The organism is Bacillus sp. FSL R5-0439 (genome assembly GCF_038008805.1).
Lineage (GTDB): Bacteria > Bacillota > Bacilli > Bacillales > Bacillaceae > Bacillus > Bacillus safensis.
Window position 1 is genome coordinate 230,079 of sequence record NZ_JBBOZW010000001.1, and the last position, 115,343, is coordinate 345,421.

Below are 115,343 nucleotides of genomic sequence, written 5' to 3' on the forward strand. Positions count from 1 at the left end.
TCGGTTTTATCTTTGCTTCATTGACGCTGTATTGGGCAAGATGGCCGTTAACAGGTCAGGTGCTGTTCATTATTCTCATCGGTCTCCCTATCTATTTTTACTATCAAGCAAAAGCGAAGTGGAAAGGCTTCGGCCGCAACTTTAAGGCGGGTGCTTGGATGGTTGTGTACCTGCTTGTGATGATGACGATTTCCTGCCTTGGCAGTGACAAATTCGGGGGTTATAACGTCATTCATTATGGCTGGGACATGGCACTGATTACAGTGGTTGCTCTGCTATTTTATATGTGGGCACTCAAAAGTGGATATGAAACAGAATTTTTAGAAGATGCGAAAAAAATTAATGATGAGCTGCGTGCTTCTCAGAAAGAAGCTGCGGCAACCAAAGAATAAAGAAACGGCTGCCTGAACATTGCGGGCAGCCGTTTTTATTTGGATGAATAATGCATCACATGCTGCTTCAGCCAAGTGGTGACGCCGCGCAAAACGGCAGCTGTGACAAGTGAAATGAGCACATATCTCCAAAGCTGACCTAAGCCTTGTCCACTCAGCCAGAACACGATGCCTAGAATGATGAGGGTGAACATGAGAAAGAATAAAAATGATGCAGACCAGAAAAAAGCCTTCATAGAAGGTCACCTCCTCTGGAGTAATGTATGCAGGCTGATGCACGATCAGACCAGTAATGATGAGGTAGAATAATTTATGAATTATATTGCAAAAGTCAGATAAAAACACCAAGTGATTTGACAGTTGTGTTAAGATGAGAGCATATTTTGAGTAAAGTTGTTGGTGATAGACGGAGGTGTTTGGAAATGCAGATTCAAAAGGTTCTAAACAATAATGTCATTAGTGTCATAGATGAACAAGGGAAAGAAATCGTCGTCATGGGCAGAGGCATCGCTTTCAAGCGACGTCCCGGCGACCCGGTGGACGAAGCGTTAATTGATAAAGTCTTCCGCCTAGAGGATCATTCCGTTCACGAGCGGATGAAAATGCTGCTTCAAGAGGTTCCGTATGATGTGGTCAAGGTGACGGAGGAAATGATCCAATATGCACATACAAAGCTGAACCGAAGATTAAACGAAAGTCTGCATGTATCGCTGGCAGACCATATTCATTACGCCATCGAACGGTTGAAGAAAAATCATCTGATTGAGAATTCGCTTATTTGGGAGATTAAACGCTTATACAAAGATGAATTTCTTGTCGCAAAGGACTGTCTTGAGATGATTGAAGAGCGTCTTCATATTGAACTGCCTGAGGATGAAGCAGGTTTTATTGCGATGCATATCATTAACGCAGAGCTCAATGAGGATATGAATACGACTGTTAATATCACAAAGGAAGTCAATGCCATTCTCACCATTGTGAAATATCATCTCAACATGGAATTTGATGAAGACTCACTCAACTTTTATCGTTTTCTCACGCATTTGCGCTTTTTCGTCCAGCGTCTGATCAATGAAACACTGCTTGTCAGCGAAGATCAGGACTTATATCAGCTGATCAAAGTGAAATATCCGAAAGCATACGATTGCGCAAAGAAAATCGCAGAATATGTCTATCAAACCTATCACCGAGATCTCACATCAGAGGAGATGCTGTATCTATCAATTCATTTGAATCGACTGATCAAACGAGAAAAATAATGATAGATTTTAAAAGAAAGCGTTGACATGAGAAAAGGTGAGTGGTACTATTTGCTCATAAACATAAAAGAATACGGTTTCACAATGATCGTCTTAGAGGATTGTGACTGTTCGGCAGGCAAAACCTAAACGTTCACTAAAAAAGCGCAACAGCAAGCTGCGACTATTTTTGGTGCCCGTTTAGGTTTTTATTTTGCCCAAAAACGTATTTTTTTCAAAAAAAGGAGGTTTTTGTATGAGTCATCGTCAATTAGCAGAAGACATTATCAAACACATTGGCACAGAGAAAAACGTTCATTCATTGGTGCATTGCGCTACAAGACTTCGCTTCACTTTAAATGACAGATCAAAAGCAGATAAAGCGGCCATTGAAAAATTAAATGGTGTCGTCACAGTCATGGAAAGCGGCGGCCAGTTTCAAGTGGTCATTGGCAATACCGTACCAGAGGTTTATCGAGAAATTGGAGAGTTTACGAATCTATTAGAGGATTCCTCTGCTTCATCTGCAAAATCAGGTGAAGAGAGCACAAGCCTTTTCGGAAAATTCGTCGACATTGTATCGGGGATTTTCACACCACTTCTCGGTGTCATGGCGGGTGCAGGTATTTTAAAAGGTCTATTAGGTATTTGTATCAATGCGAAATGGTTATCTCCTGAAGATACGTCGTATCAAATTTTATTTGCTGCGTCTGACAGCTTGTTCTACTTCCTGCCATTATTGCTCGCATTCACTTCTGCTAGGAAGTTTAAAGCGAATCCGTTTGTCGCTGTGACGATTGCAGGTGCACTGATTTACCCAACCATTCAGGAATTGTCAAAAGGCGGCGGAGATGTGACCTTCTTCGGAATTCCAGTCGTCTTAATGTCTTATACATCGACGGTCATCCCAATCATTTTGGCAGTGTTTGTCATGGGATATATCGAACGTTTCTTTAACAAAGTCATTCATGAAAGTGTCAAAAACTTTATTACACCACTCATTTTACTTGTCACGGTTGTTCCGCTGACACTCATCGTATTCGGACCATTTGGTGTGTATGCAGGGAACGGCATCGCAGCTGTTTTACTAAAAGTATTCTCCTTTAGTCCTACCCTTGCAGGTGCTTTAATTGCGATGGCTTGGCAGATTCTTGTCATCTTCGGTATCCATTGGGGACTTGTGCCAGTGATTTTAAATAATATCGCAGTCCATGGGAAAGATCATATCAAGCCGGCAACTGCGCCAGCTGTATTCTCACAAGCAGGTGCTTCCATCGGTGTTATGCTGAAAACAAAGAATAAAAAGCTGAAATCCTTGGCTGGATCAACAGCAGTTTCTGCCGTGTTTGGGATCACAGAGCCAGCTGTATACGGGGTCACGCTTCGTTTGAAAAAACCATTTATTGCAGCTGTTATCTCTGCCGGAGTCGGTGGTGCAATCATTGGTTATTCACAAAGTATTGCGATTGCGTCAGGTCTTCCAAGTTTACTGACACTTCCGATCTTCTACGGTCAAGGCTTTACAGGGTTCATCATCGGAATCTCGGTCTCGTTCGTCCTTTCTATCATCCTAACCTATTTGATTGGATTTAAAGATCCGGTAGATGAAGATGAAACGCCGGCAGCAGGTACTGTGCCAGTTATTGAAAACGAACATGGAGTCAAAGCCGCTCATGTGAAAAGTCCTTTAAAGGGAGAGGTCATCAAGCTGGAGGAAGTACAGGATAAAGCATTCTCATCTGGTGCACTAGGAAAGGGCGCAGCCATCATTCCATCAGAAGGAAAGCTGTTTGCACCAGTATCAGGAGTTGTGACAACGGTGTTCCCAACGGGACATGCGTATGGTCTAACCTCTGAAAGCGGAGCAGAAGTACTCATTCACATTGGACTGGATACCGTACAATTAGGCGGTCAGCATTTTACCCCGAAGGTTACTCAGGGGCAAACCGTAACAGAAGGTGAACTGCTTGCAGAGTTTGATATTGAAGCTATCCAAGCAGCCGGTTTGTTAGTCACAACACCAGTGATTATTACCAATTCCGGTGAGTTTAGCGATATTATTGAAACAGAGGAGAAGCAAATTGCTCCGGGACAGTCATTTTTACATCTAGTTTAATTATGAGGAGGAAGAAATTATGAGATATTCAACACTAGCACCATTTCCAAAGGACTTTTTCTGGGGCGGATCGACTTCCGCCTATCAAGTAGAAGGTGCGTGGAATGAGGATGGCAAAGGGCCTTCTGTCATTGACATGAGAGCCAGTTATCCTGAAGGCACAACGGATTTTAAAGTCGCAAGCGATCACTATCACCGCTATAAAGAGGATGTGAAGATGTTTGCAGAAATGGGTTTGAAGGCTTACCGCTTTTCCATTGCGTGGACAAGGATCATTCCAGATGGAGATGGGGAGATCAATCAAAAGGGGATTGAATTCTATCATTCACTCATCGATGAATTGCGCCGCTATGACATTGAACCAATCGTGACAATGTATCATTTTGATCTGCCTCATGCGCTTCAAGTAAAGGGCGGGTGGTCTAACCGCGGGACAGTGGATGCGTTTGAACGCTATGCAGAGGTGCTATTCAAGGAGTATGGTCAGAAGGTGAAATACTGGCTGACCATCAATGAACAAAACATGATGATCTTACATGGATCAGCGCTTGGTACACTTGATCCGAATTTAGAAAATCCAAAAAAAGAACTGTATCAGCAGAATCATCATATGCTCGTTGCACAGGCAAAAGCTATGACGCTTTGTCATCAAATGCTGCCTGAAGCGAAAATTGGACCAGCGCCAAACATCGCGCTCATTTATCCGGCTTCTCCAAAGCCTGAGGATGTGCTTGCTGCGGCGAATTACAATGCGATCCGCAACTGGCTTTATCTTGATATGGCTGTGTTCGGCCGTTATAACAACCTTGCTTGGGCGTACATGAAAGAAAAAGACATTCTTCCTGTCATCGAAGAGGGAGATATGGATATTTTGAAAAGCGCGAAACCAGACTTTATTGCCTTTAACTACTACACCTCTCAAACGGTTGAAGCGAGTAAAGGAGATGGCAACGACGAATTTGCACGCGGCGGAGATCAGCATTTGAAATCCGGTGAAGATGGCGTCTACAAAGGCGGCAACAACCCATTCTTAAGCAAAAATGCGTTTGGCTGGGAGATTGACCCTGTCGGCTTCCGTTCAACGATGCGCGAGATTTATGACCGCTATCAGCTGCCGCTTATTATCACGGAAAACGGACTGGGTGCTTTCGACAAGTTAGAAGAAGATGGTTCAATCCAAGATGATTATCGAATTGATTATTTAGAAAAGCATATCGAACAAATCAAATGGGCGATCACAGATGGCGTCGAGGTATTCGGATACTGCCCGTGGTCAGCTGTCGACTTAATCAGCACACACCAAGGATGCTCCAAGCGCTACGGGTTCATCTACGTAAACCGCGACGAATTTGACCTAAAAGACCTCAAAAGAATTCGCAAAAAGAGCTCTTATTGGTATGAAACCTTGATTCAACAAAATGGAGACAACATCGGGAAGTAACGATAAAAAAGCCAATCACCTTATGCGGGTGGCTGGCTTTTTTTGTTCACTTTATTGGCAAGATCATATTGTTCGAGTTGTTCTAAAATGATAGTCTGATGATATATTGTAAAAATTGGTTAAATATCCATTATAAGAAAGGGGTTGTTTATATGATGACGATTCTTTATATGTTCTTCCTATTGTTTTTCATTTTTTATGGTTTGAATTATATAGGACAGAAATTAATTGCGAAGGAATATCCAATGAACCATGGAGTGATTGTGACTCTTTCAGCTGTGGAAGGTATTCTTGTTTTCGTCATTGTTGGTGTGAATGCGAAATTTCCATCTTTATTTACAGTATTTATGTCCGTTCACATCTAACTCTCTACTATCATTATACCCCGAATTTAATGAAATTTATAGACTGTTTTCCCCCCATATCTAGCCGTATACTGTTATACGCAAGTCAAAAACGATAAGGGGTGTGGCTGTATGAATGACAAGCAAAAGGTGTTAGATCCAGGGCCATTTTTTCATGGGACAAAGGCAGAATTGAAGATTGGGGATCTGCTTGAACCGCTGCATTTATCCAATTATCAGGATAAAAAATCGAACCATATTTATTTCACCGGAACACTAAACGCAGCCAAATGGGGTGCTGAGTTAGCCAGGTCTGATGCGAAAGAAAGAATTTATATTGTAGAACCGTTAGGCGAGTTTGAAAATGATCCAAATGTGACGGACAAAAGATTTCCCGGCAACCCAACACGTTCTTATCGATCGAAATCACCGTTGAAAATAGTCGCAGAATTAGGTTCATGGGAAAGACATTCCGATGAAGAAATCAATCATATGCTAAGCTCCTTAAAAAAATTAAGTGAAGAAGGAAAAAATATCATCTACGATTGATGTTACGTATATCTAAATAACACAAAAGCCGCCTCATGAACTGGGCGGCCTTTTATTTGATCTTAATGGAACAACGCATCCATCAGCTCATCAAATGTTTTGGCTTGCTTGAGGGCGCGAATGCGGTCTGGATTGTCTAGTAAATCGACGGCCTGTTCAAAGAATTGGTTCATGCAGGCAGCGTCATCCTTATGAATCGCTAATAAAAAGACAATTGATACTTGGTCTCCCTGCCAGTCAATCGGCTGTTTTAAGTGTGCGATGGCTACAGAGGAAGTCCCTTCATTTGTGATGAGCGGATGCGGCATTGCAATACCGCTGCCAAGATAGGTAGACGACATTTGCTCACGCTCAAGCACCGAAGGCCGAAATGAAGACGATACTAGCTGATGCGCCTCTAAACGGCTGCATAATATATTTAATACCTCATCCTTGCTGCTTAGGTCAGCATTCATTAAAGTCAATCGCTCTTGAAAAAACGCCATCAGCTCTTTTGAGGGTGCCCCGTGTCCATTTAATAAATGAATGACTTCATTCACACGCTGTATATCATGCTGTTCAAAAAAGGCACTGACCTGAATGACTGGTTTCCCCTTTGATGTGAGTGGAACAGTTGTGATGATGACGTCACAAGGCAAAGAGGAGCTCATGAGATAATCCTGATAGGAATAGAGCTCAACGATGTCAAGCTCGTGCTGAAAGGCTGACTTCAATTTAATTTCAAGGAGCCTTGCCGTCCCTAGTCCAGACCCGCACACGATAATGGCTTTCTTTCTTTGCGAGGTGTCGAGCTGACTTCTTTCAAATGAAGCAGCGATATGCAAGGCAACATATGCGGCCTCGTCTTCATTTGGTGTACGCACCAGCTGTAAGGCATTGAGTCCGCTGACAGCCAAATCAAACGGGTAAGGATAGGACGTTTTGATCTCATGCAAAAGCGGATTTTGTAAGGATACGCCATATTGGATTCGATTTAATAGCGGCTTCATATGAAGCATTAAGTCTTGTTGCAGAATGCTGTCATCAGCAAAACGATGGCCGCTTGTTTTTTCAATGTGCTGTAGAAAGACTGTAACCGCCTGTTGAACTTCCACTGTCGTCTGATGCTGCGCGGCTTCTTTCCACGTTTGATTCGCCAATAGATGCATGACTAAGTAATCTGTTTCATCCTCTGATAAGGTCACATAAAAAGTGTCACTCACCTGCTGTATGATTTTTTGTGCAATTCTCATTAAAACTGGTGATCTTTGTGTGCGGGCAGTACTAGCGGATACCCGCTGGTTTTTTCGTGTTTGCTGAATCGCAATGGCTAAGTGAATGACTAAATTTTTTAAAGCAATGTCTTTAATGAGCAATGACTCTTGATGCAGGTTCGTCAACACAATAGATCGAATGGTTTCAAGAGATATATCAGGAAAATGGAGCTGCTCCCGCTCAGTGATATGAGAGAGAGCAGGCTCTTCTTCAAGAAGTAAGTCTGCATAGCACGTTCTTTTTTGCAGCTCGTCTCCTTCAATTTTTAAGCCAAATCCAGGCTTTGATACAAGGGTCATGCCGTAACGGGCTAACATCTCTCGTCCTTTTTTCAAATCACTGCTGACCGTCATGCGGCTGATAAACAGTTCTTCAGCCAGCTGGTCAATTTTTAAGTAATCTGATTGAAGCAGCAGCTTTCTCATCATAAATCGTACACGCTCTTCTGGCATGACGGGGACAAGAGAGCGAGCAGGAAGTTTTTGTTGATGAAGCCAAAGTAAAAAAGCGTCTTGGTCACTCGTTAAAAGAGTATATCCCTTTCCGCGAATCGTTTTAATCATGGCTCCAGCTTCCTTTAAATACTCATTTGCTTCCTTAATTAAATTGCGGATAGAGCGGTCAGATAAGCGAAAAGAGGCAGTGAGCTCCTCCAGCTTCACGAACCCCTTCGTTTCAAATAGCCGCTGAATCAGTTGATAGGTTCGAGGATCTGCCGTCATCATCATTGCGCGGCTCCTTGCGCCTGTAAGGCATCCGTTCCAAGAGCGATGGCGCCCATTAAACCAGATAATCCATCAAAGGATGGTTTTGTGATAATTTCATGTAAAGGCTTTGGCAGCTGCAAATAGCCGCGAAGCCGCTTGTCTGTTTCATCAAGAATAAGTGGCAGCATAGCTGGCTGTTTCATCACGCCTCCACCTAAAATGATGCGTTCTGGTGAAAGGGTGAGCAGCAGGTTAGCGGTCATCTGCCCGAGATAGTAAGCATGAAGTGACCAGGCAGGATGATCCTCTGGCAGCATGGGTGCCAGTGTATGATAGCGTCCTTCTATGGCAGGTCCAGATGCCAGTCCCTCTAAACAATCATGATGTATAGGGCAGCAGCCTCCGTAGGTATCATGAGGATGCCGCTGAACGGTGATATGACCCATTTCTGGATGCAGCAATCCGTGAATAAGGCGATGTTCAATATAGGCACCTCCGCCTATTCCAGTCCCAACAGTAATATAGACCAAGGAGGCAGGTTTTTCTGCTTCAGTTGAAAAACGAGCTTCCCCGAGTGCTGCACAGTTCACATCGGTATCAAGCTTCATCGGGATCCCGAGGGCTTGTTTTAAGGTAGAGAGGAAAGGAAATTGGCGCCAGGCTGTTTTTGGTGTGTCTAAAATCGTCCCATAGCTTGGGCTTTGCTCTTTCACATCGACAGGACCGAATGCCCCAATTCCAATTGCATCAACACGATTCTTTGTAAAGTAATCGATCACTTGCCGGCATGTTTCATCTGGATTCCCTGTTGCAAAGGAAGTCATGTGTTCAATCGTTCCGTCTGTTGTTCCGTAGCCGCAGACAAATTTCGTTCCGCCTGCTTCAATGCCTCCAATTCGCATGATCAATGCCCTCCATTAAAGAGGGGCGGAATCCAATGGATCCCGCCCCTACATGTTCATTTTTTCTTTACAATGTAGGTTTGTACCTGACAAGGTGTAAGCGGTTCAATGTGTAATGATCCATGTTGTGCTTTGAGTATCTGTCCTTCAGGTGTTTCTCCTAAATTCGCTGTTTCTCCGTGTTGTAGAGATGAACTATTGATTGAAGCGGCTGTTTGACGCGTTAAATATGGATTGAAGAGACGAATGACAATGCCTGTTCCATGCTCCTCTTTTTTCAGAGCGCTTAGAATGGCTCCATCTGTCTCGATGTCAAGCAGGCTATAAGTAGATTGTAAGTCTTCTTTTTCATCTCGGAAAGAGAAAATTAAACGACCGTTTAAAAAATCTGCCCGCTCGTAGCATTGAACAGGGGTGGTATACCGTTTGGCAAGCTGCGCTAAGTGTCCCTCGCTGACTGCATCCTTGCTATAGTGCATACCAAATGAGAATGACAGTGCACCTTGCAGCTGAGCGTCAGGTGTCTCCACAATTTTTTCCCCAGATGCGCGTCCTGGACGATAAAGGAGATTTTCTTTCCCCATTTTTCCGAAACAGCGGAAGAGCGTATACGCAATCGTTGTGTAACCTTTTCCTGTGATTTGGTATTCTCTCACGCAGTCGGTCAACAGAGCGGCACCATATGCTTCATCACGAAGTGCGACAAAGGATTGCATCGGTTCAATGGTGATCGGTTTTTCTTCCCAATGTTCATTGTTCCACCATTCAAGCTCTTGCGTGAGCTCTGTTGGGCGTTCGATTGTACCAAATTGTTGATCGCTTAGTGATACGTTTGATGCGATGCCTGTATCAAAAAGAACACGAAGGCGATGATCTAATGCATGGTTATCGACATCTACATGAAAACGGATGATAGCATCGTCTTTGTTTAATGCCACCTTCGCTGTGATCGGAAGTGATGTCGCAGCCGATTGCTGAGAGCGCGCCTCTAGGTCATAAGGGACACTGAGCTGAAGCTTGATGGTCAGCTCCTCTTGCAGACCGCTTTTAGACACTGAGATGTCCGCTGATGAAAGATCTTTTGATGACACATACAGATCCTCACGCGGTGGTGAATAGTTGTAAGAATCCCCATCGTCTCCGTTGTCTTCAAAGATCATTTGCTCAGAGAAGGTCTGGCCAGTTTGTTTATCTGTGATGTCCAGCGATCCGTTGTCATTTGCCGCAATGCGGTAATACGTATTTTCAATCACGCGTCCTTCAGTTTGTTCCCATAGAGATTCGCTTGATTCATCGAAGACCATGCTCACTTGTGTATAGCCTACTGACGGTAAGTCGATGGCTTCAATTAGCAGCACGGCTTTCCATACTTGCTTTGGCATGTACACTTCTTTACTTGGGTTAAGAGAAATTTGCTGTGCCAGCACATAATCTGTGACATCGGTTTTGCTTTTCACTGTGTACTGAAGCGTTCGTCCATTTGCATCCTTTAGCGTAAATGGACGTTCCGTGATAAAGGTCTCGACTTCAATGACTTCAGAACGCTTTGAAGGCAGTGTATTGAACAACGTGAACGTGATTTCCTGCTCTGTTTGCAGTCGAATAGTGATGAGACGCATGTGCAAGTCTACAAGATTCTCAGCGATTTCCTTTGCCTGCTTGTAGCGGAAGAAGACATCTTGGTTTGTCGTGTCACTATTACAGCCGCCAATGCTGTCATGCGCTGCATTTTCAAACATAAGGTACCAAATATCGCGAACCGTATCATGCGGATAGTCGTGTCCAAGCGAATAGCTGATCGTTAGGATAGGCTCCATCACATTCACGAGATAGTTTTCGATTTGATTGTTTAAGATTTTTAAATCCGCTCGTGTTGAAAAGATCGATTTGTGAATCCGCATATGCTTCGCGTGAATAAGCTCTCCTTGTAACGTCTCAAAAGATGTCCGCTCTTTTTTCACGGCTGCAATATAATCTTCTAAACTACTGATTTCATAGTGATGCTCGTCAAGCTCATTGGCTTTTTCTAATAAGTCAGGCAGGTTTTTACGGATCGGTGCTTGGTCAAAACCGTTCGGGAAATAGACATTCTTTGTGGTGGCCTTTGCTTGCAGCGCACCAATTTTTTCAGATAAAAAGGCTTGTAAGTCCTCATCCTTCTCAGGAATATTCCCGCCGTAGTAGTAGCCAAATGGCAGGTTCACAGCAAAGACTTCACTGCCGTCAGCGCCGCGCCAATTGAATTCAGTATGATTCGTCATATGGTCAGAAACGCCACGCCAAAATGCTGTATCGACAATGCCGAAGCCGCGATAAATTTGAGGCATTTGTGCCGATTGACCGAAGGAATCAGGGACATAGCCGACTTTCATCACGTGGCCGAACTGCTGACAGCGTTCAATCCCATATTGCAGGTTACGCACAATCGATTCACCTGAAATGACGAGCTGGTCGGTTTGGGTATACCATGGGCCGATGATGAGACGTTTCGCTGTGACGAGCTTCTTGATTCGATTCTCATCCTCTGGACGCCATTTCAAATAATCATCTAATAAGGAAGCCTGGGCATCGAGCATGAAGTAATGGAACCTTTCATCTGTTTCAAGGGTATCTAAAATGTCCATTACGCTTTTCATTAAGTAGATACGGGAGCGGGAGGTGGTGAAATACCATTCCCGGTCCCAGTGAGTATGTGGAATCACATGTACATTGACAGTCATTGATCAACGACACCTTTCTTCGTTCAAATTATCCTTCTAGCACAAGGTCAAAATCGTCTTCTTCTTTCTGCTTCTGATCATGTTCTGGCGTTTTTGGCTCTTTTTTCTCAGAGAAATTCACAAGCAGGTTGGCGCCAATACCGATGACGAGTGCGCCAGTAAGGGCTCCGATTAAATAAGCCCACCAGTTTCCGACTGAGAAGAAGCCGTATAGCCCGCCAATTGGCGGCATGATGTCATGAACTCCTAATAATGCAGCGACCCCGCTTCCAATAGCACATGCGACAACATTGAGCGGAATCAATTTCAAAGGATTGACGAGGGTAAAAGGGATCGCCCCTTCCGTAATACCGATAATGCCCATAACAAGTCCGCCTCGTCCGGCTTCTCTAAAGGTTGGAGAGAAGTTGCGTTTTCGAATCAATGTCGCAAGCCCGTATCCAAGCGGTGGAATGACAATCGCAATATTGACAAGAATGGCAGGGAGATAGACGCCTGATAGGAAGAGCGCGTTACCAGCCATCCACGCTGATTTATTCACCGGTCCGCCAAGATCGAAGCCAATCATCGCACCTAAAATGAGAGCGAGCGCAAGTGTGCTTGTTCCATCAGCGACCATTCCTTTAATCCATTCAATTAATGCCGTGTTCAAAGCGCCTAATGGTCCGCCTAGAAGAACTGACATAAGAAGTCCGGTTAAGCCAACGGTAATAAGCGGCAGGATGAGCAGAGGGACGAGCCCAGCTGCAGAGCCTTGAATTTGAATTTTTCTTTTCACAAAAAGAGCAACATATCCTGCGAAGAAGCCTGCAATGACGGCACCTATAAAGCCGGCATTTGTTGAGCTGGCAAGGGCACCGCCGATAAAACCAGCCGCAAGACCTGATTTATCTGCAATGGAATAGGCGATAAATCCAGCGAGCAGGACGTTCATTAAGCCAATGCCTGTCCAGCCAACCTGCTCCATTAAATAGGCACCGTGCAGTATGCCGCCAGCATCCTTATAGGTGTTTAAATCTGAAACACCAAACCCTAACCCGACCAATTTTGCTAAACCAACGATAAGTGAAGCACCGATGATTACAGGAAGAATATAAGAAATACCGGTCATGAGATGGCCTTCAATGACTTTTAATTTTGCTTTCATTTTCTTTGCTCCTTTCTATATGGCATTGCTCATGTTTATTGAGATTCAGACTTTTTCTTTTCTACAAGTGCTACGGCTTTGGTGATAATTTGTTCAGCATTTTTTAAGGCACGTCCGATTTCGACACGTACAGTGGGAATGCCTGAGAAGCGTTCTGCATCGTTGATATGCTGATTTGAGGCAATGATGCAGAGGTCTGCCTGCTTTGCTTCCTCTGCTGTAATGCCGTTCACCTGTCCCATAATCCCTTGCTGTTCGATTTTGATCTCGTGTCCGAGTTGTTTACCTGCATTTTCTAATGCTTTTGCTGCCATTGGTGTATGAGCTAACCCTGCTGGACATGAAGTGACACCGACAATTTTCATTGTGTAATCCCCTCTTTCAATTGTTGTTCAATGACTTCGTAATAGTAATCAGCTGTTTGACCAGGTTGAATCTTTTCGATAAAAGCAGGTTCCATTAGGCTTGTCGCAATACCTGACAGTAGTTTCAGATGTGTGACATTTGCTTCTTCTAGTGGAACGAGCAGTGTAAATAAATAGCTTGTGGGCAAATCATCAAAGCTTCCCCATTCAATGGGTTGTTCAAGTTCTAAAAAAAGAAGTGAAGCCGTTTTTACAGCGGAGCTTTTTGTATGTGGAATGGCGAAGCCTTGTTGAAGTCCTGTTGAGACTTCGTCTTCGCGTGTCAACAAATCTGCTAATAGCCCCGGCTGATCGTTTGTAATTTGAAGGTCTTCAGCTTTCTCGGAAATGTATTGTAAAATCTCATTCTTTGATCGTCCGTTTACTTGTGTGAAAACATGATCTTTTTGGAACAAGCTGATCCCTTCTCTCTTGTTTGTTAAGCGCTTACAAGTTGATTGTAATGTACTTTTCAGCATGGTTAAATAGCATCATTTTCCGTTTGAAATGGCAAAAAGTTTATGAAGCTATCCGTCTTGCTGACTGAATATCTCAAATCCTAGCTTAAAACGAGTTTAATTATATAAAAAACAGATTCTACTAAATGTATATCTGTGATATTCTTCCAAGGTATCATAAAAGATAAGGGGGTCTTTTCATGTTCAAAAAGCAGGTCAAATCCTGTGTGGTCGTACTCATGGCCATCATTCTATGTATGGCAGCATTACCTGGATACGAGGCATCAGCTGCCAGTCATGGAACAAGTGTCAATGAAGCCATTGGATTAAAAAATGGTGAAGTCATCTCAGGTACATTACAGAATGAAAAGGAAGAGTCATGGTATCAAATCACGCCATCTGCACAAGAGGTGGCAAAACATACACACATGCAAATTTCTGTGAAAAGTAAACAAGTGCTGTCCGTATCGGTCTATCCAAGTAAGGACAGAGCGATGAAGGATGACACCTATTCAAGGTATCGCGTGGACACAGCAAGCGGAGAAACAGAGATCAACTTCCCGCACGCATGGTCAGGTCCCTATTATGTCAAAGTGCTCTATTTAGGGTCAGAGGAAGACAGCCGTGATGAGGAAGAGGATGCGGCATATACAATCGGATATAAAGGAGCTAACCTTCCGCCTTCTGAACCCGTTTTCCCTGAAGAAGATGAGCCTGAAATCATCATTATTGAGAAAAAGTACGGGCGTGAAATTCTTCAATCGATTCGTACAATCGAAGATAAACGATTTAATGAAACAGCAGAAGGTCAAAAGCTTTCGCGTCTGCTCCAAAAAACAAAACCGTTTCTCAAATCGAAGCTCATCAAACATCAAAAAGAGCAGCAAAAGGTATACAACCATCTGCTCACATTAAAAACACTGCTAAGTGACGTAGAGAAAAATGGTGCATTTAGCGGTCATATCGTAACAGAAAAAGAACAGCAGGCGATCCACTCCCTTTTCGATATGCTCAAAGAAGCAAGTCCGGCTTATTTAAAAAAGGAATTAGAAGCTGTCAGTCAAAAAATTGGCATTGATCAGCTTGAAGGAAAATCAGCTGGTTATGTATTAGAGAAACAAAAGCTTGTAAAAGAAGAGAAGGTTAAAACGAATAAGATCATTTTTAAATTAAAGGATGGCCAAACACTTCAATCTGCGAAAAAGAAGATGAAAAGCTACGGTATCCAAGAAAACCGTGTGACATCACAGTCAGTCAGTCCTTTATTCAAAGGCATGTATGTCTATGATGTACCAGCAAGGCAAGAATCAGCTGGAAAGACACTAAAAGCAGGCAAAGCGGCGATCAAGAGCACGGCAAGAAAGCTTTCCAGCATGTCGAATGTTGAATTTGCAGAGCCTGTTCAAACCTATCGTGCGCTAAGCAACGACGCGCAGTATGATTATCAGTGGCCGCTGAAAAACAGTGCGCAAAACAGTGGGAAAAAAGGCGCTGACGTCAAATTTGAACAAATGAATACACTGATTGGCACAAGCAAAATGAAGCAAACATTAATTGCTGTTGTGGATACAGGTGTAGACAGCCGTTTGACAGATTTAAGCGGGACTGTTCGTACAGACTTAGGTGCGAATCTCATTGGGCGAAACAAAGATGCGATTGATGACAATGGACACGGTACGCATGTGGCAGGCATCATTGCCGCAAAATCCGATAACCATTACTCAATGGCAGGTCTCAACCAACATACGGGTATCATTCCAGTGAAGGTGCTGGATGCTTATGGATTTGGAGATACAGAGCATATTGCACTTGGCATCAAGCATGCAGTGGACAAAGGCGCAAAGGTGATCAACATGAGCCTTGGCGGCTACTACAGCAGAGTGATTGAATATGCAATGAATTATGCTGCACAAAGAAATGTACTAGTCGTCGTGGCAAGTGGAAATGATGGCGTACCAGAAATGGGCTACCCTGCGACGTCAAAATACGCAATGGCGGTTGGCGCAAGCAACCGTATGGATATTGCCGCTGAGTTCTCAAGTTATGGCAAAGGACTGAGCATGTCAGCACCAGGTTCTGATATTCCGAGCTTAATGCCTGATGGGAACGTCTCATACCTTAGCGGGACATCAATGGCGACACCATATGTGGCAGCAGCAGCAGGATTACTGCTTTCTAAAAATCCATCCTTGAAGCCAAATCAAGTGAGAAATCTTTTGCAAAATACAGCAGATGATATCTCATTTAAATCTATTGATGGAAAAGACGACGTTTTCTATGATGAAAACGATGAACCAATTGTTGATCCAAAAATTCCAGGTGTCGATTGGATGACAGGACACGGCAGACTGAATGCATTTGCTGCATTAAGTGCTGTCGAATTGAATGCATCTGTGAGCAAAGTGGAGGATCAGCATCAAAAGGTGACAGGTAAAGCAAAAGCTGGCGCTGCTATTTCTGTGTATAGAGGAAAAACCCTGCTTGGAAAAGGCATAGCAGGCAAAAAAGGAACCTTTAGTGTGAAGATTAAACATCAGAACAAAAACAAGGTCCTTCACATTAAAATTTCAAAAGGAAAGGCCGCAACGACGCTCAAAACCGTCGTGAAAAAAGGCAAAGCACCAGCTAAGCCGAAAGTGAGCAAAGTAACAGTCAAAAGTAAAGCGGTCAAAGGGACTGCGGGTGCGGGCTTGACCATTAAAGTGAAAAACAAATCAAAGAAAGTCATCAAAACAGTCAAAACCAATAGCAAGGGCACATTTACTGCCCAAATAAAACCACAAAAAGCCAAAACGGTTTTGTATGTGACTGCTTCAGATGTGAGAAAAAGAGAAAGCAAAGCAGTAAAAGTGGTTGTGAAAAAATAAAAGAAGAACTTCCCTTTCTAAAAAAGGGAAGTTCTTTTGTTTTATACTGGAAAAATACCAATTCCTGTCGATAGTAATATAGTAGGAAATAAAAGGAGGATTTATCGATGAAAAAAATCATGTTTGCTTTCTTTCTATCATTGCTTCTCGTATTCCCAAGCTTTGCACATGCTGAAGAAACAGGTGCAGTACCAGCATCCGTACAAGTAACAAGTGTCACAGCAGCCGATAGTGGTATAGTGAATTACGGCTATGGCAGTAAATATCGCGTGGGTTCTTATTATCCAGCTACGTTTAAAGGGACACTAAAAGATGCAAGCGGAAACCTCATGCCTAATCAGCCGATCCAGCTTTATTTTGAAGCAGCAATCAAATCATATGCTCAAACAGCGACAGGCACAACAGATGAGAATGGACAGTTTTCACTCACGTTTCAAGTTCCTGCAGGTGCAGGCTACCAATCATACAATAATGCAGGCTGGTCTACACATTACTACGATATCGTTCCAGTGACGTTCACGTCAAACGACATCAAACTATCTTCAAATGTCACAAGCGTGTACCATTTGGCGTATACATCACGTTACTAATCTCATAAAAAAGAATGTCAACAATCTGAAACTTCCCTTTCTAAAAAAAGGGAAGTTTTTTGTTTTTTACTGGAAAAATACCAATTTATGCCGATGGTAATATTGTAGGAAAAAAAAGGAGGATTTATCGATGAAAAAAATGTTGTTTGCTTTCGTTTTATCATTGCTTCTCGTATTCCCAACCTTTGCACATGCAGAGGAAACAGGAGCAGCACCAGCATCTGTACAAGTAACAAGTGTCACAGCAAAAAATGGTGGAATGGCCGATTACGGTTATGGCAGTAAATATCGAGTGGGTCCGCGTTATCCAGCTACGTTTAAAGGAACGTTGAAGGATAAAAATGGTAAATTGATGGCTAATCAGCCAATCCAGCTTTATTTTGAAACAGAGATCAAGTCATTGGCTCAAACAGCGACAGGCACAACAGACGAGAATGGACAATTTTCACTAACGATTCAAGTTCCTTCAGCTGCAGGCTACGATTATTTTGATAATGGCAGGTTTAAACATTATTTTGATGTCGTTCTAATCACGTTCACTTCAAACGACATCAAGCTATCTTCAAATGTCTCAAGTGTGTACCATTTGGCATATTCAATCAATTCTTAACTAATCTGCTGGATGAGACGACTTAGCGAAAACCCTGTCGTTTTCATAGAAAAAAGGATGTCATCAGGTGACATCCTTTTCTTTTTGTTAGCAAACCTGCTGGGCGGCAACCGAAAGAGTCGATAAACAAACACTCATCAGCCGTTACTCCCAGATTCGATCGAGCGTTTAACTTTTAATCTTAAGCTTTGATGGATAAGAACTTTTACACTTGAACTTTGATCCTTGAATGTTCAGCTTTGAGCTTTTATCAAGGATCATCCTAAGATGATCATCAGATGAGGAGGGAATGACCTTTCCCTCGGAGGTGTTTAGTTCTATCGATTTTCGGCTCACTAACAAAATCAATTAATCGATCTGTATTTTCGTCAGTGTATTGCTTTCAGACAAGGAAAAATCAACTTCCATTTGGAAATCTTCAATTTCTTTCGAAAGCTGTTCAATTTTTACTCGAAGGCGAAGCGGATCGATGATCACTGCCTCATTTTCAGCTAGAAAAGACTTCACGATCTCTTGGTTGGCAGCCGCTTGCGTCTTTCCATCTTTCCCAAACAAGGTTTCTAAATGCTGATCAAGTCTCCTTTTCACATCTTCATTCGTTTGTTCTGCTTTGTCGACCAGCTCTTTGTACACTTGTTTCATTTTCCGTAAATAACGAATATCGTAGTCTATCGACGTCTTACGTTCAATCGCCTCTGCCACCGTCATACGGACACCTGCCACATCAATCATTGTGGTTGCATTTGATACAACGATGGCTGATTTGATGGCATTCCGGCGTTTGATTAAAGCTTGAATCGATTGATCATCAGCCTTCGCCTTTTTTTCAACTTCTTCTTGATTCTGAAATCCGTGCTGTATATGTTTCCCGATCATCAATCCACCAAGTACGGCGTCATCAACGGTTCGGTTGATCCTTTTATCTAACATTTTCAGTTCACTTAATGCTCTTGTAATGGTCATTTCCATATTCACGACAACTCCCTTGGTTCATCCTGAAAATCATAGATTCCTATCATATACCAAAGTGTGCTTCTTTTACTAGTGATATCCTTTTCTGTCAGCAGCTTTATATAGAAAAAACCTGATGTTTATACACCAGGTTTTTCTCGTTTTTTCTGAATCCAAGCTGTCATGTAATACGCAGCATAGCAGAGCGCAATGAAAGGAATGCCGCAGATGAGGGCAATCCGCTGATTTGGATCAAAGGCAATGCCGATGACAGATGCTAGACATAGGAGGAAGGCAGCAATCGGAACCACTGGATAGAGCGGGGTTCGAAATGATAAATCTTGAAGCTGTCCGCCTTCCTGTAAAAATCTTTTCCGAAACATCAACTGTGAGGCAGCAATTCCCATCCATACGACCACAACAGCCAGTCCAGAGATTGACACAAGAACAAGATATACCGTTTCTGGTGCGATCACACTCGATAGCAATGAAAGAATACCACCGATCATACTTAAAATGAGTGCATTCAAAGGAATTCCTTTTGATGTCAGCTTCGCCAGTTTTTTAGGAAGTGTCCGTTCTTCAGAAAGCGACCAAAGCATACGAGATGACGCGTATAATCCTGAGTTTGCGGCAGATAAGATCGCGGTCAGGATGACAAAATTCATGAAATCTGCAGCATAAGGAATTCCGATACGATCAAATACCACGACAAATGGGCTTTTGATCACCCCGGCTTCTTCTACTGGAATCAAGCCAGCCAAAACAACGATCGTTCCAACGAAAAACAGGACGAGACGCAGGACGGTTGTGCGAATGGCTCTTGGGATGGTCTCGTCAGGATTGACGCTTTCACCCGCAGCAATCCCAATCAACTCCGTCCCTGAAAAAGCAAAATTGACAGCAAGCATCGTCATTAAAATCGGTAAAAAGCCGTTTGGGAAAAGTCCGCCTTCGCCAGTGAAATTAGAAAAGAACGGAGCGGCCTCACCGCCCTTTAATGGAATCAAACCAAACATTGCAGCTCCGCCAAGAATAATAAAGAGAATAATAGCCATCACTTTAATACTGGAAAACCAAAACTCTGATTCTGCAAAAAATTTGACTGTAAATGCATTCAGTAAAAAGATGAGAAGAGCAAAAACACCACTCCACATCCAAACCGAAGTGTCTGGAAACCAGCGCTGCATTAATAATCCTGCCGCTGTAAATTCCGAACCGAGTGCCACTGTCCATGTCAGCCAGTATAGCCAAGCGACCGTATAGCCTGTACCAGGTCCAATGTATTTTGTTGCGTACGTATGAAAAGCCCCTGTGACCGGCATAGCGACAGACAGCTCACCTAAACAAAGCATCACGAGGTAGACAATTAATGCCCCCACAAGATAGGCAAGAATGGTTCCCGCAGGTCCGGCCTGATTGATGGTATACCCAGAGCTTAAAAAGAGCCCTGTCCCAATGACGCCGCCTAGAGAAAGCATGAACAGGTGCCGGCTCGTCATTTTTCGTTGATATTGTTGTGACTGATCTTTTGCTTGTTCCATGTCTTCCCGCCCTTTTGCTTAGAAGTATGTGTGATGATTCATGATGTGGTTCGTTTTAAGATGTCATTGATATCTTCTGGAGTCGTGCGGCAGCAGCCGCCGATGATATGCGCGCCGTCTTTGTACCATTGATACGCACATTCGCCAAAAGTAAGATGTGACGTATCACCGCTCCAAACCTTTTCTTCAGGATCATATACTTCACCTGAGTTTGGATACACCACAATCGGTTTGCTTGTTCCTTTTTTCATTTCTTGAATGAGAGAAGTGATAAATTGCGGCGGCGTACAGTTCACGCCGACAGCAGCAATTTGTTCATAAGGTTCAAGTGCCTGTACACATTCCCGTATGGAGTCACCTTCACTAATGTGCAGGCCATCCTTTGCGCTGAATGTGATCCAAGCTGATACCCCGCTGAATTCATCCCGCAGCAGCTTTGCGATGGCTGTTGCTTCAATCAAACAAGGAATCGTTTCACATGCAAGGATATCTGCTCCCGCTTCTACTAATGCCTGAATTCTTGGTCTGTGAAAATCAATGAGAGCCTGCTCAGAGAGTCCGTAATTTCCCTTATATTCTGAACCATCAGACAAATAAGCGCCGAATGGCCCCACAGATCCAGCGACAAATGGTTTTGTCCGCCCTTCACGACGCGCTTCATCCTGCCAAAAAAGATCGCGTGCCTCTTTCGCTAAAGTGACAGATCGTTTCATGAGTTCAAGCGCTTCTTCTTTTGTATAGCCTTTTTCAGCAAAGCCTTCAATCGTTGTTTGGTAGCTGGCGGTTGTGGCGCAGTCAGCACCTGATTGGAAGTAGTCCAAGTGTACTTGCTGAATCAATTGTGGCTGTTCAATAAGTATTTTGGCTGACCATAAACTGTCATTTAAGTTACAGCCCTTTCGTTCAAGCTCTGTTGCTAATGCACCGTCTAAAATCAAAGGTGCGTGAGCCTGTAAACGGCTTTGAATAGGATTCATCGGAATCAAACAGCCTCCTTTTTAGATCGGATTTGATGGGTATGATATGAGGCAGTAGTTTAAATGACTAAAGCGTTTTTGTCAAGGAGAGGAAAAAGCATATTAGGGCGCGAAAACCCTGAAAACATGCGGGTTTTGATGCATAAAAATGCAGTCAAAATAATAGAAAACCAAGTCATTGACAGCCTCTAAAAAGAGATATATATTATGGAAAGATTGATTTCAGAAAGCTTCATCAAAAGGCGCTGTCTTTTGATTTTTATGTTGTCCAACGACTGTCTTCTTTCGTGCAGAAAGAGGGTTTTTTATATGCTTAAAAAAGGAGGAAAGAAGAATTGAAAAAATGTGTAAAAGATATAGCGATGATTTTAGTTGGTTCTTTTTTATTTGCCGCAGCAGTGAACATGTTTGTCATTCCGCTTGAATTTGGTGAAGGCGGCGTAACGGGGCTGTCCATCATTTTTTATTATTTGTTTGAGATTGCACCGTGGCTGACGAACCTTGTGTTGAATGCGATCTTATTACTTGTGGGATATAAATACTTGGACAAGAAGACCACGATTTATACGGTGGTTGCCGTCGCAAGTAACTCTCTATTTTTACACTTGACCACAACATGGGTCGTGAATGTTCATGAATTGATCATTGGAGCGATTTTTGCAGGAATTATCATCGGTATTGGGATTGGTCTAGTGCTAAGAGCAGGTGGAACAACGGCGGGCTCTGCCATTCTCGGAAGAATTGCCAACAAGTATTTAGACTGGAACGTGAGCTATGCCATCTTGTTCTTTGATCTGATTGTTGTATTTGCTTCCTACTTTATTATTGGTGCGGAAAAATTAATGTTTACCATTGTGATGCTGTACGTGGCGACAAAGGTGATGGACTTCGTGATAGAAGGACTTAACACGAAAAAGGCAGTGACGATTATTTCTTCATGCAAAGATGATATTGCGGAAGAAATCAATCACACCTTGGACCGAGGCGTAACAATTTTAAACGGACGCGGTCATTATTCAAAGGAATCGAAGGAAATTCTTTACGCAGTCATTCAAAAGCAAGAGCTCATGCGCCTCAAGAAAATTATTAAGAAAATTGATCGAGACGCATTTGTTGTTGTCCATGACGTGCGCGATGTGTTCGGAGAAGGATTTGTGAATATATAAAAATGAAAATAAGATAAAGAGCTAAAAGACCCTAAAAAGGGTCTTTTTTTATTCTCTATACCTCTTGTCACACAATACTATGTAATGTATAGTATAAAGAGTTAGGAGTTGTAAACATGAATGCACAATTAAAAAAAGGATTACTGGAGTTTTGTGTACTGGCGGTATTAAAGAAAGGCGATTCCTATGGTTATCAAATCATTAAAGATATGTCCCGTTGTATTGAGATTTCAGAATCGACATTGTATCCGATTTTAAAGCGTTTAGAGCAAAACAATTATGTGGAGACCTATTCCCAGGAACATAACAGTCGATTAAGAAAATACTACCGCATGACAGAAAGCGGGCGGGAGCATATGGCGCAGTTTTTAGAGGAATGGGATCAGGTGATGGCGATTTACGACTTTATTTCTGGAGGACAGGGCAATGAATAAAAAAGAATTTTTAAGCAGCCTAAAGAAGCATCTGCATCTTCTAGGCGACAAAGATAGTGATCGGTTTATCGAATACTACGATGAAATGATTGAGGATTATCAGGAAGATGGCTACAGTGAACAGGAAGCGGTTCAACAAGTCGGGCAGCCTGCTATGATCGCTGAAGGGATTATGAAGGAACAAGGAATAAAAACCGTTCAGGTGCCGACGTTTGGAGAAAAAGCCACAAGACTCTCCATTCTCATTTTAGGCTTTCCGTTATGGGGCAGTATTCTAGCAACAGTCTTCCTGTTGATTCTTTCTGTGTATATGGTGATTTGGTGTATTCCACTCGTGACAGGTACAGTGACGCTGGTTGGTCTGCTCGGAGGTTTTTGGAGCATCATTGGTTCTCCATTTATCTTTCAGGACGGTTTGCATGTGGTGGTGACGCAGATTGGCGTTGGTATTTTTCTGTTAGGTGCCGGATTATTAAGCGGCATAGCCACGGCGTATTTGACAAAGCTATTTGTGCAAATAACTATTCAAACCACTAAGGCATTCATGGGAATGTTTAAAAAGAAGGTCGTGAGAGTATGAACGTGAACGATTTAAAAAAGCAAGTCATCAAATGGGGAATCATCTTCACCGTTGCCGGAGGAATTGTCATGGCAATTGGTTTTGGCATATCAGGCTTTGATCTAGATGCATATCACAACGATGACCAGAACAACGTGTTCCGCACCATCAATTGGAGTAAGCCATAATAAATGAAAAAAGACAAAGAGCTAAAATCAAGATCATTTTAGCCCTTTGTCAACAGTCTGAAACCCGCTTATGCGGGTCTTTTTTTCGCTCGGGCCACAAAGAAGAAATAACAGCAAAGTGCGCCTAGATCACAAAGCATAATGATCAGACCCATTGGAAAGGCTGTTTGGCTTCCGGCTAGTCCGACAAGAGGTGTCATGCAAGCGCCTAGCAGCATTTGCGCCACACCGATCAGTGCAGCAGCACTTCCTGCATGTGCCCCGTGATGCTGCATCGCAAGAGACGGTGCAGAGGTGCCGACAATTCCAACGCTTGATACCACAAAAAACAGCGGAATGAGAATACCGTACAATCCTGCATCAATCGAGATCATGAAAAATAAAGTCACTCCCCCTAACGCAGCTGTCAGCAATCCAATGCGAAGGACTTTCTCTTCACCGATTTTCGCAGCGACTCGGGCAAATACTTGTCCAGCCGTGATGATTCCAAGACTATTTACCGCAAATGCTGCACTAAAGCCTTGTGGAGAAAGGTTAAAAATATCCTGGAGCACAAACGGTGAACCTGAAATATACGCAAACATCGCTGCGAATACAAGACCTTGTGAGAGTGCATATCCAACAAAGAGACGATCACTGGCTAAAATTTTCATCGCGCCTGCAATCTGTTGAAAGCCCCCGGTCTGTCTACGCTCCGCAGGTAAGCTTTCTTGCAGTGAAAAGATGGATCTCAGCAGCATCAATGCCCCGAGAATTCCGAGTAGGACAAATACACCCTGCCATGTCGTGAAGCGTAAAATTTGTCCGCCCGCAATAGGTGCTGCTGCCGGAGCCACCCCGTTGACTAACATCAGCAGTGCAAAGAATTTCGTCATTTCTGATCCTTCATAATGATCTCGCACGATAGCTCGTGCAATCACAATGCCTGCTGAACCAGCAAGTCCTTGAATCAATCTAAGAAGAATGAACATCCAAATCGATGTGACCACTGTACAAAGAAGTGATGCCGCTATAAAGATAATCAAGCCAATCATCAGCGGTTTTCTTCTGCCGATCGTATCGCTGATCGGGCCTGCAATCAGCTGGCCAAGCGCCAGTCCAATGAGACAAGCCATGAGACTTAATTGGGACAGCGCCGTACTTGCCTCAAAATCACGAGCAATATGAGGCAATGCAGGTAAATACATATCCATTGCCAGCGGAGCAAGGGCTGTTAAAGATCCAAGCAATGCGGCAAGGAGAAATCGATTTTTTTTCGATTCTTGGGGATAAGATAAAGAACTCATATGATGACAACACTCCTCGTATACTTCCTCAACACAGCATAATGAATCGAGCGTTCCTTTTCAATGAAAAATTTTCAAAGATGTTTCCGTGCAAAATGATTGATCTTTCGAATGAGACTCTTTACATTGAATGAGTAGAGAAAAGAGTAAGGCTATCACATGCAGTGATTGCATGATACGTATATCCACTAATAGAGAGCAGGAGGTGCTGACATGAAGCAGCAAGAGCTAATCATTCGTCAAGCAGTCAAAGAAGATCATGAGGCCATCAGGAGCGTGCTGATCAAATCCTATGCACAGTATGCGCCTCAATTTACAGAGGAAGGCTGGCAAGATTATTCTGCCGCGCTTGCAGCAGCTGTAGATAATCCGAACATGGAGCTGATGCTGGTGGCGGAGCTTGATGGCAAGGTTGTGGGGACGCTTCAAATGTTCCGTTCATCAGAGCAAGCATATGACAATCCAGAAATGGGCATTACATCAGCCATCGTCCGGTTTTTAGGAGTAGATCCCGATGTGAGGGGAAAAGGAATTGCAGAGTCCTTGCTGCGTAAAAGTATTGAACTAACGCAATCATGGGGCGAAAATGTCCTGTATCTGCATACATCTGATAAAATGCAGGCCGCCATTCGCCTATATGAAAGAATGGGCTTTGAGCGTGCGCTTGATAAAGATTTTGTGAGCTCGAGTGGGACGCATGTCAAGAGCTATCAATATGTGATCAAGAAAGAACAGCCGGCAGGTTCATAATATAAACGTGCAGCAAAAGGAAGAGCTTACGTCCATGGGCAGCTCTTCCTTTTTTCAATTTACGCCCACAGTGCCAGCGCCCAATATGATACCCCCCATGAGATGAAACCGAACATGACAAAGAATTTTAACATGCGCTCATAAGGAGACAGCTTTCGTTCTCTCTTCGTTTTCACTAGCTGCCAATAAAGGGCAAAGCCGCAAATCATGAGGATGATTTGTCCAAGCTGTGTAAAGTTTTCAAGAATCGTGATTCCGTTCATTTCTTTTCACCTCATCATTCATCTTCCAGAAGTAAAAGCGCAATCCTTTATTTCTTCAAAAAAAATCGGTGTATACTAGAAAGAAACGAGTGTTAGAGGGAGTTGTGCATATTGTTTTCGCTGCATGCGGATCGTTGGGATGAAGTCATCGAGAGAAAAATCAAATACGATCAAAAAGTTGTGGAACATACCTGTCAGCTGTTAGACGCACAGAAGCAGCAGGCTGTGCTGTTTCACAAGATTGAAGACCCGTTTACGATGAGGGCAGGTGATGGTGCTCTGACCATTCCAAAAGGGAGCTATACGACCGCTTATTATTGGAAGGGTCGTCCTTACAACATATATTTCTGGAGAGATGATCAAGGGAAGGAACTAGGATCTTATCTTAATATGGTGGGAGATACTCAGTTCAACGGCCAGCTGGTCATGTTTGAAGACCTCATTATTGATCTCCTCGTTCTTCCGAATGGTGATGTCTTTGTGCTGGATGAAGATGAATTGCCGGAGAGTTTAGCGGATTTTGAACACGGTTCGGTGCATCGGGCATTAAAGGGCGTGATGGCTTCGTTAGAAAGCATTCTCGATCAAGTGAGGGCAGATGCCGAAGGAAAATATCATCACAGTTTGTTTGAGCCGATGTTGAAATAGAAAAAACGATTCCTCGCTGAAAGGAATCGTTTTTTTGTTAAACCTTAATACGGTTTAATCGTTTTTGTAAATTGGTTTTTGTTTTGGAGGCTTTTAGCTGTTTGACAGCGCTTTGGGCCGCTGCTTTTGTTTTCTTTGTTCGTTTCGCTTCCGCTTTTTTGACCTTTTGTTTAGCGTCTGTCACTTTCTTTTGATAAGCGACTTGTTTTTTGACTTTGTCGAGCCGGTTTTGCAGGCTTGTTTTTTCTTTGCCTTTGTTTAGTTTTTTGATGGCCGTTTGAGCACTTTTAATAGCGCCCTGTGTTTTGTTTTTTTCGGCTGTTTTGACCTTTGCACGTGCCGAGCGGATATCAATGGCTGCTTGGACTTTCTTCACCCGTTCTGTGAGTGCTGTTTTTTGTTTGCTTGCAGTGAGCCGGCCAATTCTTGTTTTGGCTTGATTGACATCTTCCTGCTTTTTAGATGTTTCGGCTTTTTTAACAGCACTGGCAGCAGCCTTTAAAAAGGAGGATTGCGGCACATATTGCACGCGGCCATAGCCGAATTGTGGATCCCTCCCTTTTGCACCAAGATCCACTGTATAGCTGCGCAATAAAGTGCGAAGCTGTGCATTTGTTTTCTTCGGATGAAGCTGCTTTAACAGTGCCAGCATTCCTGTGACATGCGGTGCAGCTTGTGATGTACCCGTTGCATACCAATATTCATTTTTTAAATAAGTGCTGATGACGTTCTGGCCAGGGGCAGAAAATTCAATCCCTTTCCCTGTATTCGAGATAGACGCGAGTTTGTCTTTGTCAGTCGTTGCAGATACGGCAATGACGCTATTGTAAGCGGCAGGGTAGCTAATATGATTCTTTTTCCCATCATTTCCGCTTGCAGCGACTACAAGTAGTCCTTTTTTATAGGCTTCATCCACTGCTGAACGCAAGATGGGGATATTGTCTTCAAAGCCTAAACTTAAATTAATAATGTCCATCTTGTTGGTAATCGCCCAATCGATGCCTCGAAGCAGACTATATAGATCGCCTTCTCCCGTTTTATCTAACACTTTCACAGCATACAGCTTCACACCAGAAGCGACGCCAACTGTTCCATAATCGTTATTAAGCGCACCAATCGTGCCGGCGACATGTGTGCCATGTCCTTCATCATCTTTATAAGAGGATGTGTAGTTCACGAATGATTTACCGCCGGCTACCTTTAAATCCTCGTGTGAGAAAATGCCAGTATCTAAAACGGCTACTTTTACATTTTTACCAGTGACGCCTTCTTTTATTGCTTGTTTTATATTGAGTTTTTGCAGGTTGTAAGATTTTTGTACCAATGCATCCTGATTAGTAGCAGCGGCTGTTTTCTTCACAGTAGAAGCTGCGAGTTTAACCTTTACGTTTTTTGAGACGTAAGCGATGTTTGGGTCTTTTTTGAGTGAGGTGACCGCTTGTTCATCTGCTGTCACAGCGACCGCGGGAAGATGTATGTACTGTGCGTTCACTTTCTCACTTTCCTCAATAGCTGTTTGTTTCCCTTTTTGATTTTTATAGACGATGATAACATCTGTTTCTTTTGACGGTGCAGCTGCCTGCGAATGGAAGGGCAAAGCAGTTGTCAGCGCAAGAAGAAACGCGATGACGATCAATATTTTCCTTTTCAAGGCGTGGCTCCTCTCATCCGATGATCTCGGTCTTTTTTTCTCTATTATATCGGAGAAAGCAGAGGGATGGGATAGTAGAATTGTCGTCTTGTTGAGAAAGTTATTTTTACTAGTAACCTGAAATTGAAATTCATAGAATTCTAGTAGACAATAGAGACATCAAGATAAGAGAAAGAAGGACATGCTGATGAACGTAAAAGAGTATATGACGTATGATGCGACTGGCTTAGCAGCACTTGTGCGGAATAGGCAGGTAACGCCCGAGGAGCTTATGCAGGCTGCATTTAATAGATTGAATGAGGTCAATCCAGAACTAAACGCTGTGATACAGACGAGACAAGATCAAGTTTTAAAAGATATCAAGGAGTTACATGAGTATCAGCCATTTGCAGGCGTTCCGTTTGTGCTGAAAAATATATCACAAGGGATTAAAAACGAACCGCTGACAGCAGGCGCTTTGCTGTTAAAGGATGTAAAAGCCAACTCGGATTCGCACTTTGTTGATCGATTGAAGCAGGCTGGTTTTCTCATGATTGGGCATACAAATACACCGGAATTCGGTTTAAGAAATGTGACGGAACCTGCGTTACATGGGCCAACGAGAAATCCTTGGAATACGGACTATTCTCCAGGCGGCTCAAGCGGCGGGACAGCAGCAGCTGTTGCAAGCGGCATTGTACCTGCTGGCGGAGCAAGTGATGGCGGTGGTTCCATTCGGATTCCAGCCTCCTTTACCGGTTTGTTCGGTCTTAAGCCTACGCGGGGAAGAACGCCGGTAGGCCCAGGCGCAGGAAGGCAGTGGCAAGGGGCTTCCATCGACTTTACACTCACAAAAACCGTGCGGGACAGTGCAGCCCTTCTTGATCTTCTTCAAGTCATTCAGCCCGAAGCTGCTTTCCAAACTCCGTTATACGATGGCAGTTACCAAGAGGATCTGGTGAAACGTACATCTTCTATGCGAATTGCTTACAGTGTAGAATCTCCAGTTGGCACGAAGGTCAGTGAGGAAGCGAAGCAGGCGGTTCAGCAAACAGTGAAATGGCTGAGTGAGCAAGGTCATCAAGTAGAAGAAGCCAAGCCGGAAATTGATGGGGTTCATCTCATGCAGCAATATTACGTGATGAACAGTGGAGAAATGTCTGCGTTATTCACTTCCTTGGCTCGTTCCTTAGGGCGTCCAGTAAAGCCGGAGGAAACGGACATCGTGGCATGGGTGCTGGCGGAGGCTGGCAAGAATGTGACCGCAGCTGCTTATACAGAAAGTCTTGATGCGTGGGATCGGGCTGCTGCACAAATGGCGTCATTTCATCAAACCTACGATCTCTATGTGACACCAGCTACTGCCTATTCAGCTCCAAAGGTTGGTGAGCTTATGCATTCAGATCAGGAAACAGCCGAACTTTTACGTGTGTCATCTCTTTCAATGCAAGCACAGCAGGATCTTATTTATGATATGTTCCTCAAGAGCTTGACCTACACCCCATTTACACAGCTTGCCAACTTAACAGGTCAGCCATCAATGAGTGTACCGGTTCATCTCACTAGCGCGGGCATGCCTTTAGGGGTACAGGTGACAGCGCCTAAAGGGAAAGAGGACTGGCTGCTCAGGCTTGCGGCGGAAATGGAGACATCCTCGATTTGGAAAGGAACTAGACAATTAAATCGATAACGCATGATAAGCGACTTTGGTCTATGGAGGGAAAAGAGTGTCACACGTGAGTACGAAGGATAAAATCATTCAAACGGCAGCACTTCTTTTACGTAAACAGGGATACCATGCGACAGGATTGAATCAAATTATCAGAGAGAGCGGCACACCTAAAGGCTCTCTTTATTATTACTTTCCAAATGGAAAAGAAGAGCTGGCCATTGCATCTGTTGAATACATTAGTCAAAAGGTCATCAATCAAATTGAAGAAGGCTTTGCTTATTCGGATGATCCGTATATTGCCATCGATCGTTTTATGACAAACATCATTCGAGGATTTATGGAGAAAGAAAGTGAAAGAGGGATTCCAATTGTCTTGCTGGCGGCAGAGTCAAAGCCGGAAAACACGCAGCTCCATGTTGCATGCAAACAAGAAATGATCCGCTGGCAGGAGCTTGTAAAAGAAAAGCTAATGAACAGCGGGTATGAAGAAAACAAAGCGGATGAGCTGGCTTCTCTCCTTCACTCAATGGTAATCGGTGGTCTATCGATGACGACTGCACTCAAACAAACGACCCCTTTAGAACACGTAAAAAGTTACCTTAGACACTTATTTATGCGAGAAGAGTAAAATCTCTCGCATATTGTCTATCTATTATATCAATTGGTCTATATAATATAGATAGTCAATTCGTCATGAGGAGTGATGGGATGTCGGAGCAACCGCAATCGATCAAGCAATCCGAAGGTACCTCTTTTTATACCATGTCTGGTTCAGGAAAACTGTATGGGCTGGAGAATCAGCTTGTTCAAATGCTGGCAGAAGCAAATCAAACGAATCAGCTGTTTGAGCTTGCCTTAATCACAGGTGGGAAAGGAGCTTATTTCCCGCTGCACTGTCATGAGCACTTATTTGAAACCATTTTTGTGCTGGAAGGAAAGCTTGAAGTGATGCTGGACGGTAAAAAATACATGGTAACTGCCTTTGATTATATTCATATCCCGCCCAAAACGATTCATGGCTACAGAATGCATAGTCATAAAACAAGATTTATTTCATATACGCTGGGCGGAAAAATGACAGATGTCTATCAGCAAATTGGGAAGAGGCTTTTTCAGAATGAATGTTCTATGATGAATCATGCTTTCGATGCAGCCAGTTTTCAGCAGGCTGAAAAAGAAAGCGATATCATCCTGATGCATGGAATCAGAGAACTGTCCAATACAACGAGGCCCTCCGTTTTATTTCATAGTCAGCTCCCTCAAAAGGTGCAGCCTTATGTATTAGAGGCTGGTGAAGGGAAGCAATACATCATTGATGGTCAGATTCATGAGCTGATTGCAACAGTAGAAACAACAGGGGGCGGATTCAGTCATTTTGTGATTGAAGGAGCGAAGGAGAAATATTTCCCGCCGCATTATCATCAAGTTCATACTGAAGCGCTCTATTGTGTTGAAGGGAAAATGAACCTTCATTTGAATGGAGAAGATATTTGCTTGATGCCGGGTGACTTTGCCTATATCCCGCCTGATACGATTCACTCTTATGAATTTATGTCTCATTCAAATAAAATGTTGGTTTTGCTGCTACCAGGAGAAATTGAGCAGGTGTATGAGCAGTTTGAAGAATCTCCAAGACAAAGTATATGTCCCTATTTTATTCAAGAAGGGAATTTCATGTTCAATCGGGAGACTTCAACTCAATATGATTTGTTTTTTGTCGAAAAGGAATAAGTGTGTAACGCGTTACACAACATTATGAGTCTGTCGAAACAATCGACAGGCTTTTTTTGTTTTTTGCCTCCTCCACATAAATTTCTCATTTGATGAATGAAGCATTCATTCAAGGTGAAGCTATGTAAAGATGACTTGAGCTAAAGGAGGAAATGCATGTGAGAGCCGTTACTTATCAAGGGAAAAATAGCATTGCAGTGAAAAAAGTAGATGCACCGTCGATTCAAGATCGAGAAGATGTGATTATACGGATTACATCGACATCAATTTGTGGATCAGATTTACATTTGTATCAGGGGAATTTCCCGCTTCCAATCGGCTATGTGATTGGGCATGAACCAATGGGGATTGTGGAGGAAGTTGGCCCGGATGTCACAGCCGTAAAAAAGGGAGACCGTGTCGTCATTCCATTTACCGTTGCATGTGGTAAATGCCAATATTGCGATCATCACTTAGAAAGCCAATGCGACAACTCAAACCCGCACTACGACTCGGGTGGACTTTTTGGCTATAGTGAGAAATATGGGAATTATCCCGGAGGACAGGCAGAGTATTTACGCGTACCTTTTGGAAATTACACCCCGTTTAAGATTCCAGAGGATTGTGAGCTGGAGGATGAACAATTGCTGTTCTTATCAGATGTCCTGCCAACCGCCTATTGGAGCGTAGAGCACGCAGGTGTGAAAAAAGGCGATACGGTCATCGTGCTAGGCTGCGGACCTGTTGGGTTAATGGCACAGCAATTTGCTTGGCAAAAAGGGGCGGAACGTGTGATAGCGGTCGATTACATCGATTACCGCCTGCGGCATGCAAAACGGATGAGCGGCGTGGAGGTTTTTGACTTTACAGAAGATCCCGACATGGGAGAAACGTTAAAGGAGCTCACAAAGGGCGGGGCCGATGTTGTGATTGATTGTGTGGGAATGGACGGGAAGAAGTCGCCGCTTGAAAAAATTGAGCAAAAGCTCAAGCTGCAAGGCGGAACGATCGGACCCATTCAAATTGCCACAAAAGCCGTTCGCAAGTGCGGAACAGTGCAGATGACGGGTGTGTACGGCGGCCTGTACAATATGTTCCCATTAGGTGCTTTTTTCGCAAGAAACGTCACCTTGAAAATGGGCCAAGCCCCTGCTCGAGGATACATGTCAAAACTCTATCAAAAAGTGACAAGCGGTGAAATCGATCCAAGAGCCATAATCACACACAAATTGCCATTAGATGAAGCTGCTCATGCGTACCACATCTTCAATGACAAACAGGATGATTGTATAAAGGTCGTCTTAAAGCCATAAAAAGAAGGCTTAGGAGTATTCCTAAGCCTTTAATGTGTGCTCATCCATCATTTTTTCGATTAATTCAAAAAATGTTTTTTTATCTTCCTCTGAAAGGTGGTTGAACAATTGATTCACAAGCAGCTGGCGATTGTCGATCATTTGTTTAGCAATTTGTTCACCCAATTCAGAGAGTTCAATCCACACAGTCCGGCGGTCATTATTATTTCGAGAGCGGATAATCAGCCCTTCGTCTTCTAAGTGATTGAGAGCGGTTGTTGTTGCAGAGGGAGATAATGAAACTTCCTGAAGAATATTTTTCACAGTACATGATTGATGGCGGTAGATGATACGTAAAATAAATCCTTTAACATTCGTAACGTTTTTCGGAATATTTTCTTCATCTAATTGTTTCGTCGCCTTTAAATACTTTGTCAGTGCATGGTCTAACAAACTTGCCTCTAGCTCGAAATGTTGCATTCTCCATACCTCTTTTCCTATTGCATTCGCATTTTCCGATCAATTACTAGGTCTATCTTATCATAATAATCATCATAATTTAAACCAAAATGGAAGACGGCTATAAAATTACCTATATTATCAATTAATAAAAAGAACAATTCCAAAATGAAATGATTTTACTTTCAGCTGTTTTTATTTTAGAATGTGAATGAGATAAAATCTGCCAACCCAATTCGCTGGAAATTGGCTATTGGAAATCAAACGTTTGGAGATGAAGATATTGAATACTTTACAGGCATTACTAAACGACAGAATGGAACGCTCTTCACAAATTGAGGCGGTAACTGGCGGAGGTGTGTCTTATACATTTGAAGAATATGCAAAACGCATCGACCAGCTCGCTCATTACTTACATCAAAAAGGAATTCGAAAAGGCGATCGCGTTTGCTTTATTTGTCAAAACCATCATCACTTTTCAACGATTATGCTGGCAGCCATTAAAGCAGGTGCAGTCGCAGTTCCGCTTAGCTGGCAGCTTACTTCTTTTGAGCTGGAAGGGATTTTGAAAAAAGCAGAGCCAAAGGCTTTATTCTTTGACCGAGAATTCCGTGACATTATTGCTGCGGCGGATGTGTCTTTAGACAACTGCCTCATGGTAGAATCTGGTGTGAATGCGAAAACAACGCAGCTGTTTGAAGATATATTGGCTTCAAATGATGGCAGTGATCTTGCAGAAGAGGTATCAGAGGAGGATCTAGCGATGATCTTATTTACCTCTGGGACAACGGGTAATCCAAAAGGCTGTATGGTTGGACATGGACGAATCTATCAATTTTTAACAAGACGTGGGAATCGAGGATTTGACTTGAAAGGAAAGCGGTACTTAGCGAGTCACCCTCTGTATCATATGAGTTCAATTAATCACCTGATCGCCGCTGCGATTGAAGGGTATACGCTTGTTTTCTTACATGAGGCAACACCGAAGCGCATTTTAGAAACAATTGAAAAAGAAAGAATTACGTTCATGATGGCTTTCCCTTCAGCTTATACGTACATGTTGGAAGAAATGAAGCGTGGTTCGTATGATCTTTCATCCTTTGAAATTGCGATTTCTGGCGGTACGAAGGTGCCGGTCCGTTTGATTAAGGACTACAAAGAAGCAGGCATTCAGATGATGCATGGCTACGGAAGCACGGAAGCATGGGTTGTCAGTGCGTGGCATCCTGCGATGGGCGAGGATAAAATGGGCTCTGCTGGTAAAGTGGATCCAGATGTAGAAGTGAAAATCGTTCATCCTGAGACAGAGGAAACACTGCCAGCTGGAGAAATTGGCGAAGTCGTCATGAGAAGTCCGTTTTATTTCTTAGGCTATTATCATCAGCCTGACGCAACTGCGAAGGTACTCAAAGATGGATGGTTCCATATGGGAGATGCAGGCTATCTAGACGAAGACGGTTTTCTATTTATCACAGGCAGATACAAAGATGTGATTTTATACGGCGGAGATAATATCTACCCAGATCAAGTAGAAGAAGTCATTGAACAAATTCCGGGTGTGATTGAATCAGCTGTCATCGGGGTGCCGGACGAATTATATGGTGAAGTACCAAGTGCATATATCATAAAAGACGAATCCGCCGATTTCTGCGAAGAAGATGTGGTGAACTATTGTCAGGAACGTTTGGCCGATTACAAAGTGCCATCCATTCATTTCATCAGTGAACTGCCAAAAAACAAGCTTGGTAAAATCATGAAGAAAGATTTACGTGAATTGGTTGTGAATGCTTAGTACCTATTCTGCTATAATGAAATTTGAATGATTTTTTGTTTTTCTAACGTTTTGGAGGGAAAGGGTTTGCGACATATTCTTCGTAAGAAACACATTCACGATTTGTTGGAACAGAGCAGACAGCAAAAGGTAAAGAAAACGCTGGGCGGGCTTGATCTCACGCTTCTTGGTATAGGGGCGGTGATTGGTACAGGGGTTATGGTATTAACTGGAATTACAGCAGCTAAGGATGCTGGACCGGCTGTCATTTTCTCATTTGCAATTGCAGCCATTGTGTGCAGTTTGGCAGCACTTTGCTATGCAGAAATGGCGTCAGCGCTCCCTGTATTCGGCAGTGCATACATTTATTCATATACAACCATGGGCGAGCTTGTAGGCCATTTGATGGGCTGGACCTTATTATCTGTTTATATGCTGACAGCTTCAGCTGTCGCCAGCGGCTGGTCGAGTTATTTCAACAGCCTGCTTGAGGGATTTGGAATTTCGATTCCGCATCAATTCTTAGCGGGGCCGGAGCAAGGCGGATATATGAATCTGCCGGCGATTATCATTGCTTTACTGATTGCGTGGATCTTATCTAGAGGAACGAAGGAAAGTAAAAAATTTAATAATATCATGGTGTTTGTGAAACTCGGTATTATTGTTCTTTTCATTGTAGTAGGCGGCTTTTATGTACAGCCAGCCAATTGGCAGCCATTTATGCCGTTTGGCGCAGAAGGTGTCATTGCCGGTGCTGCTGCTGTATTTTTTGCCTTTTTAGGATTTGATGCGATATCTGCATCAGCAGAAGAGGTGAAAAATCCGCAGCGGAACCTGCCAATTGGGATCATAGGTTCATTACTTATTTGTACGGTCATTTACATTGTCGTTTGTTTGGTCATGACAGGCATGGTGCATTATACAAAGCTGAACGTTACAGAAGCTATGTCCTATGTCCTGCAAAGTGTACATCAAAATAGCGTGGCTGGTATTATTTCTGTTGGTGCGGTCATTGGATTGATGGCTGTGATTTTCGCCAATAATTATGCGGCAACTCGAATTGCCTATGCGATGGGCCGAGACGGACTTTTGCCTAAAGTGTTTTCAAAAACAAACAAAAGCGATACGCCTGTTGCTAGCATATGGATGATTGGCGGAATGACAGCTGTTATTTCAGGCTTTATTGATTTGAAGGATCTGTCCAACTTAGCGAATATCGGTGCGTTATTAACGTTTGCCATGGTCAGTTTATCTGTGCTTATTTTGAGAAAGACACATCAGCAGCTTGAGAGGGGCTTCAGGGTTCCTTTTGTGCCGGTTTTGCCGATTATATCAATGGGCTGCTGCTTGTTCCTTATGCTCAACTTACCAGGCCGGACATGGCTTTACTTTGGGGTTTGGCTGTTAATCGGTGTCGTCATGTACGCAGCGTATTCAAACAAACACAGTGAATTAGCGAAATCTTCATGAGAAAAAGGTGCAAATCCGTTGACGATTTGTGCCTTTTTTCATACGATTTGGGATAAGCTATAAACGAGATAATGGACGGAACAAGAGGAGGATGAGGGATATGATTAGTGTTAGTCCTTATATTGTTGTAGAAGATGTGAAAGAATCTCTTCAATATTATCAAGGGATTTTTGGTGGGGATATTCAAATCTTAAATGAACATCAAGACCGTGTCCTGCATGCTGAATTGCATCTTGGGGAATCGCTGCTTCATTTTTCAGATACGTTTGGACGCACGCCAAAGCCAGAGAATCTCAGATTGATCATGCAGTTTGACAATGAAGAAGAACTAAAGGCTGTCTATGAAGCACTGGAAGCTGATGGAGATGTACTGGTTGAATTACAGGATACCTTCTTTGGCGCACTTCACGGACAAGTACAGGACCGGAAAAACGGGTTAATCTGGGTTCTGAATTATATGAAATAGACTAAGACCTTCACCAGTGTGAAGGTTTTTTTGTGAGTGTTTTTATTTTCTGAAAAATGGAAAATATGCTATGTTGGAAGAATAAAAGGACAAGGAGAAGGGTGGCAAAGGAATGGAACAAATTGAGTTTCAATCAATCCAAACAAATGGTATAACACTTCATACAGCAATGGCTGGACCGGAAAATGGCCCGCTGCTTGTGCTGCTCCACGGGTTTCCTGAGTTTTGGTACGGCTGGAAAAATCAAATCATCCCCTTGGCTGAGGCGGGCTATCGTGTTGTCGTTCCTGATCAAAGAGGCTACCATCTAAGTGACAAGCCAGAAGGAGTCGAATCCTACGTATTAGATAAATTGAGAGATGATATTGTAGGACTGATTAAGACGCTGAGCCCGAACCAAAAGGCGATTGTCGGCGGACATGACTGGGGCGGAGCTGTTGCTTGGCATTTGGCTTCAACCCGTTCTCAATATGTCGAGAAATTAATCATTGTGAATATGCCGCATCCGCGGGTGATGATGAAGGTTCTTCCTTTTTATCCTCCGCAGTGGAAGAAAAGCTCTTATATCGCTTTTTTTCAGCTTCCGAATGCTCCAGAGGCAGCCCTTCAAGAAAATCACTTTCAAAAGCTGGATGAAGCCATCGGGCTGACGGCAAGACCACATTTGTTCACGAAGGAAGATGTCTCAAGCTACAAGCTCGCTTGGACACAGCCAGGCGCCTTGACCTCAATGCTGAATTGGTACCGAGCCATTAAAAAAGGCGGCTTTGAAAAGCCAATTTCCAAACGAATTCTCGTTCCTGTTCGCATGATCTGGGGGATGGAGGACAAATTTTTAAGCAGAAAGCTGGCGAAGGAAACGATTAAGATCTGTCCAAATGGCCAGCTGATCTTTGTCGATGATGCCTCTCATTGGATCAATCATGAAAAACCAGAAGTCGTCAACAAACTCATACTCGAATTCTTGACATAAAGAAAAAAGCTCTGATCAGAGGACCAGAGCTTTTTTTGATTTATCCAATTTGATTCTTTTTCAATGCAGCAGGTTCGTCGTCCCAGCATTCAATTTTTTCATTGTTTGGAACGGCATTTTTATAGAAAACAGGATCTTTGCCTTCTTTTTTCTGTCTCGTGTAATCCTTCAGTGCTGCGAAGGCGACCTTAGACAGCATGGTAATAGCGATGAGGTTGACGATGACCATGAGTCCCATAAAGAGATCGGCTAGACCCCAAACAAGAGGAACAGTGGCAACCGCACCGAACAGAACCATTCCAATAACGGCAATTCGATAGATGTTAAGCCAAATTTTGTTCGCTCCAAGGAATTCAATGTTCGTTTCCCCATAGTAATAGTTACCAATCAATGTACTAAACGCGAATAGGAAAATCATGATGGCAAGGAATCCAGATGCCCATGGTCCAATGTGCTGACTGAGAGAAGCCTGTGTTAATTCAATTCCTTGCAAATTTGTTGTTTTATACGCATCAGAAAACAGAACAAGGAAGGCTGTGCTTGTACAAATAATTAACGTATCTGTTAACACGCCGAATGCTTGGATTAATCCTTGTTTAACAGGGTGGCTCGTGACAGCCGTTGCTGCTGCGTTAGGTGCACTACCCATACCAGCTTCATTTGAGAAGAGACCGCGTTTAATCCCTTGTAATAAAGCACCGCCTAGCGTACCGCCAGCGAACTGTTCAAACCCGAAGGCGTGTTTCACAATCGTGCTGATGACACCAGGAAGTTCCGTGATATTTGTGACAATGACAAAGAACGCAATACCGATGTAAGCAACTGCAAGCACAACCACAATGTATTCAGAAGCCTTTGCAATCGCTTGGATGCCTTTGAAAATGATCGCTGCAAAAATGACTGCCATCACAATACCGACGGTTAAACGGTCTAAACCAAAGGAATTTTTAAAAGCGACAGTGATCGTATTGGATTGAACCGCGTTAAAGACGATTCCAAAAGAAATCGTGATCAGGATCGCAAATAAAATCCCCATCCAGCGCTTGTTTAACCCTTTTTCCATGTAATAAGCGGGTCCACCGCGGAAGCCTGTTTTGTCTTTTACTTTATATACTTGAGCTAGTGTACTTTCAACGAAACTTGAAGCGGATCCGATAATGGCTACGATCCACATCCAAAAGATGGCACCAGGGCCACCAATGGCAATAGCGATAGCAATCCCTGTGATATTCCCTGTCCCTACGCGTGCTGCCATACTGATGGCGAATGCTTGGAACGGTGATATTCCCTCTTTTTCTTTTCTTCCTTCTTTCAGGACACGCAGCATTTCTTTAATCATTCTCACTTGCAGGAAGCGTGTTCTATATGTGAAGTACACCCCAACACCAAGTAACAGAGCAATCACAATATAAGTCCAAATAAAATCATTTGTATGTGTTAAATAAGATAGCAAAGCTTTTTCGTTCATAACATCACCTCTTCGAATTCATCACTGTTCTTTTTAAAAAATACTGAGATCCCACTCTTTAGCGAGCTTTTTCAGCATCATGACGCCGGTAATACTATTTCCACAATCGTCAATGGCAGGACCGTAAATGCCAATGCCACAGCCTGTCTGAAACGGGAACTCTCTTCTTGCGCTTGGCGGAACGCAAGCCATAATTCCTCCAGACACACCACTTTTGGCTGGAACGCCTACGAAAGCTGCAAAATTCCCAGACGCATTATACATGCCGCATGTCAGCATCAATGCCTTTGTTAGTCTGGCGATATCTTTTGGGATGACTTGGACTTGTTTAAAGGGATGGTAACCATCACTTGATATAATCAGTCCAATCAAGGCGATGTCCTCTGTTGTGACCTCGATGGAACATTGCTTTAAATACACTTCTAACGTGTCCTCGACATCCGATTCTAAATAATTGGTTTCTTTTAAATAATAAGCAAGTGCCCGATTTCGATGTGCAGTTGCCCATTCTGATTGATAAACTTCTTCATTAACAGAAGGACGCTTACCTATTAAGTTTTCGATTAAATCGAAAATATATGCTAGCTTTTCTGTAGAAGTCTTTCCGGGAAGGATGGAGGATACGGTAATAGCTCCAGCATTAATCATTGGATTAAAGGGCTTCCCTGGTTTATGCATCTCAAGACGGTAGATGGAATTAAATGCATCACCAGTTGGCTCTACATCTACCCGATCCAAGACGTAAGGTACGCCTCTTCCTAAACAGGCAGCTATAAAGCTGATGACTTTTGAGATACTTTGCAGGGTAAAGGGAACGTCCCAATCACCATATCGTACAGATGATCCATCTGGGCCTATCACGCTGATACCAAGTTGAGAGGAATTCACTTTTCCGAGTGCTGGAATGTAGCCAGCATTCTGCCCGTTCTTGTAATACGGACGTATTTCTTCTGCCCATTGATCAACAGAAGACTGGCATGCGTGTTGTGTATTATTAGAAATTGCTGTTTTCATACGATTCCTCCAATCAAAAATCAAAAAGTACCCTATTGAATTGGCGGATGACAAAAAATGCGATCAAATAGGCACGAAAACATGTTACACATCTTCAAAGAACTTGTCATGCGCTGCTTGCACCACTCCTTTACACCTAAATATATGTACAAATGAAGGCATTGTCGGCGGAAAAACAAAAAGGGTTTTTAGTGAAAATTAAGAAAACGCTTACATCTAGTTTCACTAAAATTATTCATTCAATTTATCTTGGAAACTACACAATCTGACGTAAATCTACAGAAAAACTTACAAATAAAAATCAGTCTGTCGACTTTTGTCTAAACAATTCCTATTATTGTCGTCAATGATCAAAACACTGAATAGCTGAAAGGTCACCTTGCTGCCCCGGAGAATAGTCATAAAAAAGGATTTTGGAGATAAAAAGAGCGGTGAAAATTATTTTTTTGCACATTGTGGAGAAAAGAGTCTCCTTGTATACTGTGGCTATGCAAACAGGGGAAGGGATGTCAGTCATTTGAGTTTAAATCAGCTTGTCAAAAAGGACGCATTCATTTTAATTTTTATGATGGTCATTGTGCCGCTTGCAGGAGAGCTGAAGTTTTATCCTGTGAATGAGACGTTTCGCATCAGCTTTGGTGCGCCTGCGTTTTTCTTTTGTTTATTACTCTTAAGAAAATCTAGACCGCTATTGCCAGGATTTTTAACAGGCGCAGCCATTGTGCTTTTTCGGGTAGGCCTAGATTTGGTTCAGCAGAATGCTGATCTGGCTTCATCATTTTATCAGCAATTCCCAAGCTTCTTTTTCTATTTCACGTATGCGTTCCTGTTTTTTGCCGTCCGTACGGGTCGCTTTAAACAGCGCTCTATTTTCATTGGGATCATCGGTCTGATGATCGAATTAGTTGCTGATTTTGTCGAGCTGTTTGTACAATTTCTAGTGTTTGATACAACGATGACTTTATCAAAGCTGAGCGATATGGTCCTCATTGCGTTTGCTCACAGCTTTGTGGTGATCAGTTTTTTTAATATGATGAAGCTGTATGAGGCGCAATCAAGAGAGAAGCAGATCATGAAACAAAATGAGCATATGATGATGGTCATTTCGAATTTATATGAAGAAACGGTGCACTTAAAGAAAACATTAAAACATACAGAGCATATTACGCAGGAATCATACCGGCTTTATCGTCTGCTGCATGAACACGAAGCAGGGAAAAAAGTGAGTCAGGAGCTGTTAAAGCTCGCAGGAGAAATTCATGAAGTGAAAAAGGACAATCAGCGCATTTATGCTGGGCTTTCAAAGCTGATTTCGAAGGAAAATATGCAAGATTACATGAAGGCGGAAGAGCTCGTTCAAATTGTGATCCGTATTCAAGAGAAGTATGCCCTATCTCTTGGGAAAAACATCTCCTTTACCTCTGATATAAGGGGTATTCATCTACATGATTATCATGTGTTTATTTTCTTATCGCTGATTAATAATTTAATGGCCAATGCAGTGGAAGCTATAAAGGATACCGGCATGATCTCACTCGAATTGAAAGGAAGTCATGATAAAATAGAGATTCGGATTGAAGATGATGGACCGGGGATTCCTAAAAAAATGAGAGAGATTGTGTTTGATCCAGGCTATACCTCCAAATTTGATGCATTTGGAACACCGTCTACTGGGATAGGCTTATCCTATGTGAAAGAGCTGGTTCAAGAGCTAGGCGGTCATATTCAAATCGAACCAAAAGAAACAAAAGGGACAGCTTTTCTGCTTGTCCTTCCTATACAAAATTTAATACAGAGAGGGTGAGTGAATGCGATTCTTCATTGCAGATGATGATCGTGCAATACGCTCGATTTTAGGTCAAATCATAGAGGATGAGGATTTGGGAGAGGTCGTAGATGAAGCGGGTGACGGAGTTGGATTAGAGGCACATTCACTGAACCTCAAGAAAGTAGACATCCTTTTGATTGATCTTTTAATGCCTGCTAGAGATGGCATTCAAACCATCCGCCATATTCACCCTGAATTCAAAGGCAAGGTCATTATGATTTCCCAAGTAGAGGCGAAAGAGATGATGGCAGAAGCCTATGAACTAGGGATTGAATATTATATCCATAAGCCTGTCAATCGAATTGAAATCGTCAGTGTGATTCGAAAAGTCATGGAGCGTATCAAACTGGAAAAATCGATTTACGATATACAAGCCTCCCTTCGCCACGTACTGCCATTAGAGCCTGTGTTTTCTCAAGGTGCCGGCGCTGGAGCGAAGAGAAGAACGATGAAAGAGGCTGGGGAATTCCTCTTATCTGAGCTCGGAATTGTCGGTGAGAACGGCTCTAAGGATTTACTGGAGATACTTCTCTATTTACATGAAACTCAGTCAGCCAATTCTCATGAGGTCAATTTCCCGCCGCTAAAGCAGCTGTTTATCAAAACCGCAGAAAGAAAGCTGGATCATGGTGCAACCGATGTAGAGGTGATGCGGGAAGTGAAAGCGGCGGAGCAGCGGATTAGACGAGCTATTCATCATTCCTTGAATCATTTTGCCTCACTAGGATTAACAGATTTCTCAAATCCTAAGTTTGAGCACTACGCGTCGAAGTTTTTCGATTTTACCGATGTCAGCCAAAGAATGAAAGAAATGCAGAAGACATCTTCTCCCGCAGGATCGACGGGCAGAGTCAATACAAAAAAATTCGTTCAAATCTTTTATTTTGAAGCAAAGCAGTTATTCGAAGAAATGAGCTGAGGAAAATCTGTTGGTATGATTGGAGAAAATAAACAGAGAAAGTCTGCTTTTCCTATGATCTGTCTTGATCTTCAGGTGTCTTTATCATTTAACTGATCATTCTGATTTTTCTTTTTTCTTGAAAATAAAACCCTCCTGTGCAATCGTTTGTTAAAATAGTGAGGTTAGACTAGAATGTCGGAGGTTTTATTTTGGGAAAAATTAAACGAAATGCGCTCTGCCCATGCGGAAGCGGAAAAAAATATAAACATTGCTGTGGTCAAAAATCAGGCGGAGAACAAACGTCTGAGCTTGTGTTTAAGGAAGCTGTACAAGTTCAAAAGGATTTAATGAATTATGCTTTTTCTAAACATCAAAGAGCGATCAATCAATTCATTAATGAGTTTTCTTTCCTTGCAGATATGGATAAAGAAACGCAACAAATCTCAGTTTTTCATTTGAGTGTATGGGGCATCTTCTTCCGTCCATTAACTGATCAGAAAGAAACCATTTTCCAAGAATTCCTGACAAAGAAAGCAGAAGATATTACCCGTCCGAAAACAAGACAAGTGGTCCAATCTTGGACAGACATGGAACCATCTTTGCTTTTATTAAATGAAAAAACGGACGAGTCTCTTTACTTTGAAGATATGGTAACAGCTGAGAAGGTTGAAGTAGATGTAAAACCGGATCAAACGGTACTGCCTGAAAAGGGAAGTCTCGTGCTTGGTTTTCCTGTTCAATTTGAAGAAAAAGCAGAGTTTTTCATTCAGTATACGATGTTTGCGAAAGAGTTCACAGATACTCTTCTTCTTCAGGTCCGCCAGCTTGTTGACGCATATGAAGCAAATGGAGGAGCGCGCAGCACATTTATGAGAGAATCATTCCCTGATGTGCTGAAGTGTATGTTTGCGAAGCAAGAAGTAGAAGAATCAGAAACACCTGCTCAAACAGAAGGCGATGCAGGTCTATCAGCAGATCGTATGAACTGGGCAAGTGACGTCCAACTGGAAACAGCTAAGCTGATTGAAGACGGAATGAAGGAGCACGGTGACCAAAGCCTGACAGATGGTGCTTTAACGGTTTGGAAAGCCTACTGTGATCAGAAATCACCTGTGATCCGTAAAGCAGCGTCATTTGCTGCAGGAATCGAATACTATATTCATTCACTTGCAAGCGATGCTCCGCTTTCTCAAGCACAAGTAGCGAAGAAGTATGGCATTAGTGCGTCGACTGTATCGAGCCGTTTTAAAGATATCGAAAAAGCGGTGAAAGAAGAGCAAGAAGCGACAGTATAATCTAAAAAAGACGCGGCACCTTCAGAGGCCAGCGTCTTTTTTTTAGATTATCTTGTTTTAATAAAACCACTCATGTACTGCTCTGTATTATAATCGTTTAGGTCGATTTTCCATTGACCATCCCCATTACGTTTCATTTTCACTTCATATTCAGCTGGGCTGGAGACGGGAGGAAGCTTTTCGAATTCAGATGCGTACATGTTTAAGCTTTTTTTATACAATTCTTCTTTAGAACGGATCTTTCCGTTGTAAAACTCGTCTCTTTTCTTGTCTAGTTTGTCTTTTAAGTTAGAAGCATCAATGCCTGTTACTTGAGCGACAACCTTTGCTTCGTCATCAGAGATGGTTTTTACACTTGTTTCTACTTTGGCTTTATCCTTCATAGTGTTTTGAATGCGTTTGTACATCGACAGAATATCACGGTCACTCACTTCATTACCGTATATTCCTGCACTTCTTTTGAAGTCTTTAACAAACATTTCATGGTATTTATTGACGACATCCGATTGGTTGTCACCCGTTAAATCTGCGAATTCATCGTTCTTTTTGTCAAAAACAATAATATCGGTATATGCTGATAACGCTTTTGCTGGGTTATCCAGCTTTTTTGCTGAATCGAGTATTTTGTTTCCATCTAGATCGATTTGGATGGAATCACTGTTTTTCTTGATGCTGTCCTGATACACGAACTGATATTTTTTCCCTTTGTCTACTAGGAAATATAGAGCTCCTGAAAGTGACTTGCCTTTGTTCAGTGAACCAAGGTCAAGACGGTCTTTACTGCCGTAGAATTTTAAATCAGATACTTTGGCATCGTCCTGATAAAGGGAGAAGTCAGAGTTATATAATGAAAGGGCTTTGTCACCTTTGTTTGTGATCGTTAGGTTGACTTTTAGTACCAATTCATTGTCTCTCAGGGTAGTGGTTGAGTCTTCTGGTAACGTATATTCGTAGCTATTGACTTTTACCTCTGCTGTTTTCGTTGACTTTTGGTCAGTGTCTGTTGATTTGGCTGAGCTCTGGCAGGCTGCAGAGATGATCATCACGAATGAAATCATGAGGAGGGCACTTATTTTTTTAAAATTCACAGTTGATGCTCCTTTGCTTTTCTTTCGTCATTTCATTCCCGCTATCTGACTATGAAAAAAGAAACAGATAGAATGGTATATTCGGGTGTTAAAGGGGAAAATATCCTAATGACGATTTGCACTATTCATTCTATCGAAATTCATTCATCATGAGGAATAGGTTTTAGTCCCTATTTTTAATAGTTTTTAACACATTTACCTATAAAATAAGGAATTAAATAAGCATAATATACTGGTTAATAAGTATTGATTTATAGATTTATTTTGGGTTTTAAATGTTTTTTGTATAAAAATCTTGAAATAAAGGTAGTTTTTTATTTGACGAGGCGGTGCCGGATGGCGAAGACGACAGCCTGTGTGCGGTCTTGTGCATTGAGCTTTTGTAATATACGGTGCACATGCGTTTTTACCGTACTTTTGCTGATAAATAATTGATCAGCGATGTCTTCATTCTTTAAACCATAGGCCATTTGCTGTAAAACATCGCGTTCACGTTCTGTAAATGATTCGTGAAGCAGATGAGTGTGATGTGTATCATTTGCTTGCTGAAGAGCTCGTGCCATCATGTGCTCAGAGGCTGCCGTTCGAAAGACAGATTCACCAGCAAAGGCGGTGCGGATGGCCTGAATTAATTCCTCAGGCATTGTATCCTTCAGCAAATAACCGACTGCCCCTGCACGAATCCCGTCAAAGACGTATTCTTCCGTATCAAAGGTCGTGAGAATCACAACTTTTACATCTGGGTGCTTTTTTAAAATGTGCTCTGTTGCCGTGATGCCATCCATTCCAGGCATTTGTACATCCATGAGCAGTACGTCGGGTTTGTTGGTCAAGCAAAGCTCAACCGCCTCCTGACCGTCTGACGCCTCCCATATGACGTCAATATCCTCTTGAGCGCTTGCAATATAACGAAATCCTTGGCGGATCAGCGGCTGATCATCAATAATGCCAATCTTAATAGGGGTTGTCATGTCTCAGAGTCCTCCTTGATAGGAATTTGAACATGGATACAAAAGCCGTGCGGCTCGCGTATGGACGTCTTGAGGGAACCGCCTGCTGCGTCACACCGTGCTTTCATGCCTGACAGTCCAAATCCAAATGAAATATCTTTTTCGCTGGTCAAATTTCCATCGTCTTCAATGTTCATCATCAGCTCATGCTGGTGGTTATAGAGTGTAATGGTCATCGCGGTCGCCTTGGCATGGCGAATTGTATTGGTGATCGCTTCTTGTAAAATGCGGTAAAGCAGTTCAGATACGGAGAGCGGCCATTTTTTATACGTAAGCTGCTCTGTATGAAACTGAATATCTAGCTCTCCTGATATCTCTCCTTGCTTGATGAGACTGCGAAGTCCGGCAAGTCCGAGACCTGCATCATCTGACGCCATATGATGAACCACAGAACGAACTTCGGTGAGACAATTTTTAGAAATATTGATCAGCTCCTGAAACGTCTGCGCCATCTGCTCTGGTTCTTCCTGTTTTAAACGATAGGGCAAAGACTGCAGCTGGACAATCATTGAGGTTAATTGGTGACCGATGCTGTCATGCAGGTCACGTGCAATTCTGCTCCGCTCCTCCAGCACAGCAAATTGGAGTGACTGAACGGTCGCTTCTTCAAGCTCTATATGCGCCTTTTTTAATTGTTCATGGGCATCTGATAATTCCTTGTGAACCAATTGCAGTTCTCCGAAGTGTTCATCCTTTAATTCCTGTTCACGCCGGCGCATTCTAGAGATCAAGACAAGTGTATACACAAGCAGCTGGAATAGCGGGAGAGTGATCACCATGTTCCAAGAAAAATCATTTACATAATAACTGACCCCACTAGTGAAAAAGATGATAGCAAATAGATAGGGATGATGCGCCTCTGAAAAACGAAAAGCGATAAAGCCAATCATAAAAAAGGTCAGCCCAATACTGTCTTGAATCTGACCTGTCACCATCCACAAGAGATGTGTCAGAATCCACATCGAGAGGAGCATAGAAATTTGCTTTTTAGGTGACAGCTTGCTTTTTGGAAAAAGACAAAGGAGAAACAATAAATAGACGAAGGTGCGAAACACCAATTCGCCTATTGAAAGGGGCTCATACATTTGAATATACATATAGGTCAATACAAGGCCTAATACGAATTTTCGCCTTATTTGACCTAAAAGCTTGAGTGGCTGCTGAAGGTTCATATCAAAAACTCCTGTCTGTCAGTTAAATAGCAGCAGATGCCTTGATGTTCATATATCTTTTTAAAAGAATAAAACGTAATCCGATCATACTGCCAATTGGAAGGAATGTCAGGCCATTTGCGAAAATGATCAGGGAATGACCGCCATCCTGTACAACTGAACCTACTGTCATCCGGATAAGAATGATTCCGATGAAAAAAAGTGTTCCATAGAGTGAGCTGGCGGCGGTGATACGTCCCGACTGTTGATCATATGTTACTTTGTATAGTTTACCTCTCCAAAGCCCGATTGCAAAACCTGCGAATGCAAAGCCAGTCATCACAAGCAGGCTCATCGCCGTGATTTCAATATGCTGGGTAAAGGAATAAGAGAGAGTGCCTAATAAAATGAGCGGCCCTATGAGAAGCCTGAAGGGGCGGATTTCTTTTTCCTTGCCTGTTCTTAAAAGCAGAATAATGATAATGATGACAATTTGAATGGTCATAACAAGATCTCCTTTTCGCTTTAGTCTATCTTCATCATACGCATCTACTATTTTCTCGGCGTCCACCTGCAGGTTGATTTTCAGAGAGCGGGATACTTGAATGTTGGAATTGATTCATGGGAAAATAAGGATGATTACGTAGATAAGGGAGATGAGCTTTTGAAAAAGGTAACGCTTGGACGAACTGAATTACAGGTGAATCCGATAGGGCTTGGTACGAATGCAGTAGGTGGACATAATTTATTCCCGAATCTTAGTGAGGATGCTGGACGGGAGCTTGTGGAGACGGCTCTTGATCAAGGTGTCAATTTCTTAGATTCTGCTTTTATTTATGGGCTGGGCCGTTCAGAGGAATTAATCGGTGAGATCATTGCCAAAAGAGGCGGCAGAGAAAAGCTTGTCCTTGCGACAAAAGGAGCTCATAAGGAAGTAAACGGGCAAATTGAACTTGATAACAGTCGTGATTTCTTAAGAGAGCAGGTCGAAAATAGCCTGAAACGACTGCAAACAGATTATATTGACTTGTACTATATGCATTTCCCGGATGGGCGAACGCCGCTCGAGGAAGTAGCAGGCACATTAAAGGAATTGAAGGATGAAGGGAAAATCAAGGCGATCGGTGCATCCAACCTTGATTTTGAACAGCTTCAAGCCTTTAACCGAGATGGCTACTTAGACGTGCTTCAGTCGGAGTATTCTCTGCTGAAACGTCAGGCGGAGCAGGATCTTCTTCCATACTGCGTCGAGCATGGTATTTCCTTTATTCCTTATTTCCCATTGGCATCAGGCTTGTTGACTGGCAAATTTACAAAGGATGCCACATTTGATGATATTCGAGCAAAAGACCCACTTTTCCAAGGTGATGCATTCCTTTCAAATCTCGAAAAAGTAGACAAGCTGCAGGCGATTGCCCAATCAAAGAATGCAGAAACGGCACACGTCGCACTCGCTTGGCTCTTAGCTCAGGATGGTATTGATGCTATTATTCCAGGGGCAAAACGAGCAGACCAAGTGCTGCAAAATTTAAAAACAAACGATGTTCAACTAACTGAAGAGGAAATTAATCAAATCGACAAGATTTTTTCTTAACACGAAAAAAAGGTGCAGCTATGCACCTTTTTTTTATGACATTGTAAGAGGGATTTTGATGACGAGCCGTAAATTTGGAGAACGGTAAGTGAAATCCAGTGTACCGTCTGCCTTTTCAACAAGCTGATGAATGATATACGTCCCCATGCCTTGATGATCGCCGCCTTTTGTCGAGCGGCCAAAAGTTTTGAATAAATGATCTAACACATGTTTTTCCATACCTTTTGTGCTGTTTTCACAATGGATTAAAAATAGCCCGCTCCGAATAGAGGTTGTGACCGAAATGCTGCCCTCTTTTCCAGCTTTCTTTGCTTCAATCGCTGCATCTAGGGCATTATCAAGCAGGTTGCCAGTAAAACTAACCTGATCCGCCTTTGAAAAGGGAAGCGATGAAAAGGGAGCTTGAAGGTCTAGTGAAAGTGCAATGTTCTCTTTCTCAGCCCGCTCCAAAAAGAGGTGAAGGGTAGAGGCTAAATATGCATTTTCTCCTTTCATCCATGGGAAATGTTTGACGTATTGCTGAATCAAATCTTTGATCTCATACTCGTCGTTCGACGCCGAAAAGGCATTTAAATGTCTGGCTGTTTCATGATGTTTACTGCGCAGCTCAAGAAGTAATTCGTTGGTTCTAGCTTCTGCGTTTATAAGCTCTTGAAGCCGTCCATTTAACTGTTTCTCTGTCTGCATCACCTTCAATGAGAGGATATCGACTGTCACCATCATGATGATTGCTAAAAGACAGCTCAGCCCATTCTCTTGCGTTAGAAACAGCAAAAAGCCTGCACAGGTGATGAGTATAAAAGCACCTAATATCACATAACCACTCGTATGAGGTAAAAATCTTTTGTACATGAAGAACGTATAAACACATATTACGCAAAAGGTAAGAATCCACAACACAATTGATGATAGCGGTAGAAAGGCTTCAGCAGCTGCATGAAACGCAAGACCTAGCCATATGAGGGCATAAATGCGAAATCCAAGATAGAAAGCGTTCACGTTCGTTCTCCTTAAAAATAGTATTTCTTAAAGAATTCTAATTGCTGCTTGGTCATCATGGCTTTTTTATCTGTCCCTTCAAAAGACACGATAAACGAATTTTTAGCATACGCCGAGAAATTCTTAATGTAATGAATATTGATGATAAACGATCGATGGGAGCGGATAAAATCCTTTTCAGCCAAATCACCCTTTAACTCGTTTAAAGTTTGATATGTCTGGATTTCTCCTGTCGTTGTCACGATAGTTGTTGACCGGCCCGTTCGCTCAACAAAAATGACATCCTTTTTCTGCAGCACATGAATATCTGACTGCTGCTTAATGAGAAGCCGTCCATGAATGCTTTTCTCCTGCTTGGTGGACATATAGCGCTCTAAGCATTTGGCAATTCGATCAGCTTGGTAGGGCTTCATAATATAATCATGTACATTCAAATCAAACGCATGGACTGCATAACCACTGTTTCCTGTCACAAAGACCACATCGACATTCAGTGCGTGAGAGTGAATGAGGTCCGCTAATTCATAGCCGGACATTCCAGGCATTTCAATGTCAGCGAACAACAGATCAATGTCTCCTTGTTTGACCTTCTCATATGCATCCTCTGCTGACTGCGTGACAAAGACAATGTCCACAGCCTCCATTCTGCCCACAATGGCGTGCAGCTTTTCTAAATCTACTCGGTAATCATCGACGAGACCTACTTTTATCATAAAAATCACCTATGACTCTTCTTATTATTTGTCTATTTTACCATTTGTTTTTTTGAAATAGATCATTTCAAGACAGAAAAAGGACGTTTCGCGACATTTTTATATCAGGCAGGCATTATTTTTTCTATCATAGACTTAGAAAGTAAAGTTGAAAGGGGCGAACCAAATGATTACTCTCAGCGATTGCAGCTGCTGGTTTAAAGATAAGAAAAAAGTCGTGAAAGCGATGAAACACATGACGTTCTCCGTGAAGGAAGGGGAAGTCGTTGGCATCCTAGGAGAAAATGGTGCAGGAAAAACGACATTATTGCGCGCCGTAGCCACATTATTAGAGCCTACGCACGGGTCAGTCACTGTCGCAGGCTTTGATACGGTGAAAGAATCAACGGAAGTGAAAAAGCGAATTGGTGTCTTGTTTGGCGGTGAGACGGGGCTTTACGATCGTTTGACGGCACGAGAAAACCTTGAATACTTTGGCAAATTGTATGGCTTAGATCAGCATGAAATCAAAGCAAGAATAGAGGATTTGGCAAAGCGTTTTGGAATGAGACAATATATGGATCGCAAGGTGAAAGGATTCTCAAGAGGGATGAAACAAAAGGTGGCGATTGCCAGAACGTTAATTCATGATCCTGACATTATCTTATTTGATGAGCCGACAACAGGCTTAGATATCACGTCGAGTAATATTTTCAGAGATTTTATCCATCAGCTCAAGCAGCAAAATAAAACGATCCTCTTTTCAAGCCACATCATGGAAGAAGTCAGCCAGCTTTGTGACAGTGTCATGATGATTCATCAAGGAGAGCTTGTGTACAAAGGGACACTTTCAGAATTATATACTCAGGAACAAAGTGATGACTTGAACTATATCTTTATGTCGAAGCTCGCTAGGGGGATTTCATAATGTGGAAAACCGTCTTTTTGAAAGAAATGACAGATGCGCTGAGAGATCGAAAAACGTTGCTCTTAACCGTGCTGATTCCTCTTTTGACCATGCTTGGACTGGTGTTCTTTTATGAAAGCATGATTGCAGATCCAGGGGATGAAGCCTATACAGTCGCCATCAATGAACAGCTTCCAGCCGAAATGAACCAAATGATCAAAGAGGTCAAAAACCTAAACCTTGAAACATTTGATGATCCGCAGCAAGCCGTCAAGGATGGAGAGGCAAATGCTTACCTGGAAATGCCGAAAGAGGCAGGCGATATGCTCAAACAACAAAAGCCATTCGCTATTAAAATCCATGGATATACGACAGATGATGATTCGGTCATCACTGTTCAAATGCTGCAATCATTGCTGGAGCAATATCAAAACCAAGTGGTCGAAAAGCGATTAGCAGCCGATCAAATCGATACGTCCGTTATTCATCCTTTTGAGGTGCAGTCCGTTGATGTAGAAGAAGGGGATGAAGGGGAAAACGGAGTGACCGCTATGCTGTTGTCGATTCTCCTTCCGATGATTTTGGTGACCTCCGTCATCTCAGGAGCTTTGCCGGCTGCGCTTGATATTGTAGCAGGTGAAAAAGACCGGAAATCCATTGAAGCGTTGTTCCTGACACCTGCCAGCAGACTCCAGATTCTCATCGGGAAATGGCTCGCTGTCTCTATGTTTGGTATTTTAAGTGGGATTGTGGCGATCGGTATGCTGCTTCTATCTACTTTGCTCTTTACAGAAAAGCTGAAGCAGGCTCTGAACTTTGGTGATCAAATGTGGAGCATTATCGGCGTCATGTTTGCGGCGCTTATTATCTTCTCCTTCATGGTATCCATGATTGAATTGCTGCTCAGCGTCATTTCGGGCTCAGTCAAAGAAGCACAGTCGTACATGTCCATGATCATTACACTAGGTGTGATCCCAATGTTCTTTACCATGAGAGCAGGTGCTACGCAGCTAGATACGTATTACTTTGCGGTCCCATTCCTTAATATTCATGCGCTGTGTAAGCAACTGATGTTTGGTATCATCGATCCGGTGGCTGTCACTCTGACACTCGGCTCCTCAGCCTTGGCAGTCGTTATCCTGTTTGTCATCGTCAGAAGCTTGTTTATGAAAGAAAAATGGATGCTTGCGAAATAAAGAAAGGAAAACTTGTAGATTTTTTCTACAAGTTTTTTTATATTCGGAGATTCATATAAAAAGGCTGGGGAAAGAATTGTTATGGCATAATGGAAGAGGAAATGACATAATCATCCTATTTTTACTAAAGAGGGGAGGTGGAGATATGTCTTATCAAACAGATGACGATGATGTGTTAGGACTATGTAATATATATGCTCAGCAAACACACCATTTTGAAGCCTTTATTTTGGGAAATAGGAAAGGCTTATTAGAACTAAGAAATGCAATAGACAAGGCTTTAGAAACCGGTTGTTCTACTGCAGCGTTATTCCCTTCTGATTATGAAGGATATGATGTCTATGTTGCTTTAGTAGACGAGGAGCAAAGGTTTAAAAAATTAACGACTCCTTATGTAGAGGAATACGCACAAGAGGAAAATGCGGTTGATCCAATTGAGATCATTAAAGAATATGAAGCTGAAAAGGGGAATTCCTTATAAAGAGATTCCCCTGCTTGTGAACTCGTTTGCTAGTGAATCAAATGTCTATGGATTTGGCTTGTCATTGGGTTTTGTCCAGTACTTGATGTCTTCCAATGCTCTTTCAATGTCATCCATATCGTCAATTCCTAAAGTACTATCAAATTTCGAAGATAGTATCTTTCGTACTTTAGCGAGTCTTTGAGTGACCTCCCACTCATCTATAAATCGTGTGGTTTCTGTTTCATATTCTCCTCTATATGCTTCCTCACCATACTGATGAAATTTTTCACCATAATAAGTACCCATGTTATGCAAAGACAAAAGAATCAAATTCATTTCTTTTAATACCTCTAACATTTCATCACCCGTGTAGGTGATGTTTTGATTAGACTTTAGCATTGACTCCCACCCTTAAAATAAGAAATGTTGATATACGCCGCAACCAATACGCTTGTGCTCATCATATTAAAAAAACCCCCGGGATCGGGGGTTTCAGCGTGTAGACAAACCCTCGCATTCTTTGTCAGTTCTGCGCTCCGGTGCTCACGAATGTCAAATTCGCTCCGCTCCGGTGCTCGCCCTTCCTAGACTGCAAAGGTTTTCTATCACGCTGAAAAGAGGACAAAGGGCTAAAATAAAGATCATTTTAGCCCTTTGTCAACAATCTGAAACCCCCGGAATCGGGGGTTTTTCTTTAGTTCTTGATGAATTTTTCAACTAATGAGCTTGTTTTGTAATCGTTCAAATCAAGTTTCCATTGGTCGATATCGTTTTTCTTCATGTTCACTTCTACTGTTTCTTCAGAAGATGATGGTCCTAATTTTTTAAATTCATCTGGATAGATAGAAAGTAGATATTTCTGTGCATCATCATAAGATGCTGAACGGTTTTTGCTGTAGAACTCAGTCGCTTTCTCTTTCAAACGATCGACAAGCGGACTTGCATCGATTGGTGTAAGAGTTACAGTCACGACAGCTTTATCACCACTGATCGCTTTTGTTTTTGTTGATACTTTTGATTTTTCAGCTAATGTTTCTTTTACTGCTTTTAAAAGCTTATCAAGGTTTTCGTCCTTCGCTGAGCTAGAAGAAATACCTGATGAAGTGATATAACCTTGTTTGAATGATTTATCGAATTCATTCACAACAGTTGATTTGTTATCACCTGTTAGTTTTTCGAAATCGTCGTTTTTCTTACCAAAAATCATCACATCAATATAAGAAGAAAGAGCTTTTGCAGATGCTTGTAGTGTATCTGCTTTTTTCATTAAGTCTTTTCCTTTAATATCGAATTCTAGTGTTTTGTCATCTTTTTTCGATCCACTGCCTGGCTCTGTGTAAACAAGCTGATAGTCTTTGTCTTTGTCAACAACAAAGAATAGACCGCCTTTTGTTACTTTGTCTGCATTTAAAGAGCTTGAAGATAATACTTCGTTGTAGTCATCTGGAGAGATCGTAGATACCTGTGCGTCATCTTGGTAAAGTGTGAAGTTGCTTTTATCAACATTGAGAGGCTCTTTGCTGATATTTTTTACAGATACATTCACTTTTAGTACATACTGATCATCCTGTACAGATGTATCGTATTGAGGTGGTAATGTGTACTCAGCACTTTCTACCTTTACTTCTGCTGCATCAAGAGATTTTTTGGTATCGTTTTCTTTCGCAGCTGTTTTGTCTTTACCACCACTACAAGCGGCAGCGACAACAGTTACACACAAGATCAGAAGAAACAGGGATAATTTCTTTTTAAACATGTCGTGTTTTCCTCCTCGGGTTTATGGTGAATTTCATTGAAAAGCTGTAGTTCATATCGTTCTTTTTGCACAAAAAGAAAAATACTGTATGTTTTTTACTGTAGAATGAAGCGAAAGTACTGTCAATACCTCAGTGCGTTTCCGAGGTTGATTGGCTTCAAGTAGTAAAAATGACACTAAGTTGAGAGGAGAAACTTGTAATTTATTATTTGATATCTCCTGTAGAAACTCAACATTTTATATTTTAAGGTTTTGAGTCGGATTATTGAATAGGTTCAAATGACTGTTTTTGAAGATGATGTCGCAATTAGAAGGATTTTTATGACTTGTAAATGAGTATATAGTAATGAATATTTTTTCCTGCTATGTGGATGATCACTTGGTTTGTGTGTTGTTGACAGCAAGACACATGTCCAGCAAATTTAGACAGGCTGCCGACACTGAACGTGCTTTTTCATGTCAAAATGGCAGTCATCTACACAGAAACGCTACATAAAATAAAAGAGAAACGAACTGGAGGTGGATGTATGGCAGTGGTAAGAGCGACAAGCTCTGATATTGATTTAATGGCCAGACTGCTGAGAGCGGAGGCAGAAGGTGAAGGGAAGCAAGGGATGCTGCTCGTAGGAAATGTGGGCATCAATCGGCTGCGTGCCAACTGCTCTGACTTTAAAGGGCTGCGTACGATTCCACAAATGATTTATCAGGAGCATGCATTCGAAGCGGTCACGCATGGGTACTTTTATCAACGAGCACGAGAAACTGAAAAAACACTTGCGCGGAGAAATATTAACGGAGAACGTTTTTGGCCGGCAAAATTCAGCCTTTGGTATTTTAAACCGCCTGGCAATTGTCCAGCGACATGGTATAATCAGCCGTTTGTGGCAAGGTATAAGTCGCATTGCTTTTATCAGCCAACCGCCGAAACGTGTGAAAATGTCTATAACACCTTTTAGCTTGATGAAACGCACAACCCTCTTAGAGTACGAATGCAGAGGGTTGTGTTTTTGTTTTTTCCAAAGTGGGTAACCATTGTGTATCAACAAGATGAAGCACGTGAATGGAGGAAATGAAGATGTATCAAGATTTAAAAGGGAAAACAGCCATTGTCACAGGTTCTTCAAAAGGAATTGGACAAGCGATCGCATTGCGGTTTGGACAAGAGGAAATGAATGTGGTTGTGAACTATAAAGGAGATGAAGATGGTGCTGAAGAGACGGTACAAGCCATTCAGAAGCACGGAGGCAAAGCGGTGAAAGTACACGCAGATGTCTCCAAAGAGGAAGGCATCCAAGCCATCATGGATACAGCATTGGAACATTTCGGTACAGTAGATGTATTCGTCAATAATTCAGGCTTCAACGGCGAAGAAGCGCTGCCGCATGAGATGACGCTGGAGCAATGGCAAAACGTCATCGATGTGAACATAACAGGTGCATTTTTAGGCGCAAAGGCTGCGCTTGCCTATATGATGGAGCATGACATCAAAGGATCTATTTTAAATATTTCCAGTGTCCATCAGGAGATTCCGCGCCCATTCAACGTTCATTATTCCACTTCAAAGGGCGGAATGAATATGATGACAAAGACGCTGGCTCTTGATTATGCAGAATCAGGTATTCGAATCAATGCGATTGCGCCAGGTACCATGGCAACCGAATCAAATGATGATTTGCAGGATGAACAGAAAAAACAAAAGCAGCTTGAGAAAATTCCGATGAGGACCTTTGGTGAACCGAAGGAGATTGGGTCCGCTGCGGCATTCCTCGTTTCTAAGGAAGCGGCATATATCACAGGCACCACCTTATTTGTGGATGGTGGAATGACACTTTATCCTTCTCAAATCAATGATTAATCCGAAAAACATCCGCCTGTTCAGCCGGCGGATGTTTTTTGTTCGTAGCGTTGTGTAGCTTTGGCTCGTTTGCCGAGCAGCATCGGGTACTTGCCCAGGAAGGAGATACATGGCACCATGAGCAGCAATGTGCCGATCGTATAAAAAAGTGTCCAAGAGAGCTGCGCTGTATCAGCAATATTGATACCAAGTCCATAAAAAACAAATGCTTTCATGATATCAATGCCGGCAAACTGCAAGACAAGAATGACAATAGAATTTCGTCCTAGATACGTCAAAATAGGGGATGTTTTCAATTTAAAGCTTAAATAAATCACGGCAGCTGAACCGAGCAGAGCACATGCATAGAAAATAAAGAGATCACCGTAGTCGTTGACGCGCATATCGATCCGTGAATTAAAGCTCTGCATGTAAGCCGTCAGCACAAGCAGACCTGTACATAAAAGCAGGGTTGGATCTGTTTTTAATTCCACAAACCACTGCTTTGCTAAAAATCCAATCGAATAAAAAACAACAGCCGTCAAGGCAACATTGGCATTCCAAGGAAGGCTTTGATCTAAAAGCAAGGTAGAGGCATATCCAGCACCTCCGCAAAGAACAGTCAGCAAGATCACGGCAGCAGGTCTCCCTTTTGAAAGACGATGCATAAAGAAAAATAAAATTTCCACTAAAAAGAGTGTCGTTAAAAACCAAATCGCTGGGTTATGTGTAAGTCTTGCTTCATCTGCATTGGATATGAAAATACCTGTAAACGGAACGAAAGGGTCGATATCCGTTTGCCCCTTGAATGCGAAAAAACGAGTAACGGAGAACCAAAATACATACGTAATGATGGAGAAATAGAGATAGGGCAGGAGTAAGCTTTTGGCTTTTTTCTGAATAAATGACAGAGCAGGGGATGAGGATGATCGAAACATCATGCCTGATAGTAAAAAGAAAAGCGGCATATGAAAAGAGTAAATGAATTGCTTGAGCGAATCTGGAATGGGCACATGCGCCATAACCACGAGCAGAATGCCGATTCCTTTAGCTGCATCTACCCAATCGAGTCTCTTTTTCATGTCTGTCATCTCCTTTTTCTCAGCGTAGTAAACCGTTCATTGAATATGTACCTCTACTATATAAAAGGTACACCTCTTATGCGTTTACAGTTCGCTAACGATTAGAAGACACATTTGCGATTAGATGACAGACGGAAGGATTTTGACATCTTGATGTTACATTTCCCATTTTTTATGACAATGTAAAAAAAGAAGCCAGAAGCCTGAAAAGCTGGCTTCAAAATAATTCTGCTATTCGCTTGTAGGAGCGTTGTTTTTCAATCGGATCAAAGGAATTGTTCAGAATCATGATGTCATCCGTTTGATAGCGGTCCATCAAGGTCTGTAATTGCTCTTTCACCGTTTTCTTCGAGCCGACAATCATCCGCTGGCGGTTTTGCAGCACTTTTTTCTTTTCCTGCGTGGTGTAGTGATAGGCATTTGCTTCTTCTATAGAAGGAACGCGGCTGTCCAGTCCTTTTTCAACACGCAGCAGCCATAAATCTGTACTGCTGGCGATCCGGTCTGCTTCTTCATCTGTTTCACCGCAGATGACAAAGACGGCAAACATAGATTGTGGCTGCCTAGAAAAGACAGATGGAGAAAAGTGTGATCGATACGTCTCAAATGCTTGTTTGCCGCGTGCAGGATGAATAAAGTGGCCAAAAATATAGTTGATTCCAAGCTCCGCCGCCTGCATGGCACTATTTTCTCCTAGTCCAAGCAGCCAAACCGGCGGATGAGCATCAACAAGCGGAGCAGCTTTCACACCTGCATGCGGATGACCAGAAGGCAGGTTGTCTGATAAGTAAAAAAGAAGATCCTTCAGCTGGCGGTCAAACTGAGACAAATCTTTATGCACGCCGTCCGTCAAAGCGAGTCTCGTCCTTTCGATCCCGCCCGGGGATTTGCCGACTCCGATCTCAATCCGTCCAGGATAAAGGGCTTCAAGCTGCCGCGTGACCTCTGCTACTTTAAAAGGACTGTACTGAGGAAGTAAAATGCCGCCAGATCCGGTACGCAAGGTCGATGTATGAGCCGCAATATGAGCCATTAATATTTCAGGCGCTGTACTAGCGAGCCCCCTTGTGCTGTGGTGTTCAGCGAACCAATAGCGCTCATACCCAAGCGTTTCAGCCAGCTGAGCCAGCTGCGTTGTATGAATCAATGTCTCCTGCGCAGACTGACCTTTAGGAATGGCGACTTGATCTAATATATGAAGTGATGGCATCATCAACATCCTTTCAACAACATGCTGAATATAAGTATAAAGAAATCAATGGGTGGAAGGAAACGAAAGGGTTTATCCTTTGAACACATGCTTTTATCTTTTCTATATCAACATATGAAACCACATCTTACGCTCCTTATCAGCAAGAGCTGCTCACCGGGAACTTTCGACAATGTTTCACATGAAACACTTCATTTACGACATGAACTATTTTCAATATGCATCTTTCTTTAAAAAAATATAAAGTGTTTGAAACCTATCTTGAACATAGATCGTATATACTAGTAAATAGAAAAAAGAGTAAGAGGCTCCAATGTCATTTCATGAATTTTGTCGAATTTTCATGTATGATGATTTTAATAGGGTCCATCGCTTAATAAATAGATTTTTATTATGCTGGAGGAGTGATTGATTTGGCGATTACATTAGAAAAAGGTCAACGTATTGATTTAACAAAAGGGAAAGCAGGGCTAACGAATATTCTTGTTGGACTTGGCTGGGACCCTGTATCACAAGGCGGCGGGTTTTTAGGAAAGCTGTTTGGCGGCGGAGGCGGCGCTGATGTTGATTGTGATGCTTCAGTGCTCATGCTGAAAAATGATAAGTTTACGGAAAATAAAGATTTGATTTATTTTGGCAACCTAAAAAGCAAATGCGGCAGTGTTGAGCATACAGGTGACAACCTGACTGGTGAAGGAGACGGAGATGATGAACAAGTCCTCGTCAACTTGAGCAAGGTGCCGGGTAATGTGAATAAATTGGTGTTTGTCGTGAACATTTATGATGCCCTTAGAAGAAACCAACACTTTGGTATGATTCAAAATGCTTACATTCGCATCGTTGATCGTTCAAACAATCAAGAATTAGTGAAATATAATTTAAAAGATGACTATGCAGGAAAAACATCGTTAATCGTCGGAGAACTTTACCGTCAAGAGAATGAGTGGAAGTTTGCGGCTCTTGGAAATGGTACAAATGATGCGAAGCTTGCCGATATTACGAGAAACTACATTTAAACAGAAGGGAGAGGTTCCTAGTGGGAATTTCTTTAGCGAAAGGTCAAAAAATTGATTTAACAAAAACGAATCCGGGTTTAACAAAAGTAGTCGTTGGTCTTGGCTGGGACGTCAATAAGTATGACGGCGGACATGACTTTGATCTAGACGCAAGTGTATTCCTTTTAGATGCAGCAGGTAAAGCAAGCTCTCCATCTGACTTTGTCTTTTACAACCAAACAACTGGCGGAGGCGGCAGTGTCGTACATACAGGCGATAACCGCACTGGTGAAGGGGACGGAGATGACGAGCAGGTCAATGTTGACCTTGCAGCTGTACCAGCAAGTATTGAGAAGATTTCATTTGTCATTACCATTCATGATGCAGAAGCGCGCAGTCAAAACTTCGGACAAGTGTCTAACGCATATGTACGTATTTTAAATGCGGCTTCGAATGAAGAACTTATTCGCTACGATTTGGCAGAGGATTTCTCAATTGAGACAGCCATTATTGTAGGTGAATTATACCGTCATGGCGGGGAATGGAAATTCTCAGCTGTCGGATCAGGCTATCAAGGCGGTCTTGCACGCATTGCAACGGACTTCGGCTTAGATATCGGATAACGATAGTTTCCTATTTTCAAAGACAGGAGAGATACGAATATGGCGATTCAGCTTTCAAAAGGACAACGTGTCGATTTAACTAAAACCAACCCAGGGCTGACGAAAGTGATGATCGGTCTTGGCTGGGATACGAATAAATATTCTGGCGGAGCCGAATTTGATTTGGACGCATCGGCTTTCTTGGTAGATGCAAACAATCGTTGTCAGCAAGATACAGATTTTGTGTTCTATAATAACCTTCAGCATCCGAGCGGCAGTGTCACTCATACAGGTGATAACCGGACGGGTGAAGGAGATGGAGATGACGAGCAAATTCTCGTTGATTTCTCGAAAATTCCTGCTAACATTGATCGTATCGGAATTACAGTTACGATCCATGATGCAGAGACGCGCAGCCAAAATTTTGGACAAGTCTCTAATGCATTTGTTCGTGTTGTAAATGAAGAGGGCGGGGAAGAATTGATTCGCTTCGATTTAGGCGAAGACTTCTCAATTGAAACAGCTGTTGTGGTATGTGAATTGTACCGACACGGAAGTGATTGGAAGTTTAACGCGATCGGAAGCGGATTCTCTGGCGGACTTGCAGCTCTTTGTCAAAATTATGGGTTAGAAGTGTAAATAAGAGAAACAAATCAATTCAAGAGGTGCTGTCAAAAACTCATATGAGGGCCTTTTCCAAAGTGAGAAAGAAACAGCGATCAAGAATAGCAGCAGGCGAAAGCCTGCTGATGCTTCTACACTTATAGGAGGAAAACCAGTTGGACATTTTGAAACATATGTTGGATACATATGCCTCGTTTTTTGATTGGCATATGTGGGCAGAGGTGTTAACAGACCCTGTCTCTTGGGGGCTTATTGGGACGCTTGTCGTGCTTGAAGGATTGTTATCAGCAGATAACGCACTTGTATTAGCTGTGATGGTGAAACATTTACCGGAAAAGCAGCGTAAAAAGGCATTAACCTACGGATTAATTGGCGCTTATTTCTTCCGTTTTCTATTCATTGGCGTAGGGATGCTGCTTATTAAATTCTGGTGGATTAAGGTTCTTGGAGCTGCTTACTTAGCATGGCTTGTCATTAAGCACTTCTGGTTAGGTGATGGCGATGATGAAGCGAAGGAATTGAAAAAAGAAGGCTGGTTGATTCGGGTATTTGGTATATTCTGGGCAACCGTTATCTCTGTAGAAATTATGGACCTTGCCTTCTCGGTTGATAGTATTCTTGCAGCATTCGCTGTATCTGAGGAAGTATGGATTCTTCTATTAGGCGGAATGCTTGGAATTCTCATGATGCGTACAGTGGCACAGTTGTTCCTTGTTCTTATTGACCGTATCCCAGAGCTCGAGAATACAGCGTTTATTCTTATCGGGATCATTGCGATCAAAATGGGCTTGAGTGCTGCTCACATTGAAATCCCGCATCTTGTATTCTTTGCAATTATTATCCTAGCATTTATCGGAACGTTTATTGTTCATAAAATCAATAAGAAGAAACATCAAGGTGTAACAAACGAAGCTGCGGCTTCAAAAGAAGAATAGGACGATCAAAAAGGAATGGAGTTGATTAGCGGCTCCATCCTTTTTTGAATCATCAAGTCATTTGTTCGATTTTCTCTCAACAACAGGAGGTGGCACAGCATGCGGTATTTTCAGTTTTTATCAGAGGCGAAGCAGCACGATATTTTTTTCAAAAGGCCGGTGGCGATGCATTTGATGACGCCAAGGCACATACTTGCGCATGCATTAGGTGCTACTTTGTATATGCCTGCAACAAGACAGGATATAGCAGACATGCTGCTGTCGCAGAAATATGAAGCGCTTTGCTCTGTTGTATTTTGTTTAGAGGATGCCATCGGTGATCAAGAAGTGGAAATGGCTGAGCAGAATCTAGTGGTACAACTCGCCAAACTGTCGGACAAATTGACGCATACGCCTGAAACGGCTGAACAATTGCCGCTTTTATTTATTCGGGTTCGTTCACCGAAGCAGCTGCTTGAAATGGCAGATTTGCTAGGTTCATCTCTTCATTTATTGACGGGTTTTGTATTTCCGAAGTGTTCTATTCATAATGCGAAGGATTATTTGGACAGCTTGAAACAGGTTTCAGCACAAACGAAGACAAAGCTGTACGGTATGCCCATTTTGGAAACACCCGATTTATTAGAAAAAGAAACAAGATATACGGTGCTGTCTGAGTTAAAGCAGATCATGCTGAATGATGAAGAATATATTTTGAATATTCGTATTGGGGCAACGGATCTTTGCGGCTTATATGGCATTCGCCGTGATCGTGACACCACCATCTATGAAATCAGATTGATTGCTGATTTGATCACAGATATGATCAATTATTTTGGTCGTTCCTTTGTTGTTTCAGGTGCAGTATGGGAGCATTTTGGCCCTGCACGAAAGGAACAAAAACCATTCATCCGTGCGCTTTCTAAGGGCGGTGAGCTGTCCTTATCTGAATTCGATGACGTACAAGGTTTACTCAAGGAGACAAAACTCGATGTAGCCAACGGCATACATGGGAAGACAGTGATCCATCCAACACATCTCAAGCCAGTGCAAAGCATGTACGTTGTGACAAAGGAAGAGTACATGGATGCATTAAGTATTTTAGAACATGCTGACGGCACAGTTGGCGTAATGAAGAGTGTCTTCTCTAATAAGATGAATGAAACGAAGCCCCATTACAGGTGGGCAGAGCAGATATTAATTAAGTCAGACATTTACGGGGTGTTTCATGAAAATAGAAGCTATATCGACATACTCACAGAATCAGAAGCGACATACGCTGAACATCTTGGAACATATGGAGGTTGAGCTTGACCTCAAAGAAGGTGCGCTCCAGCTGGAGAAAGAGCATCTTTTTGAGATGGCAGCAAGGGTGAACAAAAAAAGAGCCTTTTTATTCGTTAGTAAGGTACTTGGAAAGCATATTCCTGTTCATCCAGTGAAACCGCTCCTTGTCTCGGGTCTTTTAGCGATGGCATATGCCAAAGAGCAAACGGGACAGACGCCTCCGTACCAAGATTTTCTTGTAGAGGCACTCAAGACGGATGATCACGCGGCGTTAACGGCAGCCTATGAAACACTCAAAAAAGAAAAGCTAGCAGCTGGCAATGAGCCTGTCGTCATCGGCTTTGCGGAAACGGCAACAGCCCTTGGACATGGTGTGTATGATGTGCTAGAAGGCGCATCTTACATTCATACGACACGTGAACAGCTGCTGGGTCTTGACCCGTCATTGGTATTTGAAGAAGAACATTCGCATGCAACAGACCAGCTTTGTTATGCAGATGAAGCATTACTTCGCACAGACCGCCCCATCGTGTTAGTAGATGATGAAGTCACGACAGGCCGTACAAATATCAACATCATTCGTGACCTTCATGCAAAGTACCCGCGGCATTCTTATACCATTCTTTCCATTTTGGACTGGCGGACGGAGGAGCATGAGAAAGCCATGTGCCAGCTTGAAGAGGAGCTCGGAATTCACATCACATCATTGTCTTTATTAAAAGGGCAGATGGTCTTTAGAGGCAAAACGCTTGATGAACCAGCTTATTCGTATGAGATTGCGGAGCAAGAGAAGCGGCCAAGTCTCTCTTTTCATTCTCTTCAATCTTTCTTTAAGCAAGTGCCGTATTCACTTTCTCATGCAGCAAATTCGGCTGGTCATTCGCCATATATACATGAAACGGGCCGTTTTGGTTTAAACGCAGCAGATACGGAAGCACTTGACCAAGCAGCTGCTGAAGCGGGTTTGAAGCTGCGGCAGGAACGCAAAGGGAAGCAAACACTTTGCTTAGGGACAGGTGAGCTGATGTATGTACCGATGAGACTGTCTGCACATATGGGTGAAGGCATTCGCTTTCATTCAACAACGAGAAGTCCTATTCACCCAGTCGAAAAGGATGGATACGCTGTCCAAAATGGGTTTACCTTTATGAATCCAGAGGATGCCCGAATTCAGCACTACGTGTACAACATTCCAAAAGGTGAATATGATGATGTATTTCTCTTTTTTGAGAAAAAGGTCTCTCAGGAGGCATTGCTTCCGCTTATTCATTTATTTGCCGAGCGGCATGTGAAGCATGTGCATATTGTGACTTTATCAGACGAGGTGAAGGTGAATGGCTAACGTGTATACAAAGATGGGAAGCTATCCAGAGCAGGATGTAACCTTCTTACTCAAAGATTTATCCTCTATTGAGATGGAGAAAAGTACAGAAGAGCGGGAGCGTTCCATTCAGAGTGGTGCGCATTATTCAGAAATGCTGCCAATTGAATATAAACCAACTGAATCTTATATGACTTTATTCTATCAATCTCTTGAAGAAAGTAAGGAAAAGGTAGCCGAAGCAGTAGCTGTTGTAGCAGAACAGATTGTGAAAAAGCGAGGCTTCAAAACCGTGCTTTGCAGCTTGGCGCGTGCAGGAACACCGATCGGGGTGCTAATCAAACGATATATTCGAAAGACATATGGTATCGATCTGCCTCATTACAGCATCTCTATTATTCGCGACCGCGGAATAGACGAGAATGCACTGCATTATATGCTGAAAGAACATCCAGGCTTTGAAATTGCTTTTATCGATGGATGGACTGGAAAAGGTGCGATTTCGAAAGAGCTCGAAAAAGCTGTGATTGATTTTGAAAAAAAGTATGGCGTGCGTCTTTCGAGTGAGCTGGCTGTGCTGGCTGACCCTGGCTATTGTACACATGTATATGGAACGAGAGAGGACTTTCTCATTCCAAGTGCCTGCCTCAATTCGACGGTATCAGGGCTTGTCAGTCGTACGGTACTAAACAACCGCTGGATCAATGCCGATGATTTCCATGGGGCAAAGTATTATAAAGAGCTGCTTGATGAGGATGTGTCCAATCTGTATGTGGATACGATTGAAGAAGCATTTTCCAGCCTCGGCCCAAATGTACAAGAGAAAGCAGAAACCATACTTACGCAAGGGACGCCGGCAGATTGGCGCGGAATGGCATCCATTGAAGCAATCGGTCAGGAGTTTCAAATTAAAAATACCCATTTGATTAAGCCGGGTGTTGGTGAGACGACCCGCGTGCTGCTTAGAAGAATCCCGTGGAAAATCTTGATTCAGCCTGGATCTCAGGAAAAGCTGAAGCATATTTTGCTTTTGGCTGAGGACAGAGGCGTTCCTGTCATTGAATATGCCAATATGTCCTACACGTGCTGCGGGTTAATTCGCCCGCTGGAGCAAACGTCATGAAGACATATGCATTTGCCAGTGATTTAGACCGAACGCTGATTTACTCACATCGAGTGCTTGACCAGTATGCGTATGAAGGAGAGTATGATTTAGTTGAGGTGCTGGACGAACGGCCGCTTTCCTATATGTCTGTTGAAACGAAAAGATCCTTGCAGACGATTCATCAATCAGGCTGGTTCATTCCAGTGACGACAAGAACGACTGCACAGTATGAACGGATCACCTTCTTTCAACAAGAGCTTCAACCGGAGTATGCTGTCACAACAAACGGGGGCTGTATTCTTCACCATGGCAAGCCGCTTGAGGATTGGCAGGCCATTGTTGATGAGAGACTTAGGGAGTGTATGCCAGTCAGAGAGATGCTGAGGGCGATCTCCGAACTTCCGGTTGCGGCTTGGGTGAAGCGTACCCGTACAGCAGAGGGAAGATTTCTTTATTTGATTATGAAAGATGAGTATTTATCTCACATACCGCTTGCTGAATTGAAGCTGTGGGGTGAGGAGAGAGGCTGGCAGGTTTCTCTTCAGGGACGGAAGCTTTATTTTATTCCACAGCCGCTTAATAAGTGGGATGCTGTTGCTTTTATAAAGGATAGGCTGCAGCTTGAATACGTCTATGGTGCGGGTGATTCCCTGTTAGATGTGGGGCTCATTCGTCAATCAGATAAGGGCTTTGCCCCAAGGCATGGAGAAGTTCTCGACTTTGACCCAGAACTTGAGCCGACAGCAGCATCTGGCATGGCCGCAGCGGATGAAATCACCGCTTCTGTCATCGAGCAGATGGCGAAGGCAAAAAAGCCTTCGATTCGATAGCAGAAGTAGAAGGCTGAATGATATGATAGTAGTAGCTTTCTAGAAAATATAGGAGAAAGGAAGGAGCGGCGTGAGTTATAAAGAAATCAATGTCACCCAAACACGGGCGGAGCAGGAAGCCTGGAAAAACGTGCTGAAAAAGCCGCTCCCTGAAAGAGACGGTTATGTAAAGGACGAGCATACGTTGTCCTTGCCGCGTCTCGCCGCCCGGGTCCTTGGAACTCCGCATGATGCAACCGATTATTTTATTTATTTACATGAATTATACGAAACAGACGGCATGCATATTTTAAGTGAAACGCTCAATCGTCATATTGAGCCAGAGCATTTTCAAGCGTTGCAGCGTATTCATTTGATTAACCAAGAAGAAAAGGGATTGTCCGTGAATCGCTTTGTGGCTTTTTTAGATGGTGAACAGCTGATTGTACGCCATCCAAACCCTGTGATGAACCGGCATATCCGTCTTTCATTGATCAAGGTGTTTGAGCATTTCAAGCAACTGCATGAGGGTGGATTTCAGCATCCCGATTTCCGCCGGGTCTTGCTGGATGTCGTGAAGTTTTCAAATAACCATCTAGGTCCATGGCTGAAGGAAGTCAATATAGAAGAAAAAATGCCGGCTGTCATTTGGTATGGAGAGGCGAATAAAAGTCAGCTTTATTTTCTTTACTATGTCATGCTGATTGGCTGTGATGTTGTGCTATTTCATCCAGAAGGCGTGGATTCGTTTCGCGAATTAGATCCAGAAGAAAAGCTGACTTTTATTGATCAGTACCCGGGGACTTCAAAGCTTGAGCCGTTCCCTACTGAAAAGCCTGAGAGGAAATCAACGGTGGCGTACCGCTCGACAAGAGAGCTTGAAGAGGTGCTTCACACGGAAGATTCAATGCTGTATAAGCCGTGGCAATTCAGAGATCATACTCCTCATTCTATTACGCTGAAGACAACGTATGATGAGCTGTTTTTAATTGCAAAGGAACGATCCTTTATCCGCCCGAATTTCAAAGCAGATCGGGACACGATACAGATTCCGAATCTTTTTGCGAAAATGATGGGTGTCACACGAGACAAGCGTGAATACTGGGATCGCATTCACACGTTAATGGAGGGGAAAGAGACGAAGACCATTCGCCATTTTCCTTTTACAAAAGAAGTGACTTCGAATTATCAATTTCATTATCAGCATGCACTTTCTGCTACTGGAGAGATTGATCCTGAATTATTAATGAAAAGCAATGTGTGGCAGTTTTCTCATCTATATGAGGGCGCGCAGCGTGCGATAGCAGAGGCGATATCTCGAATCTGTCAGCATCCGAAGCTATTAAAAGAAGGCAATGAAACCGAATTAGATGTCCGCATTTATTTATTCAAGCAGGTTCTGCATTTGAGCCAGGATCTCATTGAACTGATTCAAACCTTTGATTATGCACAAACCGTACCGAAAGTGATTTTATACCATACGGAATATAATGGTGAGCTGACTCGTTCTGATGCGGCCGCCCTGATTTTCCTAAATGAAATGGGTGTGGATCTCTTCGTATATCATCCGGCGGGATATCAGTGTATCGAACGGTATATCGATGACCAATTATTTGATACCCATTGGCTTGATGAGATGGTCATGAACCAGGAGTTTAAAGAGCCGTCCATCGTTAGAAAGTTATTTCAATCCATTAAAAACCGATAAGGAGATCAAAGCTTATGACAAATACAAACGGAAATGACATCATTTCAATTGATAAAGAGGAAATCACGATTGAGAAGGCTGACGATATTCGCGTTCAGCTTCGAAACGAACCAGAAGTGCAAAATATTGCGAGACAGATCGATGCAAAAAATCAGCTTGAGCTTCTTGAATACGGAAAACAGCCAGCCGTTGAAATCTCTAAGTTCTCTGATCGTATCCTTTCAATGATGCGTTCAACAAGCGTCACTGACTCAGGAACAATGCTGACGCAGCTTGGTAAGATTATGGATCGCTTTGATAAAAATGATTTTGACGAGCCGAAGGGTGGTTTGTTGTCAAAAATCTTTAAACGCGGCGGCAGCATGATTGAAAAGATTTTTAGTAAATATCAAACGCTCGGTGCTGAGATTGAAAAAATTAATGTAGAAATCAGTAAATATAAAGATGAAATGACCAAATCGACTGTGACGCTTGAAGAAATGTATGAGCATAACATTCAATACTACATGGAGCTTGAAAAGTATGTCGTAGCCGGTCAAATGAAAATTGAAGAATTAAAGCAATTGGTTCCTTCATATGAAGAAAAAGCAGCTAGTGGAAACCAGCTGGCACAAATGGAACTTGATACGCTTCGTAATGGGATTCAAGCGCTTGAAGAGCGTGTATATGACCTTGATATGGCAAGAATGGTCGCGCTTCAAACGGCACCGCAAATCCGTTTGCTTCAGCGTGGGAATACAAAATTAATCGGTAAAATCAACTCTGCCTTCATTATCACCATTCCAATCTTCAAAAATGGGATCATTCAAGCTGTGACAGCGAAGAGACAAAAGCTTGTCGCTGATTCCATGAGTGAGCTGGATAGAAGAACAAATGAAATGCTGAAACGAAATGCTGAAAACATTTCAAGTCAAAGTGTGGAGATTGCCAAATTATCCGGCCGTCCAAGCATCGACATTGAAACGATCGAATCTTCCTTTAATACAATTGTACAAGGGATGAAAGAGACGAAACAGATCGAAGAAGAGAACAAGCGATTACGTGAAGATGGAACAAAACGTATGCTTGAGCTTCAAGATAATATTAAGCGGGCTGCCCTAGAGTCCTAAAAAAACGAGCTGTCTGTAACTAAAGTTGCAGGCAGTTTTTTTGTGAATTTAAATAAAATTTGAGAAAAAAGGTTTTTATGTGACCATTTTCGGGTAAATCATGTTCAGGGGAATGGTTCGCCCATGATTCAAAAAAACTGCTATGACGAGGATTCGACTTGTTTTTTAGCACAATTAGGAATTTCCAGTAAAATATTGTCTGGTGAGAGGAAATACCCCGTAAAATATGTAGTTTATGAAGCATTCTATAGGATTTACGAGTAATACGGCGTATAAACTCTAATGACCAGACCTCTATATGGAATTCATACATATTGTGGGGAAATAAGCGAATTCTAAAGATTGTTCGCATCATAACGCTTATGTTACGGTTATAAAGATGCTAATTTGGAGGGAAAATATGAATTCTGAAGAGAGAAATATCAAAATCAAGATAAATAATGTATCTAAAATTTTCGGTAAAAATGCTAAAAAAGCATCTCAAATGCTTGAAAACGGGAAAACAAAAAGAGAGATCCTAAAAGAGACCGGCGCAACAGTTGGTGTCAATCGAGCAAATTTTGATGTTTATGACGGCGAGATATTTGTCATCATGGGGCTATCAGGGAGCGGAAAGTCCACACTTGTGCGGATGCTAAACAGGTTAATCGAACCAACCTCCGGTGAAATTTATATTGATGGGGATATGATAACAAATATGTCAAAGGATCAATTGCGTGAAGTCAGACGGAAAAAGATCAGCATGGTTTTCCAAAACTTCGCATTGTTCCCGCACCGTACAATTCTTGAGAACACAGAGTATGGTCTTGAATTGCAAGGTGTAGATAAAGAAGAGCGCAGACCAAAAGCGCTTGAATCTTTAAAGCTTGTTGGACTTGAAGGCTTTGAAGAGCAATACCCAAATCAATTAAGTGGTGGGATGCAACAGCGTGTTGGATTGGCACGTGCGTTAGCAAATGACCCTGACATTTTATTAATGGATGAAGCATTCAGCGCACTAGACCCATTAATTCGTAAAGATATGCAGGATGAATTGCTTGAGCTTCATACATCTGTAGGAAAAACGATCATTTTCATTACCCATGACTTAGATGAGGCGCTTCGTATTGGCGACCGCATTGTGCTCATGAAGGACGGAAATATCGTTCAAATCGGAACACCAGAAGAAATTCTAATGAACCCATCGAATGAATATGTTGAACGCTTCGTTGAAGATGTTGACCTTTCTAAAGTATTAACCGCTGGTCATATTATGAAACGTGCAGAAACAGTTCAGATTGATAAAGGGGCACGTGTTGCGCTTACGCTCATGAAAAACCTAGGGATTTCGTCTATCTATGCGGTCGATAAGAAAAAGCATTTATTAGGTGTCATTTCTGCCCAAGCAGCGAAGAAAGCAGCAGAAACGGGAGCGTCGCTTGAAACGGTTCTCGATAAAGAATTTACGACAGTGTTGGAATCAACGTATTTGACAGAGATCTTTGATGCGGTGTCTGATGCGAACATTCCGATTGCCGTTGTCGATGAGAAAAACAGAATGAAGGGCATTGTGGTCCGAGGTGCATTGATTGGTGCATTATCAGGAAATGATGAGTATATCAACATGTCTTCTAACAAGCTAGAGGAAATTAAAGCACAAGAGCCTTCTGCACAGGAGGTAGAATAAGATGTTTAGTATGAGTGATTTACCTAGAATTCCGTTTGCGGAATATATCGATCAATTTGTTGACTGGTTAACATTAACGTTTGGTGGTTTCTTTGATGGCATCACAAATGGATTAGCAGGAACAGTAAATGGGATTGTGGCTGCACTTGGCGTCATTCCATCCATTATTTTAACTCTTATTTTTGCCGGCATTGCTTGGTGGATCAGTACAAGAGGAGTTGCTCTTTTCACACTTATTGGATTTTTACTGATCGACTATTTAGGCTACTGGCATCCAATGCTTCAAACACTTGCGCTCGTTTTGACCGCTGTGGTCATTTCTATTGTGATCGGGGTTCCGATCGGTATTTGGGCATCACAGAAGGAAACTGTGCGTAAAATTGTGACACCTATTTTAGATTTAATGCAGACAATGCCTGCATTCGTTTATCTATTACCAGCGATTTTCTTCTTTAATATTGGGGTTGTTCCTGGGGTTGTGGCATCGGTTATCTTCTCTATGCCGCCAACGATCCGTATGACCATTCTCGGTATTAAACAAGTACCAGCTGATTTAATTGAAGCAACAGAAGCATTTGGTTCAACGACATTCCAGCGTTTATTCAAAGTTCAGCTTCCACTTGCAACAAAAACCATCTTAGCTGGTATTAACCAAAGTATCATGCTGGCTCTATCAATGGTCGTTATTGCAGCAATGGTGGGTGCACCAGGACTTGGTTCAGAAGTATATAGTGCGGTAACCCAGCTGAAAACAGGTATTGGTTTTGAAGCAGGTATTGCCATTGTTATTGTGGCGATTACACTTGACCGTATTACACAAAACATTAAAACGAAAAAAACCAGGGGGAATGCTTAATGTGGAAAAAGTCTCTCTACATTGGGATGACCGCCCTGCTTGTCTTTTTACTAGCCGCTTGCGGTGCGCAGACAGATTCAAATGCGAGTGCAGCACAGCAGGTGAATAAGACCATTATCGGAATCGATCCAGGTTCAGGGATTATGGCACTGACAGATCAAGCGAAAAAGGATTACGGCTTAGAGGATTGGACGGTTGTGTCTGCATCAAGTGCAGCTATGACGGCAACACTCAAAAAATCTTACGACCGTAAAAAGCCAATCATCATCACTGGCTGGAATCCACACTGGATGTTTTCCCGCTATGATTTAAAATATCTAGATGATCCAAAAAAATCTTACGGTGAAGCGGAAGAAATTCATACGATTTCACGTAAAGGCTTTGCAAAGGATCAGCCGGAAGCAGCCAAAATGCTTAGTCAGTTTAAATGGTCTCAAGATGACATGGGCGAAGTCATGATTGATATTCAAGATGGTGTGAAACCAAAGGATGCTGCCATAAAATATGTGAAAAAACATAAAGACCAAGTAGCGAAATGGACAAAAGGCGTGAAAAAGTCGAATGGTGGAAAAGTCAATCTTGCCTACGTTGCCTGGGATAGTGAGATTGCAAGTACCAATGTTGCGGCAGAAGTATTGCGTGAACTCGGGTTTAATGTGACTTTGACTCAGGTTGAAGCAGGTCCAATGTGGACAGCAATTGCAACCGGAAGTGCGGATGCATCATTATCCGCTTGGCTGCCAAATACGCATAAAACGTATGCAGCGAAGTTTAAAGGAAAATATGACGACCTTGGTACAAGTATGAAAGGCCTTCGAATGGGGCTAGTTGTTCCGAAATATATGAAGAACGTAAACTCCATTGAAGATTTGAAAAAATAGTCAATGATGTAATGGTTCCCTTATAATAGAAGGGAGCATGTGGAAAAAGCAGTCTGCTCAAAAAGCGGCTGCTTTTTTCTTATATAGAAGGATGGAGTTGTCGTCGATGATGGATAGGTCAATCATGATTTTTCTGCATGGTGGAGGAGTAAGCAGCTGGATGTGGCAGGAGCAGGTTGAAATATTTAAGGACACGTATGAATGCTTTGCCCCTGATCTCATTGGACATGGGACAAGAGCAAAAGAACAGATATTTTCAATGAATGAAAGCGCCCAAGAAGTCATCTCATGGATCAAGGAAAACGCGAATGGCCGTCAAGTGATTCTGATTGGATTTTCTTTAGGTGCACAGATTGCCGTTGATGTGTTATCAAGAGAGCCAGATATCGTAGACATCGCTGTCATCAATAGCGCCCTCGTGATGCCTCTGCCATGGCTCCATTTCATGGTGAGACCGCTCTTGCCACTGACGTATCCATTATTAAAGAAAGATTGGTTTATCCAGCTCCAAGCCGAAAAGATGGGGCTCCCGCAACATGTACTGCCTCATTATGCGGCGGAATCGAAACATCTGCAGAAGAAAACCCTTCTTACGATGTTTCAAGAAAACCTCCATTACAGGCTCCCAGACACGTTTCAGCAAGCAAAGGCACGCATTCTTGTCACAGTGGGAGAAAAAGAAAAAGGCATTATGACACGGTCAGCAAAAAAAATAACAAATTCACATCCAAAGGCAGCAGGCGTCATCGTTCCCGGTATTGGACATACATTTACTTTTGAGAAAAAAGAACTTTTCACAGAAATGATCAAAAGCTTTATAGAGGCACGTGCATTACCAGTGGAATTAAAGGAAATCCAGTAGCCGTGCCCATCAATAAGTGAAGATAAGCATAAAAGAGGCGGTGGTCTCTTAGAATCTGTATGATATAGGTATAAAACGCTTTCAGTTTCTGTGCCATAGAAGGAGGAGCTATGAGTAAAAACTATATCATATTCGGTGCAAGTCAAGGATTAGGAGATGCTTTTGTAAAGGGTCTTCCTTCAAGTGGAGATACAGTTTGGATTGTGTCGCGAAGTGAACCAAGCAGTTTGAGCATAGATGACGGTGTACATAGAATTTGGCTGAAAATCGACTTATCAAGCCAAACACATATCCCTTATATGCTCGAAGCACTGGAGAACAAGACGATTGATGTACTTATTTATAACGTCGGTTTATGGGAAAAACGAGGCTTTGAAGACGATTATTCCTTTGATCACGATCAGCCAGAGGATATTGCGCACTTAATTAATGTGAATGTCACCTCAACCATTACGTACATCCAGGCACTGCTTCCGCACGTAAGGAAATCGGAGAATGGGAAAATCATCGTGATTGGCTCAACGGCTGGACTCGATCATACAAACCTGCCGCAAGTCTCGTTTGTTGCATCTAAATTTGGCCTGCGCGGAATTGTGAATGCGCTGAGAGAGCATGTGAGAAAAGATAAAATATCTGTTACCTGTATCAATCCAGGAGAGCTGGCGGCAGAGGTTCCGTATGAAGAGGGAGCCGAAAAGGCCATTACTCTATATGATGAAACGAGAATCCCTGTTCAGGATATTGTGGAGCTTGCTAGATGTGTGATTCACTTATCAAGGGTATCTTGTGTGAAAGAAATCAACGTTCCAGCCATGGCAGATTTGAATGCATAATATAAAGCGACCACCCGTCCTGAAGAGAAGGCGGGTGGCTTTTTCATTTTATGATGAATGCTGCTGGAGCGTTTGATAGACAGCTTCAGTCAAAATCTCAATGCCGGTAAAGATTGCAGAGCGGTCAAAGGTCATGTACGGATGATGAAGACCTGGCTTTAAATCACAGCCTAAACCGAGCATCGTAGATTTGATATGCGGAAGCTTTGCTGCATAAAAGTGAAAGTCTTCTCCACCTGTTGTGACGATTGGGGGATCAAGCTGCTCTTGGCCTAAAACCTGTTCAATCGCATGAGACATGATCTGGACAGCTTCCTCATTTAACGTAGCGGCAGGAAGACGATGGTCTGTTGAAAGTGTAATGGAAGCACCAAAGGCATCCGCTACAGAATGAACTGCTCTTTCAATTTCTTTTTCTAGCTCATCCATTACTTCGTTTGTTTGCGCCCTTACATCTAATGTAAAAGAAGCTTTGCTTGGGATGATGTTTGAGCTGCCCCCGCCAGCATGTAAATTGGTCATTTTCACAGAATGGGCGACTCGTGGATCGACATGGATATGCGCGAGTCTCTGCACGAGGGTTGAAGCCACTTCTATTACGTTGATGCCAAGGTGAGGACGTGCACCGTGCGCTTCCTCGCCGATAATGGTGCCGACATAATGATTACTTGATCCGTGCAAAATAGCAGGAGCGCAGCGTCCGTTTAATGTTTCTTGAATTGGGCGCACATGTACGCCATATAAGTAATCGACATCTGCCAGCACACCTTTTTCAATCATTTTCAGCGCACCGCCGCCTCTTTCCTCGGCAGGCTGAAAGATGAAACGAATTGTGCCGTTTGGGCGTTCTTTTTCCTTTAATGCCATAAAGGTGCCAAGAGCCATTGTCATGTGTGCATCGTGGCCACATGAATGATTGGCCTGAAACTCACCATCTACTTCCTGCCAAAGTGCATCAATATCGGCTCTCACAGCGACCACTGGTACGCCTTCTCCAATTTCACCGATCACCCCTGTACAGTCGTCAAATGTTTGAGTTTTGCAGCCCAATTTTTTCAATATATCTTCAATATAAGCAGTCGTTTCTGTTTCTTCCCAGCTGATTTCTGGGTGGGCATGCAAGTGTTCGAAGATGTCTGTCACGGTTTGTTTCATTTCGTTTGTCAAAGTTGTCATGAAGAGCCTCCTTGCTGACAGATAATCTGCCAAAACATTATTTTAGTGAAATAATATTGATCTTAAATATCAACAGTGTTTATAATATAACACATCATTTGATTATTCTGAAAATTAAGTGAAATTCCGATCGGGACAAAGGGGTTTTGACACATGAAAACAGCGACAGTATCAGCACCAGAGAAACAGAAACGAAAACTTCAAATGCCGGATGCGTATGTTCTCTTATTTATGATTGCACTGATTTGTACGATAGCAACGTATTTTGTACCAGCAGGTGAGTTTGATCGAAAGACATCTGGGGAGATCACAACGGCCGTTCCTGGCAGCTATCACCGCATTGATCAATCACCAGTGAGTCCAGTTGGCTTTTTCACTGCGATACAAGAAGGAATGGTAGGGTCCGCTTCTATTATTTTTCTGATTCTATTTACAGGCGGAACCATTGCCATTTTGGAGAAGACAGGTGCTATTAACGGGATGATTCACCATGTCATCAGCCGGTTTCAAACGAAGCAATTATTGTTTATTTGTATTGTTGGGGGATTATTTTCAGTCCTTGGAACGACCGGAATTGTCGTGAACTCTGTTATTGGATTTATTCCAATTGGCATCATTGTGGCACGATCCTTGAAATGGGATGCTGTAGCAGGAGCGGCTGTCATCTACATCGGCTGTTACGCAGGGTTTAATGCAACGATTTTATCTCCATCTCCATTGGGTTTATCACAAACGATCGCAGAGCTGCCGATCTTTTCTGGCATTGGCCTGCGTGTCATCATTTATCTTTGTTTTCTTATTTCTAGTATTGTGTACATCTATTTATATACAAGACGTCTGAAGAATAAAGACAAGGGAAGCATTCTTGGCGATCAATGGTTTCCTGCTAAAGGGCTTGGCGGAGCAGATGCGGAATCTGTGGACAAGCCTGCATTCACTGGCAGACATAAGCTGATTTTAGCGGTGTGCGGATTGTCACTTGGAGGGTTCTTATATGGCGCACTTCAGCTTGGCTGGACCGATAAGGAAATGGCCGGTGTGTTCATTTTTATGGCAATTGTAGCTGGACTGCTTGGCGGATTAGCTGCCAATGACATTGCGAAAACGTTTATTGTCGGCTGTCAAAGTCTTGTATACGGCGCACTTATTGTTGGGATGGCACGCTGTATTTCGGTCATTTTAGAAAATGGGAAGCTGCTTGATACAGTGGTCAACGGCTTGGCGAGTATGCTGACAGGATTTAGTCCAATTGCTGGTGCGATCGGGATGTATATTGCGAGTGCGCTTCTTCACTTTTTGATTTCATCAGGATCAGGAGAAGCCGTAGTCTTTATCCCGATTCTTGCGCCGCTCGCTGATTTAATGGGCATCACAAGACAGGTAGCTGTAGAAGCAGTAATGCTTGGTGAAGGGGTGGTCAACTGTATCAATCCGACTTCTGGTGTGTTGATGGCTGTGCTTGCTGCAAGTGGTATTCCTTATGTAAAGTGGCTGCGTTTTATGGTGCCGCTTGCCCTCATTTGGTTTGTCATTGGTCTTGTATTTATTTGTATTGGGGTCATGATCAACTGGGGCCCTTATTAAACATGTATGAAGCTGCCGAAGAGCGTTTGGCAGCTTTTTTCTTGTGGAAATATGTATGGAACCAGCGCTTTGAAAGCACAATAAATGTGTTCACAAATTCGCTACATATTTTTTTTGAGCAACCCCCTTGCAAAAGTTTGTGAAGTGTTGCACAATAAGAATGTGAAATACTTCACATAATAAAAACAGCCTAGTTTTACTCAGGAGGATGAGATAAATGACAAACGAAAAAGTAAACAAAGTAGCCCTTATTGGAGCAGGTTTCGTCGGCAGCAGTTATGCCTTTACATTAATAAATCAAGCGATCACAGATGAATTGGTTGTTATCGATTTGAATCAAGACAAAGCAATGGGTGACGTGATGGATTTAAACCACGGAAAAGCATTTGCCCCGCATCCTGTGAATACTTGGTATGGAGATTATGAGGATTGTAAGGATGCAGACATTGTATGTATCTGTGCTGGCGCAAACCAAAAGCCAGGTGAAACGAGACTTGACCTTGTTGAGAAAAATTTAAATATATTTAAAGGTATTGTAGACAATGTGATGAAAAGCGGATTTGATGGCATTTTCTTAGTTGCTACGAACCCAGTTGATATTTTGACATATGCGACTTGGAAATTCAGTGGACTACCAAAAGAACGAGTGATTGGCAGTGGTACGACGCTTGATACGGCAAGATTTAGATACATGCTCAGTGAGTATTTTGAAGCAGCGGCACACAATGTGCATGCGTACATCATTGGCGAGCATGGGGATACTGAGCTTGCTGTTTGGAGTCATGCGAATATCGGAAGTGTACCAATTACAGAATTAATGAAGAGAAATGATCAATACAAACAAGAAGACTTAGATGAAATCATGGAAAATGTCCGTCATGCCGCTTACCAAATCATTGAGAAAAAAGGCGCCACTTACTACGGCGTGGCAATGAGTTTAGCCCGCATTACAAGAGCGATCCTGCACAATGAAAACAGCATCTTAACGGTCAGCACTTACTTGGATGGTGAGTACGGAGCAGAAGATGTCTACATTGGTGTACCCGCCCTTGTGAATCGAAATGGTGCAACAGAAGTGATGGAGCTTGCTCTGGATGATACAGAGAAAGAAAAATTTGCACACAGTGTGAATGTGTTAAAAGAGATTTTGGCTCCTCATTTTTAATCAATCAAAAGCAACCTATCTGAGCAGAAAAGGATGAATCACTATGTGGCAGCAAATATATGATCCGTTTGGTAATGAATTCGTCAGTGCATTGGTGGCAATGCTCCCAATCTTGTTTTTCCTACTTGCATTAACCGTTTTTAAGTTAAAAGGTGTTTTAGCCGCTTGTTTTACCTTAATCGTCAGTTTTGTAACAGCTGTTTTCTTCTTCCATATGCCAGTTGAAAAGGCATTATCTGCTGTGCTGCTCGGTATATCTAATGGGCTGTGGCCGATTGGATATATCGTGATCATGGCGGTATGGCTCTATAAAATTGCCGTGAAATCTGGTAAGTTCGATGTCATTCGTTCTAGTATTGCAGGAATCTCTCAAGATCAACGTCTTCAGCTCTTATTAATAGGTTTTAGCTTTAACGCATTTTTAGAAGGTGCTGCTGGGTTTGGTGTACCGATTGCGATCAGTGCCGCTCTCTTAACAGAGCTTGGGTTTAAACCGCTGAAAGCTGCGATGCTCTGCTTAATTGCCAATGCTGCATCTGGTGCATTTGGTGCTGTAGGAATCCCAGTGATTACAGGGGCGCAAATGGGCAATATGACGCCGCTTGCGTTATCTCAAACCCTTGTATATACGATTCCGTTTATTTCATTCTGTATTCCGTTCCTACTCATTCTGATTGTAGATGGATTCAAAGGAATCAAAGAAACTCTGCCAGCCTTGCTTGTTGTGAGTGGAACCTATACCATTTTGCAAGCTGTTACAATGGTGACGATGGGTCCTGAGCTTGCCAATATTATTTCTGCCTTAGCAAGTATGGGAATTTTGGCTTTATTTCTTCGGAAATGGCAGCCAAAACACATTTATCGAGAAGAAGGAGCGCCAGATATTGAACAGAAACAAACGTATCGCGGCGTTGAAATACTGAAAGCATGGTCTCCGTTCTATATTTTAACTGCTGTTATTACGATATGGAGCCTGCCAGCATTTAAAGCATTGTTTGCTGTAGGAGGACCGCTTAACTGGACGACCATTTTAGTGAAAATGCCATTTTTACATCAGCAAATTGTGAAATTACCACCAATTGCACAAACGGAAACACCTATTGATGCGATCTTTAAAATTGATGTCATCAGTGCAACGGGTACTGCCATTCTGATTGCGGTGATGCTGACAGGGTTGTTTAGCAGACATATTACATTAACAGAAGGCGCTGCCTGCTTAAAAGCAGCGGTGAAAGAGCTTTGGCTCCCCGTTCTTACCATTTGTTTTGTGATGGGCTTTGCCAACCTGGCGAACTTTGCTGGACTAAGTTCTGCGATTGGACTTGCTCTTGCCAAAACAGGCGATTTGTTCCCGCTTGTCAGCCCGGTGCTGGGCTGGATCGGTGTGTTTATTACGGGGTCTGTCGTGAGTAACAACGCCTTATTCGGTAACCTTCAAGCGGTCACTGCTTCTCAAATCGGCTCACAGGCAGGTTTGTTAATTGGGGCGAACACGACCGGTGGTGTGATGGCGAAATTAATTTCTCCACAATCTATCGCTATCGCTACAGCAGCTGTTGGAGAAACAGGGAAAGAATCTGAGCTCTTCAAAAAGACCGTGAAGTACAGCTTCATTCTGCTCGGCATTGTATGTATATGGACATTCATTCTTGCTCAATTTTTATAGGTTGATAGATTAAAAAAGACTGAGAGAGATCTCAGTCTTTTTTCTTTATGTAGATTCTCTTGTCACGAGCCGGGTAGGCAGCTGGATATGTTCGCGCTGTAATGGTTTTTGGTCTTGCAGAAGCGAGATCATTTGCTGTACTGACCGCTGGCCAAGCTCTACGATCGGTATGTCAATCGTGGTGATCGTTGGAGCTGTCACTTCGCATATGTCTTGGTTGTCATAGCCGATGACCGCTAGATCCTCGGGGATTTGATAGCCATATGAAATGGCCTGTTTAATGAGCCCTGCTGCAACTTGATCATTGCCGGTGAAAATGGCATCAGGCGCATCCGTCATATGATGAATGACCTCCATTAAGCGAAAGCCGTCTTCAATGGTAAAAGCCTCTCCAAACAGCCAATCATCTTGCAGCGGCAAACCGTGAGCAGAGAGTGCATCAAGATAGCCCTGTTTTCTTTGTTTCTGCGCTTCACTGCTTTCTGTATCAAAGCAAAACCCAATCGATTTTCGCCCCGACCGAATCAAGTAGTCCACCGCTTTATAGGCAGCTTCCCGTTCATCGTATCCAATAATCGGGATGTTTGCTGTTTGATGATATTCATTTGCCATGACGATGGGGCCGTTCGTTAAAAATGGCTCAATTTTCTCCCACGTATTTTCTAACGCCCCCAATATAACCCCATCTACTTCTCTTCTTTTTAATAATTGAAGTCCTTCAAGCTCTAATGCTTCTTGATAAAACGTCTGAAGCACGATGGCTTTATATCCTTGATCAAGGGCTTCTTTTGAAATGCCTTTAATCAATTGTGCAAAAAAAGGATGGTCCACAGCTGGGACAGACACAGCAATGGTTTTTGTCTGATGTGACCTTAGTGTGCGGGCTGCTGAACTCGGTGTATATTCCATTTCTTTCATCACCTGTAAGATGAGCTGCCGCTTTTCTTCTGACACATATGGGTGATGGTTTAGCACTCTGGAAACGGTGGTGGTTGAAACCCCGCAGCGTTTGGCAATTTCATAAATTGTACACATATTAACAAATCCTTTACACAAAGTTATTGTTCTGAAATCGATAACATCATTTACAATGTGAAACAAGTTAAATATTAACAAAAGGAATTGATTAATTGGAGGGAATGGAATGCAAATATTGACGAAGATATCAGGTAAAAGCAAGGATTATCTTCCTTTGCTGGATATGATCAATCAAGGTGTTCAAGTAAAAGCCGATTCAGTTGAAAAGCATCTAGCAAATGAAAAGCTGGTGACGTTCCTTGAGCAAGATATAGAACGCACAGGTTTGGAAAAAATTCTCTTCCATTATAAACAAAATAAGGAAAAAAAGATACCGTTTCTGCCGGTTGATAAACTGATTTCAGAGGATGAAATCGATGATATTATGCTGGTGTTGAAGGAAGTATTGAGCTCTGGCCGTTTTACTTCAGGGCCATATATTCCGACCTTTGAAAAGGCGATTGCTGAGTACTTAGGGAAAAAATATGTCATAGCCACGTCAAGTGGAACAGATGCCTTGATGATCAGTCTCATATCGGCAGGCGTCCATCCGGGAGACGAGGTGATTTTGCCAGCCAACAGCTTTGCTGCAACAGAAAATGCAGTGCTTGCCATTGGGGCTGTTCCGGTATATGCCGATATCGATCCAGAAACCTACTGCCTCGCAGCGAGTGAAATAGAGAAGCATATCACAGATAAAACGGTATGCATTCTACCGGTTCATTTATATGGAAAGCAAGCGGATATGAAGGCTATTTCGGCGATTGCGAAACAGCATGGGCTGAAAATCATTGAAGATGGCTGTCAAGCGATTGGCAGCAGTGGCCTTGGTGCTTATGGAGATGGACTTGTTCTCAGCTTTAATCCATACAAAAACCTTGGGGTCTGCGGAAAGGCAGGCGCCATCGCTACAAACGATGAGGCCTTAGCGGAAAAATGCATGGAGATCAGCTATCACGGCTTTGAAGCTGGAAAGAAAAATGTCAAACGCAGCGACTACGGCTTTAATTCCAAAATTGATAATTTGCAGGCAGCAATCGGACTCGAACGAATGAAGTATTTAGGACTGCAAAACTTTAAACGTTTTTACTTAGCCAAGCGATATATTGACCAGCTGCAAACGCTTGAGGATGAAGGATACATGAAGCTTCCGAAGCTGACGGATGATCATGTATGGCATCTATTCCCGATTAGAGTACTGAAGGGAGAGCGAGATGAACTGGCAGCGAAATTGCTGGAAATGGGCATAGAGACGGATGTCTATTACCCGATCCTATCGCATCAGCATCAAACAAATCTTGTTTCTCAAAAGTATAGACAAACAACACTACCGCACACGGAAAAGGCAGCGCAGCAATTACTTCACTTGCCACTTTACCCAGGAATGCCGCTGCAAGATCAGGAGAAGGTCATCGAGGGGGTTCATCATGTTATCAAGTCTTCCATTCAATAAAAAACTGCTGAATCAGCCGAAGAATCCGCAGTGGATCGTCTTCTGTGATTTTGATGAAACGTATTATTCTCACGAAATGACAGAGGAGCAGAGAGAGGATGTCAAGCGGCTGGAAGCCTTTGTAGCAGAAAAGAGTGAAGCGGGACAGCTTTTGCTGGGCTGGGTGACGGGAAGCAGCCTCGATTCTGTCACGAGCAAAATGGAAAAAGGCGGGTTTCATCAATTCCCGCATTTCATTGCGTCGAACTTAGGGACTGAGATTGTATATACGTCGGATGTTCATTTTGGACAGCCAGATGCAGAGTGGATGAAGCGGCTGGATGCACAGGGCTTTTCAGATGAAAAAATCGAAGACATCCTGGAAACTGTCCGAGAAAAGGGCATTTCCCTTAGACCGCAAACGCAGCTGGGCAGCTCAGGGTATAAAAAGAATTTCTATTATCAAGAGCAGGATGAACGGACGGATCTTCATCATCTATCATTTATTCAAACACTGGCTAAAGAGCGGGGTGTGGCGGTCAACATCAACAAATGCAACCCGCTTGCAGGAGATCCTGCGGATTGCTATGATGTCGATTTTTTACCAGTAGGAACAGGGAAGGATGAAATTGTCCGCTTTATGCTGAACCAATATGATCTATCGAAAGATCAAGGCTTTGCGTTTGGTGATAGTGGGAACGATTTGCGGATGCTTCAATCCGTCACGCACGGTTTCCTTGTCCAAAATGCGACAGGCGAAGCCAAACGGCACCATCACCAAATTTGTCATCATGGGTATGCAAAAGGAATCTATGAAACTCTGAAAACAGTGATGTATAAACATGAGGAGGCACATTCATGAAGAAAATTGGAATTGTTGGAGCAGGGAATATTGCAAAAGCACATGCAAGAGCATTATCAACGATCAAAGGTGCAGAATTATCCGGTGTCTATGATTTGCATGAGTCGGTCGCACAGGGATTCATTAAACAGTACGGCGGACGTGTGTATTCAAGTATCGAGACACTTGCAGATGCATCTGATGGGTTGATCATTGCTTCCCCTAATTTTTGTCATAAGGACCATGCCCTTCAGTCGCTAAGAGCAGGACAGCCGATTTTATGTGAAAAACCGATGGCTGTGTCGCTGAAGGAAGCGAAGGAAATGGTAGAGACAGCCAAACAGTTCCAAGTTCAAGCCAGTATGGGCTTTAACTATCGTTATTTATCCTTTGTGAATATATTGAAGAACTTGATTGCCAACGGAGAATTAGGCCGTATTTTGACCGTCAGAACTCATTTTAAGAAAAACAGTGCCCTCAGAAGAAAGACATTTTCATGGAGAGACAGCGGCGAAAGTCTGCGTACGAGCGGTGCGCTAGGAGATCTTGGCATTCATTTGATTGATATGCTGTGGTACTTATTTGGCAGTGAAATGAAGAAAGAATCACTTAACACCAAGATGCTGACACGTGTAAAGGAAAAAGAAGAGAAAAAGGTACAGGTGGATGATCATACCGAAATTTTCGGGCAGATGGAGAATCAAGTGTTCTTTCATTTGGTGACATCCAAAAGTACGCAGCCTGAGGAATGTGGATTTAGTGTAGAAGTCGTTGGTCATGACAAGGTATTCAAATACCATACGAACATGAAAAACGAATATGAGATCAGTGATGGATTGTGTGTGGAGCGTCATCAAATGCCGCAAACCTTGCTGACAGATCCGCCGAATGAATTTTACGGATGGTCCGATACATTCCGCGATCAGCTGATGCATTGGGTGAATACTGATCCATACCCAACTCATATGAAGGTCGCTGATTTTGAAGATGGTTATCGCGCGCAGGCTGCGCTCAATACATGCTTTGAGAGGGAAGAGGCAGTTGTCTCTGCTCAGGCATATTAAAGAGGTGGAGCGGAGGATGTCATGACTCCGCTCCTTTTTAGAGGAAGTGAAAAGATGAAAAAGGTATTTTATTTTGGCTGTGTCTTTTATTTTTTTATTGGGACCATTCATGTGTTCTTTGGCAGCTTAACGCCTTATTTGCTGTCGAGTTATGATAAGGGTCCTGGGGAATTATCATCTTTAATTTTTTTTCAGTTTATTGGTTTTTTGACAGGTGTTCTGCTATCCCCCATTCTAGTGAGAAAAAGAGGCTATGGCGCTGTGCTGACGATGGGTCTTTTGCTGATGATTGGCTCACTTCTGCTGGGGCTGTTGGTGCCGGGCTGGACGACGCTTGTGCTGGCAGGTTTTTTTCTTGGGAGTGGCGCAGGCAGTCTTGAGACAACAGCCGGTGCGTATGTCATTTCAATGGCTAATAGTGCAAAGCGAATCAGTATCATGGAGGTCTTTTTTGGATTAGGTGCACTGTTATTTCCGCTAGTGATTTTGCTGACTGTCACAGATCAGACATGGCAGTATGTGTTTTTATTTCAGGTGGGTGCGCTGACATTTTTCCTCATGCTATGGCTTGTTTTTATGAACAAACTGCCTCATGGACAGATGGATGCTCCTTCCACAGGAGGGATGAGGAAACCGTCCTTGCTTCTTGATCGAAATAATCGAATGATCGTGGTCATTATGATTTGTTTTGCCTTTTTCTACGCAGGGATTGAAACGAACTTTGCGAACTTTTTGCCGTCGATCATGCTGGAAAAGGGGGGAGAAAATTGGGGCCTCTTTGCGGTCTCTACTTTCTGGACAGCGATCGTCATTGGCAGGACTGTGATTGCGAGAAAAGCTGATCAGCTGCACCCGCTGCGTTTTTTAAAGCTAAGCGCATCACTGATGATTTTGCTGCTTGTGATATTCGCTCTGACAACCCACATTACTGCGCAGCTGATTCTCATCTTTTTCATCGGCCTTTGCGCAGCTGGCATGTTCCCAATCGCACTGACAGCATCAGCGCTAATGATTGAAAATGCCATCGATGAGGCGACGAGTTATTTTATTGCAGCCGCGAGCTTAGGCGGAGCCTGCTTGTCCTTTTTGATTGGATTTAGTCTTGAATGGGCAGGAGCGGCAAGTGCCGTCTTTGTATTTGCTTTCTTAGCTGTTCTTTTGTTTGTAGCTGCGATTCAAATGAATCGTTCTAAGAAAAAAGAAACAGTACACCCGCAGCAGACGGAACTGAAAGGCTAAGCACATGATCAAGCCGCTCCCCAAGGTCCCCCTGAAATGATGTCAAAGGACTTGTACTAAAACGCAGAAAGTTTGAATAACATGTACAAGTCAGCATCAAAAGGAGGACGTCTATGTGGCGGTGTTTTTTGGTTATATCTTTTTAGGGTTGTCGCTTTCAGCGCCTGTTGGGCCAGTCAATGCAGCCCAAATCGACAGAGGTATTAAAAGTGGATTTTGGCATGCGTGGATTTTTGGTGTGGGGGCTATGGCTGCGGATATTGTCTATATGCTTCTCATCTATTTTGGTGTCGCCCAGCTTTTGACTGCACCTCTTGTAAAAACCTTTTTGTGGCTGTTCGGCTTTTTCGTTCTGACCTATACCGGTATTGAAAGTCTGCGTAAAATCAATTTACAGGAGAGTCCGAAAAAGGATAGCGGAAACACATCAGTTGGCCATTCGTTCATGACCGGATTTTTCATTTCTTTATCTAATCCGCTCAGTATTTTGTTTTGGCTTGGCATCTACGGCAGCATCTTAGCCAATACGATCGAAAAGTATGGAGCTTCCCAAATGCTCATGTACAGTATGGCTATTTTTATTGGCATGCTGATCTGGGATTTCAGCATGGCACTGCTAGCTAGTTCGTTTAGGCGTTATTTAAGTGAACGTGTGTTACATGGCTTATCCGTTCTTGCAGGAATATCTTTACTTGGATTCGGCGTCTATTTTGGGTATCAAGGGATTATGGCGTTGATTGGGTAGAAAAACAGACTGATACATACAGTCTGTTTTTTTTGTAAGGATTGACAGACATAACACATTCTTGAATAATGGTGGAATAGAAAATGGCTTGAAGGAGCTTCTGCTATGCGTATGTTTCTGCCAGTATTTAATTATTTGTGTATGTTGATTTTATCAGTCATCACAGCAACATTTGTTTATACGTTTTTATTTATGCCATCTGAAGCGGGCTTCAGTTATGTGGAGATGACCAGTCTGTTCATTTTGCTTGCTTATGTCATTTTTGCTGTACCAATTCAGCTTGTTTTACACCGGCATCCTAAAAGGTTTCGAAGCCGTGACTTATTTATTTATTTTATTGCGGCCTGGGTGGTTTGCTCGGCTTTGGCTTTATGGATTGATTATGGACTTGTTGTGTTCATCAGCTATAAAGTTTATTTGTTTAGCTTCTGCGCAGCCCTTATTTATTGGGTGCTGGATTCCGTCTTTTTGATGAAGAGCCAATCGTAGAAATAACGAAAGGCGCTCTATTAACTTACGCTAGGTTCATCACATAATAGAATAAAAGAAACAAATACCTACTCAATTTGAATGGAGACCCCATCTTGTCATCCGCAAGGAAAGTCGTGGAAGGACAGTCACCACAGCCATTTCCACCTCATAGGCTGTGGAGAAGACGCTAAAACGAGGTGGAAGGAAATGGCCCAGCTGTATGCAAAAAGTTGCCTTGATCAAAATCTACGATCACTAGAAGAATGGAAGCAGGATGCTTTCAAACAATTTGGCGAGATGGTCGGAGATGAAGCAGATACATTCCCTTGTGTACCCGGGAGACAGGGATTTTTTCTCGATCATTTACGCTATGGGTTTGTTGGTGACCCGAGGGAAGAGGAAGCAGTGGATGAATTAGCCCAGCTGCTTAGAGAATACAAAGGCTGTGCGAAAGAAACCGGTCAATATGCTTCATTTATCTGTTTTTTTGAAACACCGCAGGATTTAAAGGAAAGTTCGCTTGAAGAGTTTGAGCAGCATTTTTGGTCGCTGCTTCAACGGCTGCATCATAAAGATGAAGAACCATGGCCTGAGGAGATTCCGCTAGATACTCATCATCATGAGTGGGAGTATTGCTTCCATGGTGAAGCTTATTTTATTTTGTGTTCCACACCTGCTCACAAGCTCAGAAAAAGCCGCCACTTCCCTTATGTCATGATGGCATTTCAGCCTAGATGGGTGTTTGAGAAATTGAATGGATCGACCAAGTTTGGACAAAAAATGAGCCAGCTCGTTCGCAAGCGGCTCAAAGCATATGATGAGGTCAGTGTTCATCCATCATTAAAATGGTACGGGGATCCGACCAATCATGAATGGAAGCAGTACTTTCTCCCAGATGAAGAGGCGGAGAAACCAGCCTCCGCCAAATGTCCATTTACTGCATTAAAAAACATGATGAAATTATGATGCGGTCTGATCCTGTTTCCACTTTTTCCTCATAAATAGCACCATGACGGCAATCACTGCAATGATCCCAAGGCTGATAAAAAAGCCAGGTCGTCCGCTTGCCTCTGTTAATGTGCCTGAAACGGCGGCTCCAATTAAGAGCAGCGCAAGAATCATTTCACACGTTTGGCGAGTGGATGGCTTGGATAGCTTTTTACTTGAGAACAGAATAAAGATCCATGTATACAGCAAAGTAAGACCGGCTGCTGTTGTGAGATGCTCGTAGATGTGTTTGGACAAAAAGAGTGCAAGCAAAATCGAGACAATTAAGCCAGCAGCAGTTAAGATAATCGAAGACCATCTCACATGCGATGGATCTTTTTGTTTAAAGCAAGCAGGTGCATCCTGATGCTCTGACATTGTGCCGAGCAGCGTTGTGACTGCATAGAGAGAGGCAACCAATGTTGAAAAACCGGCAATGATGAAAATGCCATTAAAGATATGAAGAAAGATCGATAAATGAAACGGCTCTAATGAAGTAATAAATGGACTGCTGTTCTCATTAAAGGCTGTCACTGGGACAAGCAAGAGAGCAAGTCCGATTGAGACGATATAGATGACTGCTAGAATGATCAGCATGACACGTCCAGCCTTTGCTGCATCTTTCGGGTCCTTTAAATGAACCGCCATCAGCCCCATGACTTCAATCCCCCCAAAAGCATAAAACGCATAAATCAAACCATTCCAAAGACCAAGCGGACCAAGAGGCATCCATTCGTGATCCTTATTAGGCAGATGAAGGGTCGGTTTATGTTCTGTCAAAATGCCGAATAATACAAGCACCGCAAGAATCATAAATAGAAAAATCGCCGCTGTTTTCAGTACCGCCAGAACATTTTCTGTCTTTTGAAAAGAAGAAAGCCCAATGATAATGACGAGCAGAGCAAGAGCGGAATAAATTGCAGAAAACACCCAAAGCGGAACAGAAGGAAACCAGTGACGGGTAAATAGAGAAATGGCGGTTAACTGACTTCCTGTAATCAGCATTTCTGCAAACCAATACACCCAGCCATTACTAAATCCTGCCCAGCGTCCATATGCTTTACGAGCATAGGAACAAAATGACCCTTTATCAGGATTATCGGCTGTCATCGCAGCCAAATGTTTAAAAACGAGATACGTTCCGACCGCAGCAAGCAAAAAGGAGATGCAGACGGAATAACCGGATTTTGTAATGGCGATGCTGGAACCAAGGAAGAACCCAGTGCCAATTGTACAGCCGACTCCGATGAGAGAAAGCTGCCACCAAGATAAAGATTGTTCTTCTTTCAATGCAAGTGCAACACCTTTCTATTTCAATGACATTAGCTTGTGACCGCGTCTTTTTTTTATACATGATCAAGGGGACATTTTGGGCATACTGTCATGGAAAGGAGTGCATGTGATGAACGGAGAATACGTCATTTTGCCAAAGGGTAGACTCGGCTTTCGTTTAGGGAAAGGCCAATGTATGCGAGTGGTTGATATTGAAGGCCAGCAAGTAGCAGATGTAATGGCCTATCATGAAAAGGATTTTTATGAAAAATTTGACCAAGGTGCGACGATGGACAGTTTGTTCTCGTCCAAAGTAAAAAAAGGCGATAAGCTCTATTCTAATTTATATAAACCGATGTTTACGATCATTGAAGATACAGTAGAATGCCATGATTTATACATGCCCGCCTGCCGGCAAGAGATGTATCAGCTTTTATACGGAAGGACGCACTTAGAGGTCATGCATACATGCTACGACAATTTGCGGACGGCCTTTGAGCCTTTTGGAATTCCAAAGGAGGATATGTATTATCCTTTTAATGCCTTTATGAATACAGTCATTGATGAAAAAGGAAAGCTGTCTGTCGAGCTGCCAAAATCGCTGCCAGGTGACTACATTCGCCTGAGGGCTGAAATGGATCTCATTGTGGCCGTGTCCGCTTGTCCTGCTGATATTGGGAAGTGTAATGGTTCAAGCTGTACATCTATACGGGTAGAAATCGATTAAAAAAGAAAAGGACCAGTCCATAAAGACATGGTCTTTTTCACTTGTGAATGTTTGATATCTAAGAAATAGGGGAACGTCTAACAAAATGTTCTTGATGAAAACATGGTATAATGGAGATTCAAAAAACGTTGTTAAATCAATGAATTGTGTGTAAAACCTGTTCTCTTCATGTAGAGGATGCTTAGGAGGAAAAGTGTATGAGTTTGCAGAAAAAGATCAGCCAAGAGTTGCATGTGCAGCCCTCAATTGACCCAAAGCAGGAGATCGAAAAACGGGTTGGATTTCTAAAGGAATACTTGAAAAAAACCGGGGCAAAAGGATTTGTACTCGGCATTAGCGGCGGGCAGGATTCAACGCTTGCCGGACGTCTTGCACAGCTTGCTGTCAGTGAGCTTCGTCAAGAAGGAAAAGAGGATGCTGTCTTTATTGCGGTACGCCTTCCGCATGGTGTGCAGCAGGATGAAGATGATGCACAGCTTGCTCTATCATTTATTCAGCCAGACAAGTCGTGGAAATATGATATTGCACCTGCCGTATCAGCATTCAGTGATCAATATCAAAAAGAAACAGGCGGCCCATTGTCTGACTTTAATAAAGGGAATGTCAAAGCACGTATGAGAATGATCGCGCAATATGCTGTCGGCGGTGAGGAAGGATTGCTTGTCATCGGTACAGATCATGCAGCTGAAGCAGTAACCGGCTTCTTCACGAAGTATGGTGATGGCGGTGCAGATGTTCTTCCGCTCACAGGCTTGACAAAACGCCAAGGCCGGGCGCTACTCGAAGCGCTAGAAGCACCGGAACGCCTGTATTTAAAGAAACCAACAGCCGATCTGCTGGACGACAAACCTCAGCAAACGGATGAAACAGAACTCGGCATTACGTACAATGAAATTGATGATTACTTAGAAGGCAAACCAGTGTCAGATCAAGCAGCAGAAGCGATTGAAAAGCGCTATGTTCAATCAGAGCATAAACGCCAAGTACCCGCTTCCATGTTTGATGATTGGTGGAAATAAAAAAGAGACCTCTCCAGAAGATGGAGAGGTTTCAGCGTGTAGGCAAACCCTCGCATTCGGTGTCAGGTCTGCGCGCCGGTACTCACGAATGTCACATTCGCTCCGCGCCGGTACTCGTCCTTCCTAGGGCTGCAAAGGTTTTCTATCACGCTGAAAAGAAGACAAAGGGCTAAAATAAAGATCGTTTTAGCCCTTTGTCAATAATCAGAGACCTCTCCAGATGGAGAGGTTTTTTTATGTCGAATTTCAAGTGGGTTTGACAAAATAACCAAAATTTCATTAAATTAGTAGAACGATATACTTAAGTCCATTTCACTAAATATCGGTTTTTTTGATCAAAAAAAGCAAGCATAATTAGTTCGATTCACTTAATTTCGTTTCTATTGACAGTATTTTCAGAAAAAATGATTGACGAAGAAAAAGAATGCGCTTACAATGAAACCACATTCCGAAAAGTGAAATTAGATTCCACTGAATGGAATAAAGGGGTGGTTCACCTCCAAATAAGAAGCTAAAGGAATGATGGACACAATGAAAAATCGAAGTGCACTGGAAATTTACAAAGAGGGAGGCGCTTGGTGGGAGACTGAGATTAGTCATATTCAAAAAAATTCAATTGAACTTCGAGGATATCCGATTGAAGAACTGATTGGTGAATTGTCGTATCCACAAATGCTCTATTTACTGCTTGTTGGTGAATTATTGGATGATTCAAAAGCAGCTCTTTTTGAAAGTGTTCTTGTCGCAGGTGCGGACCATGGACCAAGGGCGCCATCTATTGCAGCAGCCAGAATGGCGGTGACTTGCGGCATTTCGTTTAATTCCTCTGTTGCAACAGGGGTGAATCTATTAGGTGACATTCATGGCGGAGCCGGAGAGAAGGCCATGCGTATGTTATACGAAGCCAAAGCGATCTACGATGATCAAAAGGATGTACAGTCTGCGGCAAAGCAAGTGTGTCAAACATGGTTAACTCGCAAGGAAAAAATCCCGGGAATCGGACATCAGCTTCATGATGATGATCCGAGGGTGAGACGTTTATATGAGCTGAGTCACACATATGTCCAGCAAGGTGTTATCAGCGGGACATATTTACGATTAGCCGAAGCGATTAGACATGAGCTTGAACAGCTGAAAGGGAAGAAAATCACGATGAATATAGATGGTGTATCTGCTGCCATCCAATGTGAATTAAACATTCCGGCCGAAGCAGCAAAAGGCATTTTTTCCTTATCCAGAGGAATGGGCATCGTGGCGCATGCATATGAGGAGCTGACAAAGGGAGCCCTCGTGAAGGGACCTTGTCCGAATGAAGAAAGATTGGTTCGTTATGCAGGGCATGGAACGCGGCACTTGAAGGAGGGAGAAAAAATTTGAGTGGTTTCAAAGCGTTGTCATATATAAACGGCGAGTGGCTGGATACCGATCGTGTCAAAACTGATATCATCAATCCTTACTCAGGAGAAAGGATCGGTACATCCTATCTCGCCTCATCAGAAGACATAGAACAGGCACTTTCTAGTGCGCAGCATGCTAAAAAACAAATAGCGGGAATATCGGCAATCGAACGCTCAAAGCTTTTAAAAAAAGCAGCCACCTTACTTGAAGAACAAAAAGACCATTTTGCAAAACTGATTTCGCTAGAACTAGGCAAACCACTTAAAAATACAAGAGATGAAGTTTCGCGATCAATCGAGACGCTGGCGCAGTCGGCGGAAGAAGCGAATCGATTAATAGGTGAGACCATTCCTGGCAATGTATCATCGCGTGGACAGGGAGCAATGGCCATGACATTTAAAGTACCAGTCGGAGTTGTACTGGCAATTACCCCTTTTAATGCACCGCTCAACTTAATTTGTCACAAAGTCGGTCCGGCCTTTGCGGGAGGGAATGTCATAATTTTGAAGCCCGCACCGCAAACATCAGCTGTTGCCACAGCGTTTGTCAAACTTCTTCTCGAAGCAGGATTTCCTGAGGCTGGATTGCAGCTTGTAATTGGCGGGATCGAGGCTGGGAAGCAGTTAGTCACTGATGAAAGAACGAATCTCATCTCTTTTACCGGCGGGGCTGCCGGAGGCGAACATATTACAACCTCTGCGGGATTAAAAAAGGTACTGCTCGAACTTGGAGGGAATGGCGCGACGATTGTTCATCACGATGCAGATATTGAACAAGCCGCATCCCTTTGTGCCAAAACAGGCTTTAGTAATTCCGGTCAAAGCTGTATTTCTGTTCAAAGAATTTATGTCCACCAGGAGATCATGCCGACGTTTACTGAGGTATTAAAACAAAAAGTAGAGCAGCTTGTCGTTGGAGATCCGCTGTCTAGTGAGAGTGATATCGGCTGTATGGTTGATGTCCAGGCCGCGCAGCGTGTTGAGGCCTGGATACAAGAGGCAGAGAGCATGGGTGCTGAGCTTTTATATGGGGGAAAAAGAAAAGGAGCGAGCATCACGCCAGCTATTTTGTTAAACCCTCCGAAACAGGCCAAGGTTGTCTGTGAGGAAGTGTTCGGCCCAGTTGTCAGCGTTCTCCCTTATGAGGAGCTGGAGGAGGCAATCAAAGAAGCAAATGATAGTCGATATGGGTTGCAGGCAGGGATCTTTACGAATCAGCTGGATGTGGCATTACACGCAGCAAAAGAGCTTGAAACTGGCGGTGTTGTCATCAATGGGACATCGAATTTTAGACTGGATCATTGGCCTTATGGTGGGATTAAGCGAAGTGGTCTTGGAAGAGAGGGTCCGCGTTTCGCCATCGAGGAGATGACCGAAACCAAAATGGTCGTGCTCCCAAATGGTCTGTGAAAGGGGCGGAGGGATGTGAATGCATTTCAGCAAAAAGTAAAAAGTGTGCAGACAGGCGGTCAACCAATGATTTGTACGCCGCTCATCGGACAAACAAAGGAAGAATTGTTTCATGAGGTCGAGGTGTTAACAGAGAAGAAGCCTGATGTGATCGAGTGGCGGGCAGATTTTTTTCATCACCTTCATGACAAGGAACAAGTGATAGAAACCCTTAAGGGAATGGTAGAAAAGGCAAAGGGCATCCCATTTTTATTCACCATTCGCTCTGAAAAGGAAGGCGGTGAAAGTATATCACTCTCCGAAACTGAGAAAGTTTCTTTGCTTGCCGAGCTTTGTTCCACACAGCTTGTGGATGCCGTTGATTATGAATTGATGCAGGATGTGGCACATATACAGCAAGTCAGTCAGGCAGCTAAAAGAAATGGCGTCACCTTGATTGTGTCGTATCACGATTTCTATCGCACCCCTGAGATAGATCGTCTCGTGCAGCTACTCGTCAATGCAGAATCAGTCGGCGCCGACATCGCAAAGATCGCAGTGATGCCGCATTCCTATGACGATGCATTAACACTGCTCTCAGCGACCAGCTATGCGAAAAAGCAGCTGTCAATTCCCGTGATTTCGATGGCAATGGGGGAATACGGGGCTTTTACAAGAATGGTTGGCGGACTTTTTGGATCTGTCATGACCTTTGCTGTAGGGAAAGAAAGCTCAGCTCCCGGGCAAGTCGCGATACAGGATTTGAGCAATGTTCTATCTATTGTGTTTTCAAAGAATAAGTGAGTAGCAGATTCATAGCTGCAACGTGAGAGGAGAGAAACATGAAGAAGAATATTTCTACACAGGTTATTCAGTACTTAGAAAATCGGGGAGTCGAGCATATTTTCGGTCTCTGTGGTCATACGAATATTGCTTTTTTATCAGCGCTTGAAAAAAGCTCGATTCAATTTGTAAATGTCAGGCATGAACAGATAGCAGCACATGCAGCAGATGGTTATGCGCGAGCAAAGAAACAGACGGCTGTTGTTCTCAGTCACCTAGGTCCTGGACTCACCAATGCGGCAACAGGTGTGGCGAATGCAGCACTTGATTCCATTCCGATGGTTGTCATTGCAGGAGATGTTCCAAGTCATTACTACGGAAAGCACCCACACCAAGAGATTAATCTTCATTCCGATGCCTCTCAATACGAAATTTACCGGCCGTTTGTGAAAAGAGCATGGCGAGTCGATATTCCAGAATTATTTCCAGAGATTTTATCAAAAGCATTTCAGTTAGCTGAAAGCGGCCGACCTGGCCCGGTGCTTATTTCTGTTCCGATGGACGTGTTCTCAAAAGACCTAGATGTGTCCCTGTTTGAACAAATGAACCATCATACACACACCATTGAAAAACCTTCTATTGATGATCAAACGGCCAATCGGATATTAGACCGATTGCTGCAGGCAGAAAGGCCGCTCTTATATGTAGGGGGAGGCATTTTACTAGCTGATGCAGCTGAAGAATTAAAGGCATTTTCTGACCATCTAAGTATCCCTGTTGCTCATTCTTTGATGGGGAAAGGAGCCATGCCGGATGATCACCCAATGACCCTTGGAATGACAGGATTTTGGGGGACAAAATTTATTAATGATCAGTGCAAAGAGGCGGACTATATATTGGCTTTAGGCACCCGTTTTGCTGAAGCTGATGCGAGCTCGTGGGAATCGGAGTATACGTTCAATTTCCAATCAACCAAGCTCATTCATATTGACATTGATCCGAATGAAATTGGCCGGAACTACCCTGTTGAAATTGGAGCGGTAGCCGATCTCAAGCAGGCACTGACCGTACTCAATCGCGTGGCGAAAGAAAGGCTGCCAGAAGGTATCGATCGCCCTGAACTGAAAAAGGACATTGCGGCATATCGTGAGGAATTTCAAAAGAGCAATTTGACGAATATTCAAGACGAGTCTTTCCCAATGAAACCGCAGCGTATTTTGCAGGAAGTGCGGGAAGTATTGCCGTCAGATGCTTTCATTACAACCGATGTTGGCTGGAATAAAAATGGGGTAGGACAGCAATTTCCTGTATTGACTCCTGGGACCATTTTAACGCCAGGTGGTTTTGCGACGATGGGATTTGGCGCTCCCGCTGCACTTGGAGCAAAGATTGCCCAACCTGACCGTGTCGTTGTGTCACTCGTTGGAGACGGCGGATTCGGTCAAAATCCATCCGTTCTCGCAACAGCCGTTGAAGAAAATATTCCTGTTGTGTGGATTGTGATGAATAACAGTGCGTTTGGCACAATAGCCGGCTTGCAAATGGCGCACTATGAAACGACGTACGGCACTGTTTTTAGAAAAGGTGGAGAAAGCTATTCTCCGGATTTTGCTGCCATTGCGAGAGGTTATGGAATGAAGGGGATTAAAATCACTTCTGCGTCTGAATTCAAAGAAGCCTTGGCTGAAGCCATTGCCTCTCAAGAGCCTTGCGTCATTGATGTAGCGATGAAAAATGATCCTGTTCCTACGGATGGACATTGGAATATTAATGACATTTATTCACCAAATACAAAACGCTCACATGTCAGTGTGAACTAAACATTACTAGGGAGGAATCAACAATGAAAATTAAAGTATTGAATCCGTTTCAAGATGGGAACCCATTATGGTTAGGCTTAGATCGTCCAGAGGAGCAAATGATTCGAAAGGTATTTCAAACGATTACACCAGATACCGTTGGATCAGAACATATGATGGCGGGTCTCACCATTTTTGAACCAGGGGAAGCAAGTTCAGTGCACAATCACCCGGGTTCAGAGGAATTTGATTTTGTGATTAAAGGGTCCGGCGAAGTCATTTGTGATGGAGAAAGGCAGCCCTTTAAACAAAATGATTTTATGTTCATTCCTGACGGTGTCCCGCACCAGCATGTGAATACAGGCGATGAACCTTTATGGCTCATTTGGCTCTACACGCCGCAAGGGCAGCTTCCAAAGGATTAAAAACCTGCACCGGTGAGCCCTGCTTTTGAATCATCAGGGCCTTACGGGTCAATCAGAAAGATGAAAAGGGCTAAATTAGAAATGATTTTAGCCCTTCATCACTTGAATGAAAGGGAGTCAAGCAATGAATATGAATACACCGCTTGAAGGAATAAAAATATTAGACGTCTCTACAATGATCGCTGCACCCTATGGCGCGGTGCTTCTAGGGGATTTTGGAGCAGAAGTCATCAAAGTCGAGATTCCTGGTAAAGGCGATACGCTGCGGCATGTCGGCCCTTTTGCAGATGGGGAACCACTTAGATGGTCAGGTCTCTCACGGAATAAGAAATCCCTTACACTGGATCTGCACAAAGACGAAGCAAAAGACATTTTTAAAAAGCTTGCAGCTCAGGTCGATGTACTGATCGAAAATTTCCGTCCTGGAACACTCGAAAAATGGGGCGTTGGGTACGATGTGTTAAAAGAAATCAACCCTCGTTTAATTATGATTCGTGTATCGGGTTATGGTCAAACGGGCCCGTTTAAGGACAAGGCCGGATTTGGAACGCCAGCGACGGCGTTTAGTGGCTTTACATATATTCAAGGGTTTCCAGACCGGCATCCAGTCAGCCCTTCATTTTCTCTAACTGATTATATTGCTGGCATCTATGTGGCATTTGCTACTGTGACAGCGATGTATTACAGGGATACACATCCAGAAGGAACGGGGCAAATGGTGGATTTGGCCCTCTATGAATCTGTGTTTCGTATGTTAGAGTTTTTGGTTGCAGAATATGACAAGCTTGGGAAGGTGCGTGAGCGTTCACCGGGGCTAAGCGGTCATTCAAGCCCTGCTGGTACCTATGAGACAAAGGATGGGCATTATTTGGTTCTTGTGACAAGTACAGATTCGACCTTCAATCGATTGGCTGAGGCGATGAATCGATTAGATTTATTAGAGAATGAAAAATTCGCGGTTAATGCATCCAGGCTGAAGCATAACAAAGAAATGGATGCGATTGTTTCGCGATGGATCGCGTCGAAAACAAGGGATGACGTATTAGAAATTCTAGATACTCACGGTGTCCCTGTGAGCCCGATCTTAAGTATTCGGGATATTTTTGAACATCCACAATTTAAAGCAAGAGAGAATATCGTCGAAGTGCATCACCCTCGACTTGGAAAAGTGAAGGTGCCTGGGATCATTCCGAAGTTTGAAAAAACACCTGGAAGTATCCGTCACATTGCACCTGATTTAGGCGAACATAATTATGAGATTTTAACAAATATGCTTGGCCTAACAAAAGAAGAGTGTAAGCAGTTAGAAGAAAAAGGGGTTATTTAAGACGTTCAACCGAACCGCACGCTGCGGAAACAAAGGAGGATGGTTATGAAAGTGCATTCAGAATTGAAGGGGAATGAATTGCAGCCCGCATATGTGAAACCAACGAAAGCCCGTTTTGGCATATTGATTCTGTTGTTTTTTATTACCGCTATTAATTATATTGATCGAGCCAGTGTGTCTATTGTTGCGCCTGCTATTCAATCTTCATTGCAATTAAATCCTGCCTTATTAGGTCTGATTTTTTCGGCATTTAGCTGGACATATACAGCGATGCAAATACCAGGCGGTTTTATTCTCGATAAATTTGGCTCAAAGGTAACGTATGGGATATCACTCGTTACCTGGTCTATTTTTACAGGCTTACAGGCGTTTGCGAATAGCTTTGCCTTTTTATTCGGCTGCCGTTTGTTTATTGGAATTACAGAATCTCCCGCATTTCCTGCAAATAATCGTATTGTCACTACATGGTTTCCAAGGCGGGAACGGGCTTTTGCAACAGGAGTATACACAGCTGGAGAGTATGTGGGTCTTGCATTTGCGACACCTCTTCTTTTTTGGATCATGACGACTTTCGATTGGAGAACCGTCTTTATTACGGCAGGTGCGCTCGGTATCATATTTGCTTTCTTTTGGTACAAGTATTATCACGAACCGAAAGAGCATCTGAAGATAAATGAAGATGAGTTAGAATTAATCCGGCAAGGCGAAGGGCTGACAGTCGCATCACAGGAGAAGCTGAAATGGGCAGACTTTGCAGCCCTTCTGAAATATCGTAAGTTGATCGGGCTCTATATTGGCCAATTCTCTGTTGCGTCTACACTTTTTTTCTTTTTAACGTGGTTTCCGACCTATTTGGCAGAGGCGAAAAACATGGCATTTCTCAAGGTAGGTTTTGCTGCTTCTCTTCCTTATATTGCTGCATTTTTTGGGGTCTTGTTTGGAGGTTATGTGTCTGATTGGCTGCTTAAAAAGGGCGTATCAGTGAATGTAGCGAGAAAGCTGCCGGTAGTGGTTGGCTTGCTGATGACGAGTACCATTGTTTTAGCAAACTTTACAACGAATATCCCGCTTGTGCTGACCATTTTATCCATCGCTTCATTTGCGCAAGGACTGTCTAATATCTCTTGGACGATGCTGTCCGAGGTGGCACCGAGGGAAATGGTTGGGCTTGCTGGCGGCGTATTTAACTTTTTTGCTAATTTAGCTGGGATCATCACTCCGCTAATTATCGGATTCATCGTGTCGGCGACAGGCTCTTACAACGGGGGAATTTTATTCGTCAGTTTAGTCGCATTAGGCGGGGCATTGTCGTACATTTTCATCGTAGGTAAAATTGAACGTATTCAATTGAAACCGTAGTGGGAAAGCAAAAGAGAACTCATATCAAGACGAGTTCTCTTTTTTTATGAATAAAAAATAACGGTGATAACTGTTGCACATGCGATACCCATGCTGATATAAAAGCCAGCAAACCAAATATTCCACCGAGTGATACGGTAAGGGTTGACCTTCATCAAATCTGCCAATAAGGAGACAGAAACATTAAAAGGGCTAAACATAACAGTTGATGTGCCAGCAACGATCAGCATGATAGCGATGGGAAGAGCAGGCAGTTCATGAATGACAGGTGTCATCATGCTGACTAATAAAGCAAGCGAGACGAGCGGGTGAAAACCGCAAAGAGCGGTGATCAGAAAATACAACCCGATGACACAATAAACCCAAATGGCATGGTCTGCTATACTGACAATAAATGCTTGAATCGGCTGCATACTGTTTGTGGCAAGCAGCATATCGACAAAGAAGCCGGCACTTAAAAATAGACACATATAGTTGGAGAGCTGATTGGTTCTTTCTTTCCAATGAGGCACAGAGACCGCTATATATTGTTTTCTTTTTTTGATAACAGATGAGAATAATAGAGCAAATGGAATAATTGTCAGCACAACAGCAAATAGATAGCCTTTTCCAATCCATGCATCGACAAGTGAGACGGCTGTCATAAAACTAAGCAGCATGAAAGCGAGCTGAAGGGTTTTTCGCTTAATTCGATGAGGATTGGAGTTTGTTTGTGCTGACTGAATGATGTTTGGTAATCGTTTGCTTTGCCGAGAAAAAAGCATCCAATCTGCCGCCAGCACCACGATCATTAAACCAAAAGTAATGGGTGCAATTTGATAATATTTTAGTTTGGTTGCATCAATGGTGACGCTGACTAGCACTTCAACAGGACTCCAGCTTAAACATAATGCATATGACCTTAAGAGGTTGCGTGTATAAAGATATTGCTGCACCTGTTTTTTTAGGGATTCCAGCGACGGTTTGAGTGATGTATATATTAAGGGGATCGTCGCGATATTTAAAAACATGCCAAGAATATGAGTGACAAATGAACTCTTGCGATAAAGCTGGTTTGGACTCGTTGTATGTAGTGTGAGCAGTTTATTTAATTGTGTATCGAAATGTCCAACATGTATGAGAGAATGAATAAAAGGCAGCATGAAAAATAAAGAAAGCAAGCCTAGCATGGAATGAAAGTGAAGAACAAACGTATGCAATGGCTGGCCGGATAAGAAGAATAAGAACAAACCAATGATGAGAAACACAGCACCTGTTTTCAAATAAAGCCCACTGGCTTTCTTAAAAGAAATGGTGAGCGAGATAGCGGCCAGCAGACCAACAAAGTAGGAGAGTATGGGAGCAGGAAATAGTTGATGAACAATATATAAGCTAATCAGAAGTGTAAAAACGACCAGGTACATTCAAATATCTCCTCCATCAAACATCTTCAATTGATTTTATTCCGTCTAGTAGAATTTGTTTTCTTTTAGTGGAACATTTAAAATGGATTATAGCAAAATCGATCGTTTATGTCGATAAGAAATCAAAGAGGAAAAGGAGAAAGTGAACATGGCTGATAAGAAGTCAAAAGAAGAATCAGGACTGCGTACGGTTCAGCGCGCTTTGGATATTCTTTCTTGTTTTAGTGAAGAACGTCAAGAGCTGACGCTAACGGATATTTCAAAAGAGATGAATTTAGCAATGTCTACGACAACGAGACTGCTCAAGGCACTTGAAATGAATCATTTTGTGGAAAAGAATCAAGAAACAATGAAATACCGATTGGGTCAAAGGCTTTATCTCCTCGGGTACATTGCAGGGAAGTCCATTCAATTGAGAGAACTGGCTAAACCACTCATGTACGCACTTCGTGATGAAACAAAGGAAACCGTCAACCTGTATGTACTCGATTCAACAAGCAGGGTTTGTATTGAACAAGCGGAAGGGCTGCAATCGATTCGGCATCTTGTCAAGATTGGTGAGAAGCTGCCATTATACGCAGGTGCAGGCGGAAAGGTATTATTGGCATTTCAAAGTGAAGAATTTCAACAAAAAGTATTTGCGGCTGAGGCTGATCATGTGATGGGAGACGACTGGAAAAAGGAACGTAAACATATTCTTGACACGTATACTTCTTGCAGTATCGATGAACGAGAGGTAGGATCTGCGGCAGTAGCGGCACCAATCTTTAATATTCATGGGGAAGTGAAAGCTTGTTTATCCATATCTGGTCCAACCCATCGGTTTACTGAAGAAGTCATTCCCCAGTTGCAGCAAAAAGTGAAAGAACAAGCACAGAGGCTCTCTGAACAGCTCGGCTACGTCGTTAAACACAATTTTTAAGATGGTCTATCTTTTCGCGCTCCATTTATCATATAATAGAAACATTATGTAGCATTCCTTGTCGTAGGGAGGACGTGTCACGACCATGAAAATCAATAGAGAAATTCCTGTAAGACAGCGGAATATTGTCCTCATTGGCTTTATGGGTGTTGGAAAAACAACCATTGGGCAGCTGGTTGCCAAAAAGCTATATAGAGATTTTATTGATGTCGATCAGGAGATTGAGAAAAAGTACAACATGACGATTCCAGAGATGTTTCAGCAAAAAGGAGAAGCATTCTTCAGGCAGGCTGAAAAGGATTATATCGTCGATTTATGTGAACATACACAGCTCAAGATCGTTTCCCTTGGAGGCGGTGCATTCAAACAGGAAGAAATCAAACGCGCCTGCTTGAAGCATTGTACCGTTCTTTTCCTAGACCTGTCTTGGGAGAATTGGAAGCAGCGGCTGGATATTTTAATCGAAAATCGCCCTGTTCTTCACAACCGGACGCTTGATGAGATGAAAGAGCTGTTTGAAGAACGCCGGGAAATTTATTCTCTTCATAACTCCAGAGTGGAAACAGATCATTTAGAGGCTGAGGAAGTCGCCAATTATATTGTGGACACACTCAAGCTTGGCTGGGATTTATATTCGAAATAAAAAAAGTCTACCGTTTAGGGTAGACTTTTTTCTATTGATTCCTTTCCTCTTTGTACATATGATGATGTTTTGACAATCAAAATATTTTTATCCTTTATTTGGTGTATGGCCGTTCGGAAAAAGCGGTGATCCTACTTCAATCAGTTCATGATGATGAGGTTTTTGATATAGATCTTTTTCTTTTTTGAAAAAATAAAATAGTATCTAAAATTCTATAATAGTTTTTTGAATTATTATAATATTGAAAAAACAGTGTTGACATCTTTGTTGATGACATTCTATGATTGTTTACGTAAACGCTTACCGTAAACGTTTACTATAATCGAATGGGGAGGAATTTGTTGATGAAAAATAAAGAAAAATGGAGCGGTGTATTCCCGGCAGTCTTAATTCCTTTTAAAGATGACTATTCAATTGATGAACCTGCTTTTCGTAAGCTTGTTCGCTGGGTGGCGGAGCACGAAGGGATTAACGGGATTGTTGTCAATGGACATACTGGCGAGATTATGACTTTGCTGCCACATGAACGAGCTGAGGCTGTGCGCATTGCAGCCGACGAATTAAAGGGAGAGGTACCTGTCATTTCAGGGGTTTCAGCTGAAGGGACAATTGAAGCGATCCAACATGCAAAAGCAGTTCAAGAAGCTGGCGGAGAAGGTATTCTTCTCATGCCGCCGCATTCATGGCTGAGATTCGGTATGCAGCCTGAATCACCTGTCCAATTCTTTAAAGATGTTGCAGAAGCAATTGACATTTCAATCATCGTCCATCAATATCCAACATGGACAAAAACCTCTTATACAACCAGTCAATTATTAGAAATGTCCGAGATTCCAAACGTTGTCTCATTTAAAATCGGTCAAAGAGACATGGCACAATATGAAGTCGATGTGCGCGCACTAAAAAAGCATGCACCAGATGTATCGTTGCTCACATGTCACGATGAATATTTATTGCCAACATTAGTTCAAGGGATTGATGGGGCGCTTGTCGGTTTCGGCTGTTTTGTGCCGGATTTGATCGCTGAACTTGTCAAATGTGTGAAAGAACAAGACCTTGCAGCGGCTAATAAAGTGTACGATAGAATCTTTGAATTAAAGCATGCTGTGTATAAAATGGATGAACCTTCCTCTACCTCTCATCTGCGAATGAAGGAAGCGATGTTCCAGAGAGGTTTGATCAGCAGTTCGCTTGCGAGGAAGCCGGTATTACCTTTAACTCAAAAGGAAAAAGAAGAGATTCGTCAGGGCCTTCAAAGTGTTGGTTTGCTTAAGGAAAACGTCAGTAGATAACAGACCATTGATTTCATGATGAAGGTGAGTCAGGTTATAATAGAGTATAAAACAACAGACTCCCGGAGGTATGAAATGTGTCAGTAAGTATTAAAGATGTCGCATTGAAAGCAGGAGTATCTATAGCCTCTGTTTCCCGAGTATTAAGTGGTAAACCAGGAGTAGGTGCTCAAACGGCTGAAAGAATCAAACAAGTGATTGATGAGTTAGGCTACCGTCCTAATTTAGGAGCGAGAGGGCTCGTTAAAAGAAAGACTGGGAATATCGCTGTAGTGGTTCCTCGCGGTTCATATATTTTGAATAATCCATTCTTTTCAACGATTTTAGATGGAATAGCGAAGGAATTAGATGAGACCGAATTCAATATGCTGATGTCATTTACATCTGTACAACAGCAGCGATTACTTGAGACGCAGGCTGTAGATGGTGCCATTTTATTTTCTCCAAGAAATGAAGAATTGAGCATGGATTGGTTAAAAAGTTTGGCTATTCCCATTATCGTTGTCGGAAGTTACTTAGAGGATTCTCCATTTCCATGTGTCAGGCCAGATGATGAAGAAGGTGTTTGTCAATCTGTAACGGCCTTATTTGATAAAGGTCATCGAACCATTGGGCTGGTGAATGGTCCAATGAGTTCGATGCATAGTGTGAGGTATTACAAGGGGTACGAGCGTACACTGAAAAGTTTAGGATTAACAATGAACAAAGAGCTTGTGTTTGAGTTAGATGAATTTGATGGGGGAAAAGTAGTAGAAGTGGTTTCTCAATTTCTTCAAGGAAACCAGCACATGACTGGAGTTGTTTGCTCTTCAGATTTTTTGGCGATGGGGGTCATGAAAGCGGCAGATAACGCAAATGTGTCAATACCTCATGATTTGTCTGTCGTTGGTGCTGATGATGTGCCTATTGCAAGTTTTCTAACCCCTTCTTTATCTTCTGTTCATGTTGATTTAGTTGGAATGGGAAGAAAAGCTGTTTCTTTACTAACACAGTTATTGGAAGGAGAACAGTTAGAAGCGATGGAGCATATCTTCCCTATGTATTATATAGATCGTGGCACCACTGGAACGCCAAAAAAGAATTGATAGATGCTGAAAACTCGTATGAACGCTACAGAATTTCTCTTGATTTAAAATGTAAGCGATTTCTTTAGCGATCTTCGGCATGTACTTTTGCATCATTTCCTCTAATAAGGAGGAGATACTATGACGTTAGAACTCAGCGGAAATTCAAATTCTCACGGTGGGCAAGTTGTTGATAGAGCTTCACAACTATTGACTAGGATGGAAAGTGTACCTTTTTCGAGGTGGCATTTAAAACCTCGGATCATTATGGGATCTGCTACCTTTTTTGATGCTTTTGATGCGCTATCTTTAGCGTTTGTTCTCCCGGTTCTCATCGGAATGTGGAATTTGTCACCTGCTCAAATTGGCCTTCTTATTGGGTCTGGTTATATCGGACAAGCGATTGGTGCTATTTTCTTTGGATGGTTAGCAGAAAGGCGCGGCCGTGTATTTAGTGCAAAGTGGACGGTGTTCCTCATGTCTATTATGAGTATCGCATGTGTATTTTCAGGTAATTTTATGGCCCTTTTTATTTTCCGTTTTATACAAGGAATTGGAGTTGGAGGAGAGGTGCCGGTAGCAGCCTCATATATTAATGAGTTGTCTAGAGCCCAAGGAAGAGGTAGATTTTTTATGCTTTATGAGATGATTTTTCCATTAGGATTAATGATCTCAGCTCAAATTGGCGCATTTGTCGTACCTAGCTTTGGGTGGAAATGGATGTTCTTGATTGGAGGCATTGGAGGTTTAATCGTCTTTGTATTCTTTTTCATGCTGCGTGAATCGCCAAGGTGGCTTATTTCGAAAGGCAGGTTAGATGAAGCCGAAAGAATTATTGAAGAAATTGAAGCTAGTACTGACAAACGAATGCCTGTCGCAAATCAAGTATCCAGCAGTACTGAAAAGGGCGACTGGAAAGAGCTATTTTCAACTTTTTACCGTAAGAGAACATTGATCGTATGGGGACTATGGTTTTCTGCCTACTTTGTATCGAATGGTTTAAATAACTGGTTACCGAGTCTTTACAATACTGTTTACCATTTGCCAGTCGGAGATTCATTAAGGGCAGCATCTCTCACAAATATTTTACAGACCATAGGGGTATTCGCTTGTGCATTTTTAATTGATAAAGTAGGACGGAAGCGCTGGGCAACCATTGCATTTGTATTAACAGGTGTTTTATTAACGGCTTTATGGATCAGCGGAGCGACTTCTCCAGAAAGCGTCATCTATTTAGGGTCTGCTGCTTACGGAATGATGGGAACAATTACAGTTCTTCTCTATCTATATACACCTGAAATTTATCCAACACGTATGAGGGTGATTGGAACGGCATTTGCTACAGCGTGGCTTAGGCTGGCCTCAGCGATCGCTCCTATTATGATAGGTTTTATTTTAGAGGTAAGCGGTGTTTCAACTATTTTTATTCTTTTTGCAAGTGTGACTGTAGTGGGAGCAATTCTTGCTTTTAAAATGATAGAAACGCGCGAGAAAGTATTAGAGGATATTGCACCGTAAGTTACGTTTGCAGTAAAGAACTTATTCCAACGAGGGTAGGTTCTTTTTTTATTCAGAGAATCTAAAATGCCTAACCTATCTCCGTTCATTTATCATATAATAGAGACATGATGTAGCCCTCCTTGTCGTGAGAAGGGACGTGTCACGAACGTAAAAAGCAATACCTGTGAAGATGTATATTTGAAATAAAAAGTCTACCGACGATGGTAGACTTTTTCTATCAGTTTAATGCTTGATTCCTTGAAGCAATGCAGCTTTTAAACAGAAAGAAATGGGCTGATGCTGTGCATCGAATTGAAGCTGAAACAGCTGCTTTGTGTCAGGGTCTGCGGCTTGAAGGTGGGAAATGATTTCCTTTTGAACGTTCTCTGGTGTGCGTCCACGTATAATCCAGTCCTGATAATCAATGTGCAGATCCCAGTAACGAATCTCGTTTTGAGTCAATTGGTTTGCTGCGAAAAGCTCTTTCCATTCTGATAACGAGCTTTCTCGCACATGAGAAGGGTCTCTCAGTCTATTTAAGTGATTAATAAATGAATCCTGTTCAGTGTTTTCAGGTGCATAATGATCGACGAGCAGAAATTGGCCGCCTTTTTTTAAGACTCGGCTGATTTCAGACATGGCTGCCGGAAGGTCTGGAAAATGGTGAGCGGCAAATCGGCACGTCACTAAATCAAATGATTCATTAGAGAAGGGCAATGCTTCTGCGGCTGCCTGCTCAAAAGTAATGTGGTTCAGTTGGCGTTCTTCCGCAAGTGCTGCTGCAACCTCGATCATTTTTTGTGTGACATCTATGCCGATCCCTTTAGAGATAACGTCTGAAAAGGAAAAAACGGTATGTCCTGCCGCACAGCCAATATCAAGTAAATGCTCATGTCCCTTCGCATTTGCTGTTGTTTTCATCCATTCCAGCTCTTCTCCAGCAGCAAATATAGGTGAATCTCGATAGTTCTCGGCATTTTGTGAGAATTGGTTCTCTGCTTTAGCATATGGATTCATTTCTTTTCCCCCTTTGTGGTCTCTTTATCGTAGAATTCCTTCTGTTATTTGTCTAAGACATAAAAGATATGGCATGAATAGTTAAAACCTATGAGGTGATGAAAGTGGATATACGAATGATGGAATATGTCATTGAAGTGTACCGGCAGCAAAGTTTTACAAAAGCAGCGGATCAACTTCACATTGCACAGCCTTCTCTAAGCCAGCAAATAAAGAAGCTGGAAGAGGAATTAGACACACCACTATTTATTCGAAAATATGGACAAGTAACGCCCACACCTCAAGGGAGACGATTCATTAAAAGGGCTGAGAATATTTTGAAGGAAAGAGATGATTTGCTGCGTGAAATGGAAGAAGCAGCTTATGAAATCGGGAAAGAGCTGAACATTGGAGCGCCAGCAGTGACAGGGGGATATGTCTTGCCCGGTTTATTAAAAACTTTTTGTCAAACGTATCCTCATGTTCACGTTCAACTGATAGAAGAGTCTCCACGTGAGCTCGAAAAACTTCTATTGGCTGGAAAGCTGGATTTGGCTATTTTATCGATGCCTGTCGAGCACGAATCATTGAAAACGAAACAAATGCTGACCGAGCCGCTCCTTCTTGCAGTTCCGCAAGCTGCTCAGCCCTGGTTATCAGAGGCATTGAACGAGATCATTGAGCAGGCAGGGCAAAAAGAGACCAGTCACGAAATCGTTCCCTTTCAGCTTCTTGAAGGTATCCCATTTATTTTGCTGAAAGAGGGATACGGTTTTCGGCAAGTGGTCACAGAACTGTGCCGTCATCACGGTTTTCAGCCAAAAGTGGCTTTTGAAACAAGCCATATTCAAACAGCACAGGCATTGGTCAAAAACGAACTAGGGGTGACCGTTGTGCCGAAAATGGTGGCACAAGAGGATAGGAACCAAGTCACTTATTTGCAAATTGATTCATGCCCAACCCGCACACTTGTGTTTGCATATGTGGAAGAAAGGTATTTAACGAAAGCCGCTCAAGCCTTCATGGACCTATATCAGAATCAAGGGAAAGCTTAAACAAACGTTTAATTAAACGCAAAAAGCAGGGGAGCACCCTGCTTTTTAATATAAGTCCAGACGCTGATCCGTCATAACTGGAATTTGCTGCCTGACTTCATCCACTAGCTGAAGATCAATTTCCGCATAATAAATGTCTTCGTCATCGCGTGTTTCAAGCAGTATGCGGCCGAGTGGGTCAATCACCATGGAGTGTCCAGGGAATTCTGTGTCTCTGCTTGTGCCTGTTCTGTTTACAGCAATCATAAATGACTGGTTTTCAATCGCTCTTGCGATGAGCAGGCTGCGCCAATGGTCCACTCTTGCTGATGGCCATTGCGCCGTATTGACGAGCACCTTCGCCCCTTTGTTCACAAGTGTTCTAGAAAGCTGCGGGAAGCGGAGGTCATAGCAGATCATCGCGCCAATTTTCACATCTTCACTATAGTCAAATAAACCAAGCTGATCACCAGCGGTTAAATAGTTGTGCTCATCCATTAGACGGAACAAGTGAATTTTATCATAATCTAACAGAAGCTCACCTTGGCGGTTAAAGACATACATCGTGTTGGTGATGTTTTCATCTTCTGTTCGCTTATTTAAGACACTGCCTGCGATGAGATACACTTGATGCTTACGGGCAAAGGAGGAAAAGAGCTGTATTGTGCGTTCACCGTTTACATCCGCAAGCTGATCGGCTTGCTCAAGGGCGTAGCCGGTATTCCACATTTCGGGTAAAATGATCAGGTCAGGCTGCTCGTGAATTGCTTCTTCTAAGAAAGCTTCTGCTTTTTTAAAGTTCAATTCAGGTTCTCCAATTTGTACATCCATTTGGATAAGGGCGACTTTCATAGGGATTCCTCCTTTTTTCGCTATATGTCATGTGAAAATTCATGAACGATCGATCATCTTCATGAATATATTGTAAAGGATGATTCTGTCTGAGAACATCTAGTCTTTATGGTCAGTTTCTTTATCATAAAGGTTTCCATCATCTTTGCCAATAGAAATGTCAGAAGGTTTTGTTAAATGACTTTCTCAATCAAGAAATGAGTGGTATGATATATATAACTAATAAAACAAAGGGGTATAGTAGGATATGCAATTGTTCGATTTATCATTAGAAGATCTAAAAAAATATAAACCAAAGAAAACAGCACGTCCTGATTTCTCAGACTTTTGGAAGGCATCTCTTGAAGAACTGCGCCAAGTGAAGGCAGATCCAGCGCTTGAACCTTATGACTATCCAGTGAAAGGGGTCAAGGTGTACCGCCTGACGTATCAAAGCTTTGGGCATTCTCGAATTGAAGGCTGGTACGCGGTACCAGATCAATCAGGTCCGCATCCAGCGCTCGTTCGTTTTCATGGCTATAATGCCAGCTATGATGGCGGCATTCACGACATTGTCAACTGGGCGCTGCATGGCTATGCGACATTTGGTATGCTCGTCCGCGGTCAAGGCGGCAGTGAAGATACGTCAGTGACACCAGGCGGTCACGCTTTGGGATGGATGACAAAAGGTATTTTATCCAAGGAGACTTACTATTATCGCGGCGTTTATTTAGATGCCGTCCGTGCACTCGAAGTGGTTCAATCCTTCCCCGAAGTAGATGAACACCGAATCGGCGTGATTGGTGGAAGCCAAGGAGGTGCATTAGCGGTAGCCGCCGCAGCCCTTTCAGACATTCCGAAGGTCGTAGCAGCAGATTACCCTTATTTATCGAACTTCGAGCGTGCAGTGGACGTTGCATTGGAGCAGCCTTATTTAGAAATCAATTCATACTTTCGAAGAAACAGTGATCCAGAAGTGGAGGAAAAGGCATTTGAGACATTAAGCTATTTTGATTTAATCAATTTAGCTGGATGGGTGAAACAGCCAACATTGATGGCGATCGGGCTGATTGACAAAATAACCCCGCCATCTACTGTGTTTGCGGCATACAACCATTTAGAAGCAGATAAAGACCTGAAGATATATCGCTATTTTGGACACGAATTTATCCCGGCGTTTCAAACAGAGAAGCTCGCCTTCTTACAAAAGCATTTGCTCAAATAAAAGAACAAAGAGGCCGCTCTAGGAGGGCCTCTTTTTTAATAACTCGTATTCTGCCTCGTTTTTTCATCAGGCACTAACGCTGTGATAATGAGGGCAAGAGCTGTGATGATATGCAGGATGAATCCGAGTATCGGAATCCAGGCGAGGCAGGATGTGATAATCCCAATGATGCTGCCAATCATTGGTCCTTGGTCTCGCTTCGATAAGACGAGTGTGATAATATGCAGAATAAGCATGACCATGAGCGGTGAATAGCCATTGCTAATAATAAATAGTCCTCCGATGACAGGGATGGCAAGACAGGCTTCAAAAATCCCGGTGATCCATTTCATGATGCGAGATATAGACATGAGATCCAACTCCTTTTTCATATATGTCTTATTCGTATTTTACCAAATCGTGATGAAGTCATGCAGATTTCTATAGAAAGAGTTGATGGTTGATGAGAGAGAGAATCAAGGAAGAGCTGAAAATCATCGAAGAAACGTATGACGTCAAGATTTGCCTCGCGGTCGAATCAGGCAGCAGAGCATGGGGATTCCCTTCGACTGATAGTGACTACGATGTTCGTTTTTTATATGTGCCTCGAAAAGAATGGTATTGGGCGATGGAAGAGCATCGTGATGTCATTGAACGGCCGATTGATGACATGCTTGATATCAGCGGCTGGGAGCTTAGAAAGGCACTTCGCTTATTCAATAAATCGAATCCGTCCATCATGGAATGGCTGTCTTCTGACATCATCTATGCTGAATCCTTCTCTTTGGCAAAGCAGCTAAGAGAATTAAAGGATCGAGCGTTTTATCCCGCAGCATTGATGTATCATTACCTCAATATGGCGAAGCGGAATGAAAGCAGGCATTTACGAGGAGAGCAGGTGCGAATCAAGAAGTATTTCTATGTGCTTCGTCCGCTACTTGCCTGTCAGTGGATTGAACGCTACCGGACGGTTCCGCCGATGGACTTTCATGAACTGCTCGAGGAACTAGTGGAGGAAGGACCGCTTTTAGCGGAAATCCATGAGCTGCTCAAACGTAAAATGGACGGCGAAGAAATGGATGTAGAAAACCGCCTCGCTTATGTCCATCCATTTATCGACAAAGAGATCGAGCGATTTGATGAATTGGTGAAAAGCTACAATCAGCCGAAAGACAACCTGATGCAAGAATTAAATGAGCTGCTGCAGTCTACCCTTGATGAGGTGTGGGCGTAAGCAGGGAAGAGCCAGCCGGATCGCGGCAGGCTCTTTTTTATCTGTTATTGTGATAAAACCACAAAAAAAGTCAGAATTTTTGTCATCTTCAAATATTGTAGCGGACAGCTTATGAGCCTTACAATAAAGACATAGCTTACAAAGAGTGGGAGGTGCCCTTTATGGAGTCGGTCACAAGAAATTTCTTCTTGTTTTTGTCAAAGAGCAGTCTCTTGAACCATATTGCTCGTAATTGGGGAAGTGCTGTTGCATCTAAGAAAATCATCGGAGGGAAGGACTTTGAGAGTGCGATCCCTGTGATCAAGCGATTAAATGACCAAGGAATGGCTGTGACAGTTGATCACCTTGGTGAGTTTGTCACAAAGGCAGAGATTGCAAATGAACGGACGATTGAGTGTATTCAAACCATTCAGCGGATTGCAGAGGCGGGACTCAATTCTCACGTGTCACTCAAAATGACATCACTTGGCCTGGATATTGACGATGACCTTGTGTATCGCAATATGAAAAGGATTTTAGATACGGCAGAGAAGCACCATATCATGGTGACAATCGATATGGAGGATGAACAGCGCTGTCAAAAAACGCTGGACATTTTTAAAGAGATGAAATCTCAATATGAGTATGTCAGTACGGTCTTGCAGGCGTATTTGTACAGAACAGAAAAGGATCTTGATGACCTAAATAAGCTGCAACCATTTTTAAGACTTGTAAAGGGTGCCTATAAGGAATCCGCCGAAGTGGCGTATCCAAACAAAAAAGACGTCGATCAGAATTATCAAAAGCTGATCGAAAAGCAATTGCTCTCAGGAAACTATACAGCCATTGCGACACATGACGATCGAATGATTGAGTTCACGAAAAATATTGTGAAAAAACACAATATACAGACAAGTCAGTTCGAATTTCAAATGCTGTACGGCATGAGATCAGAAACACAGCAAGCACTTGTGCAAGAAGGCTATCAAATGAGGGTCTATACGCCGTATGGACGAGAGTGGTATGGCTACTACATGAGACGTCTTGCAGAACGGCCGGCAAACATTGCCTTTGCTTTAAAAGGAATGACGAAAAAATAATTTGAAACGGGAGCGTGACAAAAATGACAACACCTTACAAGCATGAACCATTCACGGATTTTAGCCAGGAAGAAAACCGCAAAGCGTTTGAACAAGCATTAGCTAAAGTAACAGAATCACTTGGTCAAACCTATCCGCTCGTGATTAATGGAGAAAGAATTGAAACGAAGGACAAGATTGTTTCGATCAATCCAGCGAAAAAGGATGAAGTGGTTGGAACTGTATCAAAGGCCGGGAAGGAAGAGGCAGAACAAGCGGTTCAAGCAGCAGCGAAAGCATTTGAAACATGGCGCTATACGTCTCCTGAAGAAAGAGCAGGCGTATTATTCCGTGCTGCGGCAAGCATTCGCCGTAAAAAGCATGAGTATTCAGCCCTTCTTGTAAAAGAAGCAGGTAAGCCTTGGAATGAAGCGGATGCAGATACAGCAGAAGCGATTGACTTCCTAGAGTATTACGCTCGTCAAATGCTGGAGCTGGCGAAAGGCAAACCAGTGAACAGCCGCGAAGGGGAACGCAATCAATATGTGTACACACCAACTGGCGTGACGCTCGTCATTCCGCCGTGGAACTTCTTATTTGCCATCATGGCCGGAACAACAGTAGCGCCAATCGTCACTGGGAATACAGTTGTTTTAAAACCAGCAAGTGCGACGCCTGTCATTGCAGCCCGTTTTGTGGAAGAGCTTGAGCAAGCCGGTCTTCCAAAGGGTGTTGTCAACTTTGTACCAGGAAGCGGAGCAGAAGTTGGGGATTACTTAGTAGATCATCCGAAAACAAGTCTGATTACATTCACTGGATCAAGAGAAGTAGGGACACGTATCTTTGAACGCGCGGCAAAAGTGCAGCCAGGCCAGCAGCATTTAAAACGTGTCATTGCTGAAATGGGCGGTAAGGATACAGTAGTTGTTGATGCGGATGCAGATGTTGAATTAGCGGCTAATGCCATTTTCACATCAGCCTTCGGGTTTTCAGGTCAAAAATGTTCAGCTGGATCGCGGGCAGTCGTCCATGAGAAGCTGTATGACCAAGTGGTTGAGCGAGTGAAGGAAATCACAGAAACGAAAACAACAGCCAATCCGCTTTCTGCGGATGTTTACATGGGACCTGTCATTGATCAAGCGTCCTTTGACAAGATCACGGATTATATCGAGGTTGGCAAACAGGAAGGCCGCTTAATCACTGGCGGAACGAGTGATGATTCGGAAGGATACTTTATCCACCCGACCATTTTTGCAGATCTTGAGCCGACTTCTCGTTTAATGCAAGAAGAAATCTTTGGACCAGTGTTGGCTTTCTCGAAAGTCTCAAGCTTTGATGAAGCACTTGAGGTAGCCAATAACACAGAATACGGTTTAACAGGTGCTGTCATTACGAATAATCGTGATCACATCAACCGTGCGAAGCAGGAGTTCCATGTGGGGAACCTTTACTTTAACCGTAACTGCACAGGTGCCATCGTTGGTTACCACCCATTCGGCGGCTTCAAAATGTCAGGAACGGATTCAAAAGCAGGCGGTCCAGATTACCTAGCTCTGCACATGCAGGCAAAAACGATTAGTGAAATGTTTTAATATGGAAAAAGCATGAACCTGAACTGATGGGTTCATGCTTTTTTTGACTGTCTGCGACTTGTTTCTATACAAATCTGACTGGAAAGAAGTATGATAAATGTATCACTTAATCAGGGAGCAATCGGGATGGAAGAGATATTAGAAAAGCTTCATACATTTTTTGATGTCGATAAATTAATTGCATTTATTAGCGGATATTTAAAGAAGCCAGTCATTTTAGAAAGCACAGAGTGTCAGCTCCTTGCTTATAATTCTTACAGCATTCAGCAGTTTGACCCAGTCAATCAGCAAACGATTTTCTCAAAGGAATGCCCGGGATCTGTGGTCGATTGGTTAAAGAAAACAGGGGTAATCGAGCGACTTTTCGCGGAATCAAAGCCTTTTTATGTGAGCGGTCATGACGAGCTTGGATTTAATCGGCGGGTGGCTGTGAGCGCCAAGCATAAACAAGAGGTAGTAGGCTTTATTTGGGTGCAGGACATTGAGGATTCCCTCACTCAGGAAGAGCTGCAATTTTTACACGAGGCTTCCTTTCAGGTTGGAAAAGTGATTTATAAGAATAAGAAACAGCTTGAGAAAAAGGAAGGCAAGATTGAAGAGTTTTTCAAAAAGGTCATGGATGATCATTTTTATACAGAAGAAGAGCTGAAATGGGAGGCTGAGAACTTAAGCATTCCA

General features: G+C 42.8%; 110 protein-coding genes (2 of these 110 cut by a window edge). 77 read left to right on the top strand and 33 right to left on the bottom strand.

What is annotated here, in order from left to right; translation table 11 throughout:
* A protein-coding gene (locus NST59_RS01315) for an APC family permease (RefSeq protein WP_247544636.1) crosses the window boundary here: on the top strand, nucleotides 1–392 show its 3' portion. The gene continues 1,228 nt to the left of window position 1, outside the view; the window shows 392 of its 1,620 coding nt (coding positions 1,229–1,620); the start codon falls outside the window, past its left edge; its stop codon occupies nucleotides 390–392.
* 35 nt (nucleotides 393–427) lie between these two features.
* Here NST59_RS01315 and NST59_RS01320 read toward each other — a convergent pair whose 3' ends face one another.
* Entirely contained in the window at nucleotides 428–628 is a 201-nt protein-coding gene (locus tag NST59_RS01320) for a hypothetical protein (RefSeq protein WP_341039714.1), read from the bottom strand.
* Nucleotides 629–814: 186 nt separating this feature from the next.
* Here NST59_RS01320 and licT point away from each other — a divergent pair, with 186 nt between their 5' ends.
* The 5 genes from licT (at nucleotide 815) to arr (ending at nucleotide 6,080) form a co-directional block, all read left to right on the top strand.
* A complete protein-coding gene (licT, locus tag NST59_RS01325) occupies nucleotides 815–1,651 on the top strand; it encodes a BglG family transcription antiterminator LicT (RefSeq protein WP_048238207.1) in 837 nt (278 codons plus the stop codon).
* A 235-nt stretch (nucleotides 1,652–1,886) separates the two neighbouring features.
* Entirely contained in the window at nucleotides 1,887–3,746 is a 1,860-nt protein-coding gene (locus NST59_RS01330) for a beta-glucoside-specific PTS transporter subunit IIABC (protein ID WP_064498753.1), read from the top strand.
* Between the two features lie 19 nt (nucleotides 3,747–3,765).
* Nucleotides 3,766–5,187 carry a glycoside hydrolase family 1 protein gene (locus tag NST59_RS01335; protein WP_126682140.1) on the top strand — a complete coding sequence of 474 codons (1,422 nt, stop codon included), beginning with the start codon at nucleotides 3,766–3,768 and terminating at the stop codon, nucleotides 5,185–5,187.
* A 152-nt stretch (nucleotides 5,188–5,339) separates the two neighbouring features.
* Entirely contained in the window at nucleotides 5,340–5,552 is a 213-nt protein-coding gene (locus tag NST59_RS01340) for a hypothetical protein (protein ID WP_039176159.1), read from the top strand.
* A gap of 111 nt (nucleotides 5,553–5,663) precedes the next feature.
* Complete coding sequence (gene arr, locus NST59_RS01345) at nucleotides 5,664–6,080, top strand: NAD(+)--rifampin ADP-ribosyltransferase (RefSeq protein ID WP_058837242.1); 417 nt, start codon at nucleotides 5,664–5,666, stop codon at nucleotides 6,078–6,080.
* A gap of 62 nt (nucleotides 6,081–6,142) precedes the next feature.
* Here arr and NST59_RS01350 read toward each other — a convergent pair whose 3' ends face one another.
* From NST59_RS01350 to NST59_RS01375, 6 genes are read right to left on the bottom strand one after another with little or no spacing between them, the layout of a single operon-like run.
* The gene (locus NST59_RS01350; protein WP_144464055.1) at nucleotides 6,143–8,062 is read right to left on the bottom strand and encodes a BglG family transcription antiterminator; all 1,920 of its coding nucleotides are present in this window, start codon (nucleotides 8,060–8,062) and stop codon (nucleotides 6,143–6,145) included.
* Entirely contained in the window at nucleotides 8,059–8,943 is an 885-nt protein-coding gene (locus NST59_RS01355; protein WP_075612298.1) for an ROK family protein, read from the bottom strand. Before NST59_RS01355 ends, NST59_RS01350 begins: the two co-directional genes overlap by 4 nt.
* A 56-nt stretch (nucleotides 8,944–8,999) precedes the next feature.
* Nucleotides 9,000–11,663 carry a mannosylglycerate hydrolase gene (mngB, locus tag NST59_RS01360; RefSeq protein ID WP_144490676.1) on the bottom strand — a complete coding sequence of 888 codons (2,664 nt, stop codon included), beginning with the start codon at nucleotides 11,661–11,663 and terminating at the stop codon, nucleotides 9,000–9,002.
* 28 nt (nucleotides 11,664–11,691) lie between these two features.
* Nucleotides 11,692–12,810, bottom strand: coding sequence for a PTS fructose transporter subunit IIC (locus NST59_RS01365; RefSeq protein ID WP_106025735.1), 1,119 nt, complete (start codon nucleotides 12,808–12,810; stop codon nucleotides 11,692–11,694).
* 35 nt (nucleotides 12,811–12,845) lie between these two features.
* The gene (locus tag NST59_RS01370; RefSeq protein WP_007498438.1) at nucleotides 12,846–13,175 is read right to left on the bottom strand and encodes a PTS fructose transporter subunit IIB; all 330 of its coding nucleotides are present in this window, start codon (nucleotides 13,173–13,175) and stop codon (nucleotides 12,846–12,848) included.
* The gene (locus tag NST59_RS01375; protein ID WP_260775233.1) at nucleotides 13,172–13,693 is read right to left on the bottom strand and encodes a PTS sugar transporter subunit IIA; all 522 of its coding nucleotides are present in this window, start codon (nucleotides 13,691–13,693) and stop codon (nucleotides 13,172–13,174) included. Before NST59_RS01375 ends, NST59_RS01370 begins: the two co-directional genes overlap by 4 nt.
* Nucleotides 13,694–13,872: 179 nt before the next feature.
* Here NST59_RS01375 and NST59_RS01380 point away from each other — a divergent pair, with 179 nt between their 5' ends.
* The 3 genes from NST59_RS01380 to NST59_RS01390 all read left to right on the top strand — a co-directional run bounded on the left by NST59_RS01380 (nucleotide 13,873) and on the right by NST59_RS01390 (nucleotide 17,739).
* Entirely contained in the window at nucleotides 13,873–16,539 is a 2,667-nt protein-coding gene (locus NST59_RS01380) for a S8 family peptidase (protein WP_341039730.1), read from the top strand.
* A 107-nt stretch (nucleotides 16,540–16,646) separates the two neighbouring features.
* Entirely contained in the window at nucleotides 16,647–17,129 is a 483-nt protein-coding gene (locus NST59_RS01385) for an Ig-like domain-containing protein (protein ID WP_058837247.1), read from the top strand.
* A 130-nt stretch (nucleotides 17,130–17,259) separates the two neighbouring features.
* Complete coding sequence (locus tag NST59_RS01390; RefSeq protein WP_151283967.1) at nucleotides 17,260–17,739, top strand: hypothetical protein; 480 nt, start codon at nucleotides 17,260–17,262, stop codon at nucleotides 17,737–17,739.
* A gap of 348 nt (nucleotides 17,740–18,087) precedes the next feature.
* On the opposite strand, the gene NST59_RS01395 is transcribed toward NST59_RS01390, so the two are convergent.
* The 3 genes from NST59_RS01395 to mmuM all read right to left on the bottom strand — a co-directional run bounded on the left by NST59_RS01395 (nucleotide 18,088) and on the right by mmuM (nucleotide 21,211).
* On the bottom strand, nucleotides 18,088–18,708 hold the full coding sequence (locus NST59_RS01395) for a hypothetical protein (protein ID WP_039176173.1): 621 nt from the start codon (nucleotides 18,706–18,708) through the stop codon (nucleotides 18,088–18,090).
* 122 nt (nucleotides 18,709–18,830) lie between these two features.
* On the bottom strand, nucleotides 18,831–20,234 hold the full coding sequence (gene mmuP, locus NST59_RS01400) for an S-methylmethionine permease (RefSeq protein WP_039176176.1): 1,404 nt from the start codon (nucleotides 20,232–20,234) through the stop codon (nucleotides 18,831–18,833).
* Between the two features lie 38 nt (nucleotides 20,235–20,272).
* Nucleotides 20,273–21,211, bottom strand: a complete 939-nt coding sequence (gene mmuM, locus NST59_RS01405; RefSeq protein WP_039182957.1) for a homocysteine S-methyltransferase — start codon at nucleotides 21,209–21,211, stop codon at nucleotides 20,273–20,275.
* 335 nt (nucleotides 21,212–21,546) lie between these two features.
* Here mmuM and NST59_RS01410 point away from each other — a divergent pair, with 335 nt between their 5' ends.
* From NST59_RS01410 to NST59_RS01425, 4 genes are all read left to right on the top strand, one after another.
* A complete protein-coding gene (locus NST59_RS01410) occupies nucleotides 21,547–22,377 on the top strand; it encodes a YitT family protein (RefSeq protein ID WP_024424393.1) in 831 nt (276 codons plus the stop codon).
* Between the two features lie 116 nt (nucleotides 22,378–22,493).
* Complete coding sequence (locus NST59_RS01415) at nucleotides 22,494–22,811, top strand: PadR family transcriptional regulator (protein WP_039176181.1); 318 nt, start codon at nucleotides 22,494–22,496, stop codon at nucleotides 22,809–22,811.
* On the top strand, nucleotides 22,804–23,391 hold the full coding sequence (locus tag NST59_RS01420; protein WP_126682146.1) for a DUF1700 domain-containing protein: 588 nt from the start codon (nucleotides 22,804–22,806) through the stop codon (nucleotides 23,389–23,391). Before NST59_RS01415 ends, NST59_RS01420 begins: the two co-directional genes overlap by 8 nt.
* Nucleotides 23,388–23,558, top strand: a complete 171-nt coding sequence (locus NST59_RS01425; RefSeq protein ID WP_186315137.1) for a hypothetical protein — start codon at nucleotides 23,388–23,390, stop codon at nucleotides 23,556–23,558. The genes NST59_RS01420 and NST59_RS01425 overlap by 4 nt, the downstream gene beginning before the upstream one ends.
* A gap of 68 nt (nucleotides 23,559–23,626) precedes the next feature.
* Here the strand turns inward: NST59_RS01425 and NST59_RS01430 are convergent, their stop codons facing one another.
* The gene (locus tag NST59_RS01430; protein ID WP_058837249.1) at nucleotides 23,627–24,844 is read right to left on the bottom strand and encodes a multidrug effflux MFS transporter; all 1,218 of its coding nucleotides are present in this window, start codon (nucleotides 24,842–24,844) and stop codon (nucleotides 23,627–23,629) included.
* Nucleotides 24,845–25,057: 213 nt separating this feature from the next.
* Between NST59_RS01430 and NST59_RS01435 the strand changes: the two genes are divergently transcribed.
* A complete protein-coding gene (locus tag NST59_RS01435; RefSeq protein WP_058837250.1) occupies nucleotides 25,058–25,594 on the top strand; it encodes a GNAT family N-acetyltransferase in 537 nt (178 codons plus the stop codon).
* A 59-nt stretch (nucleotides 25,595–25,653) separates the two neighbouring features.
* Here the strand turns inward: NST59_RS01435 and NST59_RS01440 are convergent, their stop codons facing one another.
* Nucleotides 25,654–25,857, bottom strand: a complete 204-nt coding sequence (locus NST59_RS01440) for a hypothetical protein (protein ID WP_039176190.1) — start codon at nucleotides 25,855–25,857, stop codon at nucleotides 25,654–25,656.
* 111 nt (nucleotides 25,858–25,968) lie between these two features.
* On the opposite strand from NST59_RS01440, the gene NST59_RS01445 reads away from it, so the two are divergent.
* Complete coding sequence (locus NST59_RS01445; protein ID WP_341039744.1) at nucleotides 25,969–26,505, top strand: DUF402 domain-containing protein; 537 nt, start codon at nucleotides 25,969–25,971, stop codon at nucleotides 26,503–26,505.
* 37 nt (nucleotides 26,506–26,542) lie between these two features.
* Here the strand turns inward: NST59_RS01445 and NST59_RS01450 are convergent, their stop codons facing one another.
* Nucleotides 26,543–28,156, bottom strand: a complete 1,614-nt coding sequence (locus NST59_RS01450; protein ID WP_039176194.1) for a S8 family peptidase — start codon at nucleotides 28,154–28,156, stop codon at nucleotides 26,543–26,545.
* A gap of 187 nt (nucleotides 28,157–28,343) precedes the next feature.
* On the opposite strand from NST59_RS01450, the gene NST59_RS01455 reads away from it, so the two are divergent.
* From NST59_RS01455 to NST59_RS01470, 4 genes are all read left to right on the top strand, one after another.
* Nucleotides 28,344–29,825, top strand: a complete 1,482-nt coding sequence (locus NST59_RS01455) for an amidase (protein ID WP_064498779.1) — start codon at nucleotides 28,344–28,346, stop codon at nucleotides 29,823–29,825.
* Nucleotides 29,826–29,862: 37 nt separating this feature from the next.
* The gene (locus NST59_RS01460) at nucleotides 29,863–30,435 is read left to right on the top strand and encodes a TetR/AcrR family transcriptional regulator (protein ID WP_231730800.1); all 573 of its coding nucleotides are present in this window, start codon (nucleotides 29,863–29,865) and stop codon (nucleotides 30,433–30,435) included.
* Between the two features lie 80 nt (nucleotides 30,436–30,515).
* Nucleotides 30,516–31,538 carry a quercetin 2,3-dioxygenase gene (locus NST59_RS01465; RefSeq protein ID WP_058837254.1) on the top strand — a complete coding sequence of 341 codons (1,023 nt, stop codon included), beginning with the start codon at nucleotides 30,516–30,518 and terminating at the stop codon, nucleotides 31,536–31,538.
* 158 nt (nucleotides 31,539–31,696) lie between these two features.
* Entirely contained in the window at nucleotides 31,697–32,830 is a 1,134-nt protein-coding gene (locus NST59_RS01470) for a zinc-dependent alcohol dehydrogenase (protein WP_047203435.1), read from the top strand.
* Nucleotides 32,831–32,851: 21 nt separating this feature from the next.
* On the opposite strand, the gene NST59_RS01475 is transcribed toward NST59_RS01470, so the two are convergent.
* Complete coding sequence (locus NST59_RS01475; RefSeq protein ID WP_039176203.1) at nucleotides 32,852–33,289, bottom strand: MarR family winged helix-turn-helix transcriptional regulator; 438 nt, start codon at nucleotides 33,287–33,289, stop codon at nucleotides 32,852–32,854.
* 262 nt (nucleotides 33,290–33,551) lie between these two features.
* Here NST59_RS01475 and NST59_RS01480 point away from each other — a divergent pair, with 262 nt between their 5' ends.
* The 4 genes from NST59_RS01480 to NST59_RS01495 all read left to right on the top strand — a co-directional run bounded on the left by NST59_RS01480 (nucleotide 33,552) and on the right by NST59_RS01495 (nucleotide 37,948).
* The gene (locus NST59_RS01480) at nucleotides 33,552–35,060 is read left to right on the top strand and encodes a class I adenylate-forming enzyme family protein (RefSeq protein ID WP_341039752.1); all 1,509 of its coding nucleotides are present in this window, start codon (nucleotides 33,552–33,554) and stop codon (nucleotides 35,058–35,060) included.
* Nucleotides 35,061–35,126: 66 nt separating this feature from the next.
* Nucleotides 35,127–36,509: an amino acid permease gene (locus NST59_RS01485; protein WP_039176209.1), complete on the top strand. Its 1,383-nt coding sequence runs from the start codon at nucleotides 35,127–35,129 to the stop codon at nucleotides 36,507–36,509.
* A gap of 100 nt (nucleotides 36,510–36,609) precedes the next feature.
* Nucleotides 36,610–36,975 (top strand): VOC family protein, encoded by a 366-nt coding sequence (locus NST59_RS01490; protein WP_025092526.1) that lies wholly within the window; start codon nucleotides 36,610–36,612, stop codon nucleotides 36,973–36,975.
* Nucleotides 36,976–37,087: 112 nt separating this feature from the next.
* Nucleotides 37,088–37,948, top strand: a complete 861-nt coding sequence (locus NST59_RS01495; protein ID WP_341039754.1) for an alpha/beta fold hydrolase — start codon at nucleotides 37,088–37,090, stop codon at nucleotides 37,946–37,948.
* Nucleotides 37,949–37,988: 40 nt separating this feature from the next.
* Here NST59_RS01495 and NST59_RS01500 read toward each other — a convergent pair whose 3' ends face one another.
* Nucleotides 37,989–39,416, bottom strand: coding sequence for an alanine/glycine:cation symporter family protein (locus NST59_RS01500; RefSeq protein WP_024427211.1), 1,428 nt, complete (start codon nucleotides 39,414–39,416; stop codon nucleotides 37,989–37,991).
* Between the two features lie 33 nt (nucleotides 39,417–39,449).
* Nucleotides 39,450–40,430 (bottom strand): glutaminase, encoded by a 981-nt coding sequence (locus NST59_RS01505; protein WP_008342152.1) that lies wholly within the window; start codon nucleotides 40,428–40,430, stop codon nucleotides 39,450–39,452.
* A 517-nt stretch (nucleotides 40,431–40,947) separates the two neighbouring features.
* Between NST59_RS01505 and NST59_RS01510 the strand changes: the two genes are divergently transcribed.
* From NST59_RS01510 to NST59_RS01520, 3 genes are all read left to right on the top strand, one after another.
* Entirely contained in the window at nucleotides 40,948–42,234 is a 1,287-nt protein-coding gene (locus NST59_RS01510; protein ID WP_126682150.1) for an ATP-binding protein, read from the top strand.
* Between the two features lie 4 nt (nucleotides 42,235–42,238).
* Nucleotides 42,239–43,177 carry a response regulator gene (locus NST59_RS01515; protein ID WP_039176221.1) on the top strand — a complete coding sequence of 313 codons (939 nt, stop codon included), beginning with the start codon at nucleotides 42,239–42,241 and terminating at the stop codon, nucleotides 43,175–43,177.
* 191 nt (nucleotides 43,178–43,368) lie between these two features.
* Nucleotides 43,369–44,454, top strand: coding sequence for an SEC-C metal-binding domain-containing protein (locus tag NST59_RS01520; protein ID WP_144490686.1), 1,086 nt, complete (start codon nucleotides 43,369–43,371; stop codon nucleotides 44,452–44,454).
* Between the two features lie 47 nt (nucleotides 44,455–44,501).
* On the opposite strand, the gene NST59_RS01525 is transcribed toward NST59_RS01520, so the two are convergent.
* The 4 genes from NST59_RS01525 to NST59_RS01540 all read right to left on the bottom strand — a co-directional run bounded on the left by NST59_RS01525 (nucleotide 44,502) and on the right by NST59_RS01540 (nucleotide 48,208).
* Nucleotides 44,502–45,542: a DUF4352 domain-containing protein gene (locus NST59_RS01525; protein ID WP_058837259.1), complete on the bottom strand. Its 1,041-nt coding sequence runs from the start codon at nucleotides 45,540–45,542 to the stop codon at nucleotides 44,502–44,504.
* A 314-nt stretch (nucleotides 45,543–45,856) separates the two neighbouring features.
* A complete protein-coding gene (locus NST59_RS01530; protein ID WP_058837260.1) occupies nucleotides 45,857–46,513 on the bottom strand; it encodes a response regulator in 657 nt (218 codons plus the stop codon).
* Nucleotides 46,510–47,724: a sensor histidine kinase gene (locus NST59_RS01535; protein ID WP_144490687.1), complete on the bottom strand. Its 1,215-nt coding sequence runs from the start codon at nucleotides 47,722–47,724 to the stop codon at nucleotides 46,510–46,512. Before NST59_RS01535 ends, NST59_RS01530 begins: the two co-directional genes overlap by 4 nt.
* Before the next feature lie 22 nt (nucleotides 47,725–47,746).
* Nucleotides 47,747–48,208, bottom strand: coding sequence for a DUF1453 domain-containing protein (locus NST59_RS01540; protein ID WP_228280332.1), 462 nt, complete (start codon nucleotides 48,206–48,208; stop codon nucleotides 47,747–47,749).
* A gap of 159 nt (nucleotides 48,209–48,367) precedes the next feature.
* On the opposite strand from NST59_RS01540, the gene NST59_RS01545 reads away from it, so the two are divergent.
* Nucleotides 48,368–49,297, top strand: coding sequence for an aldo/keto reductase (locus NST59_RS01545; RefSeq protein WP_039182964.1), 930 nt, complete (start codon nucleotides 48,368–48,370; stop codon nucleotides 49,295–49,297).
* A 33-nt stretch (nucleotides 49,298–49,330) separates the two neighbouring features.
* Here NST59_RS01545 and NST59_RS01550 read toward each other — a convergent pair whose 3' ends face one another.
* Together NST59_RS01550 and NST59_RS01555 are read right to left on the bottom strand one after the other, a co-directional pair.
* On the bottom strand, nucleotides 49,331–50,296 hold the full coding sequence (locus NST59_RS01550; RefSeq protein ID WP_144490688.1) for a sensor histidine kinase: 966 nt from the start codon (nucleotides 50,294–50,296) through the stop codon (nucleotides 49,331–49,333).
* 11 nt (nucleotides 50,297–50,307) lie between these two features.
* Nucleotides 50,308–51,009 (bottom strand): LytR/AlgR family response regulator transcription factor, encoded by a 702-nt coding sequence (locus NST59_RS01555; protein ID WP_039176235.1) that lies wholly within the window; start codon nucleotides 51,007–51,009, stop codon nucleotides 50,308–50,310.
* 166 nt (nucleotides 51,010–51,175) lie between these two features.
* On the opposite strand from NST59_RS01555, the gene NST59_RS01560 reads away from it, so the two are divergent.
* From NST59_RS01560 to NST59_RS01570, 3 genes are all read left to right on the top strand, one after another.
* Nucleotides 51,176–51,916 (top strand): ATP-binding cassette domain-containing protein, encoded by a 741-nt coding sequence (locus tag NST59_RS01560; RefSeq protein ID WP_039176238.1) that lies wholly within the window; start codon nucleotides 51,176–51,178, stop codon nucleotides 51,914–51,916.
* Nucleotides 51,916–53,091 carry an ABC transporter permease gene (locus tag NST59_RS01565; protein WP_039176241.1) on the top strand — a complete coding sequence of 392 codons (1,176 nt, stop codon included), beginning with the start codon at nucleotides 51,916–51,918 and terminating at the stop codon, nucleotides 53,089–53,091. Before NST59_RS01560 ends, NST59_RS01565 begins: the two co-directional genes overlap by 1 nt.
* A 145-nt stretch (nucleotides 53,092–53,236) precedes the next feature.
* Complete coding sequence (locus NST59_RS01570; RefSeq protein WP_144490689.1) at nucleotides 53,237–53,572, top strand: hypothetical protein; 336 nt, start codon at nucleotides 53,237–53,239, stop codon at nucleotides 53,570–53,572.
* A 45-nt stretch (nucleotides 53,573–53,617) separates the two neighbouring features.
* On the opposite strand, the gene NST59_RS01575 is transcribed toward NST59_RS01570, so the two are convergent.
* Both NST59_RS01575 and NST59_RS01580 read right to left on the bottom strand, forming a co-directional pair.
* Nucleotides 53,618–53,953, bottom strand: a complete 336-nt coding sequence (locus NST59_RS01575; RefSeq protein ID WP_144490690.1) for a hypothetical protein — start codon at nucleotides 53,951–53,953, stop codon at nucleotides 53,618–53,620.
* Between the two features lie 295 nt (nucleotides 53,954–54,248).
* Nucleotides 54,249–55,310: a DUF4352 domain-containing protein gene (locus NST59_RS01580; RefSeq protein ID WP_039176247.1), complete on the bottom strand. Its 1,062-nt coding sequence runs from the start codon at nucleotides 55,308–55,310 to the stop codon at nucleotides 54,249–54,251.
* A 527-nt stretch (nucleotides 55,311–55,837) separates the two neighbouring features.
* Between NST59_RS01580 and NST59_RS01585 the strand changes: the two genes are divergently transcribed.
* Together NST59_RS01585 and NST59_RS01590 are read left to right on the top strand one after the other, a co-directional pair.
* On the top strand, nucleotides 55,838–56,266 hold the full coding sequence (locus NST59_RS01585) for a cell wall hydrolase (RefSeq protein ID WP_039176249.1): 429 nt from the start codon (nucleotides 55,838–55,840) through the stop codon (nucleotides 56,264–56,266).
* A gap of 119 nt (nucleotides 56,267–56,385) precedes the next feature.
* A complete protein-coding gene (locus NST59_RS01590) occupies nucleotides 56,386–57,165 on the top strand; it encodes a glucose 1-dehydrogenase (RefSeq protein WP_058837265.1) in 780 nt (259 codons plus the stop codon).
* A gap of 20 nt (nucleotides 57,166–57,185) precedes the next feature.
* On the opposite strand, the gene NST59_RS01595 is transcribed toward NST59_RS01590, so the two are convergent.
* Both NST59_RS01595 and NST59_RS01600 read right to left on the bottom strand, forming a co-directional pair.
* Nucleotides 57,186–58,226, bottom strand: a complete 1,041-nt coding sequence (locus NST59_RS01595; protein WP_126682156.1) for an acyltransferase family protein — start codon at nucleotides 58,224–58,226, stop codon at nucleotides 57,186–57,188.
* A gap of 217 nt (nucleotides 58,227–58,443) precedes the next feature.
* Nucleotides 58,444–59,436 (bottom strand): LLM class flavin-dependent oxidoreductase, encoded by a 993-nt coding sequence (locus NST59_RS01600; RefSeq protein ID WP_216431134.1) that lies wholly within the window; start codon nucleotides 59,434–59,436, stop codon nucleotides 58,444–58,446.
* Between the two features lie 413 nt (nucleotides 59,437–59,849).
* Between NST59_RS01600 and NST59_RS01605 the strand changes: the two genes are divergently transcribed.
* The 15 genes from NST59_RS01605 to NST59_RS01675 all read left to right on the top strand — a co-directional run bounded on the left by NST59_RS01605 (nucleotide 59,850) and on the right by NST59_RS01675 (nucleotide 75,008).
* On the top strand, nucleotides 59,850–60,452 hold the full coding sequence (locus NST59_RS01605) for a TerD family protein (protein ID WP_039176264.1): 603 nt from the start codon (nucleotides 59,850–59,852) through the stop codon (nucleotides 60,450–60,452).
* 20 nt (nucleotides 60,453–60,472) lie between these two features.
* On the top strand, nucleotides 60,473–61,054 hold the full coding sequence (locus NST59_RS01610; RefSeq protein ID WP_039176267.1) for a TerD family protein: 582 nt from the start codon (nucleotides 60,473–60,475) through the stop codon (nucleotides 61,052–61,054).
* Between the two features lie 39 nt (nucleotides 61,055–61,093).
* Nucleotides 61,094–61,672, top strand: a complete 579-nt coding sequence (locus NST59_RS01615) for a TerD family protein (RefSeq protein ID WP_034664245.1) — start codon at nucleotides 61,094–61,096, stop codon at nucleotides 61,670–61,672.
* Between the two features lie 140 nt (nucleotides 61,673–61,812).
* Complete coding sequence (locus tag NST59_RS01620) at nucleotides 61,813–62,592, top strand: TerC family protein (RefSeq protein ID WP_039176272.1); 780 nt, start codon at nucleotides 61,813–61,815, stop codon at nucleotides 62,590–62,592.
* 99 nt (nucleotides 62,593–62,691) lie between these two features.
* On the top strand, nucleotides 62,692–63,879 hold the full coding sequence (locus tag NST59_RS01625) for an HpcH/HpaI aldolase/citrate lyase family protein (RefSeq protein WP_247544626.1): 1,188 nt from the start codon (nucleotides 62,692–62,694) through the stop codon (nucleotides 63,877–63,879).
* On the top strand, nucleotides 63,869–65,200 hold the full coding sequence (locus NST59_RS01630) for a phosphoribosyltransferase family protein (protein WP_144516442.1): 1,332 nt from the start codon (nucleotides 63,869–63,871) through the stop codon (nucleotides 65,198–65,200). Before NST59_RS01625 ends, NST59_RS01630 begins: the two co-directional genes overlap by 11 nt.
* The gene (locus NST59_RS01635; RefSeq protein WP_099662864.1) at nucleotides 65,193–66,302 is read left to right on the top strand and encodes a cysteine protease StiP family protein; all 1,110 of its coding nucleotides are present in this window, start codon (nucleotides 65,193–65,195) and stop codon (nucleotides 66,300–66,302) included. Before NST59_RS01630 ends, NST59_RS01635 begins: the two co-directional genes overlap by 8 nt.
* A complete protein-coding gene (locus tag NST59_RS01640) occupies nucleotides 66,299–67,114 on the top strand; it encodes an HAD family hydrolase (RefSeq protein ID WP_099662865.1) in 816 nt (271 codons plus the stop codon). Before NST59_RS01635 ends, NST59_RS01640 begins: the two co-directional genes overlap by 4 nt.
* Before the next feature lie 70 nt (nucleotides 67,115–67,184).
* On the top strand, nucleotides 67,185–68,801 hold the full coding sequence (locus NST59_RS01645) for a YceG family protein (RefSeq protein ID WP_126682160.1): 1,617 nt from the start codon (nucleotides 67,185–67,187) through the stop codon (nucleotides 68,799–68,801).
* A gap of 14 nt (nucleotides 68,802–68,815) precedes the next feature.
* The gene (locus NST59_RS01650) at nucleotides 68,816–69,910 is read left to right on the top strand and encodes a toxic anion resistance protein (RefSeq protein ID WP_034283225.1); all 1,095 of its coding nucleotides are present in this window, start codon (nucleotides 68,816–68,818) and stop codon (nucleotides 69,908–69,910) included.
* Between the two features lie 400 nt (nucleotides 69,911–70,310).
* Nucleotides 70,311–71,576, top strand: a complete 1,266-nt coding sequence (gene opuAA / locus NST59_RS01655) for a glycine/proline betaine ABC transporter ATP-binding protein OpuAA (protein WP_039176292.1) — start codon at nucleotides 70,311–70,313, stop codon at nucleotides 71,574–71,576.
* Between the two features lie 10 nt (nucleotides 71,577–71,586).
* Entirely contained in the window at nucleotides 71,587–72,432 is an 846-nt protein-coding gene (opuAB, locus tag NST59_RS01660) for a glycine/proline betaine ABC transporter permease subunit OpuAB (RefSeq protein WP_039182966.1), read from the top strand.
* On the top strand, nucleotides 72,432–73,313 hold the full coding sequence (locus tag NST59_RS01665) for a glycine betaine ABC transporter substrate-binding protein (protein WP_039176296.1): 882 nt from the start codon (nucleotides 72,432–72,434) through the stop codon (nucleotides 73,311–73,313). Before opuAB ends, NST59_RS01665 begins: the two co-directional genes overlap by 1 nt.
* A gap of 106 nt (nucleotides 73,314–73,419) precedes the next feature.
* Entirely contained in the window at nucleotides 73,420–74,175 is a 756-nt protein-coding gene (locus NST59_RS01670) for an alpha/beta fold hydrolase (protein ID WP_247544624.1), read from the top strand.
* A 110-nt stretch (nucleotides 74,176–74,285) separates the two neighbouring features.
* A complete protein-coding gene (locus NST59_RS01675) occupies nucleotides 74,286–75,008 on the top strand; it encodes an SDR family NAD(P)-dependent oxidoreductase (protein WP_058837272.1) in 723 nt (240 codons plus the stop codon).
* Between the two features lie 48 nt (nucleotides 75,009–75,056).
* Here the strand turns inward: NST59_RS01675 and NST59_RS01680 are convergent, their stop codons facing one another.
* Nucleotides 75,057–76,184 carry a M20 peptidase aminoacylase family protein gene (locus NST59_RS01680; RefSeq protein WP_327842383.1) on the bottom strand — a complete coding sequence of 376 codons (1,128 nt, stop codon included), beginning with the start codon at nucleotides 76,182–76,184 and terminating at the stop codon, nucleotides 75,057–75,059.
* 153 nt (nucleotides 76,185–76,337) lie between these two features.
* On the opposite strand from NST59_RS01680, the gene NST59_RS01685 reads away from it, so the two are divergent.
* From NST59_RS01685 to NST59_RS01695, 3 genes are all read left to right on the top strand, one after another.
* Nucleotides 76,338–77,768, top strand: a complete 1,431-nt coding sequence (locus NST59_RS01685) for a YfcC family protein (RefSeq protein WP_039176304.1) — start codon at nucleotides 76,338–76,340, stop codon at nucleotides 77,766–77,768.
* Between the two features lie 217 nt (nucleotides 77,769–77,985).
* Nucleotides 77,986–78,933 carry an L-lactate dehydrogenase gene (locus NST59_RS01690; RefSeq protein ID WP_064498609.1) on the top strand — a complete coding sequence of 316 codons (948 nt, stop codon included), beginning with the start codon at nucleotides 77,986–77,988 and terminating at the stop codon, nucleotides 78,931–78,933.
* Nucleotides 78,934–78,976: 43 nt separating this feature from the next.
* On the top strand, nucleotides 78,977–80,599 hold the full coding sequence (locus NST59_RS01695; protein WP_064498610.1) for an L-lactate permease: 1,623 nt from the start codon (nucleotides 78,977–78,979) through the stop codon (nucleotides 80,597–80,599).
* Nucleotides 80,600–80,644: 45 nt separating this feature from the next.
* On the opposite strand, the gene NST59_RS01700 is transcribed toward NST59_RS01695, so the two are convergent.
* Nucleotides 80,645–81,634 carry a LacI family DNA-binding transcriptional regulator gene (locus tag NST59_RS01700; RefSeq protein WP_039176311.1) on the bottom strand — a complete coding sequence of 330 codons (990 nt, stop codon included), beginning with the start codon at nucleotides 81,632–81,634 and terminating at the stop codon, nucleotides 80,645–80,647.
* Between the two features lie 109 nt (nucleotides 81,635–81,743).
* Between NST59_RS01700 and NST59_RS01705 the strand changes: the two genes are divergently transcribed.
* From NST59_RS01705 to NST59_RS01735, 7 genes are all read left to right on the top strand, one after another.
* Nucleotides 81,744–83,069, top strand: a complete 1,326-nt coding sequence (locus NST59_RS01705) for a DegT/DnrJ/EryC1/StrS family aminotransferase (protein ID WP_058837276.1) — start codon at nucleotides 81,744–81,746, stop codon at nucleotides 83,067–83,069.
* A complete protein-coding gene (locus NST59_RS01710; protein WP_039176316.1) occupies nucleotides 83,044–83,910 on the top strand; it encodes an HAD-IIB family hydrolase in 867 nt (288 codons plus the stop codon). Before NST59_RS01705 ends, NST59_RS01710 begins: the two co-directional genes overlap by 26 nt.
* Nucleotides 83,907–84,953: a Gfo/Idh/MocA family protein gene (locus NST59_RS01715; RefSeq protein ID WP_039176319.1), complete on the top strand. Its 1,047-nt coding sequence runs from the start codon at nucleotides 83,907–83,909 to the stop codon at nucleotides 84,951–84,953. The genes NST59_RS01710 and NST59_RS01715 overlap by 4 nt, the downstream gene beginning before the upstream one ends.
* A 54-nt stretch (nucleotides 84,954–85,007) precedes the next feature.
* Nucleotides 85,008–86,192 (top strand): MFS transporter, encoded by a 1,185-nt coding sequence (locus NST59_RS01720; protein ID WP_247544622.1) that lies wholly within the window; start codon nucleotides 85,008–85,010, stop codon nucleotides 86,190–86,192.
* A 115-nt stretch (nucleotides 86,193–86,307) separates the two neighbouring features.
* The gene (locus NST59_RS01725) at nucleotides 86,308–86,937 is read left to right on the top strand and encodes a LysE family translocator (protein ID WP_144490697.1); all 630 of its coding nucleotides are present in this window, start codon (nucleotides 86,308–86,310) and stop codon (nucleotides 86,935–86,937) included.
* 105 nt (nucleotides 86,938–87,042) lie between these two features.
* Nucleotides 87,043–87,426 (top strand): UPF0715 family protein, encoded by a 384-nt coding sequence (locus NST59_RS01730; protein ID WP_185847152.1) that lies wholly within the window; start codon nucleotides 87,043–87,045, stop codon nucleotides 87,424–87,426.
* 189 nt (nucleotides 87,427–87,615) lie between these two features.
* Nucleotides 87,616–88,374 (top strand): YqcI/YcgG family protein, encoded by a 759-nt coding sequence (locus tag NST59_RS01735; RefSeq protein ID WP_099662871.1) that lies wholly within the window; start codon nucleotides 87,616–87,618, stop codon nucleotides 88,372–88,374.
* Here NST59_RS01735 and NST59_RS01740 read toward each other — a convergent pair.
* A complete protein-coding gene (locus tag NST59_RS01740) occupies nucleotides 88,369–89,685 on the bottom strand; it encodes an amino acid permease (protein WP_039176332.1) in 1,317 nt (438 codons plus the stop codon). The genes NST59_RS01735 and NST59_RS01740 overlap by 6 nt on opposite strands.
* A 112-nt stretch (nucleotides 89,686–89,797) precedes the next feature.
* Here NST59_RS01740 and NST59_RS01745 point away from each other — a divergent pair, with 112 nt between their 5' ends.
* The 9 genes from NST59_RS01745 to NST59_RS01785 all read left to right on the top strand — a co-directional run bounded on the left by NST59_RS01745 (nucleotide 89,798) and on the right by NST59_RS01785 (nucleotide 99,892).
* On the top strand, nucleotides 89,798–90,394 hold the full coding sequence (locus NST59_RS01745) for a DUF1989 domain-containing protein (RefSeq protein WP_106025724.1): 597 nt from the start codon (nucleotides 89,798–89,800) through the stop codon (nucleotides 90,392–90,394).
* 197 nt (nucleotides 90,395–90,591) lie between these two features.
* Nucleotides 90,592–91,413, top strand: a complete 822-nt coding sequence (nadE, locus tag NST59_RS01750) for an ammonia-dependent NAD(+) synthetase (protein WP_024424335.1) — start codon at nucleotides 90,592–90,594, stop codon at nucleotides 91,411–91,413.
* A gap of 519 nt (nucleotides 91,414–91,932) precedes the next feature.
* On the top strand, nucleotides 91,933–92,790 hold the full coding sequence (locus tag NST59_RS01755; protein ID WP_082672180.1) for a citryl-CoA lyase: 858 nt from the start codon (nucleotides 91,933–91,935) through the stop codon (nucleotides 92,788–92,790).
* Nucleotides 92,787–94,220 carry an aldehyde dehydrogenase family protein gene (locus NST59_RS01760; protein ID WP_058837281.1) on the top strand — a complete coding sequence of 478 codons (1,434 nt, stop codon included), beginning with the start codon at nucleotides 92,787–92,789 and terminating at the stop codon, nucleotides 94,218–94,220. Before NST59_RS01755 ends, NST59_RS01760 begins: the two co-directional genes overlap by 4 nt.
* A gap of 66 nt (nucleotides 94,221–94,286) precedes the next feature.
* Nucleotides 94,287–95,003 (top strand): type I 3-dehydroquinate dehydratase, encoded by a 717-nt coding sequence (aroD, locus tag NST59_RS01765; protein WP_216431146.1) that lies wholly within the window; start codon nucleotides 94,287–94,289, stop codon nucleotides 95,001–95,003.
* A 38-nt stretch (nucleotides 95,004–95,041) separates the two neighbouring features.
* Nucleotides 95,042–96,802 carry a thiamine pyrophosphate-binding protein gene (locus NST59_RS01770; protein WP_144490699.1) on the top strand — a complete coding sequence of 587 codons (1,761 nt, stop codon included), beginning with the start codon at nucleotides 95,042–95,044 and terminating at the stop codon, nucleotides 96,800–96,802.
* 23 nt (nucleotides 96,803–96,825) lie between these two features.
* Entirely contained in the window at nucleotides 96,826–97,206 is a 381-nt protein-coding gene (locus NST59_RS01775) for a cupin domain-containing protein (protein WP_039176346.1), read from the top strand.
* A 124-nt stretch (nucleotides 97,207–97,330) separates the two neighbouring features.
* Nucleotides 97,331–98,533, top strand: coding sequence for a CaiB/BaiF CoA transferase family protein (locus NST59_RS01780; protein WP_081258472.1), 1,203 nt, complete (start codon nucleotides 97,331–97,333; stop codon nucleotides 98,531–98,533).
* A gap of 45 nt (nucleotides 98,534–98,578) precedes the next feature.
* Nucleotides 98,579–99,892: an MFS transporter gene (locus tag NST59_RS01785; RefSeq protein ID WP_341039830.1), complete on the top strand. Its 1,314-nt coding sequence runs from the start codon at nucleotides 98,579–98,581 to the stop codon at nucleotides 99,890–99,892.
* A 44-nt stretch (nucleotides 99,893–99,936) separates the two neighbouring features.
* Here the strand turns inward: NST59_RS01785 and NST59_RS01790 are convergent, their stop codons facing one another.
* The gene (locus tag NST59_RS01790; RefSeq protein ID WP_064498635.1) at nucleotides 99,937–101,295 is read right to left on the bottom strand and encodes a hypothetical protein; all 1,359 of its coding nucleotides are present in this window, start codon (nucleotides 101,293–101,295) and stop codon (nucleotides 99,937–99,939) included.
* Nucleotides 101,296–101,443: 148 nt separating this feature from the next.
* Between NST59_RS01790 and NST59_RS01795 the strand changes: the two genes are divergently transcribed.
* The 5 genes from NST59_RS01795 (at nucleotide 101,444) to NST59_RS01815 (ending at nucleotide 106,734) form a co-directional block, all read left to right on the top strand.
* Nucleotides 101,444–102,217: an IclR family transcriptional regulator gene (locus tag NST59_RS01795; protein ID WP_039176354.1), complete on the top strand. Its 774-nt coding sequence runs from the start codon at nucleotides 101,444–101,446 to the stop codon at nucleotides 102,215–102,217.
* An 85-nt stretch (nucleotides 102,218–102,302) separates the two neighbouring features.
* The gene (locus NST59_RS01800; protein ID WP_003214270.1) at nucleotides 102,303–102,860 is read left to right on the top strand and encodes a shikimate kinase; all 558 of its coding nucleotides are present in this window, start codon (nucleotides 102,303–102,305) and stop codon (nucleotides 102,858–102,860) included.
* Nucleotides 102,861–103,204: 344 nt separating this feature from the next.
* A complete protein-coding gene (locus NST59_RS01805; RefSeq protein ID WP_064498636.1) occupies nucleotides 103,205–104,152 on the top strand; it encodes a dihydrodipicolinate synthase family protein in 948 nt (315 codons plus the stop codon).
* A 77-nt stretch (nucleotides 104,153–104,229) separates the two neighbouring features.
* The gene (locus NST59_RS01810) at nucleotides 104,230–105,237 is read left to right on the top strand and encodes a LacI family DNA-binding transcriptional regulator (protein ID WP_039176360.1); all 1,008 of its coding nucleotides are present in this window, start codon (nucleotides 104,230–104,232) and stop codon (nucleotides 105,235–105,237) included.
* A gap of 120 nt (nucleotides 105,238–105,357) precedes the next feature.
* Nucleotides 105,358–106,734 (top strand): MFS transporter, encoded by a 1,377-nt coding sequence (locus NST59_RS01815; protein WP_039176363.1) that lies wholly within the window; start codon nucleotides 105,358–105,360, stop codon nucleotides 106,732–106,734.
* Nucleotides 106,735–106,959: 225 nt separating this feature from the next.
* Here the strand turns inward: NST59_RS01815 and NST59_RS01820 are convergent, their stop codons facing one another.
* Nucleotides 106,960–107,733, bottom strand: coding sequence for a class I SAM-dependent methyltransferase (locus NST59_RS01820; RefSeq protein WP_064498637.1), 774 nt, complete (start codon nucleotides 107,731–107,733; stop codon nucleotides 106,960–106,962).
* Between the two features lie 116 nt (nucleotides 107,734–107,849).
* Between NST59_RS01820 and NST59_RS01825 the strand changes: the two genes are divergently transcribed.
* On the top strand, nucleotides 107,850–108,767 hold the full coding sequence (locus NST59_RS01825; RefSeq protein ID WP_064498638.1) for a LysR substrate-binding domain-containing protein: 918 nt from the start codon (nucleotides 107,850–107,852) through the stop codon (nucleotides 108,765–108,767).
* Between the two features lie 45 nt (nucleotides 108,768–108,812).
* Here NST59_RS01825 and NST59_RS01830 read toward each other — a convergent pair whose 3' ends face one another.
* Entirely contained in the window at nucleotides 108,813–109,598 is a 786-nt protein-coding gene (locus NST59_RS01830) for a carbon-nitrogen family hydrolase (protein ID WP_064498639.1), read from the bottom strand.
* Nucleotides 109,599–109,845: 247 nt separating this feature from the next.
* Here NST59_RS01830 and NST59_RS01835 point away from each other — a divergent pair, with 247 nt between their 5' ends.
* Nucleotides 109,846–110,802 (top strand): acetylxylan esterase, encoded by a 957-nt coding sequence (locus NST59_RS01835; protein ID WP_064498640.1) that lies wholly within the window; start codon nucleotides 109,846–109,848, stop codon nucleotides 110,800–110,802.
* A gap of 35 nt (nucleotides 110,803–110,837) precedes the next feature.
* On the opposite strand, the gene NST59_RS01840 is transcribed toward NST59_RS01835, so the two are convergent.
* A complete protein-coding gene (locus tag NST59_RS01840) occupies nucleotides 110,838–111,152 on the bottom strand; it encodes a hypothetical protein (protein WP_024424319.1) in 315 nt (104 codons plus the stop codon).
* 92 nt (nucleotides 111,153–111,244) lie between these two features.
* Between NST59_RS01840 and NST59_RS01845 the strand changes: the two genes are divergently transcribed.
* From NST59_RS01845 to NST59_RS01860, 4 genes are all read left to right on the top strand, one after another.
* Nucleotides 111,245–112,015 (top strand): nucleotidyltransferase domain-containing protein, encoded by a 771-nt coding sequence (locus NST59_RS01845; RefSeq protein WP_039176379.1) that lies wholly within the window; start codon nucleotides 111,245–111,247, stop codon nucleotides 112,013–112,015.
* A gap of 161 nt (nucleotides 112,016–112,176) precedes the next feature.
* On the top strand, nucleotides 112,177–113,094 hold the full coding sequence (locus tag NST59_RS01850) for a proline dehydrogenase family protein (RefSeq protein ID WP_151283988.1): 918 nt from the start codon (nucleotides 112,177–112,179) through the stop codon (nucleotides 113,092–113,094).
* Between the two features lie 23 nt (nucleotides 113,095–113,117).
* Nucleotides 113,118–114,665 (top strand): L-glutamate gamma-semialdehyde dehydrogenase, encoded by a 1,548-nt coding sequence (pruA, locus tag NST59_RS01855; RefSeq protein ID WP_064498643.1) that lies wholly within the window; start codon nucleotides 113,118–113,120, stop codon nucleotides 114,663–114,665.
* A gap of 126 nt (nucleotides 114,666–114,791) precedes the next feature.
* Nucleotides 114,792–115,343, top strand: partial view of a PucR family transcriptional regulator gene (locus NST59_RS01860; protein WP_039176388.1) — the 5' portion only. Its footprint extends 681 nt past the window's final position; the window shows 552 of its 1,233 coding nt (coding positions 1–552); its start codon is at nucleotides 114,792–114,794; its stop codon lies beyond the right edge, outside the window.

Coding starts and splice junctions, on each gene's coding strand:
- NST59_RS01320 (WP_341039714.1), bottom strand. CDS start 628: ATGAAGGCTTTTTTCTGGTCTGCATCATTTTTATTCTTTCTCATGTTC.
- licT (WP_048238207.1), top strand. CDS start 815: ATGCAGATTCAAAAGGTTCTAAACAATAATGTCATTAGTGTCATAGAT.
- NST59_RS01330 (WP_064498753.1), top strand. CDS start 1,887: ATGAGTCATCGTCAATTAGCAGAAGACATTATCAAACACATTGGCACA.
- NST59_RS01335 (WP_126682140.1), top strand. CDS start 3,766: ATGAGATATTCAACACTAGCACCATTTCCAAAGGACTTTTTCTGGGGC.
- NST59_RS01340 (WP_039176159.1), top strand. CDS start 5,340: ATGATGACGATTCTTTATATGTTCTTCCTATTGTTTTTCATTTTTTAT.
- arr (WP_058837242.1), top strand. CDS start 5,664: ATGAATGACAAGCAAAAGGTGTTAGATCCAGGGCCATTTTTTCATGGG.
- NST59_RS01350 (WP_144464055.1), bottom strand. CDS start 8,062: ATGATGATGACGGCAGATCCTCGAACCTATCAACTGATTCAGCGGCTA.
- NST59_RS01355 (WP_075612298.1), bottom strand. CDS start 8,943: ATGCGAATTGGAGGCATTGAAGCAGGCGGAACGAAATTTGTCTGCGGC.
- mngB (WP_144490676.1), bottom strand. CDS start 11,663: ATGACTGTCAATGTACATGTGATTCCACATACTCACTGGGACCGGGAA.
- NST59_RS01365 (WP_106025735.1), bottom strand. CDS start 12,810: ATGAAAGCAAAATTAAAAGTCATTGAAGGCCATCTCATGACCGGTATT.
- NST59_RS01370 (WP_007498438.1), bottom strand. CDS start 13,175: ATGAAAATTGTCGGTGTCACTTCATGTCCAGCAGGGTTAGCTCATACA.
- NST59_RS01375 (WP_260775233.1), bottom strand. CDS start 13,693: ATGCTGAAAAGTACATTACAATCAACTTGTAAGCGCTTAACAAACAAG.
- NST59_RS01380 (WP_341039730.1), top strand. CDS start 13,873: ATGTTCAAAAAGCAGGTCAAATCCTGTGTGGTCGTACTCATGGCCATC.
- NST59_RS01385 (WP_058837247.1), top strand. CDS start 16,647: ATGAAAAAAATCATGTTTGCTTTCTTTCTATCATTGCTTCTCGTATTC.
- NST59_RS01390 (WP_151283967.1), top strand. CDS start 17,260: ATGAAAAAAATGTTGTTTGCTTTCGTTTTATCATTGCTTCTCGTATTC.
- NST59_RS01395 (WP_039176173.1), bottom strand. CDS start 18,708: ATGGAAATGACCATTACAAGAGCATTAAGTGAACTGAAAATGTTAGAT.
- mmuP (WP_039176176.1), bottom strand. CDS start 20,234: ATGGAACAAGCAAAAGATCAGTCACAACAATATCAACGAAAAATGACG.
- mmuM (WP_039182957.1), bottom strand. CDS start 21,211: ATGAATCCTATTCAAAGCCGTTTACAGGCTCACGCACCTTTGATTTTA.
- NST59_RS01415 (WP_039176181.1), top strand. CDS start 22,494: ATGAATGCACAATTAAAAAAAGGATTACTGGAGTTTTGTGTACTGGCG.
- NST59_RS01420 (WP_126682146.1), top strand. CDS start 22,804: ATGAATAAAAAAGAATTTTTAAGCAGCCTAAAGAAGCATCTGCATCTT.
- NST59_RS01425 (WP_186315137.1), top strand. CDS start 23,388: ATGAACGTGAACGATTTAAAAAAGCAAGTCATCAAATGGGGAATCATC.
- NST59_RS01430 (WP_058837249.1), bottom strand. CDS start 24,844: ATGAGTTCTTTATCTTATCCCCAAGAATCGAAAAAAAATCGATTTCTC.
- NST59_RS01435 (WP_058837250.1), top strand. CDS start 25,058: ATGAAGCAGCAAGAGCTAATCATTCGTCAAGCAGTCAAAGAAGATCAT.
- NST59_RS01440 (WP_039176190.1), bottom strand. CDS start 25,857: ATGAACGGAATCACGATTCTTGAAAACTTTACACAGCTTGGACAAATC.
- NST59_RS01455 (WP_064498779.1), top strand. CDS start 28,344: ATGAACGTAAAAGAGTATATGACGTATGATGCGACTGGCTTAGCAGCA.
- NST59_RS01465 (WP_058837254.1), top strand. CDS start 30,516: ATGTCGGAGCAACCGCAATCGATCAAGCAATCCGAAGGTACCTCTTTT.
- NST59_RS01475 (WP_039176203.1), bottom strand. CDS start 33,289: ATGCAACATTTCGAGCTAGAGGCAAGTTTGTTAGACCATGCACTGACA.
- NST59_RS01490 (WP_025092526.1), top strand. CDS start 36,610: ATGATTAGTGTTAGTCCTTATATTGTTGTAGAAGATGTGAAAGAATCT.
- NST59_RS01495 (WP_341039754.1), top strand. CDS start 37,088: ATGGAACAAATTGAGTTTCAATCAATCCAAACAAATGGTATAACACTT.
- NST59_RS01500 (WP_024427211.1), bottom strand. CDS start 39,416: ATGAACGAAAAAGCTTTGCTATCTTATTTAACACATACAAATGATTTT.
- NST59_RS01505 (WP_008342152.1), bottom strand. CDS start 40,430: ATGAAAACAGCAATTTCTAATAATACACAACACGCATGCCAGTCTTCT.
- NST59_RS01515 (WP_039176221.1), top strand. CDS start 42,239: ATGCGATTCTTCATTGCAGATGATGATCGTGCAATACGCTCGATTTTA.
- NST59_RS01530 (WP_058837260.1), bottom strand. CDS start 46,513: ATGACAACCCCTATTAAGATTGGCATTATTGATGATCAGCCGCTGATC.
- NST59_RS01535 (WP_144490687.1), bottom strand. CDS start 47,724: ATGAACCTTCAGCAGCCACTCAAGCTTTTAGGTCAAATAAGGCGAAAA.
- NST59_RS01540 (WP_228280332.1), bottom strand. CDS start 48,208: ATGACCATTCAAATTGTCATCATTATCATTATTCTGCTTTTAAGAACA.
- NST59_RS01555 (WP_039176235.1), bottom strand. CDS start 51,009: ATGATAAAAGTAGGTCTCGTCGATGATTACCGAGTAGATTTAGAAAAG.
- NST59_RS01560 (WP_039176238.1), top strand. CDS start 51,176: ATGATTACTCTCAGCGATTGCAGCTGCTGGTTTAAAGATAAGAAAAAA.
- NST59_RS01565 (WP_039176241.1), top strand. CDS start 51,916: ATGTGGAAAACCGTCTTTTTGAAAGAAATGACAGATGCGCTGAGAGAT.
- NST59_RS01570 (WP_144490689.1), top strand. CDS start 53,237: ATGTCTTATCAAACAGATGACGATGATGTGTTAGGACTATGTAATATA.
- NST59_RS01575 (WP_144490690.1), bottom strand. CDS start 53,953: ATGCTAAAGTCTAATCAAAACATCACCTACACGGGTGATGAAATGTTA.
- NST59_RS01580 (WP_039176247.1), bottom strand. CDS start 55,310: ATGTTTAAAAAGAAATTATCCCTGTTTCTTCTGATCTTGTGTGTAACT.
- NST59_RS01585 (WP_039176249.1), top strand. CDS start 55,838: ATGGCAGTGGTAAGAGCGACAAGCTCTGATATTGATTTAATGGCCAGA.
- NST59_RS01590 (WP_058837265.1), top strand. CDS start 56,386: ATGTATCAAGATTTAAAAGGGAAAACAGCCATTGTCACAGGTTCTTCA.
- NST59_RS01595 (WP_126682156.1), bottom strand. CDS start 58,226: ATGAAAAAGAGACTCGATTGGGTAGATGCAGCTAAAGGAATCGGCATT.
- NST59_RS01600 (WP_216431134.1), bottom strand. CDS start 59,436: ATGCCATCACTTCATATATTAGATCAAGTCGCCATTCCTAAAGGTCAG.
- NST59_RS01615 (WP_034664245.1), top strand. CDS start 61,094: ATGGCGATTCAGCTTTCAAAAGGACAACGTGTCGATTTAACTAAAACC.
- NST59_RS01625 (WP_247544626.1), top strand. CDS start 62,692: ATGCGGTATTTTCAGTTTTTATCAGAGGCGAAGCAGCACGATATTTTT.
- NST59_RS01630 (WP_144516442.1), top strand. CDS start 63,869: ATGGAGGTTGAGCTTGACCTCAAAGAAGGTGCGCTCCAGCTGGAGAAA.
- NST59_RS01635 (WP_099662864.1), top strand. CDS start 65,193: ATGGCTAACGTGTATACAAAGATGGGAAGCTATCCAGAGCAGGATGTA.
- NST59_RS01640 (WP_099662865.1), top strand. CDS start 66,299: ATGAAGACATATGCATTTGCCAGTGATTTAGACCGAACGCTGATTTAC.
- NST59_RS01650 (WP_034283225.1), top strand. CDS start 68,816: ATGACAAATACAAACGGAAATGACATCATTTCAATTGATAAAGAGGAA.
- opuAA (WP_039176292.1), top strand. CDS start 70,311: ATGAATTCTGAAGAGAGAAATATCAAAATCAAGATAAATAATGTATCT.
- opuAB (WP_039182966.1), top strand. CDS start 71,587: ATGAGTGATTTACCTAGAATTCCGTTTGCGGAATATATCGATCAATTT.
- NST59_RS01665 (WP_039176296.1), top strand. CDS start 72,432: ATGTGGAAAAAGTCTCTCTACATTGGGATGACCGCCCTGCTTGTCTTT.
- NST59_RS01670 (WP_247544624.1), top strand. CDS start 73,420: ATGATGGATAGGTCAATCATGATTTTTCTGCATGGTGGAGGAGTAAGC.
- NST59_RS01675 (WP_058837272.1), top strand. CDS start 74,286: ATGAGTAAAAACTATATCATATTCGGTGCAAGTCAAGGATTAGGAGAT.
- NST59_RS01680 (WP_327842383.1), bottom strand. CDS start 76,184: ATGACAACTTTGACAAACGAAATGAAACAAACCGTGACAGACATCTTC.
- NST59_RS01685 (WP_039176304.1), top strand. CDS start 76,338: ATGAAAACAGCGACAGTATCAGCACCAGAGAAACAGAAACGAAAACTT.
- NST59_RS01690 (WP_064498609.1), top strand. CDS start 77,986: ATGACAAACGAAAAAGTAAACAAAGTAGCCCTTATTGGAGCAGGTTTC.
- NST59_RS01695 (WP_064498610.1), top strand. CDS start 78,977: ATGTGGCAGCAAATATATGATCCGTTTGGTAATGAATTCGTCAGTGCA.
- NST59_RS01700 (WP_039176311.1), bottom strand. CDS start 81,634: ATGTGTACAATTTATGAAATTGCCAAACGCTGCGGGGTTTCAACCACC.
- NST59_RS01705 (WP_058837276.1), top strand. CDS start 81,744: ATGCAAATATTGACGAAGATATCAGGTAAAAGCAAGGATTATCTTCCT.
- NST59_RS01710 (WP_039176316.1), top strand. CDS start 83,044: ATGTTATCAAGTCTTCCATTCAATAAAAAACTGCTGAATCAGCCGAAG.
- NST59_RS01715 (WP_039176319.1), top strand. CDS start 83,907: ATGAAGAAAATTGGAATTGTTGGAGCAGGGAATATTGCAAAAGCACAT.
- NST59_RS01720 (WP_247544622.1), top strand. CDS start 85,008: ATGAAAAAGGTATTTTATTTTGGCTGTGTCTTTTATTTTTTTATTGGG.
- NST59_RS01730 (WP_185847152.1), top strand. CDS start 87,043: ATGCGTATGTTTCTGCCAGTATTTAATTATTTGTGTATGTTGATTTTA.
- NST59_RS01735 (WP_099662871.1), top strand. CDS start 87,616: ATGGCCCAGCTGTATGCAAAAAGTTGCCTTGATCAAAATCTACGATCA.
- NST59_RS01745 (WP_106025724.1), top strand. CDS start 89,798: ATGAACGGAGAATACGTCATTTTGCCAAAGGGTAGACTCGGCTTTCGT.
- nadE (WP_024424335.1), top strand. CDS start 90,592: ATGAGTTTGCAGAAAAAGATCAGCCAAGAGTTGCATGTGCAGCCCTCA.
- NST59_RS01755 (WP_082672180.1), top strand. CDS start 91,933: ATGATGGACACAATGAAAAATCGAAGTGCACTGGAAATTTACAAAGAG.
- aroD (WP_216431146.1), top strand. CDS start 94,287: ATGATTTGTACGCCGCTCATCGGACAAACAAAGGAAGAATTGTTTCAT.
- NST59_RS01770 (WP_144490699.1), top strand. CDS start 95,042: ATGAAGAAGAATATTTCTACACAGGTTATTCAGTACTTAGAAAATCGG.
- NST59_RS01775 (WP_039176346.1), top strand. CDS start 96,826: ATGAAAATTAAAGTATTGAATCCGTTTCAAGATGGGAACCCATTATGG.
- NST59_RS01780 (WP_081258472.1), top strand. CDS start 97,331: ATGAATATGAATACACCGCTTGAAGGAATAAAAATATTAGACGTCTCT.
- NST59_RS01785 (WP_341039830.1), top strand. CDS start 98,579: ATGAAAGTGCATTCAGAATTGAAGGGGAATGAATTGCAGCCCGCATAT.
- NST59_RS01790 (WP_064498635.1), bottom strand. CDS start 101,295: ATGTACCTGGTCGTTTTTACACTTCTGATTAGCTTATATATTGTTCAT.
- NST59_RS01795 (WP_039176354.1), top strand. CDS start 101,444: ATGGCTGATAAGAAGTCAAAAGAAGAATCAGGACTGCGTACGGTTCAG.
- NST59_RS01800 (WP_003214270.1), top strand. CDS start 102,303: ATGAAAATCAATAGAGAAATTCCTGTAAGACAGCGGAATATTGTCCTC.
- NST59_RS01805 (WP_064498636.1), top strand. CDS start 103,205: ATGAAAAATAAAGAAAAATGGAGCGGTGTATTCCCGGCAGTCTTAATT.
- NST59_RS01815 (WP_039176363.1), top strand. CDS start 105,358: ATGACGTTAGAACTCAGCGGAAATTCAAATTCTCACGGTGGGCAAGTT.
- NST59_RS01820 (WP_064498637.1), bottom strand. CDS start 107,733: ATGAATCCATATGCTAAAGCAGAGAACCAATTCTCACAAAATGCCGAG.
- NST59_RS01825 (WP_064498638.1), top strand. CDS start 107,850: ATGATGGAATATGTCATTGAAGTGTACCGGCAGCAAAGTTTTACAAAA.
- NST59_RS01830 (WP_064498639.1), bottom strand. CDS start 109,598: ATGAAAGTCGCCCTTATCCAAATGGATGTACAAATTGGAGAACCTGAA.
- NST59_RS01835 (WP_064498640.1), top strand. CDS start 109,846: ATGCAATTGTTCGATTTATCATTAGAAGATCTAAAAAAATATAAACCA.
- NST59_RS01840 (WP_024424319.1), bottom strand. CDS start 111,152: ATGTCTATATCTCGCATCATGAAATGGATCACCGGGATTTTTGAAGCC.
- NST59_RS01845 (WP_039176379.1), top strand. CDS start 111,245: ATGAGAGAGAGAATCAAGGAAGAGCTGAAAATCATCGAAGAAACGTAT.
- NST59_RS01850 (WP_151283988.1), top strand. CDS start 112,177: ATGGAGTCGGTCACAAGAAATTTCTTCTTGTTTTTGTCAAAGAGCAGT.
- pruA (WP_064498643.1), top strand. CDS start 113,118: ATGACAACACCTTACAAGCATGAACCATTCACGGATTTTAGCCAGGAA.